Here is a 115,343-nt window from a genome sequence, read left to right as displayed (position 1 = left end):
CGGTACTTCCTCCGCGACGCGGTCCAGCGCTTGCGGGCCACCGGCCGGCTGGCCGTGGCCACCTACGGCGTGTCCCAGGACGCCGCCATGGTGGCGAACTTCGGGCCGAACTCCACTCCCTGGCTGCTCAACAGCTTGTTCTGCCCCTACACGACGCAGCCGGGATCGGACGGCCTTCCTGGCCGGAACACCGCCTGGACCACGAGCTTCCGGGACCTGCAGTGACACTCTCCTCGACCGGGAGGTGATGTCGCAGCAGAGGCACCTGTGCCGCGCGAAAGTCGTCTTCGCAGCGTGGCACGTAGGACCGTTGCGCCACAACCCATCCGCGGAACCGGCGGCCAGGCGCTCGGCGTACAGCGCCTCCTGCAACTCGGCCATCTGCTGGGTCACCTCGGCTTCACGCGAATGTCCAGAAGGGACATTGCGGAGGAGTGGCCGGTCAACTCGCCGCCTCTCCGATGGCGAGGGTCGTCTTCGGAGGCGGCTGTCATGGATTCCGGTGCAGTTGTTTGACTTCGAGTCGGCTCTAGCTCGTACCGTCGAAAGCGACCCACAAGAAAGGAAGGCGAATGACGACGACGTGGTTCATCACCGGCACCTCCTCCGGTCTCGGCCGGCTGCTCACCGAGAAGGCGCTCGCGCGGGGTGACAGGGTCGCCGCGACGCTGCGGCGGCCGGAAGTGCTCGACGACCTGCGAAGCGACCGGCTCTGGGCGACACGGCTCGACGTCACCGACACCGGCCAGGTCCGACGCGTCGTGGACGAGGCCTTCGCGGCCCTCGGCACCATCGACGTGATCGTGAACAACGCCGGGTTCGGGGTCTTCGCCGCGGTCGAGGAGGCAACCGACGAGCAGATCCGGCAGGTGATCGACACCAACCTGCTGGGGTCGATCCACGTGATCCGGGCCGCACTGCCGCACCTGCGTGCGCAGGGACACGGCCGCATCCTGCAGGTGTCCACCGCGGGCGGGCAGACGACGTACCCGAACTTCAGCTACTACCACGCGTCGAAGTGGGGCGTCGAAGGTTTCTGTGAGACCGTCGCCCGCGAGATCGAGCCGTTCGGCATCGGGCTGACCATCGTGGAACCCGGTGCGGCGCCGACCGGGTTCGGTGACTCGCTGGCCACCGCGCCGATCACGCCCGAGTACGACGCGGGACCGGCCGGCGACACCCGACGGGCCCTCGCGGACGGCACCTTCCCTCTGGTCAACGACCCGGAGAAGATCGCGGACGCGATGATCGACCTCGTCGACCGCGGCGCAACCCCGTTGCGGCTGCCACTGGGCCTCGACACGTACCAGGACGTGCGGGCGTCCCTCGTCGCCCGCCTCGCCGAACACGACGCCCACCGCGAGGCCGCCCTGTCCGTCGTCCGCGACGACCTCGAGTCAGCCGGTCGGCCGACGCCGTGACCGTGGACGCCGATCTCGTCCGACTCGACGCGAAGCACCCAACGCTCCAAGTTCTAGACCTTCGGCGAGCCGCCGCAACCGAAGCCGTTACATACTCCTTCATTCGCCTGTTGATCATGAAAATGGTGATCAACCCAAGATCGTTCAGAGCGCACGAACAAGCCCGCTGGCCTGGGCTTCGCCTGGAGTCAGCGGGCTGATTCAGTCCGCTGAGACGACAGGATTTGAACCTGCGATCCGCGACCCCCGAGATACGGGTTCATGACCGTCTGACCTGCAGAAAGAAGATCTGCCGCGCAGTTCACGCACTTGAAGCACGGTCAAGCACGTTCGCTGATGGCGCTCCCGGAATGCATGTCGAGGGTGCGGAGCAGGTTCGGCGTGTGCGGTCCGGGTTCGCTCGGATGATCCTCGAGTGGCGAGGTCGGAGGATGCCGCCGAGGAAGGGTGTGGCGACCGTGTCAGGGCCCCGCTGGCCAAGACGCCCGGCTCCTGCACTCTCCGGCTCGCTCAAGGCCCGCCGTCCATGCCCCGCCGGTAGTGCATGAACCGCTGAGCGAGGTCGGTCGCGGCCACGTTGCCGACGCCGGCCGCGGCCGCCGCCACCAGCATGGGCTGCACCGGAACGGCGGGAGTCGGTGCCGGGGCGGGGGTGGGTGTTGCCTGCGGTGGTCCGAGGAAGATCTCACGGATCACGCCGGCCTCGGCCTCGAGTTCGGCCGCCCGGTCGGGGTCGTTGACTGCCGAGTTGGAGCGGTACTGCTCACCCACCTCGACGGTGATCACGGTCATGCCCTGGGACGGGCCCCACTGGCCGAGCGACCGGCCCTTGGCGTTCTCCCGCTTGATCTGCTCGGCGGACTTCTTCGGGTCTTGGCCGGGATACAGGCTGCTCCACGCCGTGCCGCGCTTGTTGCCGGCTACGTGGACCCCGCGTTTTTCCGCCTCCTTGGCCATGGTGATGGCGAGTGCGTCGGAGTCCTGCGCGAGTTGGCTGTTGCGCACCGACGGGTGCGGGTCGGCGAAGATCCCGGCCTGGGTGAAGTTCTTGACAGCGTGGATGGACACCAGCCGGGACGGCTTGAACGCGTTGATCAGCCCCAACAGGGCGAGGTTCGACGGTTCGATCAGCCGGCCTTTCGCGTCCACCGGTCGGTCCAGGTCCAGATCCTTGCCCAGATCGGGGAACTGCCGATTGGGATCCTCCTGGCCGGCCGAGGACCGGCCGATGTCGCCTGCCTTGTCGCGAAGCTGCTGGTACTTGCCCACCGCAATGCCGGACTGTTTCCTGGCCAGGTCCGCTTCCCAGGCAGCGCGGCTGTCGACGTTGCCCGGGAACAACTTCGGCACGATCACCACGGTGAAGTAGGGCTTGGTGGTCATGAGCTGCTTGAGCAGGCGCTCGGCCACCTCCACGCCGGACTGCTCCGAGCCGTGCACACCGGCCACCACCATCGCCACCTCGGTGATCTGGCCGGGAAACACGTGGGCCTGCACCGGATTGCCGGAACTGTCCACCCCGACCTGCACGCCGGCCATCAGCTGAAGTTGCACCAAAGCGCCCATCGGCCACGGCAGGCCCGTCAACCAGCGAAGCATGCTGAGCGCCTGTGCCGCGTCCGCCGAGGCGTGCGCCTGCTGGGCCGCAGTGGCCACTTTCGCCGGGTCGAGCTTGGGCGCCCGCTGCGCCGACAGCGGGGCCGCAGCCTGGTGGACGGCCCCGAGCGCGGCGTTGCCGGCAGCGCGGCTGACATGGAGCCAGGCGTTGGGCGGCGCCGCCCGATGGAGCCGGTCCCCGACCACCTGGGCCGAGCCGTGGTCGACAGCCCTGGTCATTGCCTGTCCTCCAGAATCCACGCACGAAATCCCATGGTCGCAGGCCGACCGGGACGAGCGCAGCGCCGAGACGGGCAGCGTCCGCTGCCTGTTCGGGCAGGCACCGGACTCGATTCGAGGAGTACAGACCGAGTCCCGTGAGTTCATTCCGGGGATGATCACTCCTCTTGCGACATCAGGAAGGCGGAACCGAACGGCGCGGTAGGCGCTCACGGCTGACCACAGTTGTCGCACTCACGACTTTCGCGATGGCATTCCCCGCTCATGTACCTCTGCCTTCAAATGGCAGCCGGTCCGGACGTCCAGCGGGGTGTTAACTGCGGTTCCGAAGCTGATCTGCGCGCCATCAGGCTTCTCGTAGACGACTTCGTGGTCACTCGGCCGGTTGACGATGACGGCCGGCTGCTTGCCGAAGCCATAGCCTTCGGCAACCTCACCGACGATCGCCTCCGCGCGGGACCACTGGTCGTCGGGCAGGTTGCCCTTTGAACTCCACCGAGGCAGGTGACGGATGTCGACATCACCTGTGAGCCCGGGGAACTCGCTGCCACACCCAGAGGCACCGCCCTCGCTGACCTGTTCCCAGGTTCGTCCCAGCTCAGCGGTAAGTCGCTCCCTGACCTTGGCGCACATGTCGCGCCGGCACGATCTCGTCACGGTCGAGGAGGAACACCACTGACGTCCACAGCGGGGGACACTCCCCCGGCCGGCCAGTCGCGACGACGAACGGACTCGACCTCGTAAGCAAGCCAACGGAGCGCTCTCAACGCCGTGTTCCCGAGTACCGTGCCGATGACGACCGCCTCCGAAACACAACCGGTCTCGGATACCGCGGCCAGGTGCTTGAGATCGCTTCTGGCGATCGTCTCGCACGCACGGGCGTACTCATACAGTGAGTCGCTGACGCCCTGATGGCCGAGATCGCGAGCGGCGGCGAAGACGCCGGCCAACGTGCCAAGCGCCGCGTGGTTGGCGATGCCGTGCCAGCCGAGGTCAGCCAGCAGTGCCCTGGCGGCGGTGAATGCCTCGTGGTCCACATCCCACCTGACGTCGGCCACACCGTTCTGAACCGTCTCCATCAGCACGTCGGCATGGGGCACCGGCACGTCGACCGCCAGGACGATCTCCCGGACGGTGGCGATGGGCAAGCCACCGAGATCGGTCAGGACACGCACCAGGCGCAGTCTCTGGAGATGACCGTGGTCGTAGCGCGCCTGGTTGGACCCAGTGCGCTCGCCAGGGGGCATCAGCCGCTCGCGCAGGTAGTACTTGATCGTCGGTATCGGCACGCCACTGCACGCGCTCAGTTCAGCGATTCGCACCTCGTCTTCCTCGCTCTCACTCGCGCGACCAGTGACGTCGACGCGGACCTACGTCCGCGGCGACGGGATCCCCTCGTGGACCAGGTCCGACTGAAGCGCATTGACCACGACCTGAATGCGGTCGCGGGCACCGAGCTTCTTGGCGATGTTGCGGACGTGCGTCTTCACCGTCTCGCTCGACACGAACAACCGCCTCGCGATCTCCCGGTTGTCCAGGCCGCGACAGACCAACTGCAGCACTTCGCTCTCCCGAGGCGACATCGCCGGTGTGTCGTCCACCGCGGCCTGCAGCCGCAACTCGGGAGCGACGAAGCGGTCGTCCGCGCCCACGTGACGCAGGGCATCGGCGACCACAACCCGCCCAGAAGCCCAGGACACCACAGCGGAGGCACCCGCGCGCATCGCCGTTCTCGCCCGCAGTCGCCCCAGTCGTGTCGGCGGCAGGACCACGACGACCGATCGGCCTGTGCCTGCGACCAGGCGGACCGTGTGGAACGCGGAATCGAGTGTGTCGTCCACCACGACCACAGCCGGGTCGCTGCGGCGTATCTCGGCGAACAGGTCGGTCGCCGCGCCGCAGATGCCCGCGACGGCCACACCTGGCAAGTGGTCGATCACCCTTGCCATACCTTCGGCGAGCAACGACACCGCGCATGCGATGAGCACGCGGTCCAGTGTGCGTCCGCGGGGCGCGCTGACCGCCGCGTTCCTCTGACCACCTGTCATCAAGCCACCTCCCAGTGTGGATTACGTGGACAGCACATCCGATGCGCGAGAGACCCCGGCATGACGGAACAATCACATGAAAGTGCGACCGCGAATCGGCCGTGCGGTGTCAGGCGGTCCGCATGTGCCTGTCGAACGGCTCGAACCGCTCCGGCACGCTCTCCGTGAGCCCGATCAGGGCGGCGAGGGCGTGTTCGGCGCGCGCACTGGCCAGTCCGTCCCCGAAAGGGTTGCCTGACGCGGTCATCCGCGTTCGCGTCGCGGGGTCCGCCAGCAACCTGCGCGCCGTGGACAGGATGCGGGTCTCGTCGGTGCCCACCAGCTGGGCGCAGCCCGCGTCGACCGCCTCCTGTCGCTCGGTGACCTCCCGCAGCACCAGCACCGGCACCCCGAACGACGGTGCCTCTTCCTGAATGCCGCCCGAGTCGGACAGCACGAGCGTGCACGCTGTGAGCAGTCGGGCCAGGTCGGGATAGTCGAGCGGCTCAGTCACCGTGACCCTCGGGTAGTTCCCCAGTGCCTGCCACACCTGCGCGCTCACCGAGGGGTTGGGGTGCGCGGGAAGCACGACCTCGACATCGTCGTGCTCCCGGACGATGGCGCGGACGCTGCGCAGGACGGCGGCCATCGGCTCGCCCCACGACTCGCGCCGGTGCACGGTGACCAGCAACAGCCTCCTGTTCCCGGACAACGCGCGTGCCTCCACCGCGTCGAGTTCGCGCTGGCTGAAGGGTTCACGGCGGCGAGCGATCATGCGCACCGCGTCGACCACGGTGTTTCCGGTCACGAGCACTCGTTCCAGCTCGACGCCCTCGCGGCGGAGGTTGTCCGCCGCCCGTCCGGTCGGCGCGAGGTGCAGGCGGGAGAGGGCGCCGACCAGACGGCGGTTGGCCTCCTCCGGGAACGGCGAATCCAGGTCGTGTGAGCGCAGTCCGGCTTCCAGGTGCACCACAGGCACTCGCCGCCAGAACGCGGCGCACGCGCCCGCGACCGTCGAGGAGGTATCGCCCTGCACCACGACCGCGGCCGGCGGGCGCCGCGCCCACAGGGCATCGAGTTGGGGCAGGAGCTGGGCGTAGAGCTCGGCCTGTCCGCCGTCATGCCGATCGAGCCGCAGCGTGACGTCGGCCTCGATGCCGAACGCGGCAAGGGCTTGATGAACCATCGTGGGGTGCTGGCCGGTCGCCACCACGACCGGCCGCATGCGGCCCGCCGCAGCCAGTTCCAGCGCCACCGGAGCGATCTTGATGGCCTCCGGCCGCGTCCCGGCGACCAGATGCACCTCGGGAACGGAGTTCGACGGCATGATGTTCAGGCTCATGTTGGGACCGTTTCTCTCGGCGGAACAGGAACACGTCGGCCTCCGGAAAGGAGGAGTTTGAAGAGGACGACGACCGACAGCGTGGCCATCACCACGATGAACACCGCGCCGCCGACGTTGTGCACGAAGAAGAAGGCGCCCTCACGGCCATACCGACCGCCGACGACGGCGATCACCGATGTGCGCACGACGTTGGCGAGGAAGGACACGCACACCGCGGCCAACACCGCCCAGAGCACCCCGGCCGGGTTGAACCGGCTGATCAATGCCATCGGAGAGGAAGCGAGCAGCAGCAGGGCCACCAGCACGCCGACACTGCACCCGCCCGAGACCACGAAGCCCAGCACGGGGCTGGCCCCGTCACCGAACAGGTACACGGTCTGCCGGGCGAAGTCGGTGGCGGCTCCGGCAGGCACGAACAGGCCCACCACCGGGGTGGCGGCCATCGCCTCAACCGACCGGAACCATTCGAGGTTGGCGAAAACCAGCGCTGAGGCGGCCACGAGCACCACCCCCGCGAGCATTCGCAAGATCCGTTCCGGCCAGGGCGTCGGATGCGGCGCCTGGGATGCCAGGCTGTCCGGCTCGGTCATTCACCCAACCCCTTTCGACACGACGATCCGCACCGGCTCGCCCTGCATGACCGGGCCGTCGGGCGACACGTCGATCACCGTGCCGGAGGCGATCTCGGACACCACTCGCTCGGTGCTGACCACGAATCCGAGCGCGCGCAGCGTGGTTTCCGCCTCGGACGTCCGACGACCGACGTAGCTGTTCTTCCGCACCTCGATGCGCACCGGCTGCGCCGCGACACCCAGTTCGACCACGCCGCCCGGACGCAGCCCGGCCCCGACGGGTGGCCGCTGGGAGGCCACCTCTCCCGAACGGAAGCCGGCGGGACTGGTGATCGTCTCGGCGACCTGGAGCCCCAGCCGTTCGAGCGTGGCCCTGGCAACGACCGGATCCTGTCCGCGCATCTCGGGAACGGACACCAGCGCGGGTCGCACGAACACGCGATCGACACCGGTCACCAACAGTCCGGCCACCGCCGCGACGACCACCAGCGCGACGACCTGGATGCCCCATCGCCGCCGGTCGGACGCACCGAGTCGCACGGGACCGGCCGATGCCTCAGCGCGCATCGTCCGCGCCATGTACACGGCGCGACCGCAACAACAGCACACCGAGTACGAGCAGTGCCAAGCCGATCAACACAGCGAACAGCATCGGAAAACCCGTGGAGGCGAGCACTCCGGCAGCTGCTGTCCCCGTACCGGTCATGACTCCGGTGTTCCCGTACATGTGGCCACCCCTGTCTGCTGAGGGCCGGTCACCTCGGACCGGCCACGACTCACCCCCCATCGATGCGTCATCCCGCGTGCCATGACGCGGAACGCGGAATCGGCTACTCCCCTGGGGGGCCGGCTCCCCCTGAGGAGGGGTCGGCCCTGTGACCGGCCGGCCCGGCGATTGCCGCCGATCGCGTCATCCGGGCTCGCGTGCCGCATCGACCCAGCACTGTCCACTGGACGAAAAGGAGTCATCACGGTGCTCTCCGACATCGCGAGCGGGGTGTTCTTCGGGGCGACGCTGCTCACGATCGCGATCGGTCTCACGTACTTCCTGGCCTGCGCGGGCGCTGGCCTGCTGGAGATGCGTGCCGCGGCGAAGGCAGGACCGGACTCAGCGGCTGTGGCCCGGCGCGATCCCGACCAAGAGTGGGTGTATTTCCTGGTTCCCGCCCTCAACGAGAGCCTCGTGATCGAGCAGACGGTGCGCGCACTGCGGCGGACGCCGAACTCGACCATCGTGGTGATCGACGACGGCAGCGACGACGGCACCGGCGACATCGCCCGGCAAGCCGGTGGCGATCGCGTGATCCTCGTGCGCCGAACACCGCCCAACGCCCGGCAAGGCAAGGGCGAGGCGCTGAACCACGGCTTCGAGGCCGTACTGGCGGACGTCGCCGAGCGCGGGCTGGACCCGCAGCTCGTCTTCGTGTGCGTGATGGACGCCGACGGCAGGTTGTCCGTGAACGCCTGGTCCTACGTCCTGCCCCTCTTCGACGACCCGAAGGTGGGCGGCGTGCAGCTCGCCGTGAAGATCCGCAACCCGCACAAGCTGATCACGCGTGTCCAGGACTTCGAGTTCTGGGGCCTGTCCGCGGTATCCCAGTTCGGCCGGCGGCGCAGCCGGACCGTGAGCCTAGGCGGCAACGGTCAGTTCAGCAGGCTGCGCGCGCTGATCGACCTGAGCCGCGATCCGTGGTCGCAGTCGCTGACCGAGGACCTGGACCTCGCGATCACGCTGCTCGGCGCGGGCTGGGACCTCGACTCGACCACCATGGCCTGGGTGGACCAGCAAGGCGTCACCGAGTACGCCAGGCTCATCAAGCAGCGCACGCGCTGGTTCCAGGGGCACATGACGGCGGGCAAACGACTGCCGGAGATCTGGCGGAACCACCGGTTGTCGAACACGGCCGTGCTCGAGGTGACGCTGTATCTGGCGATTCCGTGGATCATCGTGCTGCCGTGGTCGTTGCTCTTCCACATCGGGCTGGCCGTGTCCGTCACCCAGGTGATGGCCGACCCGAACGCCATCTTCGGCACGTCCACGATGTCCCGCGTCCTCATCGGATTCGTGTTGTACGTGGCATCGTTCCTGCCCTGTCTGGTGTCGGGTTACCTGTACTTCCGGCGCGAGCGGCACTACGGCTTCTGGCGCTCCCTGCTGCTCGGGCACGTGCTGATCGTCTGGAACTACGTCGCCTTCATCGCCTGCTGGCAGGCGCTCGGGCGGATGCTGCAGGGCCGGACCGGCTGGGACAAGACGGCTCGATCGGCCGAGGACACCGCGGCGGAAGTCCCGGCCTCGACCGACGCCCGCGCCACGCGGCCCACCCGTCATCCCTCGCTGCGAGGACGAGCTGCCCGCCTCGGCGCCGCTCTGCCACCGCGCACGGCCGAGGACTCGATGCGCCCGTGACCACCGCACTGTTGGCGGTTCTCACTTCCGCGATGTTGCTGACGTCGTCCTGGCTGATCCCGAGGGCGCTTTTCCGCTCGGCCACCGATCGGCTCACCGCGACGGTCTCGCTGGCGCTGTTCCAGCCCAGCGTGCTGGTGCTCGTTCTCGGTCATCTGGGAGCTCTGCGTCCGGGTCCGCTCGCCGCCGCCGGCATCACACTCGGCACGGCAGGTGCGGTCTGGGCGGCGCGCCGTGACGCCGCGGGCCGCGCCGCGCTTCCCGGCGAGGAGCGGTGGGGGGCGAGCCGGGGACGACGTGCCGCGCTGCCCGCGCTGGTTCTGCTCACCGCACTCGTCGCAGCGCAGTACCTTTGGCGCGCCGTGCTGTCGGCCAGGGTCGGCGGCCACGACTTCGACGGCAACGCGTTCCGGCTGGTGTCAGTGGACACCTGGGTCTCCACCGGGTCGCTGTCGGAGACGGAGCTGCCGATCTGGTCCTCGGTCTCACCCCAGCACACCGAGCTCCTCACCGCCTTTCCCTCCGTGTTCCTCGCCCACACGCAGCTCGCCTGGGCAACGCAGTTCGGCTACGTGCTGCTCGCCTGCTGCGCGCTGGCCGGACTCGGCGTCCGCGCCGGGTTGACCACTGTTCGTGCCGCTCTCGCCGCTCTCCTGTTCGCGGCGATCCCGGTCGTGTTTCTCCAGGCGGGCACGACCTATCCGGACGTGGCCTCGGCGGCGGGGCTACTGGTCACCTGGCAGTTCCTGCTGGCCGCCGACGACGTCGGGACCGGACGGCAACGAGGCGACCGGGCCCACGTCACGTGGTACCTGTTCCTGGCGGGGACAGGCCTCGCGGTGTTGCTGGGCACCCGGTTTTCCAACGTCGTGCCCGTCGTGCTGGCTTTGGTCGTGGCGGCCTACGTCGCATGGCAGGCACGGCACCTGCCTGGCAGCTCGAAACGCACGCACCGGCTGCGCTCTTCCTGGCGGTGGCCGGCAGCGGCCGCGGCGGCGTCAGGGCTCCCCCTGCTGGTCGGCGCCAGCTGGTATCTGGCCAACATCGTCCGCCACGGCAACCCGGTTCATCCACTGCGCGCGCCTTTGGTGGGTGGGAGCCTCGATCCCGCAGCGACCCTGATCGCCCCCAACGAACCGGTCGAGATCGCGGAGCGGCCGGACCTGGTCAGCCGGCTGGCGGCGAGCTGGACCTACGACCTGCTGCCCCACGAGTACGTCTACGACCAGCGGTTGGGCGGGTTCGGTCCGCAGTGGCTGGTTCTCCTCGCAGGAATGCTGCTGGGCACGCTGGCCTTGCTCGCCTTTCGCCGCCGGTGGACGGTCCTGCTGGTGGTGCCGACCACCTTGGTCTTCTTCACCAGCGCCGCCCCCTGGTGGAGCCGGTACACCCTGTTCCTGGCGGCGCTGGCCTGCCTGGGCACCCTGCTCGCCGTGCAGTGGCTGGCACGGCGAGCCGAGACGGCTGTGACGCTCGCGCTGATCGCACTGAGCGGGCTGGGCATGTGGTGGGCCACCAGCCCGTCACCGATCACCCTCGCCGACGGTCAACGCGCTTCCCTCGATCGCGCGTGGGAGCTGGTGCTGTCCAACGCCGAACGACGACGATGGGGAATCCAGCCGTGGTCGGAGTACACGATGCTGCGCGGGCTGCCGCCGAACGCCGGCGTCGCCGTACCGGACGCGACCACGGCGCGCTTTCCGCATGTGTGGATCGGCGAGCGGCTCGACCGCCGCCTCGTGGTGGTGTCCTACCTCGGAGACCTGGACCGGTGGGTGGCGGACGTACGGGCCACCGGCGCCGGCTGGGTGGCCGTGGACGCGAAGGCGGGCGGTGCGCAGCCCGCCCTGCTCTCGGAGATCGCCGCGGTGCCAGACCGGTTCGAGCTCGTCGAGGGCTCGGGAGACATCCGGCTCTACCGCCTGCGGGACAGCTGACGCCGCGGCAAGAAGGCCTCGTCCGCCATCGGCCGCTCCATGCTGACCGTCATCTGGCACCCGCCGCCCGGCCTGCGCATTCAGCCGCCTGACCGGAACGCCCCACGAACCCGCCTGACTCTGCCGCTGCGCCGGGTGCTGCCACCTGTTCCCAGGTCACCACGACATTTCGGACCAGTGTGCCGCGCCCGAAGTTCGCCGACGAGGTCGTCTCGTTCCGGCTGCCTGGCACGGCCGAACGGCCCACACACAACACCGGTATGCGGACCGTTCGCCGCACCGCCGGAAACCACCTCGGGCGCGACTCTCATCGAACGGGACTTCGACACAGCCCTACCGCGGTCGAACGGTCGTCTCCGCGCGCAGGTCGTTCGCGGTGGCCACGACCGAGATCGAACGTGAGTCGGCTGGAGAACCGGGGGTGACGATGCGAAGTGCGACCTCCGCTGTCTGCCCCGGACGCAGGGAGAACTCGCACGACGCGGAGAAGAGCGGCAGCGATAGTCCCTCGCAGCCAGGCCCGCTCATCCACACCAGGTCGAGCCCGGAAGCGGTGTGCGCCAACCGCACCCGCACAGGTTCCGGTCCGTCGTACCGCACCCTCACCACGACGACCTGCACGACGCCGTGCTGCTCCACGACAGAAGCCGTCAGAGCGAGCCGCGGATCAACTGCGGGCGTCGTCCTGACGTCCAGGACGGCACTGGTGCTCATCGCCGCCGATGTGACCACGGCGGCGAGGCTGCCGTCGCGAGCGCTGGCGGCGGCGCGCAGGTGCAGTTCGAGGATCGTGGTGGAGCCCGCCGCCAACTCGGCGGTGGACCGGCACGTCATCGCCCCATCGCGGGGATCACAGGTCAGGATGGCGTCCCCGTCGCGCGTCCGGACGGCGTCCACGAAGAGTCCGGTCGGCGGGTCGAGCACCAGGGTCCACGACGAGATCGGCACGGTGCCGTCGTTGCCCACTCGCAGTCGCGCGGCCGTGGCCGCGCCGCCTGCAGCCAGGCCGACAGCGGGCTCGGTGAAGGACGCGGTGAGCCGGTGCTCCACCGGGCGGGCGGGCGGAGCGGGCTGGGTGATGGATGTGGTGGCGGGCGCCGGTACGGCCTCGGGGCGGGTGGCCGGACTGGCGGCGGCGCCCTGCTCGGCGGGAGCGGTCATCGGTCCGGTGACCGCAGGCGGCGCCGAGGAGGGAGACGCGGCCGGCGCGTTGGACGGCTGTTCGCTCACCGGCGTCTCGTAGGCCCGCTCCGCACGCGCTGGTTGACCAGGGTTCGTCTCACCGCCAGGCGGTATCAGCACGAGTCCCACGATCACCGCCGACATGGTCATGCCGGCCAGCGCCAACTTGCCCGTCAGCCCCTTCGCCGCTGCCGTGGCGGTCACCGGGGTGAGCTGCGAGGCGGCATGGGCGACGGGGACAGCCAGCGCCTTCGCGTAGACGGCAGCGGCACCGCCGAGCACGACAGGCAGCAGGACGGCACGCAACGAGCCGTTCAGCTCCGCGAGCTCATCGGCCAGGTCGCGGCACCGTCCACATCGGGCCATGTGCGCCTCCACGCAGGCCCGGTCCGTGGCGGGAGCCTTCGCGCGGACCCACGCGGCGAGCAGCCGGACGACCTCCCGGCAACCGTCGCCCACCAATGGAAGATGCACGGCGAGGTACTCCTGGCGCAGCCTTTCGCGGGCCCGGTACGCCAGTGCGGAGACGGCGTTGGGTGTGAGCCCGAGCAGTGGGGCGACCTGCGCCGCCGGCTGCCCCTCCACCTCGGTGTGCCAGAGCACGACCTGCCAGCGCTCCGGCAGTCGCTGGAAAGCGCGAGCCACGGTCGAGCGCTCCTCGTCGCGTATGACTTCGGCAGCGGGCAGATCGTCACCGGTCTGGCCGGACTCCCGGTACTCCCCCACGAACTCGACGCTGCGGTCTCGCCGGAGCTGCATGTACGCGCAGTTCCGCACGGCCACCAGCAGGTAGGCCCGGAACGCCTCGGTCGGTCCCTTGCCCTCCCGCAGCTTCGCCAGCACCTGGGCGAATGCCTCCGCGACCAGGTCGTCCGCCTCGATCCCGGTGCCGCCGAGCTGGAGGGCCATCCGGCGAGCAGCGCTCGCGTGACGCTCGAACAACACGCCGTACGCCTGGCCGGCGCCGGACCGCACCGCCTCGAGCAGCTCGAGGTCGCTCGTCGAGGAATACTCCTCGACGTCCTGCACCGCGCTCAACCCGTTGCCCATGCAGAAGGCTCCTCTCCGACATCCCAGAGATGTGCGGTCGCAGGGCCGATGACGCAACCGAACAGATCTGCGGTGTGATGTGAGTCACACGCGCTTCAGCTGATCAGGTCGACGACGGTGCTCGCGTAGATCCACTTGGTGCTTTCCACACCGACCAGCAGCACCCTCTGCCCCGCACGCACCTGGCCGGACCGCCGGGCCTGGTCCAGGAACAACGGCACTGCGGCGCTTCCGACGGCGCCGGTCCGCGCCAGGCTGTCGATCACTCGACCGGTCAGCTTCGTCCACTCGGGTGTGCTCAGCCCCGCCGCCTGCAGGGCGTCGAGCATCCAGCCCGCGTTCCCCTCTGGGACCAGGCACCAGTCGACGGTGTCGACCGTCACGTCGCAGGCCTCCAGGCCGTGAGTGATCGCCTCGGTGACCATCCTGGGCGTCACCTCGGCGGCGCCCACGACGTCGACCTGGAGATCGACCAGGCGGGGGCTCGCCGCCTGGACGTGCAGTGGCGCGTGAGTTCCTCCGCCGACCGAACGGATTCCAGGCGGCCGGTCGCCTCCGATCGCGCACGTCGCGCCGCCGAGCAGGCCGCCCGGCTCGTCCCCGACGGTGAGAACGGCGGCGCCCGCCCCGTCGCCGAACAGGTACAGGGGGATCCGTTCCCGCATCCGGATGCGTTCCACGTCGCGGTGCAGGTACAGAGGAGCGAGCACCGGGGAGATCACCTCGCTGCCGATCACGAGCGCCGTGGTGGCCGTGCCCGACGTCAGATACAGGCGCGCGATGTCCAGGCACTGCACCCACCCCGCGCCGCCGGACCGCACCTCCAGGGTCGCGCAGCGGTCGATGCCCAGCCGCTCCTGCACGAGGTTCGCCGTCGGCGGAAGCGGATACTCCGGTGTTCCCGTGGAGAGCAAAATGAGATCGACCTCGGCGGCGTCCACGCCGGCGTCCGCCAGCGCCCGCCGGGCCGCCTCGGTGGCCATGTCGGTGTTGCTCTCGCGGTGTCCGCCGGTGTCCGGATCGATCATCCAGAACCGCTGCTCGATCCCGAGCCCGTCCAGCACCTGCGCGGGCAGCGCGCCGACGAGACGTTCCAGGTCGTCGTTCGAGATCGGCTCACCAGGCTGGTAACCACCTGTGCCGACGATGTGCGCACGGCGGCTCACAGCGCTCCGGCCTTCCTGGTGCGAGCGGCCGCGATCACCGAGATGGCGTCGCGAGCGTTGAGGGTCATGTCGGGCCGCGCCTCGACCGGACGCCCGCCCTGCGCACTGGTCAGCCGGACGCGCTGCAGCAGGCAGGCGGCGACGATGGTCAGCTCCATCGTCGCGAAGGCCATCCCGACGCAGTGGCGGGGACCGGCCAGGTAGGGCAGGTAGCTGAACCTGAGCCGATCAGCGACGGCCGCGCGGCTGAACCGCTCGGGGTCGAACCGTTCCGGCTCCGGCCAGTACACCGGGTCCCGGTGCAGCAGGAACGTGTTGAGCAGCAGGAACGAGCCCGCGGGAACGTGGTGGCCACCGAGTTCGTCGTCCTCGACAGGCGTCCGGGCAACCTGCCACAACGGCGGATACAGGCGCAGCACCTCCTGAATGACCATCCGCAGGTACCGGAGCCTCGGAAGATCGCCGATGGCGGGCGGCCGTCCGCCGAGCACCTGCCCCACCTCCTCGGCGGCCTGCTCGGCCACCTCCGGATACGTGGCCAGGCAGTGGCACAACCAGGACAGGGCGGCTGCCGCTGTCTCGTGCCCGGCGATGAACAGGGTGGTCACGTGGTCTCTGAGCTGCTGGTCGGACATGGCGCCACCGGTGTCGGGATCGCGCGCCGCCATCAGCATCGCCAGCAGGTCGCCGCGCCCGGACCGCATCGCTTCCCCAACGCCCGCCCCGCCCGTCCGCCGTGCTCCGATCAGCTCGAACACGATGCGGTCCATGGTTCTCCTCGCTCTGGTGAAGCGGAGGTTGCGCGGTGTTGGCACCCATTCCGGCAGATCGAGCACGGCGATCAGTTTGTGGTTCAGGTGCTCCATCTCGACGCGCACCGCAGAGGCGAGCTCGGCCGCGGCACCCACCCAGTCGGCGGTGAACAGACACCGGGCCAGCACGTCGAGGGTGAGCCGTCGCATGTCCGGTCGCACGTCGAACGGGAGGCCCTGGCCGGCCCTGCGTTCCCACTCACGTGCCAGCAGCCCGGCCCGTTCGGCCATGATCCCGGCGAAACCGGACAGGTGGTCCTTGCGGAACACCGGTTCGACCAGGCTCCTCTGGTGCGTCCACTCCGGACCGCTGGTGGTGACGAGCCCACGTCCCACGGCCGCGCCGACCTTGCGCTCGAAGTCGGCGGGATGCGGGTAGTTGGCGAAGTTGTCCACGAGGATGCGCTGGAAGTGATCGGGACCCGTGACCAGGTACACCGGCACCGGTCCCCGGAACCGCACGAGTTCCCCGTACTCCTGCTTGGCTCGCCTGAAGGTACCCATCGGATCTCGCCGGAAGTCCAGGGCCGACCCCAGCAACGGGTGCCCGGCGGGACCGGGCGGAAGCATCGCAGCAGACATGATCATCAACCGTCCTTCAGCGGCACGAGAGCCATCGGCATGCCGCCCTCGGGGTAGAGGAAGACGTTGGAGGTGGGTGTGCACAGGTGTCCCGGCCGCAGCTGGAGCCGGTAGGACTGGAGGAGACGAGCGATCACCAGGGGGGCCTCGAACAGCGCGATGCTCGCCCCGGGGCAGAGCCGCGGCCCGCGGGAGAACGGCATGTAGGAGTACAGGGGCTGCTGGGTGGCCCGCTGTCTGGCGAACCGTTCCGGCTGGAACCCCTCCGGGTTGTCCCAGAACTCCGGGTGCCGGTGGAGCAGGTAGGGGCTGATGAACACCTGCGAGCCGCGGGGGATCCGGCAACCGCCGAGAACATCGTCCTCGATGGGGCTGCGCGACATCGTCCACACCGGTGGATACAGGCGCAGCGCCTCCTGGTAGACCATGCGCAGATAGCTCAGCCGGGGCAGGTCGGAGTCGGCCACCGGTCGTCCGCCCACGATCTCGGACAGTTCGGCCCGTACCGCGTCCTCGACGGCCGGATGCCGCGACAACAGGGAGAACGTCCAGACCAGGGACAGGGCCGTCGTCTCGTAGCCGCCGAGGAAGATCGTCACGATCTCGTCGCGCACGTGCTGGTCGGTCATCCCGCGGCCGCCTGCCGACAGCAGCCGGGACAGCATGTCGTCCCGGTCGGCCGGATCCCGCCGCCGACGCTGGATCAGGTCGTGCACGAAGCCGTCCACCAGGGCGCGGGCGGCCACGAACCGGCGGTGAGCTGGGGTCAGCCGTGTGCCGGGCAGCTCCACGAAACGTTGCAGCCGGGCGTTGGTGTGGGCGTTGCAGGTGCGCACGGCGTCCGCGATCTCCGCGGTCCGCCCGCCGAGGTCGGCGCTGAACACCGTGCGCATCACGATGTCCAGCGCGAGCCGCATCATCTCGGGCGTCAGGTCGACCGTCTCCACCCGCTCGTCACGCCACCGGTGCGCCAGCTCACCGGCGGCCGTCACCATGACCGGGGCGTAGGAGGCAACCCGGGCACCTTTGAAGACAGGCTGAGCGAGGCGGCGCTGCCGGAAGTGGAACTCGCCGTTCGAGGTGAACAGGCCGTTACCCACGAACGGCTCGAACTTGCCGACCGACAGCGGGTCCTTCGGATAGATCGGCTGCTTGTACTCCAGCACCTGGCGTACGTGGTCGGGATGGTTGACGAGGAACAGCCGCCGCGAGCCCGGCAGCGGGAACCGCACGACGTCTCCGTGCTCGCGCCAGGCGCGGGTGAAGGTACCCACGAGGTCGCGCGCCAGGTCCGGCCCCACGCCCACCACCGGGTAGCCCCTCGGCCCCGGTGCCTCCCGCGCGAGGACTGGGGACAGTTCCGCCGGGACAGGCGGCGGGGACAGTGCGGACCGGACGAGGGAGCGGGCTGCCGTCAGGACCTGACGGAGCGGGTGTGCGTCGAGGGGCGGCACGGCGCCTGCGGCCACCAGCAGCCCGTGGAAGTCGGACTCGTGCCACAGTTCCCGCAACCGGCCCTGGTCGTCGATGACGACGTGGATCATCTCGGTGAGAGTGAGCCCGCGCCGCGTCGGCGGCACCAGGCCGGCCAGGTGTCCGGTGTGGGTGCCGCGGAAGGCGAGCCGCGCCACCACCTCGGGCCCGGCGCTGATCAGGCCCTCAACCCGATAGGACAGGTCGGGCTGTCCCTGTTTGACCAACCGGACCAGACGCTGGAACTCGGGCAGCGTGCGCGTCTGCGGGTGGCTGCCGATGTGGAAGGACGCCTCCGGCGCGCACAGCTCGTCCAGGGTGTTCAGAAGATCCTGCTCGCCGATGCTCCACGCTCGCCGCAAGAACTCCAGAACGCAGCGCTGGTAGTCGATCCCGCTGCTCATGACCGCCCCCTGCCCGCCACCGAGGCCTTGGCGGAGAGCGCCGCGAGGCGGCCTGCCGTGCGCACCAGGTGCCCGCTGCCGCCGAGCACACCCGCGTCCGCCGGAGGCAGCACGCCGAGCTGGCCCAGGACCCGCAGCGGGCTGGACTGCCGCCACAGCTCGGCCACCCGCCCGTCGTCGAACCGCAGCCAGAGCATCTCGGTGGCGTGAGTGAACAGGCCGGTCGGCGGCAGGCCCCACAACCATCCGCGATGCGTCCCGGTCACCGAGGTGCGCAGGAACACCTGCTGCCCCTGCTCGACCGCGGCGTGCACGGCGAGCCCGAGGTCGGGCAGACCGGCGCGCAACCGGTGTACCAGCCGCAACAGGCCGTTCCGGTCGAGGACGCCCGGCTGGTCGGGTGAGTGACCGGTGAATCCGGGGGCGAGCAGACGGTGGGCGACGCTGTCGTCCCCGTGGTTCCACAGCCGGTCCACGAGCTCGCCGGCCAGGGCGGTCAGGTCTGCTGCGGGCTCAGAAGGTCGGTCCGGCATCGGTTTCTCCCGTGGTCAGAAGAATCTCCCTGGCCGCGTGACACCCGGAGACGATCACGCGCAGCGCGCTGGCCGCCTGCGTCCAGTGCCCGGCCAGGTACAGCCCCTCGATCGGCGTCGAGTGGGCAAGGCGCTTGCTACCGGCCTGGTCCGGGGTGTTCTCCCAGCCGTACGCCGCGCCGAACCGGTTCCCGGTGAATCGTTCGAGGGTGTGCGGGGTGGCGCTCTCGACGTGGGTCAGCCCGGCGCGAAAGCCGGGGTACACCTGTTCCACCAGGTCCAGGTACCGCTCCTGGAGCACCGGCTTCAACTCCGCCCAGTCCTGTCCGGCGTCGTACGGGGCCAGTGCCGTCGAGGTGAACAGGTGCTCTCCGGCGGGCGCCAGCGAGCGGTCCAGCAGAGTCGGCACCACCACCACGGAGGCCGGGGCCTGCCCGCGCTGGAACCGCCGGAATGTCAGGTCGTGGTCGTCCCCGGTGAACAGGAACGTCTCGTGCGCCGCGCCGGCCGGGTCGATTTCGCAGGTACTGGCCGCGTACACGACGAACATCGACATCGACGGACGCAGCCGCGCCAGCCGGCGCGCGTAGGCCGGTGGCACGTGGTCCATTCCCACCAGGTCGTGAAAGGTGTGCCAGGCATCGGCGTTGGACACCACCACCGGGGCGCGGACCAGGCCGCCATCGCCGAGAAGCACTCCGGCGACCCGGCCGGACCGCAGTACGACACGCTTGACCGGAGTGTCGGCCGCGACCGTCCCTCCGCGTTTCTCGATCGCGCTCACGAAGGCATCCACCAGACGCTGGAAGCCGCCGACGCAGTGCGACAGGCCGTGCAGCTGGGTCTGGAGGAAACGCGCGTACAGCTCGAACGACAGCTGGGAGGGCGGCAAACCCATGTAGGGCCACCCGGCGGCACAGAAGGCCCGGCAGCGCGGATCGGAGATGTGGGCGTTCAGCACCTCGGCCAGGGTGGCGCGCCGATGCTGGAAGTACACCTCGCTGCCGCGCACCGCGGCTCCGAGCTCCCGCGCAGAGAGCCGGACGGGCAACTGACGCGCCTCGGCGAGAAACCGCTCGCAGAGGCCGAAGAACGACCTGATGCCCGCTGCTTCGTGGGGGAACGCGGCCACGTACGCCTCGACGACGGCACCGGAGCCGAACGGGACATCGAGCGCGGTGGAACCGATGACCGCCCGGTACAGCAGGTCGGAGTCCACGAAGTCGCACTCCCCGGCGACGTCCAGGTGGTCGAGCAGGCGGCGCAGCGTTCCCCCGGGTCCCGCCTCCGGCACGACGTGAATGGCCGGGTCGAAGTACCTGCCGTCCCTGGTGAACCCGTGGGCGTACCCGCCGACGCCCGCGGCGCGTTCGGCCACCAGCACCCGTCGGCCGTGCCGGGCGAGGTAGGCGGCCGTGGCCAGCCCACCCAACCCGCTGCCGACGACGACCACGTCGAACTCGCCGCCGTACCCCTGGCCGGTCACCGGGCCCGTCCCAGCCCGAGCGCGGTGAGCGCACCGCCGTCGACGGGGACCAGCGCGCCGGTGATCAGGCCGGCGTCCGGCCCGGCGAGGAAGCAGACCGCCTGGGCGATCGCCTCGGGCTCGACGAAGCTGCGCAGGGGAATCTGCCGGAGGATCTGCTTTCCCCGGTCTCCCTCCAGCAGTCCGGCGACCATCTCGGTGGGCGAGAACCCCGGCAGGACCGCATTCACGCGCACGCCGAAGCGAGCCGCCTCCATGGCGCTGCACCGCGTGAAGGCGTTGATCGCACCCTTTGACGCCGCGTAGTTGGCCTGACCGATCCATCCGCGTTCACCCATGACCGAGGAGATGTTCACGATCGACCCGCTCCCCTGCGCCATCAGGCGCGGCAACACGGCCTGCGTGCAGTGGAAGACGCCGCCGAAGTTGACCTTCATGACGGCCAGCCAGGAGTCCGGTGACATCCGGCAGATGAGGTCGTCCTCGGCGACTCCGGCGTTGTTGACCAGGACATCGACGCGGCCGTGGCGCTCGACCACCTCGGCGATCATCCGGTCGACCTCGTCCGGTTCGGCGACGTCCGCGGCGATCACCTCCGCCTGTCCGCCCTCGACCTGGATGAGCTCCGCCACCTCCGCGGCTCGCGTCGCCGACCTGCGGTGGTTGACGACCACAGTGGCTCCCTCCGCCGCGAGAGCGCGGCAGATCTCCCTGCCGATGCCGCGGGATCCCCCGGTCACCACGGCCACCTGCTTGTCGAGTTTCACCCCGCGTCCCCTCTCGTGATCACGATGCTGACGTGAGCGCCACCCAGCGACGAGCTGTTCACCAGGGATGCGCGAGAACCCGTGCGATGACGCGTCATGTCGTCCCAGGCGAGCAGGGCGGTCAGTGCGCCGCCTACTCCGAGCGGCTCTCCGACGGTGAGCTTCGGCGCGTGGATCTTCACGCCGGCCGGGAGGCATCGGGTGACCGCCGCGCGTTCGGCGTTGTCCGCGGTGCCGAGCCCGGCGGCGGCCAGCCACACGTCGCCGATCTCGTCCGGGCTCGTCGCCGCGTCCAGCAACGCACCGAGCACCGCGCGTTGCACGCCCTGACCGGCCGGATCCCACAACCCGCTCGAACGGGCGTCGTGGGCCGCCGCCCAGCCGCGGACAGCTCCGAGCGCGGTCGCGCCGCGGCCGTGTGCCACCTCGGGGCGTTCGAGCACGATCGCCACCCCGGCCTCGATCAGTGACAGGCCGTCACCGCGGCGGTCGTCGCGGAGCACGCCCTGCCGCCGGTAGGCGCTCAGCACCGTGTCGGTGAGCACATCGGCTGCGACCACGACGATCCGGTCGGCCCGTCCCATTCCGATCAAATCGGCTGCGTAGCCCAGTGCGACGGCGCCCGACGCGTGGCCGACGGACACGGTGCACGTCGGCCCGCGCAGGCCCAGGCGGGTGGCGACCCGCCCGGCGGCCTGGCTGTAGACGGTGTTGGGGAACACCGAAGGGCTGGCGGCCCTCGGTCCCTCTGCCAGCAGCGGCCCGAGGAACTGTTCGATGGACTCGGCGGGGCCGACACCGGTGCCCAGCACCAGGCCGGTGCGTTCGGCGTCCGCCGATCCCGGCTCGACAGCGGCGTGGCGCAGCGCCGTGGCCGCGCTCATCACGCTCAGCGCGGACAGCCGATCCAGACGCCTGCGGTCGCGCCGATCCAGGGACGAGTTGACGTCGAGATCCACCGCAGGTCCGGTGGTGACCCGCCCGTCACCGCCGGCCGACCGTGTCAGGAGGTCGACGCCTTCGCCCGCCGGGGAGAAAACGGCAATCCCGGTGACCAAGGCCGGTTGCCAGGGGGTGGTGACGGCGGAACCGATGCCGGGCCGCGCGAGCACGACGGCGGCGTTGACGCCGCCGAACGCCATGCTGTTGGCGATCGCGGCCCGGCCGTCCCACGGTCGCGCGGCGCCCGGCACGTAGTCCAGGTCGCACTCGGGGTCGGGCTCGTAGTCGCCCGCCGTGGGCGGGACCACCCGTTCCCGGACCGCGCAGGCGGTGACGATCGCCTCGACGGCACCGGCCGCCCCGAGCAGGTGCCCGATCACCGACTTGGTGCTGCTGACCGCCACCGAGTCGGCAGCGGGGCCGAGCGCGGCCCGGATGGCGTTGCTCTCGGCCACGTCGTTCTTGGGCGTCCCTGTGCCATGGCCGTTGACGTAGCCGATGTCCGTACCGCTCAGACCGGCGTCGGCGAGCGCATGCCGCAGCGCCTGCGCGGCTCCGGAGCCGTCCGGCCGAGGCGCGGTCGGGTGGTAGGCGTCCGTGCTGAGTCCGTAGCCCGCCACCTCGGCCACGACCTCGAGCCCGGCGCGGGCCGCCAGGTCGGCGCGGACGAGCAGGAGCCAGCCGCTGCCCTCACCGAGTGACAGGCCGTTGCGCAACCGCGAGTAGGGCGCCGCGGGTCGCGGGGCGAGCGACTGCAGCGCCGCGAACCCGGCTACGACCACATCGGACAGGGCGTCGACCCCACCGGTCAGCACCGCCTCGGCTCGTCCGCGCCGGATCAGGTCGGTGCCCAGCCCGATCGCGCTGACCCCGGACGCGCACGCGGTGTTCACCGCGAGCACCGGGCCGCGGGCACCGACACTGGTCCCGACCGCCTCGGCCAGGGCCTGCGGCGTGATGGTGCGGGCCACTTCGGCGGGCAGTTCCACCCCGTCGAGTGCCGCCTGACACCACCGCCGGGCGGACAGCAGGCCCGCGTTGCAGGTGCCGAGCACCACACCGAGCCGATCGGCGGGCACCAGGTCCGCGGGCACGGCCGACCACGTCTGCCAGGCGGCGGCCAGTGCCAGCGCCAGTGCGCGGTCGGCATGGGGTCGTATCCGGACACGACGTCCGAAGGGCTCGGTCGGCACGTGGTCGACCTCGCCCGCGACGAGCGTGGGATCGACCGGCCAGTCCAGGTGGCGCACCGAGGTGATGGCGACCCTGCCTTCGCGCGCACCCGTCCACAGGTGCTCCGCCGTGGCGCCGAGACTGCTGATCGCGCCCATCGACACCACGACCACGCGAGGCGCCTCGCCGTTCACCGCGCACCTGCACAGCAGTGCTCGTTCAACCCACGCAACATGACAGCGGCACGTTGCCCCGCGAGGCCGGAGGCGAGACCGACCGCGGTACGCACCCGGCCGACGACAGGTTGGTCACGAATCCACGTCATCGGTGGGAGAGCCGGGTCGACGTAGCGGAGGTTCGTCACCGGAGGCACGACGCCCATGTCGAGTATCAGCGCCGCGATGGCGACGTTCAACGCTCCCGACGCAGCTCCGAGCTCTCCGGTGCCACCCTTGACGCACGTCATGGCGGGGGAGCCCCCGCCGACAGCCAGTCGTATCCCCGCGGCCTCGCCGAGGTCCCCCCGCCGAGTGGCGTTGCCGTGTGCCACCACGACACCGACCTCCCCCGTCTGTTCCCCGGCCTGGCCTGCCGCTCTGGACATCGCCTCGGCGATGGGCAGTCCGGACCGGTCCGCGCTCAGGTGGCCCGAGGCGTCGAAGGTGGTCGCCGCTCCCGCGATCTCCGCGTAGACGTGGGCTCCCCGGGCCGACGCCGACTCCGCCGACTCCAGTACGAGCAACACCGCTCCTTCACCGGGCACCGACCCGCTGCGCATCATGTCGAACGGACGACACACGGCGCTGCCGAACTCGTTGCGACCGCTCAGTACTCCGAGGCCGTCCCATTGCGACAGCGGCCACCACGACGAACGGTCGTCCGCGCCGCCGGCCAGCACCAGATCGGCCGCGCCGGTACGCACCGCGGTCGCCGCGTGGGCCACAGCGATCGCGCTCGACTCCGCCGTCCCGTGGAAGTAGCCGTTGACTCCTTTCGCGCCCGTGAGCTTGGACAGGGTGAACAACGCGGTCGATTGCAGCCCCTCGACGTAGTAGAGGGGGTGGATGTGGGCGGCCGCCGACGAGCCGAACTGGCGGAGGTCGACACCACCGTCCGGGGTTCGCGCGGCGAGACTGCCCTCGACCAGGTGCTCGGGATCGGAGATCTCCTTGCCCCCGCTGAGGAACACCCCGATGCGGTCCTTGGCCACCGAGCCCAGGTCCACTCCCGCGTCGCGCAGCGCGAGCATCGCTCCCGCCGCCGCGAGCTGGTCGTTCCTCGTCGTCTGCCGGATCAGCCGCCGATCCACGTAGCGTTCCGGTGCGAAGCCGGGCACGGCCGCACCCCAGCGGGTGGCGAAGTCGGAGTCCGCGACCGAGTCGAGCTCGCGCACCGCGCTGCGACCGGCCAGGAGGTTGCGCCAGCACACCTGCCAGCCATCGCCGAATCCTGTGATCATGCCGATCCCGGTCACCACGACGCGCCTCATGTCCGCCTCCTCGCGAGCCGCACCCGACGGGCGCCTGCGACTACACGGCCGTCGACCGTCGCGTCGACGCGGCAGCTCACTTCGGTGTCCCGCGAGTCGACGACCTCCGCCGTGAACCGGACCTGGTCACCCGGCTGCACAGCACGGCGGAACTGGACCCGGCTCACGTCGGCGACCCGCCACCTGGTGGCCCCGCCGGGCGCCGCGAGACGAGCCAGCCACACCATGTCCTCCAGCAGCAGCACCCCTGGCAGGACGGGAAACCGCGGGAAGTGCGTGGCGAAAACGTCCAATGTGGCCGTGACGTTGCGCAGCGCCGTGGCCCGGCGACCAGGCTCCACCAACGGGGTCTCGTCGAAGTCAGTCACGACATCCTCCTCGGGCCGAACGCACCACGAGGCTGGCATTGGTGCCGCCGAAGGCGAACGCGTTCACCAGCGCCGTCTCGACCTGCCGGGCTCGGGCGGTCAGGGGAACGAAGTCCAGGTCCAGGGCGGGATCGGGCCGGCGGAGATTGACCGTCGGTGGAATCAGGCCGGTGCGCAACGCGCCGAGCGCGGCGATCAGGTTGACCCCTGCGGCCGCGGAGGTCAGGTGCCCGGTCATCGACTTCGGCGAGCTCACGCACAGTGCCCCGGCGTGCTCGCCGAAAACTTCCTTGATCGCGACGGTCTCGCTGGCGTCGTTGCCCGGTGTGCCGGTGCCGTGCGCGACCACGTAGTCCACCAGGTTCGGCCTTGCACCGGCATCCTGGATGGCCAGGCGCATGGCCTCGATCGCGCCGCCGCCGTCCGGAGGTGAGTCTGTGACGCGGTATGCGTTCAAGGTACTGCCATAGCCCGCCAGCTCGGCGTGCACGGTGGCGCCACGCGCGTGCGCCCGGTCCCAGTCCTCCAACAGCAGCACGACGGCGCCCTCTCCCAGCACGAAACCGTTGCGGTCGGCGGAGAACGGCCGCGACGCCGCCGCGGGATCGCTCTCCCATCCCGCAGCGAGCGCGCCGAGCAGGCTGAAGCCCAGCACGTCGAGCCAGGTCGTCAGCGAGTCGTAACCGCCGGCCAGCACCACGTCGCACTCGCCGGCGCGGATCATGCGCAGGCCCTCGCCGACGGCGTTGGCGGCGCCCGCACAGGCCGTGCTGATGTTGACCACCGGGCCGGCGAACGCGTGCCGCCTGGCGATGAACGCACTGACGAAGCTCTGGTCTCGCCGGACGACCACGGCCGGTGCCTGCCGGCGGTATCGGCCGGCGAGCACGTCTTCAGCCATGCCGACGAGTTCGGTCAGCTCGGCCCGGCCGACCGTGCCGGCCAGACACACACCCTTGCACCACTGGGATCCGTCGGTGGGTTGAACGTTCGCCGCGCGCACCGCCTCGTCCGCAGCCGCCACGGCGAAGCCCGCGGCGCGGGACAGTTTCCTGGCGGTGCTCCGGCCAAGCCGGCGGGCCGCGTCGAATCCGTTCACCTGAGCGGCGATCCGCACGGGGAAGGTGCTGGCGTCGAACGTGCGGAGCGCGGAGATCCCCCCGCGCCCGTCGACCAGTCGTCGCCAGGTCGTGGCCGTGTCGTTGCCCAACGGGGTCACCGCACCGACTCCGGTGATCGCGACTCTTTTCATCGCGGCAACTCCTGACCGCGCAACCGCTCGAACCGGCGCCTGGTGTCCACGGGGTCCTCCAGACTCGCCGCGGGCAGCAGGGCACACAGGATGTTCCGTGCCGTGAGCACCGGTCTGCCGTCGACCGAAACGGTGCCGGACAGTACGGCGACCTGGTCACCCATGGCGTCGACCTCTCCTCGCAGCGACAACACGTCCCCCGGCCCCGCCTCGCCGTGATAGGTGATCTCGTCGACCGACACCAGCGCGCCGCTCCGGGCGAACTCGGTGGACGCGAGCACGAGCCATGTTCCGGCCTGGCACAGCGACTCCAGCAGCAGACCACCGGGAGCACGATGGTCGTCCGCACCCCACCGACGATAGTTCTCCGTGCGCGACAACAGCTTTCGCGCGATGATCGACCGACCCGGCACGAGCGAGTCGATCCGATCGACCATGTGGAACAGCATCGAGCCTCCTCGGGCGATCTGGGCCGGCGCAGCGGAAACTCCGTCAGCCACCAGCCGGGCCGGCGGCGCCGAGCCTGCTGCGCACCAGCTGTTCCAGGTTGTCCACTGTGAACAAACCCATCACCTCGTCAGCCTTGATCCGGCTGACGCGCGCGCCGGTCTCCAGTTGGGGCATCACCAGCAACAGCTGGGCCATGCCCCGCTCCGACACCATCTCGTCGGCGTCACCGAACTCCTCGTCCGGGATGCCGCCCTGCACGTAGTCGGCGAGCTCGGCGGCCTCGATCCGCACGCCGAAGCTGCGCTCGATGCGAAAGAGGATGTCCAGCAGGTCGATCGACTCGGCTCCGAGGTCGTTCAACAGAGTCGCGTCACCGATCACCTCGTCGGGCTCCAGGGCGAGTGCCTCGCCCACGATGGCCCGCACCTTCTCGCCGAGCTCCGTGACCGTTCCCGTCATGTCCCACCTCCGCCTGGCACGCCGGCAGGCTTTCCCTGCCGTGCATGAAGGATCAGATGGCCCATCAGGACGGTCATGACGCGCTCCGCGCACTTTTCCTGATTTGCCCGTGACACGGCAGCCGTCCCGCGCCATCACCCCAGCGCGGCGGTAGTCGCCTACTCCGCTGGGGGGATTTCGAGGCTCGTCCGCATCGGACCTGACCCGGTACGCGCATCGACTCACCGGACTACGACCACATCGGAGTCCGTCCCGTACGTCCCTGCCTCGCTTGGGGGACGACTACCGAAGGGATTCGCAGTGCGATCAAGGATCATGCGCAACAGCGGCGTCGTGCTCGGCACCGCCGCGTTCGGCCTCCTGGTCAGCGCCGGCCCAGCCATGGCCGAGGCGGCCACTGCCTACTCCAGGGCAGAGCTGGTCAGCGTGAACGTCGGCCCCCTCAAGGTGAACCCGATTCGGGTCGAGGCGCCGCCGAACACCGCGATCGACCAGCCGAGCTTCAACCTGGCCGACATCGTCAAACTCGACCTGATCGGCCTGGGGCTGGCCGCCAACGCCAATCCGCCCGCGGGTACCAGCGACGCCAGTGTCAACGCGGCCGACGTGGCGCTGAGCGTCGGAGTGCCTGGCGTGGCCGGCTTCGAGATCAACGAGAACGCGATCGACGTGAGCTGCAAGGCGATCGGAGACAACCTCTCCGGAACGACCACCGCCGCCTCGGTGAGCGCCAAGGTCACCGGACCGCTCGGCACGCCTGTCCTCGACGTGAAGATCCCGGTGAACCCGCCGCCGAACTTCGGCGTCGACCTCCCAGGCATCGGCAGCCTCGTCGTCAACAAGCAGGTGAAGAAGGACGGCGTCATCACCGTCACCGGCCTGGAACTGTCCCTCCTGCCCGCCATCGGCGGTGGCGGCACGGTCGAGTTGGCCAAGACCGTCTGCGGTCCGAACACCCCCGGTGGTGAAGTACCGCTCGGCACCGCCGCTGGCCTCGCCGCCGGCGTGCTGGCCGCTGGTACCGGCGCGGCCATCGTCGTGTTCCGGCGCCGCAGGTCCACAGTGGGCGAGCAGGTTGCCACGACGGACTACTGACGTCGGCTGCTCACCAAGACGAGGTCGGGGCGTCGCTCAGCGTCCAGCGACGCCCCGACCTCGGTTCCACCGAACTCCACACCGGGATCACGCGCTGCCCGGCCGGCACGTGAGATCCCGATGTCCAGGACAGGAGTCAGCCGGACTTCCTCGGCTGGCCAGGCTGACGTCGGCTGATCGCCCCTGCCTGCACACTCGAGTGCGTACACGTCGGCACGCCACTGTGGTGTCGGTTGCCGACGCCTGGAATCCAGGTGTTGCACCACTGCTCCGGCACCCGGCCAGGTCCGGGCACATCCCTGTCCTTGCCCGATCGTGTCGCGCGAGGGCTGAAGCTGCGAAAACTCCTTTCAAGCCAACAACTTTCATAAGTGAGGCGACGAGTGCCGCGGGCCACCAGACGGCCAACTGGTGGATCAGATCCTGGTCGAGCTGGTGGGCCACTTGCCGAAGCCGAGTTGCATCGCTGTCCGCGGCGAACTCGGCTTCGACGCGTTTCGGGGACCTGACGAGCCGTGACCCGTCAACCAGGACGAATTCGCTGGTGACCAGGTCATCAATCACCAGGCGGTCTACAGCTCCAAGCCGTCCTTGGCCAGACCGGAGCAGCTCAGCCCTGATCCTCGGTTGCGAGCATGGGTGGAGATCAACAGGATCGCATCGACGATCGCGATCGCGACCGTGCAGGTGCCGCCGTGGTGGAGTTCAAGATGGACGTGCTTGCTTAGTACCTCTGCTTACGCCAAAGGACTCCTGCCAGCACAAGCGCTAGAACACCAACGACTCCAACGCAACTAGCCGCCGCTCAGCGCCGTTGAGCGCCATTCAGTGGCGTTGCGCTCCTGGCACTGCTCCAGTTCTGCTCCAGCACGATCAGTGTGAATCGAGTCCTTCGACAGTCGCCTGCCCGACAAATGCCTCAACATCCACCTGTTCTGGTCCTTGCTCCACGCCAAGGTCACTATCGGCGACTGGAAGGAGGAGTACGACCACGACCGGCCTACGCTGCGATCTGTACCCACTAATTGGCTCTCACGCGTCTGGTGTCGTATGCCCACATCGCGATCTCGACGCGGTTGCGGGCGCCGAGCTTGGTCATCAACGATGCGACGTGGTACTTGACCGTACTCAGGCCGACGAAGAGTTCGGTGGCGATCTCGGCGTTGGTCCGGCCCCGTGCCACCAGCGCGAGCACCTCCGCCTCGCGCTCGGTCAGCGGGTCGATGGGCTGGACCGGTACCACCGGCGCCTGGTCGGCGAAGGTCGCCAGCAGCCGGCGGGTGACGTTGGGGGCGATCAGCGCGTCCCCGTTGGCCGCCGCGTGGATGGCCTGCACGAGGAGCTCCGGCCCGGCGTCTTTGAGCAGGAAGCCGCGGGCGCCGGCGCGTAGGGCGCCGATGACGTACTCATCGAGGTCGAAGGTGGTGATCACGACGACCGCCATCGGGTCCGCCACGTCTGGCCCGGCCAGGCGCCGGGTCACCTCGACGCCGTCGAGCCCAGGCATCCGGATGTCGACGAGGAGGACATCGGGACGCAGCCGGGTCGCCAGGTCGAGCGCTGCGAGCCCGTCTGTTGCCTCCCCCACGACCTCGAGGCCGGGTTGCGCGCCGAGGATCATCACCAACCCGGTCCGGACCAAGTCCTGGTCGTCGGCTACGACAACACGGATGCTCATCCCAACGCCTCCACCGGCAGCACGGCCTCGACCACCCAGCCACCCTCGGGCCCCGGCCCCGCGGAGAGCGATCCGCCGAGGAGCTGGGCGCGTTCGGCCATGCCCAGCAGCCCGAACCCGAGCTCCGGGGCCGGGCCCGGCTCGGTCCGTCCATCGTCGCTGACACGCAGCCTGACGGCGTCGCCCTCCCGGCGTACGTCGATTCCGACGCGGGTCGCGCTCCGGGCGTGGCGTACGGCGTTGGTCAGCGACTCCTGCGCGAGCCGGTAGAGCGCGGCGTCCACGGGTCGTGCCAGCCGGGTCAGCGAACCGTACAGCGAGACCTCGACGGTGGGCGTCGCGTCGGCGCGCGCCAGAGCAGGCAGGTCCGCCACACCCAGCTGCGGTGAGCAGGCGACGGCTTCCTCCTCCCGCAGCACCCGCACCATGGATCTCATCTCCGCCAGGGTCCGCGACGCTTCAGACTCGATCGCGGCCAGGACCTCGGCAGCCTTCTCAGGCTGGATGCCGGCGACCACGCCACCGGCCTGCGCCTGCACCGCGATCGCCGACACGTGGTGCGCCACTGTGTCGTGCAGCTCTCGCGCCAGCGCCACCCGCTCCTGATTGCGGATCTCACGCTGTTGGCGATGCCAGAGGTCCGCGCGGTAGCGGAACACCGCCGCGAGGGCGACGAACAACAGCAAGAGGACGCTTCCGCCGAAAACATCGGCCCAGCCCGCGGAGGAGGCGTACATGCCCAGCGCGACGACGACTGTCACGAACGCCGTCCCCACGACCATCTCCCGTCCCGAGCCCCACCGCACCAAGGAGTAGAGCAGGATCAGGACGGCCATCGTGGAGTAGAGGCCGGCGTCCCCGGCGTGTGCAGTCAGCTGGAGGACCGAGAGCAGCCCGACGACGCCCCACCCGACCAGGGCGGCCATCAGGGGGCGGGCCCGCCGCCAGAGCAGGGCAGGCATGAGCGCCAGGGCGAGCACCGTCACCAGGGGTTGCCAGGGCACGCCCGGCCGAGCGACGCCCTCGACCAAGGTGGCGGCCGCGACCACGCCCACCAGCAGCCAGTCGAGCCGACCGATGGGTGGGGCGTGAGCAGGCCGCGGCTCACGCCAGATGGAGCGCCAGACAGTGACCACGGCTCCAGCCTAGGGATCGGCGTGCCTCGGCGTACCAGCCGAAAGAACGGGAGACAGACCATGCCATCGGCCAGGCCAACCCCAGCCTCCGGGCCGGGGCGCCCGCCGCCGGCCTCAGCGATCGTGAACCTACCGATCTTCACCACGACAACGGAGCCCACGATGAGAACACGTCACCCCGCCACCGCCACACTGGAAGACCATCGGATCCCGGTGAGAGCCAAGCTCGCCGCAACGTGGACAAGCTTCATGTTCCTGTACGCCTATGTGGACATTCTCAACTTCTTCACGCCCGGCGTCATCGAAGACATCCTCATCGGCAAGGTCTTCGAGTTCGACCTCTCCCAGACCTTTTCGACCACGGCGCTGACCCTCATGGCCATTCCGATCCTCATGGTCGTGCTGTCGATGACGCTGCCCGCCCGGGCGAACCGCATCACCAACCTCACCGTCGCCTCGCTCTACGTCCCCGTCACGGCGTTCAACGCGGTGGGCGAGACCTGGCTGTACTTCTACGGCCTTGGCATCGCACTGGAACTGATCCTTCTCGCCCTCATCGTGCGGTATGCCTGGACCTGGCCCCGCACCGCACCGTCGGCGACCATGGCCACTAGCCCAGACCGTGAAACCGTTCGCGCCCAACAGCAAGCGTGACCCCAAGAGCGTCCCCGTCCTGTTCGGAGCCATCTGCCTCGGCATCGCCAACGGGCTGATCATGGACACCCAGCCGCAGTCCAACGCCTGGCAGTTCAGGCAAACGCCCCGCGGGTTCCGCAGCGACCACGAGACTCCCTCTGTCCGGCTGGCAGTCGCTACGTCGCTCCTCAACCTCGTTCGGTCAGCCGCGCAGGTCAGCGATGCGGGTCTGTGATCTCACCCAGCGTCTCCAGGCCTCCCACAGCTGCCCCATGGGCCGCTTGCCCAGGTGCCGTTCCCACTTCGTCCCAATCTTCGCCAGCTCGGCGTCCGCGATGGGCACGGCGTCGAGCGCCTTGCCGGTGACCTTCACCAGCCGAGCTCGCGACCCCGACACCGTTCCGGTCGTCTACGCGGACGGCACGCTGGGCGAGCCGATGCCCTGGCGGTTCGTCGAGTGCAGCGAACCGCAAGGGCAGGTGCCGTCGCCGGACAGCCGGTCACCCGCGACTCGATCCACGCCGCTGCATCATCGCGACGCCGGCGACCAGTGCCAGCACGGCGCACCTACCGCACACGCTGACGATCATCACCCCGGCTGGACAGACCGACGAGTACGACAACCCCATACCCCGGTTCGACCCATACCCCGGTTCGACTACTGCCCCGCTGCATCCCACCGCACCCGTGCGCGGGATGCTCCAACCCCGCACCAGCGCCACCACCGCCGAGCCCGGCCGCCAGGCTGTCACGGGCTCGTGGTGGTTGTTCACGCTCGACCCGATCGCCGCGCGCGAACGCGTGGAGTACGACGGCCGCGTCTACCAGGTCGAGGGCGACCCCGAACGTTGAGAGCCCCGGCCTGGTCGAACGCACTACGAGACGACCCACATCTCGGGGAGCACGAGCGCTCACCTCACGTCTGGGTCACCTGACGCAGTGTGCGGACTGGATGTCGGCTCATGGTCGAGTGTTGGCTCGAGACCACACGTCTCGCAGCCCTTGCTCGAAGCCCGATACGTAGTCGTGGGATGGGCTGAACGACCAACGGTCGCATCCCAAGGGATTGACCATGTTGCCGACGCAGTCGGCGCGGCCGGGATCGGGTGTTCTGGCGGCCGGCCGCAAAAGTGATCGGCGCCGTCGGTGGTACAGGCGATTCGCGGGTCCGCGAGTCGCCGGTGGCCACGTTGTGTTCACCCGATGCAGGTGATGTGGTTACGTTGGCCCCAACTGCTCGGAGGTTGCCGTGGATGGCGATGTGTTGCGACCGGGTGATGTCCTGGCGGCGGCCGAGAGCGCACCGCCGGTGCAGTCGGTCGAGGTCGTTGCGCGGGACCTGGCGAAGCGGTTCGAGGCCGTCGACGTGTCGTTCCTGTTGATCGACGTCGATGATGAGCGGCTGGTGCGGCTGGCTTCGACCACGTTGGATCTCGGCGGGGGTGGCGCGGAGTGCGTTGATCTGCGGGACAGTGTCTACGAGGAGGTGCTGCGCACCCAGCGGCCGTGGCACGAGCAGCACGGCGACGGCATGCGGGTGGTGCTGCCGGTGACCAACCGCGGCGACTGCGTGGGCGTGCTGGAGGTGACCGTGCCCTCGCTCGACGAGGAGGTACTGGCACAGCTGGGCGAGGCGGCACACGCACTGGCCTATGTCATCGTCACCGACCGGCGCTTCACCGACCTCTACCACTCCGGCAGGCGCACCACGACGATGAGCCTGGCGGCGGAGATCCAGCACCAGCTGTTGCCCACGGCGTCTTGCTGCGAGGCTGCCCAGTTCACCGTCGCCGGAGCCCTGGTGCCTGCTCACGACATCGGCGGCGACACCTATGACTACGCCCTGGACCGCGACGCCCTGCACCTGTCGATCACCGATGCCGTCGGTCATGACGTGGCCTCGGCGTTGACCGCGACCCTGCTGGTCGGTGCGCTGCGCAGAGCCCGCCGGGCCGGCGACGACCTGGCGGAGCAGGCACAGCAGGCCAACCACGCCCTGCTGGACCACCGCCTGGGATCACTGGCGACCGGACTACTGGTGCGCGTGGACCTGCACACCGGAGCGGTCGAGCTGGTCAACGTCGGTCACCCCGTACCGCTGCTGCTGCGCAACGGCGTGGTGGAGCCGCTCGAGCTGAAGATCGATCTGCTCTTCGGAGTCAAGCCGTACTCCTACCGGGTGCAACGGCTCGACCTGCGCCCCGGAGATCGGCTGGTGCTGCTCACCGACGGCATGTTCGAACGCGACGCCGAAGCCGTCGACCTGCCGCTGCTGCTCCGCAGCACCGAAGCACTGCACCCCAGGGAGGTGGTACGGGCGGCGACCAGGGCTGTGAGGCGGGCTTACCGTGATCACCTCAAGGACGACGCCACCGTGCTCTGCCTGGACTGGCATGGAATCGGCCGCACCGAACGCCACGCAGACAACGGCGCCGACACGGACTCCGCCTCGCCCTCGCGCCCGACCGGTCCATCTGCCCAACCGTGCGAACATCCTGTCCAGGATCATCAGGGAAGTAGCTGACAACCGGACGAGCCGGTAGCTTCGGCTGCTCGCGCATCCGGAGCTACCGAGCGCTTGGGCGATGGTCTTGGCGCTCACACGCCTCGCAACGGTGGGTACGGCTCGCCTGGCGGGTGCGCAGGCGCCGCCTGGGTGGTGTGACTTCTGGCTTCGTGGAGCTGGTCTTCCAGGGTGACGATGCGGCAGGCGGCGTCCAGGCCGATGCCCTCGTCGAGCAGGGTGCGGACACGGGCGGCCAGGCGTAGTTGGTAGCGGGAGTAGCGGCGATGCCCGCCGGCGGAGCGCTGGGGCTCGATCAGTTTCCGCTCGTCGAGGCTGCGCAGAAAAGCCGCGGTGGTACCGAGCATCTCGGCGGCCCGGCCCATGGTGTAGGCGGGGTAGTGGTCGTCGTCAAGGTTCTCGGCCGCGGTCTGCGGTTCGGCGAGTTCCGGTCGGGATGTCTCTGGGGTCATCGCGCCTCCACATCACGAGGGGCCCCGATGCGCAGTAGCACCGGGGCCCCAAGGGTGTATGGGTTTCACTTCCATCAATCGGCCGTGAGGCCGTCTTACCTTTCCGCGTCACCCGCACCAGAGGCGGGGAACTGCGGGGATCGTTGCGTGTGCTTAACCGAAGACCACCCGCCAATCTCGATGGAACCGCGGTACCCGCCCGGCGAACCTCAGCCGGAGACAGGCGATCCGATGGCGTGCAACCCTTCCCTTCTCCTCTGCTACCTGACTTCTGTTCCTTGCACGACCGTCGGCACCGGACTTCTTGCACTGCTGATAACAACTCGCCGACTGGTCGCATTGCATCCAGCACTTGCTACTTCACGCGACTGCCGGCTCCGGGATGGTGCGTACTGCGGTCGTGCTTCCGGTCCTGCTTTGCCGACTGTCCTTGGCCGCTGGCTGGAACCCCTTACCACTGATCGGTCCCAGCACGTCCGGCCGTCCTGCACTGACTCACGGGTAGTTCGTCATCTCCCGTGCCGATATGACGTTCTCTCTCGCAACATGTAGAACACTACACACAGTCGGAGGTGAATGTCTACTCCTGCCACTACAGATTTACTCGTTCCGGTGCAGCAGGCTGTTGACCTGCGATCTTGGGATGCGCCGACACGGCTGGCCCGACATGGGCGGCGGGTCAACATCCATCGGCAGGTGCGGGTTAGCCGCCGTGCGGCGACGACCTGCCGCATGACCGCAAACGGCGACGGCTTGACGAAGGTGCTGCCTGCGGAGATAAAGGCTTGAATCGAGGCGGCGGGCCGGTTTGACGGCGTCGCTTCGCAGGGTATGGACTGGTTTCGACCGTCTTCAGCGGAGAGGGCGTGCTCTGGTCATGGACAGTCGAGACGACAATCCACCAGACAATTCGGGCGACCTCGTGCTGGACCTCGACGAGCGCGTCCCTGCGATGGTCACGGTTCGCCGTTGGGCGGCGGACGCGCTGGCCGATCTGTCCGACGAGGTGCTCGGTGACGTGCTGCTGGTCGTGACGGAGCTGGTGACCAACGCCTACGACCACGGGCTGTTCGCGCGTGAGGTTCGACTGCTCCGCATCTCCGAACCGTGCTCGGTCCGGATCGAGGTGGACGACAGCTCCCCTGAACAACCGGTCCTGGGTCGCTCGAGGATCGACCGACACCGTGGTCGCGGGCTGGTCATCGTGGACCGGCTGTCCAAAGAGTGGGGCGTCATCCCCAACGTCGTCGGCAAGACCGTCTGGGCTGAAGTCTCCTGCGGTAGCTGCTGAACCAGCACCTCCATACACGCGTATCGCTGTGCCTACTGTGGTGCCGCGACAGTGCATCGGATAGCACAGTGGACGTCGAGGACCGAGGTCGTGCAGCGAATCATCGCTGAAGTTGATCAGGTGACATCGCGGAAGGCATCCTCGCGTTCGTCGCATACGCCGCGGACATGGGCCTGGCCGTCACCGCACCCGCGGTCGTCACCGCACCCGCGGTCGCCACCGCCCTGGCCAGCACTGCCGTCACCACCCGCGCGCGCAACGTGCTGCCGTACATCTCCCGGCTCGGGCGGCGCACTCTTGGTGCTCGTCAGCCTGTACGTCACCTGCTACGGCATCTACGAGCTACGGCTCTTCCTCGGCGACGCCGATCCGGCCGACCCGGTGATCGACGCGGCAAGTGCGCTGCAGAGCACTCTGGTCGACCGGCTCACCGCCAGCGGTTCGGTGCCGGCGTTGCTCGTCCTGGTGGCGCTGCTGTCGGGAGCCGCGCTCCTGGTGCGCAACCGGCACAAGGCCCGCAAGTGAGCCCACTTTCAGGCTTACGTCAACTGCGATGTGCAGAATCCGGCCGCGTGCGATCGGCGGTGTTCAGCCTTCGACGCAGGGTGTCAGCGAATTCCTCGGCCCGTCCGAGTTGGGTGCGGAGTTCGTCGCAGCGTTGCTGTGCGGCGTGCTCGAACTCGCGCAGCGTCGCGGTGAGCGCTTGGCGTTCGCTGTCGTCGACGGGCTCGTCGCTGTCGAGGCGATCGGTGGCGGCCAGGAGCTCCTGCATCTGTTCCAGGGTGAATCCGAGCGGCTTCATCCTGCGGATGACCATGAGACGCGCGACGTCCGACTCGGTGTAGAGCCGGAACCCGCCCTGGCTGCGGGCAGAGGGCACCACCAGACCGACTTCGTCGTAATGCCGGATGGTGCGCTGGGACAGCTGGGTCCGGGCTACGACCTCGCCGATCTGCATGTGCTCGCCCGTCATGCGGTGTCCATTTCGGTCATTGCTGCGGTGTCACCACTCACACTCAGGCGGTCCCCCAGGATCTCTACCCTAACGTAAGGGTAGAGTCTGGACCGGCGCTGAGCTGACTGGTCAACGTCGACCGCCGGTCCAGGCAAACCGTGAACCAGCACCACGACACCACCATCCTCTCAGCCAGGAGCCGCCGCGTGCCTTCATCGCCGCGTCACCGGCTTCCCTCACCCCCGCCGTAGGCCAAACGAGCCGCACCGACCAGCGCTACGGCGACCCACTGCCGCTGTGCGCGACGCGCGTGTGCCCGCCGTTCTTCCTCGTTCTTGATCCATCCGCCCCGCTCCGCCAGCAGAGCCGGGCCTGAGCACGACAGGCTGATCGCTGACCATGCCTCCGACCTCCACGTTCACCCTGCCCCGACTCACGCGTCCCACCTGGCTATCACCGAAGGTCCTGCGCACCGAGGTCCTCGCCGGACTGGTGGTCGCCCTCGCGCTGATCCCCGAGGCGATCTCGTTCTCGATCATCGCCGGCGTCGATCCCAGCGTCGGGCTGTTCGCCTCGTTCACGATGGCGGTGGTGATCTCGATCGTCGGCGGCCGTCCCGCGATGATCTCGGCCGCGACCGGGGCCATCGCACTGGTGGTGGCGCCGCTGGCCCGTGAGCACGGGTTCGGCTACCTGATCGCCACGGTGATACTCGGCGGGCTGATCCAGATCGTGCTCGGTTCGCTCGGCGTGGCGAAGCTGATGCGGTTCGTGCCCCGCAGCGTCATGGTCGGGTTCGTCAACGCGCTGGCGATCCTGATCTTCCTCGCGCAGGTGCCGCAGCTGATCGACGTGCCGTGGGCGGTCTACCCGCTGTTCGCCGGCGGGCTGCTGATCATGGTGCTGTTCCCGAAGCTCACCAAGGTGGTTCCCGCTCCCCTGGTGTCGATCATCGCGCTGACCGCGCTCACCATCGGCGCCGGCATCGCCGTGCCCACCGTCGGCGACGAGGGCAAACTCCCCTCCTCGCTGCCGGTACCGGGAATCCCGGACGTGCCGTTCACCTGGGCCACCCTCACCTTGATCACGCCCTACGCGATCGCCTTCGCGCTCGTGGGGCTGATGGAATCGCTGATGACGGCCAAACTGGTCGACGACATCACCGACACGCACTCGAACAAGACCCGCGAGTCGATCGGGCAGGGCATCGCCAACGTCGTCACCGGTTTCTTCGGCGGCATGGGCGGGTGCGCCATGATCGGCCAGACGATGATCAACGTGAAGACCTCCGGTGCCCGCACGCGGCTGTCGACGTTCCTCGCCGGCACGTTCCTGATGATCCTGTGCATCGTGTTCGGCCCTGTCGTGTCCGACATCCCGATGGCCGCACTCGTCGCCGTGATGGTGCTGGTCTCCTTCGCCACCTTCGACTGGCACTCCGTCGCACCGGCCACGCTCAAGCGCATGCCCACCGGCGAGATCAGCGTCATGGTCATCACCGTCGTGGTCGTCGTCGCCACCGACAACCTCGCGATCGGCGTCATCGCCGGCACCATCACCGCGATGGTCATCTTCGCCCGCCGCGTCGCCCATCTCGTCACGGTCAGCCCGCTGCTCGACCCGGACGGCGAGCAGGTCACCTACACCGTCACCGGCGAGCTGTTCTTCGCCTCCAGCAACGATCTCGTCTACCAGTTCGACTACGCGAACGACCCAGACCGGGTAGTGATCGATCTGGGCGCGGCGCACATCTGGGACGCGTCCTCGGTCGCCGCACTTGACGCGATCACCACGAAGTACGCCGCCCGCGGCAAGACCGTCGAGATCATCGGCCTCAACCCGCCGAGCGCGACCATGCACGGCACGCTCAGCGGCGAACTGGCCGGTAGCCACTGATCAACGCGAATCCCAGCCGGCCCCGTCGTACCGCTGATGCTCTGACCTTTCGCGACGGCGAGATCCGCCGATGGCCGACACCCACACTTCGCGCAGACCGTCTTTGGTGAGCTTCGTGCTCATGTCGACATCCCTTCACGTCGTGATCGGGTTCGCTGGCGCGGATGATCTCCCGCACGACCGGTGCGGTGTCGCCGCGACCGAGAAGCAGGTAGCGGAACGAGGTGGCCCAGCGGGTTGCCCTCGCTCCAGGTGAAGTGGCAGTGCGGCTGGACGCCGGTCGCCGCCGGGTCTCGCGCGGCTGACGTCGGCTTGCCCCGACGTTCTGGCGGCGGTGTGCTCGAGCGGTGAGGCCTGCCGGGCGGGCGTTGCGTTTGTCGATCTTCGTCGGGGAGAGCGACAGGTGGCGGCACCGGTCGCTCTACACCGAGATCGCGCGCCGCGCGCACAAGGCCGGACTGGCCGGGGCAACCGCGATCCGCGGCATCGAAGGCTTCGGCGCGAGCTCACGCATCCACACCAAGCACTTGTTCCGGTTGAGCAACGACCTCCCAGTCCTGATCGTCATCATCGACGCCGAGGACCGCATCCGCGGGTTCCTGCCGCAGCTCGACGACCTGAACATCGGCGGCCTCGTGATGCTCGACGAGGTCCACGTCGTCAAGTACACGGCCGACCGGCGGTGATGGCAGCCACCCCCGCCGTCTCCCGGCCGGCGGACTCGGTATCGTCACCGGCAGCGGCGGTGGGGCTCGCCGCTCCGGACCTCGGAGAACCGCAGCGGCAGCTGCCAACAGTCCCTACTCCCCCAGATGCGGTACGTCCGCGGGCAGAGTAGGACCACGACTGTGCACAACGAGGTCGAACCCATCGATTCGGATGTCGATCTGCGCGTGCCCGCGCAACGCGCCGAACTCGTGCGCCATCACGGCCCGGTACTCGCCGCGATCGCGCTCGGCGGCGGCCTCGGCGCGCTGGCCCGCTACGGGATCTCCCAGCTGCTGCCCACCTCACCCGGCGGCTTCCCGTGGAACACGTTCCTCATCAACGCGCTGGGCTGCCTGCTCATCGGCGTGCTGATGGTGCTGATCACCGAGGCGTGGTCCGCACACCGCCTGGTGCGCCCGCTCCTCGGGGTCGGCGTGCTCGGCGGCTTCACCACCTTCTCCACCTACGCCGCCGAAGTCGGTGACCTGCTGCGACCCAGCTCCGCAGGGATGGCGCTCGTCTACCTTGTCGCCACTCCGCTCGCGGCGGTGCTCGCGGTGTTACTCGGTGTCTGGGCCACGCGCGCCGTCGTGCAGCGACAGGCGGTGCGCTGAGATGCACCTCGCCGGAACCACGACCCGCCTGACCATCCTCATCGGCGACGACGACCGCTCGCATCACCACGCACTGCACCACGAGATCGTCCTGCGCGCACGCCGCGCGGGACTGGCCGGCACCACCGTGCTGCATGGCTGCGAAGGCTTCGGCACCCACTCCTTCGTGCACACCGACCGGTTCCCCGACACCGCCGACAGCCTGCCCATCGCCGTGATCGTCGTGGACACCGACGAACGCATCCAGGGCTTCCTGCCCGAGCTCGACGAGCTGGTCACCGAGGGCACCGTGATCGTCGACGAAGTGGAAGTCGTGCGCTACACGGGAAGGCAGCCGTCATGACCGCCGCGCTGATCTTTCTCGGAGCCGCCGTCGGCGCTCCGCTGCGTTACCTGACGGACCGCGTCGTCCAGGCGCGGCACGACAGCCTCTTCCCCTGGGGAACCTTCGCGGTCAACCTCGCCGGATGCCTCATCCTCGGCGCACTCACCGGAGCCGGCGCGGCGATGCCGCACTCCGTGCTCGCCCTGGCGGGCACCGGGTTCTGCGGCGCGCTGACGACCTACAGCACGTTCAGCTACGAGACACTGCGATTGGCCGAGCAGAAAGCGTACTTCTACGCGGCCATGAACGTCGTCGTCAGCGCCGTGGCCGGTGTGGGTACAGCCCTTCTCGCTCACATGTGCGTCGCGGCGATGCTGGGATGAGATGAGCATTGTGGGACATTCGTTGGCGGGCGGGCCGCACCGCCGACCCCAGGTGCTCGACCTGAACGACTACGCGCATGACGTCGCAGCAGTCCGAAGGTGGACGCGGAGCGCGCTGTCCGGTGTGACCGCCGACGCACTCGAAGACATCCTCCTGGTGGTCAACGAACTGGTGAGCAACGCCTTCGACCACGGTCGCGGCCCGCGCAGGATGCGGCTGCACCGGTCGACGGAGCCGTGCTTCGTGCGCGTGGAGATCGACGACACCTCGCCCGACCCGCCGACACTGGGATGCTCCCGTCTCGGAGGCAACCGAGGCCGCGGCATGGTCATCGTCCACCGGCTCGCGAAGGACTGGGGCGTCACCCACAGCCTCCACGGCAAGACCGTGTGGGCCGAGATCACCTGCTGACCGCCCTACCCCAGCACCAGCACCCGCCGAGTGGGGGAGCTGCCGCCTGCGTCCGACAGCGGCCAGGCCGGTGACTCGTTCCGGGTTCCTTCACCGCCGTCAGCGGTGTGGAGCTCGGGGCGGGTGCAGCGCCGCGCACGCGATCACCAGTGAGACCAGCACGAGGATGGTCGCAGCGAGTTCGAGGATCATCTCGATCAGGTACTCGAAGAGCATGGCTCAGTCCCGCGTCGTGTGGACCCGCACTGCGGGCGGGTCTGTGGGTGCGGTGCGGCGACGGGCCCGCAAGCTCGTCAGCGTGACGGTGCCGAGGACAGCCACGATGACCGCGAGCGAGACCGGGGTGGGAATCTGAGGCACGGCAGGCCAGATTCCGTGGGCCCAGTGCAGCACCAGCTTCAGCCCGATGAAGGCGAGGATGATGGCGAGGCCGTGGTTGAGGTGAACCAGTTTGGCCAGCGCGGAGTGCAGCACGAAGTACAGGGCACGCAGGCCGAGCAGGGCGAAGGCGTTGGTCGCGAACACGAGGTAGGGGTCGTCGGTGATGCCGTACACGGCGGGCACCGAGTCGATGGCGAACACGACATCGGTGGCGAACACCGCCACCACCACGACCGCGAGCGGTGTGAGCGCGCGGCGACCGTGTTCGCGGACTGTCAGGTGAGTGCCGCGGTAGTCGTCGGTAACGGGCATCAGTCTGCGCAGCAGCCGTACCGAGCGCATTCGGGAGATGTCCCGATCGGTCATGGCGCCGGTGAGCGCCTGGTGGAGGATCTTCACCGCCGAGGCGAAGAGGATCAGGCCGAACACGAGGAACGCCCACGTTCCGGCGGCGAGCAGTGCCGCGCCGGCGGCGATGAAGATGCCACGCAGCACCAGGGCGCCGACGATGCCGTAGAGCAGGACGCGTTGCTGCACCTCCAGCGGGACGCTGAACGCCGCCAGCAGCAGCATGAACACGAACAGGTTGTCCACCGACAGCGACTTCTCCACCACGAAGCCCGTGACGAACTCCACGGCCTGTCCGCTGCCGAAAGCCGTCCAGATCCAGATCGCGAACACCATGGGCAGCGTGAGGTAGAAGACCGACCAGCCCACGGCCTCGCGCATCAACACCTCGTGCGGGCGGCGGGTCACCAGGAAGTCGGCCGTCAGCAGTGCCAGCAGGACCGCGATGCTGAGCAACCACAGTCCCGGCGAACCGACTGAGTCCGCCTGGGCGGCCGGGACGACGGCAGACGCAACTGCTGAGCCGGGCACAGGACCTCCTCGAACGTCAGCGTTCGAGGTCTCCTTCACCCACCGGGGGCGGCCTCCCGGGGACACCGTCGGAGTGTCCGTACTGACCGGGCAGACCCTGCGGAAGTACTCCCCTCGCCCAAAGTATCGCCAGCCAATCGAAGTAAAGCAATAGTAAAGTGTTGGTAAGGGGTCGTTCAGGTGTGGCGAGCGATCGTCCAGGCGTGCGGGCACGCCTCGTTTGGGTGTCGGTGGTGCCGCGACCTGACGATTGCGCGGCCGGGTAACGCCTCTTCGGGTTGGGCGGGACAACAAGATCACGCTCACGAGACGTGGCCGGCCGGCCGGCGAACTGGGCGAGCACTGGGAGTGGGTTCGTCGCCCTCGGATTCGCGTCGCCGGGATCCGAACCATCGGTTGCCACTGGCTGCGGTGGCCGCGTTCGCCACGAGCTGGGCATCACCGCAAATCGCGCACGCCGAGACCGGCGATCCCACGGTCGGTGGCGGTCCGCTCGTCGGCGACACCGCCAACGCCTACCCGGTAGTGCACCCGGACGTCGACTGCGCCACCGTCGGACTGCCCCAGCTGACGACCGAGGTACTCCAGGTGTTCTGGGAGTGAACGCCAACCACGTCGGCGGGCACCCCCATGTCCGATGTGCACCCCTTGCGCTCGATCAGGTCAGCGACCTCGACGATGCCCGCACCGCGGGCGTGACCTCGTTGGACCACATCTGTCCACAAGGATCCAATGCCTCCGCAGCAGCGTTGCGGATACCACTCGCCAGATGCGGGCCAACCATCTGCTCAGCCGGCAGCCCGCATCCCAGAAGTTTGCCTTCCGCCGGCTTGTGCGCACCTTCAAGGGTGGAGCGCCGGAAAGCCTGGTCGACCCGCTCGTCACAACACGGTGGCGGCGGCTACGCGACTTGAGGTGTCATGCCCCGGTTTCGATCATCCTCACCGGAATGATCTTGTGGGCGTGGATCGAGCCGCTGCTCCCGGTGGTCCCTCGTCGTGCCGACCATCCGGGGCGCAAGCGGCTGCATCCTGTTCGTGCTCCACACCGATATCCCGTGGGAGTTCCTGCCCCAGGAACTCGGGTTCGGCTCCGGCATGACCGGCCGGGCGGCGGCTGCGGGACTGGCATCGGGACGGGGTCTGGCAGCGGCTGCACGAGAACCTGCTCGCCGAACTCAACGCCGCGGACGCGCTGGACTGGCAGCGGGCGGTGATCGACGGCTCGCACGTCCGCGCGCTCAAGGGCGGCCCAAAGCGGGGACGAGCCCGGTCGACCGCGCCAGAACGGGCTCGAAGCACCACCTGATCACGAAGGACACGGCATCCCGTTGGCCGTGTCCCTCACCGGCGGCAACTGCAACGACGGCACCCAGCTGATGCCGCTGATCGGCAAGGTCCCGCCAGTGCGCGGGAAACGTGGCCCGTCGAGCATCTTGATCGCGGTCCGTGCCTGGTCCGGCTGTGCGGAAGCGAGCTGTTGCTGCCGCATCAGGTCGTCGCGCCGGCTGACTACCGACGTGCCGTGAAGAGCACGATGTTCGCGAAAACGGTTCACCAGGGTGCGGGTGCGGAGGCGGGCGGCCAGGCGCAGTTGGAAGCGTGAGTAGCGGCGGTGCCCGCTTACTGGTGTTCTACAGCGCCAGCCGGTTCGTGGAACAGGTTGGTGTAGGACCGCTGGTCCTCGTCGGGCAGCGAGCCCCGCCTCGTGTCGAGGTGATCCATGTCCGGATGACTGAAGAGCCCGTCCGCCGGGAACGCGCTCATTGGACGCGTTCCGTCAGGTGGTTCAACACGGGAATCACCTGCGCTGTGGCCGGGCGGATCGTAACGCGAATCGTTGTGGGTCTGCATGGGTTCCGACTTTCTCTGCGTCCCGTGCGTGCACACGGCGAGTAAGCCGGAGCAGCCGCACGGCGCTAGGGATTCGGGAAACATCTGACGAACTCAGGCCCCGATGGTGTCAATGGTACACGTCACCTGGTGGCGTGCGCCGTGGTCTTCCGCTCCTGAGGTCTTGGAAGTGCGCGACGAGAGTCTTCTCCGGATCTGAAGTGATCCGCCGTCAGACGGAACGCTGTGTTTACCCGCACCCTCAGACGGGTATGAGAACTGCCGGAAGTAGTGCCATGCCAAGGGATTCGGAGCCGGGCCTGTGTGGTGAGACAGGAGGAACGACCAGCTATGTGGTTCGTGGACGGGAAAGCCGCGGAGTTCCTCGACAGTGCGCCTGCCGGCACCATCGACGTTGCGCGTGGTCTTGCAGGTTCCGGTGGATCGCTGCTGGAGATCACGGCGGTCCTCGAACGAGCGCCCGTGGGCTTCGCCGTGGTGGACGAACAGATGCGTTTCCTCTACGCCAACCCGGAGTTCGCGTCGGTGCTCGACTTGGCAACCCGTGACCACGTCGGGCGAACGATGAACGAAGTCGTTCCACCCGCCTACGCGGCCGCAGTGGAATCCCGCGTCGCCGAGGTGCTCAGGACCGGCGCCGTACACCGTGACCTCGAGACGCGTGCCGACGTCGGAAACACCACCAAGCAGCTCCTGCTCAACCTGTTCCCGTTGTGCGATCACGACAACGAGGTGATCGCCGCCGTGATCACGGTTCAGGACCTCACCAAGTCCCACGAGGTCGTCGAGCTCGAAGGACTGCGCCTGCACGCCGAGTGGACCGATCGACTGGATCGGACACAACGCGCCGGGGGCACGGGATCCTGGGAACTCGACCTGCGCAGCGGACGAGTCGTGTGGTCGGCCAACCTCTGCCGCATCGCCGGTGTCACCCAGTCCCCGAGCACCCTTGAAGAAGTTCTTGCACTCGTGCACCCCGACGACCTCGGCCTGGCACGGGCGTCCTTCACCGGTCTGACCGGGCACGCACCGGCACCGGACACCGAGTACCGGCTGTGCACGCCCGACGGACGTGTCGTCGTGCTCTCGTCGATCGTCGAACCGGTCGCGGACACCACCGGCACCGTGGTGGCGCTGCGCGGCATGTGCGTCGACCGCACCGCGCGACGTACCGCCGAGGCCGATGCGCGGGCTGCCGTGGTACGAGCGGATGAGATGACGGCGCAACTGAAGGACGAGCGGAAAATCGTGCTGCAGCTGCAACGGGTTCTGCTGCCACCCAGCATCCCCGACGTCGAGGGCGCGGAACTGGCGGCTGCCTATCAGCCCGCGAACAGCTCGGCTGGAGTGGGCGGCGACTTCTACGATGCGTTCCCCCTGCCTGATGGCAGGCTCGCGATCGCGGTCGGCGACGTGATCGGCCATGACGTCGAAGCCGCGGTCACGATGGGCGGGGTCCGCAGCGCGCTCCGCGCCTACGCGATGCAAAACCCGCTTCCCGGCCGCGTGCTGGGTGAACTGAACCGGCTCGTCTGCTCCTGCGTCGACATGACGATGACCACGGTGTTCTACGGCGTGTACACCCCGAGCGACGGCACTCTCCGCTACGCCAATGCCGGCCACCCCCACCCGCTGATGGTCCGCGGCGGCATCGCCCGTCCGATGGCACACCGGCACGGGCTGATCACAGGAGCCGCGCGGTCTGCCGACTACGTCACGTTCGAGACATCGCTACGACCGGATGACGTGCTGGTCGTCTACACCGACGGACTGGTGGAACACCGCGAGAACGACATCGACACGGGCATCCAATCCCTGTGCGACGCCGTGACAGCACCGCATCTGCCCGAACGCCTTGACCACCTCGTGCCGGCGGTGATCAACGCCGTCGCCCCACAGGAAGCTCGCGACGACATTTGCGTACTCGCACTCCGCCACAGACCAGGCCGTTGAACGCTGAATCGAGGAATGGAGGGCCTGCTGCGAAAAGTCACCTTCCCTGGGAAAGCCTAGTCGCCCGAGGTTGTCCCGGCTGCCGGGCGGAGCAAGGCGTAGATGGTGGTGCCGTGCGGGGTCGCGTGGACGCGGACGAGATCGGCGAACTGGTTGACCAGCAGCACCCCACGTCCGCCGCGCAGTCCGGCCGGCCGGGGTCTCCGTCCGGCGAGGGGGTCGGCCAGCTGTCCGGTGTCTCGGCGGCGCGGTGCTGGCGGTGCAACTCGCCGATCACCCTGCCGTCAGCGATGTCGAACGCGGTGAACAGGCTGGTGATGCCGTTGCGGACATAGTCGTTTACAAGCCCTACCAGGCGACGGTTGCAACCGATCCACATCAGGGCTTGATTCCGGTGCTGACAAAACTGCGTGAGGAAGCCCTCGAGTTCCGGACCCGCCCACGTGTGTGGCTTGAGGGTCGAGCCGAACTTCATGCGCGAGGTCTGTGACGTGGACTCCGATGGCGACAGGTTCTGCGCCACTGACCTGGTGGCGGCGCGGAACGACAGCGGAGGGTTCGCGGTCCGTTTCGCTGACAGCGGAGGCCCGGTGTACGGCCTCACCACCGACAACCGTGCGATCGCACGAGGCGTCATCTCTGGTGGGGGACAACTTGAGAGTCATGTACTTCCAGGACTGGCAGACCATCTGGGACGACTTCAGGGTCTGGCCGGTCATGCCCTGACAGGTGGGCACGGGCGGGAGGTTTCTTCCCACCCGTGTCAACCTTGGCTGTGGCCCAGGTCGTCATAGTGCGGAGGCGTGATGCGTACTGATTCGAGCAACGAGTCAGCCTTCGCCGAGTTCACCTCGACGAAGGCTGATTCATTGCTGCATGCGGCCTGGCTGCTCACCGGCCGTCGGCGGTCCGCCCTGTGGGAGTACCGAAGTCACGCCGCGCCAGGCGAGCCGGAGAAGGGAATGTCATCGGCCGGCGACGGTGCGGACGGCCGGTCCTGACCGCGGGCTCGGACGATCTCCAGGGCCAGCCGCACCTCGAAGGCATCCTCGTCGATCGCGCGGCCCAGCAGCCGGGTCGCCTTCTCCACGCGGTACGCGACGGTGTTCCGGTTGATGTACATGGCAGCGGCAACCTGCTGCCGGCTGCGCCTCATGGCGAGGTACAGGCGAAGGGTCTCGCGCAGGATGGCGTGCCACGGCCCGGTGCTCGCCAACTCGCCCAGCACGTCCGCGACGAACCACCGCGTGCGGTCGTCGTCCTTGGCGAGCAGCGAGACCACCGAGACGTCCTCGTACGCGTACCACCCGGTGTGCGTACTCGCACTGTGCAGCGCCGCCTGCGCACCCAGCAGGCTGCGGCGGAAACCCGCGGTTCCCTGCGCGACCGGCCCGGCACCGACCTGTAGACCGTCCACCGCCGACAGTCGAGTTCGTACCGCGGCGAGGGCCTCCGGCTCCGGCGGCCGCGTCCCCTGGGTCCACGTCCACACCTCGCGACCGCGGTTGACGACGACCAGCGGGCGTGCCCCGCCGGTCTCCCGGTTGATGGTCTGTGCGACGCGAACCAGGTCCTCGGCCGCGAGCCCGCAACCAGGCGCCGAGCGCAGCACCACCGCCCAGTGGTAGTCCGACTGCCGCAGACCGAGCACGCGCTCGGCCTCGTGGGCGTCACCGTCACCGTCATCGTCGGCCAGGATCTGCGAGAGCAGCCGAGACCGGTCGCTGCATCTGGCATTCACATCATGGATTGTCATACTGCCGCCTTCCGACGTGATCCAACGGCGGGACGTCACGAAGACGCCCAAGCGCCTCAGATGGCGGCAAGGTATCCGCGACACTCCCCCGTGACCACGCACCGGCCGGGATTTCATCCATTTTCGAAATCTGCGACGTCAGTTGCCTGAAAGCGCTATCATCGACATCGGCTTTCGGTGCCTTCAGGCCCGACGGCTGCTCACGTGCAGCGCGTTGACTGGGCGGTGCCGCGTCTGCGCATGAGCCGCCCGCATCGACGGCGCGGGCTGGTGGAGGACCTTCACCACCATCCGATTCCCGTTGCTCGCCCCGGCCGTCACGCTCAACGTCGCCACCGCACTGCTCGGATCGATGAACGGTTTCGACATCGTCCAGGCCACTACCGGCGGCGGCCCGGGCGGCAGCACCGAACTGCTCAACATCTTCGTCTTCCGCACCTTCGGCCAGGGCCTGTTCGCCCAGGCCACCACGATGAGCCTGATGCTGCTCCTCATGGTCGCGCTCCTGGCCTTCCCCGTCATCAAGCTGCTGCGCAAGCGAGAGGACGTGCTCTCATGACCCTCGCGACCGCATCACCGTCCGCCACCAAGACGAGCTCAGCGCGGCATGGCTTGGGACGAGGGAAAAGGCTCACGCGGCTCATCCAGCCCGCGGTGGCCATCGCGCTTGTGGTGCTGCTCCTGGGTGTCCAGTTCTGGCTCGTCCTCGCGACCGCCGGCAAGGACCAGGCCGAGGCCCTCAACCCGAACCTCGCGCCTCCCACCCGCTGGCACCTGTTCGGGAACTTCGCGACGGTGTTCGACCAGGGCCGCATGATCCCGGCCTTCCTCGGCAGCGTCCTCATCACGGCCGTGTCCGTGGCCGGTGTGCTCATCCTCGGGTCCATGGCCGCCTGGGTCCTGGGCCGCCGCCGCGGCAGGGGAATCGCCTTCGTCTACGCGCTGGGAATCAGCGGCATCGTGCTGCCCCCGGCCGTGGTGGCCCTGGTGCTGCTCCTGCGCGAGCTCGGACTCGCCGGCACGGCGGTCGGGATGATCGGGGTGTACATGGGCATGTACATGTCCACGGTGATCTTCTTCACCACAGGCTTCATACGGACCATCCCCGTCGAGCTCGAGGAAGCCGCGCGGGTCGACGAAGCGGGGCCGGTCCGCGTCTTCTTCCGCATCATCCTGCCCCTGCTCGGCCCGACCATCGCGACGGCGACGATCCTGATCTGCCTCTACGTCTGGAACGACGTGTTCTACGCCCTGTTCGTCATCGGTGGGCGCATCGACACCCTCCCGCTGAACCTGTACCAGGTCGCCAGCAGTGGGCTCTACCTGCAGAACTGGCACCTGATCTTCGCCTACATCATCCTCATGAGCCTGCCACTGCTGATCACTTTTGTCGTGATGCAGCGAAAGATCATCGCCGGGATCACCAGCGGAGCCGTCAAGTGAGCCGTCTCGAAGCGGGCTCCCATAATGAACCCATGTCCTATCCGACGCCCGTCAACCGGCCCGCCACCATCGCCGACGTCGCGCGGGTAGCGGGCGTCTCCGTGCCGACCGTCTCCAGGGTGCTCACCGGCGCGGCACGGGTCAGCGAGCAGCGTCGCCGGCGAGTAGAGGCCGCGATCGCCGAACTGGCGTACCGGCCGAGCGCCGCGGCCCAGGTCCTCGCCTCGCGCCACTCCAAGACCATCGCGATCGTCGCCGCCAACACCTCCCGGTACGGCTACGCCGAGGCCATCCGGGGAGTCGAGGAATCCGCCCGCGCGGCCGGATTCGTGGTCATCATCGTGGTCGTCGAAAGCGAGCGCGCCGAGGACGTCCGGGCCGCCGCCGACGCCGTGCTGCGGCAGTCGGTCGCCGGCGTCGTCGTGCTCAAGTTCGACCCGCCCGGGGTCGGTGCGCTCAAGGCCCTGGAGTCGGTTGTCCCGGCCGTGGCGCTCTCGGGCATCCCCGAGCCCGGCGTCCCGCAGGCAGTGCTGGACGAGTCCGGGGCCGCAGCCGCCCTGACCGAGCACCTGCTGGGCCTCGGCCACCGCACCGTCCACCACGTGCGGATCCCGCCCTCGGGCAAGGAGGACGGCCGGACCACCGGATGGCGGGTCGCGCTGCAACGCCACGGCAGTCCGATCCCGCCCATCGAAGACGTTTCCTGGGAGATCACGACCGCCTACGAGGTCGGCGTGCGCCTGGCCCGGGATCCCGCCGTCACCGCGATCTTCTGCGGCAACGACGAGACGGCGATGGGCGTCATCCGCGGAATCCACGACACCGGGCTGAGGGTGCCGGCGGACATCAGCGTCGCCGGTTTCGACGACCATCCGCTCGCCTCCATGTTCATCCCCGCACTCACCACCGCGCGCCAGGACTTCGCCGAGCTCGGCCGGCACGGCACGGCCCAGCTGCTGGCACTGCTCAACGGCGAGTCGCCTCTCGCGCTGGAGACCTTGGAGCCTCCCATCGCCATCAGGGAGAGCACGGCTCCTCCGTCGGGGCGCCGCCGGTAGCCACCCAGTCCTTCGTCTGACCTCCTCGTTTCTCTGAAAGCAGGTACCCACGACTGTCCAAACACGCCAGCGCGGCCGAACCCGGTCCATCCTCGGCTTGACCGCCACCGTCCGCGTCCTACACCACGTGCGAGCAGGCCATTCAGACGAGGCGAGAGTGGACGCCGATGACTTCGACAGCCGACCCGTGGGACCGCCTGCTCCCCGAACCAACCGAGCTGATCGTGTCGATCCTCCTGCTTCTGAAGAACCACCCACATGCTCAAAAGATTCGCCTCGCCGACAAGCGCGGCGACGGTGGATCGATGTGCTGGTCAAGGTCCCTGGCACGAACTTCCACGACGTCGGCCAAATCATGAACTTCACGAAGTCGACCGCGGTGAGCAGCGGGAGACACGGGAACCACTGCAGCGCATCGTGGCGGGGCCTGGACAACCTCGACCAGCTGGCTTTCGAGTTTCCTGAATTTGAGAATCATGGAATAGCCGGTTTCCGGCTGGCAACGGCGAATCCTGGCGGAACGGTGCGCGATGGCATCCGTTCCACCAGGAGTCACTGTTGGGCGCTCGTGGTCAGCAGACGATGTCGGTGAGGTGAATGTCCTGGTGGTCGTGCACCCGGTGCCACCCCGGCCCGACGTTCTGGACGAAGGCGACCGTGCCTCGGCAACCAGGCGCGATGTAGAACCCGTCGGCGTCCTTGACCCCGTGGTCGTCGGAACTCTCACCAGGCCGCAGCACGACCCACGAGTTCGACTGGTTGCGAGAAGGCCAGTCCCTGGTGATGCGCAGGTTCTGGTTGTTGTCGTCGTTGTAGATGTCGCCGCAGATTCCGAGCGTGCACAGAACCGTGATCGGCGGGCTGTCCTCCGCCGTCCCCTGATCGGCCACGGCGACGCCGGAACCGGCCAGCAGCAGTCCCGCGGTGATCGCGACGGTGGCCGCGAGTGGTCGCTTGATCATTACATCCCCCTTCAGAGAAGAAACGCTTCTCCGCGCTCCTGAACCAACCGTGCCGCCGCCGAATCGCGAGCGGCAAGGATCTCCCCGGCTTCCGGGACGCTGGGACGGCGGGACGGTGCCTGAGCAGCGCCGATTTGGACGGCGTGGGACGCCTGGGACCGCGGCAACAATTCCACGCCACGTGTCCGCTACTGCGGGTGGCACCTGACAAATTGCGGCGCGATCGGCGGAACTCGTCTCAAATCCGTACGTGCCGCACCAGGAGCGGCGCTACAACTGATACGCAGAGCCGGTCGATGATGAGCAGGGAGATCATGACCATCAGTCCGCGTGCCAGGGAATTCGGAGATCAGCTCGAACGGTTCAAGCTGGCCAGCGGTCGCAGCTACGAGAGCATCGGCAGGAAGGCCCACCTGAGCAAGTCCGCGGTGCACCGCTACTGCACGGGCGCCACGGTGCCGCGGGAGTTCGCGGTAGTGGAACGCATCGCCCTGACGTGCGGCGCGAACCGCACCGAGATGGCCCAGCTGCACCGCCTGTGGCTGCGCGCTGCAGCCGAGGCCGACGACAGCACGCCCGAGGAGAAAAACCAGCCGGCCGAACCCCCGCCCTCACCGGCGCCTCCGAGCTCCGTCCGCTCCAAGCGCCCGCTCGCGCTGGCCGCCGTGACCGCGTCGATGGCCGCGTTGCTCGTGTCGAGCTCGGCCAGCACCCACTCGGCCGGCAACCCCGCCCCGGCGTCGGACCAGTGGGTCGTCGGCCCGGCGTGGGCGCTGCCGCCGACTCCTGTGCCGAGCACGCTGTTCGGCGTCACGATCAACAGCGCCACGGGCGCGATGCCCGCCTTCCGCGTCGGCGCCGCGCGCTTCTGGGACGGTGGAACCCGCTGGTCGGAGATTCAACGGCGGCGCGGCGAGTTCGACTGGACAACGCTGGACCGCCTGGTGAAGGGCGCCGAAGCCGCGGGCATCCCGCCACTCTTCGTCTTCGGCGGAACCCCCAAGTGGGCCAATCCCAGCGGCGGACCGGCCACTCCGTACCCCGACAGCACCTCCGCGCCACCCACCGACCTCGCCGACTGGGACGTGTTCATCCAGTCCCTGGTGAACCGGTACCGGGGCCGGATCGAGGCCTACGAGCTGTGGGTGCTGGCCAACGACCGGCGGTTCTACTCGGGCAGCGCGGAAACCCTCGCCGAGATGACGCGTAGGGCCCGCGAGATCATCCGCGCGACCGACCCGAAGGCGACGGTGCTCTGCCCCGGCATGGGAGAGCTGTGGAGTCCCAACGGCATCTCCTTCCTCAAGGGCTTCATCGAGGCCGGCGGCTACGACCACTGCGACGTCGCGAGCATCAAGCTGTTCCAGCGCCGGCCGTCCGACCCACCCGAGACGATGCTCGACATCGTCACGTCGATCGACCGAATCATGCACGAAGCCGGCATCCACCCGAGGCTGTGGAGCACCGGCACCACGTACTCCATCGCAACGCAGGACCGCCTCGACGAGGCCACTGCCAGAAACCACGCCGTGCGTTTCTTCCTAACGGGCATCTACGCGCGCAAGGCCAACCTCGAACGCATGTACTTCTACAACTGGGGCGGAGTGAAGATCCCCATCGTGCTGCAGCCCGTGGGAGGAGTGCCGACCAGCGCCGCACTAGCCGTAGAACGACTGCAACACTGGCTGGAGAACGCCAGCGTCCGCTCCTGCGGTCACGGCATCACGGCGAACCTGCCGGAGAACGTCTGGCAGTGCGAGTTCACGGTGGTGGACCCCGAGCAGAGCTACGACGCGACAATTCGCTGGACCGACAGGGGAACCGCCACCACCACGATCGGCCCACGCGTACAGGAACTGCGCCGCCTGGACGGCGAGGTCGAGGCTCTCCGTCCTGGCGGCACCGTCACGGTTGGCGAAGAACCCGTTCTCCTCGCGACGAGCCGGGTAACGCTGCGTTGATCAGCCGATCTCGCAGGCCTTGAGCACCGTCTGCTCGACCGGTACAGGCCCGTGTCGTCGCTGAGCCGGGCCAGACGGGTGAAACTCGGGCCGGGTCACGCGGTCACGGCGACGCGGGCGGCGAGCAGGTGCTCCGCCAGGCCTCGATACCGGCCCGCGACCGCCGACCAGCTCAGTGCCGGGGCGAGACTCGCCGAACGGTCGCTCATCCCGGACGCGAGTCCCGGTTCGGTCAGCACCCTCCGCAGCGCCACGGTGATGGCGGCAGGATCGCGGTGCGGCACCACCAGCCCGGCCCCGTCCGCCAGCAACTCGACGGCGTGCGGGAACTCGGTCGCGACCACCGGTTTGCCCATCTGGACAGGCAGAGACGGCATGAAAATGTTCGGACCGCAAATGCGCCCGAGGGCATATCTGCCCATGGCGACACGATCTTGTCGATCGCCTATCGAGGCGCCATCGAACCCTCGCTGAGCGATGTCCGGGAGGCGCTGCGACAGTGCACGGGTTTCCGCGGAACGGGCTCGGCACGTCGGCGCGGTCTGGATCATGCTCATCGCACTCCTCGCGGCAGCCGTGCTGGCGGTCGCCCTGCGTCCGGCCGGAGAACCCGAGGAGTCGGCACAGGAGCCTGACGACCGCCGAGGAGGTGACCGCTCCGTCGCCGAGAACCAACCCGCGTACTCGGAGAAGGCTTTGCCGCGCCAATGAAAGGTCATCCGATGTGGGCAGCTGTTCGGAGCGCGCCATACGGCTGTCCCGGGCGTCGGCGTTCTCGGGGTGAGGGCGCCTGCGCGATCAGGACGCGGTCGCGGCCCTGCAGCAGGGCCGAACCCGACCGGGCGACCGATACCGGCTTTCGGCTGTGCGGGACTGGCCGGCCGGACCTGCCCCTCTACGACCAGAGGATGATTTACGAGCGCCTGAAGGATGAGGTGCCGCGAACCGGAATCGGTCAGAGTAGAGCCGTGTTCCGCGATCTGCGCAAGGCCAGCTGGTTGTGACGATTCCTCCTTCCAAGGTGCTGGTGGGCAGGCGCTGGCTCGTACTGGCGATCTTGTGTGCCAGCCTGCTGCTGGTGTCCGTGGACGCGACCGTGCTCCACATGGCCTTGCCCGCGCTGGCGGAGGACCTGCGGCCCACCGCCACCGGTCAGCTGTGGATCATCGCTGTCTACTCGCTGGTTGCGGCGCCCCTGCTGCTCGCCTTCGGCACGTTGGGCGATCGGTACGGCCGGCGTCGCATTCTGGTGCTCGGGTACGTCGTGTTCGGGCTGGCCTCACTCGCCTGCGCGTGGGCACCCGACGTCGCGGTGCTGGTCGCCGCGCGGGCCGCGCTCGGCGTCGGCGGCGCGATGATCATGCCGACCACGCTGTCGCTGTTGCGCCAGGCATTTCCCGACCGCGCCGAACGCCAGAGGGCCATCGGCATCTGGAGTGGAGTGGCCGGCTCGGGGGCGGTGCTCGGGCCGCTGCTCGGCGGCTTCCTCGTGGAGACGTTCTCGTGGCACGCCGCGTTCCTGATCAACGTGCCGGTGATGGTCGTGGCGGTTCCGTTGACCTACTGGCTGATCCCGGAGTCCGCGGACCCGCCGGACGGGCCGTGGGACGTGCTCGGCGCGGCGCTGGCCGCGTTGGGGGTCATCGGGATCGCCTTCGCGATCAAGCAGACCCCGCACGGCGGCGCGATGTACGTGCTCGGCCCGGTTGCCGGGCTGCTCGGATGCCTGTTGCTCGTCGCATTTGTGCGGCGGCAACGCAAACTCCTCGTCCCGCTGCTCGACGTGGCGCTGTTTCGCGACCGCGCGTTCAGTGTCGCGGTCGGCAGTGTTCTGCTGGTCATGACCTCGTTGGTCGGTCTGGGCCTGCTCTTCGCCCAGTACCTCCAGCTCGTGCTCGCGCTGCAACCCATGCCCGCCGCGCTGCGACTGATGTTCGTCATGGTCTCGGCTGTCATCGGCAGTGTCGTCGCCGCGCCGTTGTTGCAGCGGTTCGGGAATCGCCGGATGACGGTCGCCGGATTCGCTGTCAGTGCGGTGGCCCTGGCAGCCGCCGCCGCGGGTATGACGGTGACCGAGAACCTGTGGCTGCTCGGATCGGTGCTGGCCGCGACCGGGTTCGGTGTCTCGATCTCGCTCACCGCCGCCTCCGACGCTTTGCTCGCCGCCGCACCGGCAGAGCAGGCGGGCGCGGCTGCTGCTGTCGAAGAGACCGCCTACGAGCTCGGCGCCGGGCTCGGTGTCACGGTTCTGGGCAGCATCGCCACCCTGATCTACTCTGCCAGCCTTCCCGGCACGGCCGCACAAGCGCGAGATGGCCTCACCGAGGCGAACGCCGCTGCTGCGGGACTACCACCCGAAGAGGGCTCTGAACTGCTCGAACTAGCCCGTGAGGCGTTCGTGACCGGCCTGCGAGCCGCGCTGGCGGTGGGTGCCGTCCTGTTCGTCCTCGCCACGATCGCCGCGGCACGTGCGCTGCCCAAAACGAAGGAACCACACGACGATGACCGACCTTGATCTCAAGACCAGCACGACACACCCGGGTGTCAGCGGCGGGTGGCGCACACCCGACCGCCTGTACCGGCTGATCAGCAGCCCGGTCCTGCGCATGGTCCTCGGATGGGACCTGCCCCGCTACGACCTGCGTGCGATCAGCCGCCGGCCCGGCACGGTCTGTCTGGAAGTCGGCAGCGGGGGCGGCTTCTACACCACTGCACTGAAAGCCCATCTGGGCAGCGAGAACACTCTGATCGCCCTCGACCCGTCGCCGTCGGCCATGCGGTCACTGCAGCACCAGCTGGACGACGTGCCCGGTGCGCGGGTGTCCTTTCTGGCCGGTGACGGCTGCAAGCTTCCGCTGGCCGACGACCAGGCCGACACCCTGTTCTACGGCTACAGCCTCGAGGAGATGCCCGACCCGCTGGCAGCCGTTCGCGAGGCGCACCGTGTGCTTCGGCCGGGCGGAGAACTCGTCCTGTTCCTGTGGCGACCCGTGTTCACCCGGCATCGCCGCCGCCCGGTCATCGCCCTGCTCGACGAACTCTTCGAACGCCGCCGGACCTCGGCCGGTCCGCAGAACATCCGCCTCATCTACCGGAAGCAGTGACGCTGAGGCAGAGTTCAGGCGACTTCCTCCAGTTCCCTCGCCTCGACCGCGGTGGCCTGCCTGCGGCGTCGCAACACGACGATCACGCCGACCACCACCGCGACGCCCATCAGGACCCACATCGCTCCGTTGAACACGGACTCGATGTACTTCGCCGAGGCACCCGCCGCCGAGCCGATGCCGATGTGCAGCGCCGACCAGCACACCGCGCCCGCGACCGAGGCGGGCAGGAACCGGTGGTACTCCAATTTCGACGCACCCGCCGACGCCGGGACCAGGGTTCGCACGACGGGCATGAACCGGGCGACGAACACCGCCCACGCGCCGCGACGCCGCAACAGCTCACCCGCCTTGTCCCAGTGCTGCTGCCCCACTTTGCGGACGACCTTGCTGTCGCGCAGACGGTCACCGAAACGGCGGCCGAGGAAGTAGCCGATGCTGTCGCCGGCGACCGCGCACACCGTGACCACGAGCCACATGACCAGGAACCGGGGCACGCTCGTCACCGTCGTCGAGGCCAGCAGCAGGGCGCTCTCTCCCGGCGCGAGGAAGCCCACCCCGAGCGTGCACTCCGCCAGCGTCAACGCACCCGTCACCGCCACCACGGCGGGTTGCGGCAGACCGGCCAGCCCTTCGAGGGCATCGGTCAAGAAGGCCATGAACTCTCCCCAGTAGGAACAACAGAACGTGCGGGACAGTTCACCGGAACCGGTGCAGCTCGCACATCGGCCCGTGGTCTGAACCGGCAGTAGACCTCAGGACTAAGGGGGAACCCCGATTTGTGGACGATTTCCGGTCAGGTGGCCGGCGTCAGCGTGACTCGAGGGCCTGCAGCAACGTCGCTTCCAGCACCTCGGCGGCCTCGTCCGCGCGCAACTGGCCGGTGTTGACGTCCTCCGCGGCCGCGTGCAGAAGGCTGTAGACGGTGGTCACCAACCAGGTGATCGGAAGATCCGTCCGGAACACTCCCTCCTGCTGTCCCCGCACCAGCAGGTCCTCGACGTGGTCCACGACCTGACGGTGCCGTTCTCGCAGGTTCGGTGAGCCGAGCTCGCGCTGGGCGAGGTCGAACAGCTGGCGGTGCTGGTCGAGAACGTGCCACGACGACCGCAGCAGGCGCCGCAACGCCGTGGTGGCAGGTCCTTCCGAAGGTGCGGCCGCACGAATCACTTCACCCGCCTGCGCGATCGTGCGGTCGAGCACCGCCGCCAGAAGGACTTCGCGGGACGGGAAATGGGCGTAGAGGGTGACCCGGCCGACGCCCGCGGCGCGCGCGATCGCCGCCATGCTCGCCTGGGGCTCCTCGGTGAAGCAGACGAGGGCGGCGTCGAGAATGGCGGCGATGTTGCGTTCGGCGTCGGCGCGGCGCCGGGTCTCCGTGGTGGCCACGACCGAAGCCTACGGGCGTCAGTGCGCGAACACCGGTCCGTCGGTGGCGGGCGGGCGGCCGGCGGGAACGAGCCAGGCAGTCAGGCCCGCGAGGAGCACCGCCGCGACCGCCATGGCGGTGAAGGCCGCGCCGAACCCGCTCACCGGGCCGCTCCCCCGCAGGCTCTGGGAGGCGATCGTGGCCACGAACGCGATGCCCAGCGTGGCGCCGAGCTCGTGTCCGGTGCTGATCAGCCCCGAGGTGGTGCCCGCGTCGTGCGGCTCCACGTGCGCCATCGCCGTGGTGGTGGCGGTGACGAACGTTGCCCCGAGTCCGAGACCGGAGATCAGGAAGCCGGGAAGAACCGCGCTCCAGGCGTTTCCGGTGACGGGCACCTGTGACAGCAGCACCGCTCCAACGGCCGCGAGACCGAATCCGACGGCCACGGCCGGACGCCCGCCGAACCGCGCGACGACGCGCACGCCGAGGTGAGTGCCCACCCCGATCACCAGCGCCACGGGCAGGAAGATCAGACCGGTTTCCAGCGCGTCGAGCCGCAGCACGTGCTGGAGGTACTGGGAGTTGAGGAAGAAGTTGGCCAGCAGCAGACCCGACGCTCCCAGCATCACCATGTTGCCGGCCGCCACAGGGCGCCGTGTCAGCAACTCCAGCCGCACCAACGGTTCTGCCGTTCGGCGCTCCACCACCACGAACACGGCTAGCAACCCCAGCCCGGCCGCGAGAAGGAAAGGCGTGCTGCCGCCGCTCCACCCGGTGTCGCCGGCCCGCACCAGGCCGTAGATCAACGTTCCCACCGCCGTCATCGCGATCAGCGCTCCGGGCAGGTCCACATGGGACCGTCCACCTCGGCCCGCCGGTACGAGGCGTGGCAGCAGCGACCCCACGACGAGCCCGACGGGCACGTTGATGAAGAACACCCACTCCCAGCCCGGCCCCGCGGTGAACAGTCCGCCGAACAACACACCGGCCGCGGCACCGGCACCGGCGATCGCCGCCCACACGCCGAGGGCGCGGTTGCGGTCGGGCCCGTGGAAGGTCGTGGTGACGATCGACAGCGCTGCGGGCGACAGCAGCGCGGCACCCATGCCCTGCGCGGTGCGGGCCGCCACGAGCGCGGACGCGCTCCACGCCAACCCCGACACCAGCGAAGCGATCGTGAACACCGTCAGGCCGATGAGGAAGGTGCGGCGCCTGCCCACCGCATCAGCCAGCCTGCCGCCGAGCAGCATCAGGCCGCCGAAGCACAGCGTGTACGCGGTCACCACCCACGTCAGCGCCGCTCGATCGAGCTCCAGCTCGGTGGCGATCACCGGCAGAGCGACGTTCACGACCGTCACGTCCAAGATCACCATGAACTGCGCCAGCGACAGCAATCCCAATGCCCACCAACGAGTACGAGCGTCTATCAGGCTCACGACGACCCCCTAAGTCGAACATCACTGTTCGACTTAGCTTAGACATGCTGCCGCGATAAGTCGAACAGTGATGTTCGACTTATCGCGGCGACTGGGCGATTCAGACGTTCGCCGACTCGCGCTCGGCGGCAGCGACAACCGCACGGCGGCCGCGCAGGGTGACGCCTGCGATGAGCGCGCCCGCGGCGGCGATGCCGGCGGCACCGATGAACGCGGCGGACACGCCGCTGGTCAAGGCATCGGCGTCACCGAGCCGGTCGGCGCCGTAGGAGGCGGCCAGGGCGGTCATCGCGGCCAGGCCGAGCGCGGACCCGATCTGGTAGCTGGTGTTGACGATGCCCGACGCGAGGCCGCCTTCCTCCGGGCGGGCGCTGGAGATGGCGGTGCCCAGCGAGGGGATGAACGCCAGGGCCATGCCGGTGGCGGCCACGAGCGACGCAGGCAGTACGTCCACCCAGTAGTTGCCGTCCGGGCGCGCCAGTGCCAGCCATCCCAGACCGGCGGCGAGCACGACGAGCCCGGTGACCACCATCGGCTTGACGCCGAACCGTGCGGTGAGCCGCGGCGCGACGACCACCATCAGCACCATGATCGCGGTGGTCATCGGCAGCAGCGCCGAGCCGCTGGCGAAGGCGCCGAGGCCGAGCACCTGCTGCAGGTAGAGGTTGAGGAAGAACCACATCGGAATCCACGCACCACCGAGCAGGAGCTGGGCGATGTTCGCCGCCCCGAGCTGCGGTGTGCGGAAGATGCCGAGCCGCACCAGCGGAGACCTCCGCCTGACCTGGACGACCAGGAACGTTCCCAGCAGCACGACCGCGAGGACCAAGCCGGCGATCGTCTCGGCCGAGGCCCATCCGGCTTCGGGAGCACGCACGATGGCGTAGACCGCCACCGCCAGGCCTGCCGTCACCGTGATCGCGCCGAGCAGGTCGGTGGAGCCGCGCCGAACGGCACCCGCGGGCATCAGGGCCGGGATGGCGATCAGCGCGATCACCGCGATCGGCACGTTGATGTAGAACACCCACGGCCAGCTCAGGTACTCGGTGATCACGCCGCCGAGGAAGACGCCGGCGGTACCACCGGCCGGAGCCGCGGCCCCGTAGACCGCGAGCGCCTTGCCGAGCTGGGCCGGTTCGCCGCCGAACAGCATCATCAGCAGGGTCAGGGCCGAAGGTGCGATGAGCGCCGCTCCGGCACCCTGCACCGCACGGCCGAGCAGCTCCACCCAGATCTCGCCCGCGGCACCTGCGACGACGGAGCCTGCCAGAAGCACCAGCCAGCCGGTGGCGAACATGCGGCGGGCACCGAGCAGATCGGACAGCTTGCCGCCGAGCAGCAGCAGTCCGCCGAAGGCGACGACGTAGGCGTTGAAGACCCAGGACAGGTTTTCCTGGGAGAAGCCGAGATCCGCCTGGATCCGCGGCAGGGCCACCCCGATGATCGAGGTGTCCATGATGACCATGAACTGTGCCGCGGCGATGAGGGCGAGCGCCCACCACCTGCGCCCGGCTGATTGATCCACGTTGGACATTTCTGAACTCCATACCGATAGGGGGCTGGTGATGACCTTCACGGCCGCCACCGTGGTACCGGTGCACCATCTCGATACCCCCTGGGGGTATCTCGGCGAGGAGGTTACGCCTATACCCCCAGGGGGTGTCAACACCACGAGGCTTGTACACCCATACCCCCTATGGGTATAAAGGATTGCCGTCTGAATCCGCACTGAAGGAGCAGCGATGCAGGACCAGTACGTCACCAGGGCAGGCGCGAAGATCGCGTACGAGCTCAGCGGATCCGGGGCGCTTCTCGGGTACGCCCACGGCGTCTTCCTCAGCCGCAAGGCGGTCCGCCGCCTCCACCTCCTCGACTTCGACGCCCTGGCGGCCGATCGTCAGCTGCTGACCTACGACCAGCGCGGCCACGGGAACTCGACCGGTCGCCCGGTCGCCGACGACTACCGCTTCGAGAACTTCACCCTCGACCTGCTCGCCCTGCTGGACGACCTCGACATCGACGAGCCGATCGACTTCATGGGCTCCTCGCTGGGCTGCGACGTCGCGTTGCGCGCCGCCATCGCCGAACCCGACCGCTTCCGCCGTCTGGTGCTGATCATTCCTCCAGTGGCGTGGGAGGAAGGACCGAACCAGGCCAGGCGGTGGTACACCGACAACGCGGAGATCATCGAATCCCGCGGCGCCGCGCACTGGCGGCAGGAGTGGGCGAGGAGGGAGCCTTTGCCGATCTTCGCCGACTACCCGGCCTTCGACCTGACGCCCGACATCCCGGACGAGCTGCTCGCTCCGATCCTGCGAGGCATCGGCGAGTCGGATCTCCCCGCACCGGACGAGATCGCGGCCCTGCGTCACCCGGCGCTCATCCTCACCTGGGACACCGACCCGCTGCACCCCGTCTCGACCGCCGAACGGCTCCACGAACTGCTGCCCGAGTCGACGCTGCACGTGTCGACCACGGTCCCCGACGTGCAGACCTGGACGAGCCGCATCACCGGCTTCCTGTCTCGCCAGTAGCGCGCCGCCGAAAGCCGGACAGTCGACTCAGCACGCTCGGCTGCACACCTGAGCGTTGCAACCCCCGGCTGCCCCTTCGGGCAGGCGCCGCCGCCCGCGAGCCGGGGCACGCAGCGCTTGTCGCGCGTCCTCTCGGGCAGGATCGTCGAACGGACCCGGTAGGAGGTCCGAGATGAAGGCGCCGGCCGAGGACCAGAGTGAACCGCCGCGGCGTGCTTCGGCCTCGCGTCCGGCCGCGACCGAACCGGGCACCACCGCGACGCCCGCGACGCGTCCGCTGAGCAGGGCAGGCGTGCAGCGGATGCAGGCGGGTGCGGGCAACCGGGCCGTGGCGGCCGCATTGACCCATCGCCGGCCGCAGCCACATCCCCCTGGTTTCGTGACGCCCCGAGGCTCGCCTGCCCCAGCGACCGCCGACGCGTTGGATGTGCAGCGGTTGGCAACCGACGGCGGTCCGGTGCATCGCCCAGGGCCGATGTCCGACCCGAAGTTCGCCGCGTTGAAGGCCGACGTGGCGGGCAAGCGGAGGGCGATGGCGGCGCACCTCCGGCGTCGTCGGAGGCGTCGAAGGCGCAGGGCGCGGCGAAGCCTCCGCAGGACGACAAGGAGGCGCAGGGCAAGGCGGCCAACGCGGAGAAGATGAACGCCGCCAAGCCCGGCGAGTTCGACAAGGCGGCGTTCGTCCGGGCCGTGAACGAGGCGATCGCGGCCCAGGCGCCGAAGAACCTCGACGACGCCGACAAGTTCGGCGAGTCGGGCAAGGCCGACGCGGTCAAGGGACAGGTGCAGGGGCAGGTCACCGATGGCAGGAAGAAGTCGGCCAACGCGATCGAGACCTCCACCAAGGCGGCGCCGGACACCTCAGCGGCCAAGGAGAAGCAAGTCACACCGCTGGAGCAGGACAAGCCCCCGGCGACCCCCGGCACGCCCGACGCCGCGAAGGCCGTGCCGGACAAGGTTCCTGCCGCCGCGGTCGACTTCTCGGCCGGGCCGAAGCAGGTCGACCAGCAGATGGCCGATGCACAGGTCACCGAGGAGCAACTGGCCAAGTCCAACGAGCCGGAGTTCACCGGCGCGCTGAAGGAGAAGAAGGCCGGTGAGGAGCACGCCGCGACCGCGCCCGGACAGGTGCGTGCCAGTGAGTCCCGGGTTCTGAACGCGGCCAAGGCGCAGGCCGGACAGCAAGGCGCGGCCGCGATGACCGCCATGGCCGGCGACCGCAAGCAGGCGGGGCAGGCGGTCGGATCCGGTAAGGAGGAGGCCAGGTCCGCGGACGAGCAGAAGCGGGCGCAGGTCACCGCGACGCTGCAGAAGGTCTTCGACGCCACCAAGAAGGACGTCGAGGACATCCTGTCCGGGCTGGACAAGAAGGTCGACGAGAAGTTCGGCGCCGGAGAGAAGGCCGCCCGGGACGCGTTCACCGCCGAGCACAAGCGGCGGATGGACGACTACAAGGACAAGCGGTACTCGGGGTTGCTGGGCAAGGGCCGGTGGCTCAAGGACAAGTTCGCCGGGCTGCCGGAAGAGGCCAGCCAGATCTTCGCCACCGCCCGCAAGGGCTACGTCGACCGGATGCAGCAGGTCATCTCCGGCGTGGCGGACCTGATCGGCGGTGAGCTGAGCCGGGCGAAGCAGCGGATCGCGACCGGCCGGCAGCAGCTGCAGGCCGAGGTGGCGAAGCTGCCCCGGGATCTGCGAGCGGTGGGGAAGAAGGCCGCTGGCGAGTTCGCGGGCAGGTTCGACGAGCTCACCGAATCCGTTGACGCCAAAGGAAAACAGCTCGTCGACACTCTCGCGTCGAAGTACAACGACGCGCTCGAGGAGGTCGATGCGGAGATCGAGGCCGAGAAGGAGAAGAACAAGGGCCTGATCGCCAAGGCCGTCGACGCGGTCGGCGGCGTCATCAAGACCATCCTGCAGCTGAAGGACCTGCTGCTGGGAGTTCTGGCGAAGGCCGCCCAGGCGGTCATGGCGATTCTGAAGGATCCCATCGGGTTCCTCGGCCACCTCGTGTCCGCGGTGGGTGCCGGACTGCAGGCCTTCCTGACCAACATCGGCGCCCACCTGAAGAAGGGACTGATCGGCTGGCTCCTCGGCGCCATGTCCGGTGCAGGACTCCAGCTTCCCGCCAGGTTCGACCTGCGCGGCATCCTCGGCATGATCGCGTCGTTGCTCGGGTTGACCTGGTCCGCCATCCGCGGCCGGATCATCGCGAAAGGCATCCCCGCACAGGCGATGGGTGCGGTGGAAGCCGGTGTGCCGCTGGCCGCCAAACTCCAGAACGAGGGCGTCGCCGGGGTCACCGAGGAGATCAAGGAGCAGGTCGGCGACCTCAAGGAGAACCTGTTCGGCAAGATCAGTCAGTATCTGATCCCGACCGTGCTGATCGCCGGCATCACGTGGATCGTCAGTCTGCTCAATCCTGCGTCGGCGTTCATCAAGGCCTGCAAGATGATCATCGACATCGTCACGTTCATCGTCGAACGCGGCGCTCAGATCGCCGAGTTCGTCAACGCGGTGCTGGACGCGGTGATAGCCATCGCCGGTGGTGGCGCGGGCGGCGTGCCGAAGCTCATCGAGTCGGCCCTGGCCAAGTCGATCCCGGTCCTCATCGGCGCGCTCGCCGCGATCCTCGGGATCGGTGGCATCGCGAACAAGGTCAAGTCGTTCTTCCAGGCGCTGTCCAAGCCGGTGAAGAAGGCCGTCGACTGGGTGGTGGGCAAGGTCGTCGCGTTCGGCAGGAAGATCTGGGCCAAGCTCAAGAGCAAGGCCAAGCCCAAGGGCGGAAAGGTGGATCCCAGGGATCTGTCCACTGCGGACAAAACGAAGATCGCGAAAGCCGCCTCGCAGGCCGCGCACCAGCGGCTCACCTCCGGCTCGGTCCCGCCGCAACGGGCCCACGCGGTGCTCGGCGAGGTCCTCGGGCAGTGGCGCGACAAGGGTGTCACCAGCCTGCGCCTGGTCCCGGCCGGCCCGCACGCGTTCTCGGTCGAGGCCAAGATCAACCCGACGGAGAGCACCGGCCCGGTCGCGGTGATCGTGGACCAGCAGACCATGCTCACGTTCAACCAGGCGATGAGCGTGCCTGCGGAGGGCCAGGACCCCCGTGACGTACCGACCTGGTCGCGAGGGCTCTTCACCTACGACGCCCAGGCCACCGAGTACCGCGACGCGCGCAGCCAGGAACTGCGCGGCCCGCAGAAGGAGATCGGCGTCGCCGAGGGCGCACACGCCGAGGAGATGGTGATCGCCAAGTTCTTCACCGTCTTCGACGGCCTGCCGAAGGACGTGAAGTACAACTGCCGGTTGGAACTGGACGTGTCCGCGAGCAGCTGCCTCAACTGCGCGGAGTACGTGGCGAAGTTCGTCCGCCACCTCCGCGCAGCCGGCTGCCGGGTGACCGCGACGGCGCACTTCGGCCGGGCGTACCAGGGCGGCCAGAAGGAGAAGCCGACCGTCGTACCCGACGCGGCCACGCAGCAGCAGGCGTACGACAACCTGAAGCAGAACGGCATGCTCTCCGCGTCTCCGGCGCAGGCCCGGATGTGGGGCAGGGAGGCTGACCGGCCTGCCACGCCGTCCACCGGCTCGCAGCAGGTGGACCGGGGCAAAGAACAGGCCAAGGCGGCACTCGCGGTCCTCCGCAACGCCCAGGTCGGCGTCGAGGTGCTCACGCTGGCACGGATGGACCCGGCCACCACCGGTAATCTCAGCGCGGAGCAGAAGCGCATGATGGAACGCCGTGCCGCGCAGCTCGAGAAGTGGCTTGCCGAGGCGGAGAAGGAGCTGGTCGGGCCATGAGCACAGGGCTCAAGCGCGAGCAGGTGGCGGCCGCCTTTCCCGGGGACGACATCACCGCCGTGCCTGCCGGGGACCTGCCGGACGGCCTGACGGATCCGGTGGCGCGCAGGGTGCTGACCGAGATCGGCTTTCCCGAGAGCGTGGTGGGCTGCGTGTTCTTCGAGGGCGTCGAGGGGCCCATGCAGACGCTCGCGGAGTTTCGAGCCGGCGAACAGACGCCGGCCGAGCTGGCCGGCGACTACCTGGTGGCGGTGACCGACACCGCCTCGATCTGCTTGAACGGCAGCACCGGCGAGTGCCGGTTCGCTCCCACCGGGTCGGACACGTCCGCACACGCGGCGGCCGACCTCGAACTGCTGCTGACCTTCCTCTGCCGGCTTCGCACCGCCCTGTTCGACGTGTCAGCGGACACGCCGGACGACGAACTGGACCGGGTGGAGGAGCGGCTGGTCGCGCACTACCGGGCGGCTGACGGGGCCATCGCCGAGGCCGACTGGCGCTGGATCATCCGCCGCTGCATCGGCGAGGTGCGGCTCTGACCGAGCGCGCCACCGCTCTAGCGCGGCCAGCGTTCGTGGTGATCGTCGATGCGGAAGGTGTGCGCGTGCCGCCACGCGCCGCCCGCGGGCACCGCGTCGTGCAGATGGTCGTGACCGGCCTCGAGGTCGCGATGCTCGTGCTCGATCACGTCCGGGTCGTGTGTCGGCCACAGCCGCCAGGCGACGAGCGCGGCAACTGCCGTCACGCCACCGAGAACCAGGAAGGCCGTGGTCGTGTTCGCGACGCTGGCCACCCACCCGGCCAACGGATAACTCAAGAGCCAACAGGCGTGTGAGAGGGCGAAATCGGCCGCGAACAACGCGGGCCGATCGCACGAGCCGGTGGAACGGCGCAGGAGCCGCGCACCCGGCGTCAGCGCGAAGGAACATCCGGCGCCGATCAACGCCCACAGCACGAGCAGCGCGGGCCAGTGTGCTCCGGCGAGCAGCGAGGCGAACGTGGCCCCGGTGAGCAGCAGGACGACCAGCGCCACGCAGGCGCGCAGCACCAGGGCTCGGTCGGTGACGCGATCGAGCAACTTGGGCAACACCAGTGCGGCCACCAACGAGCCGATGCCGTTGAACGCGAGCGCGACGGCGACGGCGGAAGCGCTGCGGCCGAGCACGTCGCGCACGTAGGCGACCGTGTTCACCAGCACCATCGAACCCGCGGCCGCGGCGGCGAGGTGCACGGCCAGCAAGCCGCGCAGGCGCGGTGTGGCCAGGTAGATCCGGATGCCGCGAGTCGTCGCTGCGTACAGGCTTTCGTTGCGGCTCACCGGTTCCGGGCGCGGCACCACCGCAGACACCACGAGCAGCGCAGACGCCGCGAAGCCGATCGCCGTGCCGAGGAACAGGTTGTTGAAGCTCATCAGCACCAGCAACGCGGCGGCCAGCGACGGGCTCAGCAGACCCTCGAGGTCGTAGGCCATCCGCGAGAGGGTGACCGCCCGCGTGTACTCGCGTTCGTCGGGCAGCACATCCGGGATCGTCGCCTGGAAGATCGGCGTGAACGCCGCCGAGGCCGCCTGCAGCAAGAAGATCAGGACGTAGATCTGCCACACCTGGTCCACCCAGGGCAGCATCACCGCGACGCCGGCGCGGACAAGATCCAGCGTGACGAGCACCGCTCGCCGTGGCAACGCACCGAGCAGCGCCGCCGCGATCGGTGCCACGCTGACGTAGGCGACCATCTTGAGCGCCAGCGCGGTGCCGAGAACCGCTCCCGCGTCCGCGCCGGCCAGGTCGTAGGCCAGCAGCCCCAGCGCGACGGTCGCCAAACCCGTGCCGGTGAGCGCCACGACGTGTGCGCCGAACAGGTGGCGATACGTCCGGTTGCGCAGAACAGCGAGCATGCGTGGCACTATATGTGCTCATGTACGCACGCGACGACGTTGCAACAACGCAAGACTGGCAACAACTACCTCCTGGCAGACACGTCGAAACGGCCGTCGACGGGTTCCGGATGCTTGCCGACGCGACGCGTTTCCGCATGTTGTGGCTGCTGTGCGGCGCCGAGTTCGATGTCACGACACTGGCTTCGGAGGTCGGCATCGCCCGCCCGGCGGTGTCTCAGCATCTCGCGAAACTGCGGCTGACAGGACTGGTGACCGTGCGCCGCGAAGGCAGGCGGATGCTCTACCGGGCGCGAGGTGGCCACGTCCGGCGGCTGTTGTTCGAAGCGGTCAACGCCGCCGATCACCACATCACCGGCGCACCGGACCACGACTGAGCGCTGGTGCAGACTTCAGGCGTGACGAACGAGGTGCGCGACTTCTGGGACCAGCACGCGGCGACCTTCGACCAGGAACCGGATCACGGACTGCTCGATCCGGAAGTGCGCGCGGCGTGGGCGGCGACGCTGTTGCCCGTGCTGCCGGCTGATTCGGCGTCCGTCGCCGACCTGGGATGCGGTACCGGCAGCCTCTCGGTTCTCCTGGCGCAGGCCGGGCACGAGGTCAGAGGCGTCGACCTCTCTCCGCGCATGGTCGCGGCCGCGCGGGCGAAGGCGAACGCCGCAGGGGTGTCCGCGGCGTTCGTGCAGGGCGATGCCTCCCGACCTCCTTACGCGCCGGCGTCTTGTGATGTGGTGCTCGCGCGGCACGTGCTCTGGGCGCTTCCCGACCCCGCTGCCGCGCTGAAGATCTGGGGCGATCTCCTCAGGCCCGGCGGCCTGCTCGTGCTCGTCGAAGGTCGCTGGTCGACGGGTGCAGGCCTGACGGCTGCCGAGTGCCGGGCGCTGGTGCTGGACGTTCGCCGGGAAGCCGACGTCACACGGCTGGACGACCCGGCGTTGTGGGGCCGTCCGATCGACGATGAGCGCTACCTGCTCGTCAGCCGGAGCTGATCAGCGACGGCTGGTGGCCAGGACGACGAGGAACTGGCCGCAGCCCGCCTCGACACCGGCGGTCACCGGCAGCCCCGGCACCAGCCGGGAGAACCGGTCCACCAGCCACTCCGCCGCTTCCTGGGCGTCGTGCCTCGTCGGGCAACGGGCCACCATCTCGCGGCCTCCCTTGCGTTCCAGCCGACCGGCAACGGTGATCAGCGGCGCGGGTTCGGCCACGTGCAGGCGATCCGGCCACGCGATGACCACCTTGACCGCGCCCTTGCGGCTGTTGCACCCGCGGTGCGCGAGCCGCTCGGCGACCTTGGCCTTCCGATCGGCGGTCCGGCTGTCGACGCTGGGTCCCCGCGGGTCGTTCACCGACATGTCCGGGTCGACCGGTTCGTCGCACACCCAGCACCGCCAGCTGTCGCGCTCGGCCACGTCATCGAGAAGGCTCACCCGGGCAAACTAGCCTGCCCGGCCACCGCGGTGGCACCGCGGAGGCAGGCGTGCCGCCCGGTTGACCACGGCGATCACGGTCCAGCACAGTGAGCGCGTGCAGAGGACGCTGAGCATCCTGACGGTCGTCGCGTGCGCGACGCTGCCGCTGGGCTCGTCGGTGTTCCATCAGCAGGTCGTGCCGACGTTGCTGCTCGGACTGGTCTTCGCCGCGCTCGCCATCGTCGGGTTCCGGTTCGTCGAGGGCCGCGGCCGGGCGTTCGCCGTGGTGTACGTGGGAATCCAGCTGGCGCTGGGTTTCATGCTGTTCTGGATGTCGGGCGCGGCGGTCGGGTCGGTTCTGCTGCTGGTGGTCCTGGTCGTGCAGAGCGTGCTGCTGCTGCCGCTGCCCGCCGCCGTCGTGGTGGCCGCGGTGATCCCGTTGGTGCACCTGGGAATGGACTGGGCCGCCGGACTGCGTGAGGGCCTCAGCACTCTGGCCGTCACCACCTTCGCCATCGTCGTGACCGAACTCTTCGTGCGGGAGCAGCGCGCCAAGGCCGCGCTGGCGGAAGTGAACGAACTGCTCCGCGGGTACGCCGCCCAGGCAGAGCAGCTCGCCACCATCCAGGAGCGCAACCGGGTCGCCCGCGACATCCACGACGGGCTGGGGCACCACCTGACCGTCGTGCAGATGCTTCTGCAGGCCGCGCGCGCCGTGATCCACACCGCCGACGTCGAGCGGCTCGACGGGATGCTCGCCAAGGCGCAGGACCAGTCGAAGCAGGCACTGGCGGAAGTGCGCCGCTCGGTCGCCGCGCTGCGCGAACCCCGGCCGGCTCCGCTGGTGGACGCCTTGCAGGCGTTGACCGACGAGGCTTCCGAGGCGGGTGTGCCGACCGAGCTGGAGGTGCGCGGCGCGGCTCGCGCGATCCGTGCCGAGGTCGAGGAGTCGCTGTTCCGGGCGGCGCAGGAAGGGTTGACCAACGTGCGCAAGCACGCGGATGCGTCGGCCGTCACCGTGGCCCTCGACTTCGGTGACGTCGGCCTGGTCCGGCTGGAAGTACGCGACGACGGCCGGGGGCTGCTGGAGAATCCGTTGCCGGACAACGGGTTCGGCCTGGTCGGTCTGAGGGAGCGGATCGCAGGTCTCGGCGGGCGGGTGTCCGTCGACTCGGAGGAAGGGCGCGGCGTGACGCTGACCGTGGAGGTGCCGGGGTGACTTCACCGGAGTCCGCCGTGCGGGTCCTGATCGTGGACGACCAGGCCCTGTTCCGGGAGGCTTTGGCGGCACTGCTGGAGGTTCAGCCCGAGATCGAGGTGGTCGGTGAGGCCGGGAACGGCGAGCAGGCCGTGCGGCTGGCCGCCGAACTTCGTCCCGAGGTGGTCCTGATGGACCTGAGGATGCCGGTGCTGGACGGGATCGCGGCGACCAGCAGGTTGCGCGTCGAACAGCCGGACGTGCGGGTGCTGGCGCTGACGACGTTCGACGATGACGCGGACGTGTTCGCGGCGCTTCGTGCGGGCGCGGTCGGCTACCTGCTCAAGGACGTGTCCTCTGCCCGGCTGGTGGAGGCGCTGGTCGCGGCCCGGCGTGGCGAGTCGGCGTTGCAGCCGTCGGTCGCGGCGAAGCTCGTGGCCAGGGTGGCCCGGTTGCCGCACGAGGAGACCCCGCCGCAGCCGGCCGTGCCGTTGTCGGAACGCGAGCTCGACGTCGTCAGGCTGCTCTCCGAGGGGCACAGCAACCGCGAGATCGCCGGAAAGCTGTTTCTGGCCGAGGGAACGGTCAAGAACCTCGTCACCAGCGTGCTGTCCAAGCTCCAGGTGCGCGACCGCACCCAGGCGGCGCTGCGGGCCAGGGAACTCCGCCTGTTCTGACCGCGGCGGTCACATGACCCCGGACATGACCTTCGGCACCTGACGGCGCTGCGCTGACGGCAGAAGATCTGTCCGCACAGCAACAGAACCTCACCTCGAAGGAGCGCTCATGAGTGCGGAGCAGACCACCGAATCGCCACGGCGGGCACGTCCGGTGGTGCGCTTCACCCTGCACTTCCTGGAGATGGTCGTCGCCATGGTGGTGGGGATGGTCGTCCTGGGGCCGATCTGGTCGTTCGCCTGGCCGGGCCTGTCCGGCAACATGACCGCACAGGTGCTGGTGATGGCCACCAACATGTCGCTGGCAATGGCGCTGTGGATGCGGATCCGCCGCCACGGCTGGGCGAGCATCGCCGAGATGTCCGCCGCGATGTACGTGCCGTTCCTGGTGCTGCTGCCGTTCTACTGGGCAGGCGTGCTGCCGGGAATGGCGCTGATGGCCGCCGGGCACGTGCTGATGCTCCCGGCCATGCTGATCGCGATGCTGCGCCGCCGCCACGAGTACAGCTGCTGAGAGCTGCTCAGTCCTGGGGCTGCGCGCGGCGGGCGTAGGCACGAGCGGCCCGTGCCCGGTCGCCGCAACGGGTGGAGCACCACTGGCGGCGGCCGTGGCGGAGCAGATAACGGTTGCACGGGCTCGACTGGCAGGCGGTGAGCCGTTCCGCGTCGGGACCCGTGAGCAGGTCGGCCGCGTCGGCGGCGAGGGTCGCGAGGGCGTGGTCGACGATCGCGGTGGTGGGGTGGGGCGTCGCCCGGTAGGGGCCGTTCTTCTCGTCCCACTGCAGCAGCGGTGCGGTGGGGACCCTGGTCAGCGCGTCGTTCACGGCGGACAGGGCGGCGGGCAGGCAACGACCAGTAGATTGCCGGCCATGACCGCGGAACCACAGCTGCAAGAGCTCGCGCCCGGCGTCCACGCGTGGATCCAGCCGGACGGCACCTGGTGGATCAACAACGCCGGCGCCGTGCACTCGGGTGGCGAGGTCGTTCTCATCGACACGTGCGCGACGGCCCGCCGCACGAAGCTCTTCCTCGACGCGCTCGACGCGGCCACCGGGGGCGCCCCGATCCGGCTCGCGGTGAACACGCACCTGCACGGCGACCACGTGTACGGCAACGCGCTGCTGCCCGGCTCGACCACGATCGTCGCGCACGAGCACACCCGGCAGGGCATCCAGCAGGACTTCATCCTCGCCAACACCCCGCCCGCGTGGTCACCGACGCCCGACTGGGGAGTCGACGCCGTCCGCGCGCCGACGATCTCGTTCCGCGATGAGATCACCCTGTACGCGGGCGCAAAGCCCGTCGTGGTGCGGCATCCCGGCTACGCAGCGCACACCGTCGGCGACGCGGTCGCGTGGCTGCCGGAGGAGCGCGTGCTGTTCACCGGCGACCTCGTGTTCCACCGCGTGACCCCGATGATCGCGATGGGATCGCTGGACGGCGCCCTGCGGTCGCTGGACTGGCTGGCCGCGTTCGAGCCCGCCGTCGTGGTGCCCGGCCACGGCCCGCTGGTGGCCGGCGCCGACTTCGCCGGCGTGCTCGCCGCGCACCGGCGGTACTACGAGTTCGTCCGCGACACCGCAGTGATCGGGCGGGAGAAGGGCTGGACGCCGCTGGAGGCGGCGCGGGAGACCGGGCTCGGCGAGTTCGCCGACCTGCCGGACGCCGAGCGGCTCGTGCTCAACCTGCACCGCGCCTACGCCGACGCCGACGGGGTGGACGTCAACGTGGCCGCCGCGCTCGGCGACGCCATCGCCTTCAACGGTGGCCCGCTGGCCTGCTCGGTGTGAGCCCTTGTGGGTGACGTTCTTTGAGCAAAGGCACGTTCAGCCTGAACGTGCCTTTGAACCTCCGAGCGTGGCGGTTCGACGAAGAGCGGCTCGGCGGCAGGCTTCTTCGGCGATGCCTTCGGGCATCCCGGCGATCCGCAGTGATCCTTTGCAGAGGACCAGATTCCCCTCTGCCCCATCCGCGCATCCGATGTCCACGATCTTGCCGCTGTAGCCCTGCGTCATCGCGTAGAACGTGCAGCCGAACTGGTCGGCTGACGCCACCGTTGTGCCGGACACCGCCGACCACGTCGAAAACCCGGCTACGAGGACACCACCCACAGCAAATCGACGCACTCCCATCACTCGAGTCTCACACGACCTGCCGGGCGCGGAACCGACCAGGAGAAGGAAAGCGCTGTCCGCCAGTCGCGCCAGGCCACGTCCGTTCGCAGTCACATCATCCGGGTCATCGGAAGACGACTGTGCCGTTGCCGTTGAGCAGGACGCGGTGCTCGCAGTGCCAGCGCACCGCGCGCGACAGGGCGAGGGCCTCGGCATCGCGGCCGGCTGCGGTGAGGGCGCGCGGGTCGAAGGTGTGGTCCACCCGCAGCACCTCCTGTTCGATGATCGGACCCTCGTCGAGGTCCGGGGTGACGTAGTGGGCCGTCGCGCCGACGTACTTCACGCCGCGGTCGTAGGCCTGGTGGTACGGCTTGGCGCCCTTGAAGCCGGGCAGGAACGAGTGGTGGATGTTGATCACTCGGCCGGCGAGCTTGGCGCACAGGTCGTTCGACAGCACCTGCATGTAGCGGGCCAGGACGACCAGGTCGGCCTGGTACTCCTCGACGAGCTCCAGCAGGCGTTGCTCGGCGATGTGCTTGGTGTCGGCGGTGTTGGGCACGTGGACGAAGTCGAGTCCGGCCGCTTCTGCCATGGGGCGCAGGTCCTCGTGGTTGGACACCACCGCGGCGATCTCGCCGCCGAGACTTCCCTCCCGCCACCGGAAGAGCAGGTCGTTCAGACAGTGACCGGCCTTCGACACCATCACCAGCACGCGCGGCCGGCGCTCGTCCCAGAGGTCGAAGTCCATTTCGAACTCGCTCGCCACCGCGGCGAACTCGCGCGTGAGGTCGTCGACGTCGGCGGAAGCGCAGGTGAACGCGGTGCGCAGGAACAGCCTGCTGCGGACGTCGTCGTCGAACTGCTGGTGCTCCACGATGTCGCAGCCGTGGTCGACCAGGAACGAGGTCACCGCGTGGACGATTCCCGTGCGCTCCGGGCAGTTCAGGGTCAGGGTGAAGTGTCGCGCCACGGCGTTCTCCTCGTCTCGCGTCGTCCTGGTGGTCGACTGATGCAGTGAGCTCACGTCCGGTACTCCATGCAGGCGTCGCTCAGCCAGGCCGCGAGGTACCCGGCGAACGACGACCGCACGAGCACGGCGAAGCGGTCCTCCCCCGTCACCTGCAGGATGATCCCCGTCCTCGCGAGCAACGTCTGCACACATGTGCCGACGGGAGCCGAGGACGGGTGCAGGTCCACTGAGCACCCGTGCGCCAGCACGTCTCGCACGTGCGCCCCTTCCAGGACGACGGTCGTGCGCTGAGCCGAAGTGTCCACAACGGACCCCCGAGCGGATCCGCGTGCGGCTCGCAGCGCGTCCTCGATCGGGACCTGCAGGCCGGGCGATGCCACGACGAGGAACTCGTCCGGCCCGAGCCACAGCACCTCGAGATCCCCGAACGGCCCGGAGCCGGAGGTGAAGGTGCACGGAACCGGCGGGAAGGCGACTCCGAGCGCCGAACCCATCGCCTCGATCGCGGAGGGGTCCGACACGCGGACGGTGAGCTGTGCGCGGAACGGCCGCTCCGCCACGGTCAACGCGGGCGCGAGCGCCGCCAGCCGGTCGGTCCAGGCGGCGAGGGGGCTGGTCGGGTCAGCCGTCACGGCGGGCTCCTTCCTTGTCGTACAGCACGGAATCGGTGACGGTGACCGGCACGAGCGAGTCGTCGACCGGCACGTACAGGGTCTCGCCGATGCGTTCGTGCCCCGACCGCACCAGGGCGAGGGCGAACGTGCGGCCCAGCGCCGCGCTGGGGTAGCTGGACGTGACGTGGCCGAGCATCCGGACCGGCGGTTCCGGCAGCCGGTCCGTCTCGACGATCTGCGAGCCCTCCGGGAGCAGCACGGTCGGATCCACCGGAAGGAGACCGACCAGTTGCTTGCGGTCCGTGCGGTTGTTCTCCGCGCGGGCGAACGAACGCTTGCCGATGAAGTCGGGCTTCTTCTTCGACACGGCCCACGACATGCCCAGGTCCTGCGGCGTGACCGTCGCGTCGGTCTCCTGGCCGATGATCGGGTAGCCCTTCTCGGCGCGCAGCACGTGCATGGTCTCGGTGCCGTACGGCGTGATCCCGTACTGTTCCCCCGCCGCCATGAGCGCCTCCCACACGGCGAGGCCGTGCCAGGCGGTCACGTTGATCTCGTACGCCAGCTCGCCGGAGAAGCTGATCCGGCACACCCGCGCGGGAATGCCCGCCACGACCGTGTCGCGCCACGTCATGAACTCGAACGCCTCGTTGGACACGTTGAGACCGGGAGCGACCGCCGCGAGCACGTCGCGGGACTTCGGGCCCACCAACGGGATCGTCGCCCAGTGCTCGGTGACCGAGGTGCAGTGCACGTCGAGGTGCGGCCACTCCGTCTGCAGCCACTCCTCCATCCAGTCGAGGATCTTCGCGGCGTTGCCGGTGGTCGTGGTGACCAGGTACCGCTCCTCGCCGACCCTGATCACGGTGCCGTCGTCGATCACCATCCCGTCGACACCGCACATGACGCCGTACCGGATCCGGCCGACCTTCAACGTGCTCATCATGTTGGTGTAGAGCATGTCCAGGAACTTGCCGGCGTCGCTGCCCTGCACGTCGATCTTGCCCAGCGTCGAGCCGTCCATCAGGCCGACGCTTTCCCGCGTGGCACGGCATTCCCGCAACACGGCCGCGTGCAGGTCCTCGCCCGGTCGCGGGTAGTACCAGGGCCGCTTCCACTGGCCGACGTCCTCGAACAACGCTCCGTGCGCCACGTGCCACGGGTGGATCGCCGTGACGCGCACCGGGTCATGCAGCTCGCCGCGGTCCCGGCCGGCCAGCGCGGCGAACGACACCGAGGTGTACGGCGGGCGGAACGTCGTGGGCCGCTGGTCGGCGAGCTCCACGCCCAGTGCCTCGGCGACGATGCCCGCCGCGATCATGCCGGAGGTCTTGCCCTGGTCGTGCGCGGTGCCGATGGTGGTGTACCGCTTGATGTGCTCCAGCGACCGCAGGCCCGCACCCGTGGCACGCAGCACGTCCGCGACCGTCGAGTCCCGCTGCAGGTCGACGAAACTGGCGTCCTCGGCACCTGGAACGCGCCACAACACCAGACCGGAACGCTGGGTGCACCGCGAGTCGGACACCGGCAGCGGCACCTGCCCACCCGGCGTGAACCCGGTCGCGATCGCGGCCGCCTCACCGGCCTCCCGGCCCTGCCGCACGCACGAGGTGAGGTCCAGCTCGCCCGTCGCGGATCCCGCGACCCGGACGGAGGACAGTTCCTCCCCCTGCACGAACGAACCGAGAACCGCGTCGTAGCGCAGCTTTCCGCGGGCCTGGCTGAACAGGTTCACCACCGGGTTCCAGCCGCCCGACACCAGCACCGTGTCGCACACGACGGTGTCGGGGTGGCCCGCGACGCCTCTGCCCTTGATGTCACCGAGCGGGGCGACGTGCGCATCGGTCACGCGCCCGGCACCCTCGGTTCCTGTCACCACGTGGCCGGCGCGCACCTCGATGCCACGCGCGGCGCACTCGGTGGCGAGCCTGGCGGGAGCCTCTGGACGGGCGTCGACGATCAGCGGAACGTCCACACCGGACTCGGCGAGATCGATCGCCGCGCAGTAAGCGCTGTCGTTGGTGGTGAAGACGACCGCGCGCGAGCCGGGCAGCACGCCGTAGCGGTGCAGGAACGTGCGAGCGGCCGACGCCAGCATGATCCCGGGCCGGTCGTTGTCCGCGAACACCACGGGACGCTCGTGCGCACCGGTCGCGAGCACGGTCTGCTTCGTCCTGATCCGCCAGACCCGTTGCCGGGCCACCGAAGCAGGCGCCGCGAACCCGAGGTGGTCGGTGCGCTTCTGCAGCGCGAGCACGAACCCGTCCTGGTACATGCCGAACGCCGTGGTGCGCTCCAGCACCAGCACCCCCGGCGTGCTCCTGAGCTCCGCGACGATGTCGGCCACCCACTCCGCCGACGGCCGGTCGTCCAGGTACTCCTCCACACCGAGCAACGCGCCGCCGGCCTGGTTCTGCTCGTCCACCAGCACCACGCGCGCACCGCTGCGGGCGGCGGTCAGCGCGGCCACCAGCCCGGCCGGTCCAGCGCCGACGACCAGCACGTCGCAGTGCTCGTGCTTGGCGTCGTAGCGTGCCGGGTCCGGCAGCGAAGCCAGCCGCCCCTGCCCAGCCAGACCACGCGCCTCCAGGCCGTCGTACAGCTCGACGGTGGTCGCGAGCAGCATGGGCTCGGGGAACGGTGCCTCGATCTGCACCAGCGATGTCGGGTCCTCGGACCCCGCCGCGACGATGCCGCGCGGCCGGCCGAGCTTCACGCTGCTGCCGACCTCGTGCACACCGTTGGCGAGCAACGCGGACGCGAGCGTGTCACCGGGGTGGCCGGTGAGTGCCCGGCCGTTGAAGGTGAAGCGCAGCAAGGTGTTCCGGTCGATCGCGCCACCGGTGGGCTTGCGGAGGTTCACGACGCCACTTGGTCCTTCTCGCCGAGTTCCGGCATCGGCTCGCCCACGCGGTACACGGCGAGCAGGTCGTGGGTGCGGGTGTCGCGGACGGCGTTGAACCACCGCCGGCACCCGGCGCTGTGGCTCCAGCGCTCGGCGAACGGGCCGCTCGGGTTCTCCCGGAAGAACACGTACTGCGCCCACTCCTCGTCGGTCAGCGCCGACGGGTCCTCGGGGTACGCGACGTGGGCCTGGCCGCCGTAGTGGAACTCCGCTTCCTCACGCGGGCCGCACCACGGGCACGGGATGAGTTGCATTCTCAGCTCCTACTAGTGCGCGACGGCGGCGGCGCCGTGCTCGTCGACGAGTGCGCCGGTGGTGAAGCGCTCGAGGGTGAACGGCTCGTTGAACGCGTGCGGCTTGTCGTGGGCGATGGTGTGCGCGAAGCAGTCACCGACACCGGGCGTGGCCTTGAACCCGCCGGTTCCCCAGCCGCAGTTCAGGTACAGCCCGCCGACCGGCGTGAGACCGACGATCGGTGACGCGTCCGGGCTGACGTCGACGATGCCCGCCCACGTCCGCAGCAGGTGGGCGCGCGCGAAGATCGGGAACAGCTCCAGCGCCGCCGACATCTGCTGTTCGATGATGTGGAACGAACCCCGCTGGCCGTAACCGTTGTAGCTGTCGATCCCGGCGCCCATCACCAGTTCTCCCTTGTGCGCCTGGGAGACGTAGACGTGCACCGCGTTGGACATGACGACGGTCGGATGCACCGGTTCGAGCAGCTCGGAGACCAGGGCCTGCAACGGGTGCGAGGCGAGCGGCAGCCGCAGGCCGACCATCTTCGCGAGCACCGAGCTGTGCCCTGCCGCGCACAACGCGACCTTCCCGGCGGCGATGCGACCACGCGAGGTCTCGACGGCGGTGATCCGGCCACCGCTCGTCTCCATTCCCGTGACCTCGCAGTTCTGGATCAGGTCCACGCCCATCGCGTGCGCGGCCCGCGCGTAGCCCCACGCCACGTAGTCGTGCTTGGCGATACCCGCGCGCGGCTGGTACGTCGCCCCGAGCACGGGGTAGCGCACGTCCTGCGAGACGTTGACGATCGGGCAGATCTCCTTGACCCCGGCGGGATCCACCCATTCCGCGTCGATGCCGTTGAGCCGGTTGGCGTTGACCCGCCGGACGCTGTCGCGCACGTCCTGCAGGCTGTGCGCGAGGTTCAGCACACCGCGCTGGTCGAACAGAATCGGGTAGCCGAGGTCCTCCTCCAGCCCTTCCCACAGCTTCAGCGAGTGCTCGTAGATGCCGGAGCTCTCGTCCCACAGGTAGTTGGACCGGATGATCGTGGTGTTGCGGGCCATGTTGCCGCCGGCGAGCCAGCCCTTCTCCAGCACCGCCACGTTCGTGATGCCGTGGACCTTCGCCAGGTAGTAGGCGGTCGCGAGGCCGTGCCCTCCACCTCCGACCACCACGACGTCGTAGGAGGCCTTCGGTTCCGGGTTCTCCCACAGGAAGTCCGGGTGCTCGGGCAGGTGCGCTCCGGGTGGCTGAACCGAGCTGGTCATGCGCGACGCCTCCAGCGAAGTCATCTGGTCGACTACTGGTATATCAGTCTGCGTTGTACAGTAGGTCACATGAACACACGGGTCAACGACGAGCCCGCGGCCGCCTCACTCACGGAGCAGGCGTACGCCGTCCTGCGCGACCGCCTGGTGATGCTGGAGATCAAGCCCGGCGAACCGATCAACGAGGACCGGCTGCGCACCGAGCTCGGCGTCGGCCGCACCCCGATCCGCGAGGCGTTGAAACGGCTGGAGCAGGAACGGCTCGTCGTCGCCTTCCCGCGCCGCGGCACGTTCGCGACCGACGTGAACATCTCCGACCTCTCGCACATCTCCGAGGTGCGGCGGACTCTGGAACCCCTCGCCGCGGCAGCCGCAGCCGAACGCGCCACGGCCGCGGACAGGACCGCGCTCACCGAGCTGCGCTCCCAGCTGGACACAGCGGCGCCTTCGGGCGACAACACGGAACTGCTCCGCGCCGACGTCGGTGTGCACCGCGCCATCTACCGCTGCGTGCACAACCCGTTCCTCGAGGACACGCTCATCTCCTACGACAACCTGGCCACGCGCATCTGGTGCGTGTTCCTGCCGCGGCTGTCCGGAATGGCCGGTCACGTCGACGAGCACGTCCCCCTGCTGACCGCCATCATCGAGGGTGACGGCAAGAAGGCGAGCGAGCTCGCCTCCCAGCACGTCATCGGGTTCGAACGCGCCATCCGCGCCCTGATCTGAGCTCACGCAGGCCGCGGACCGCTCAGGTCTTCTCATCGACGGCAACCCGTTCCACGACCTGGCCGTTGACCTTGACCGGCGTCGGCGCCACCTGCAGGCAGAAATCGCCGTCGTACTCCTCGTTGCCCGCGACCACGGCCTGCTCGACGATCTCGGCGCAGTGCTTCTCCCGCAGCACCATCGGGTCGCTGCGCAGGTCCTTGGCCAGCGCCACGCACAGCACGACCATGACGAGCGCGAACGGTGCCGCGGCGATGATCGTGAGGTTCTGCAGCCCGGTCAGCGCGGTCGCACCACCGCCACCGACCAGCAGCATCACCGCCGCCACACCACCGGTCGCGACGCCCCAGAACACCACCAGGCCGCGGCGCGGTTCGATGGCGCCCCGTTGCGACAACGTGCCCATCACGAGCGATGCGGCGTCGGCGCCGGAAACGAAGAAGATCGCCACGAGGACCATCACCACCACACCGGCGACCGCCGCCAGCGGGAACTGGTCGAGCACCGCGAAGAGCTGCGACTCCGGGTTGCCCGCGCCGGCCAGGTCCGTGCCACCGCGCTGCAACGTGATGGCCGTGCCACCCATGATCGTGAACCAGATCAGGCTGACCACCGACGGGACGAGGATGACGCCGCTGACGAACTGCTTGATCGTCCGGCCGCGGCTTATCCGCGCGATGAACATCCCCACGAACGGGGTCCACGAGATCCACCAGGCCCAGTAGAAGATCGTCCACGACGCCAGCCAGCTCTCCATGGCCTCGCCGCCGGACGCGCCGGAGCGGGAGATCATCTCGCCCATCTCGCGGAAGTAGTCACCGATGGCCGCCGGCACCAGGTTGAGGATCAGCACCGTCGGCCCGACCACGAACAGGAAGAGCGCCAGCACGGTCGCCAGCACCATGTTGATGTTCGACAACCACTGGATGCCCTTGGCCACACCGGAAACAGCCGACGCGACGAACGCGACGGTCAGCACCGCGATGACACCGATGAGCACGCCGACACCGGGGTTGTCGGCGACGAAACCGCCCGCCTTCAACCCGCTGCCGATCTGCAGCGCGCCAAGACCCAGTGACGCGGCCGAACCGAACAGCGTCGCGAAGATCGCCAGGATGTCGATCAGCCTGCCGAGCGGACCTTCCGACACGCGGTCGCCGAACAGCGGGGCGAACGCGGCGCTGATCAGCTGCTTGCGGCCGCGGCGGAACGTGCCGTAGGCGATGGCGAGACCGACGACCGCGTAGATCGACCACGGGTGGATCGCCCAGTGGAACAACGAGGTCGCCATCGCGGTCTCGACCGCCGCGTCCGTGCCGCCCTCCACCGTTCCGGGTGGCGGCTTCACGAAGTGCGACAACGGTTCCGCGACGCCGTAGAACATCAGCCCGATGCCCATGCCCGCGCTGAACATCATCGCGACCCACGACACCGTCCGGAACTCCGGCCGTTCGCCGTCCTGGCCGAGCGGGATCCGGCCGTAGCGGCTGAACGCCAGCCACAGCGCGAAGATCACGAAACCGGTGGCCGCGGTGAGGAACGCCCAGCCGGTGTTGCGGATCACCCAGCCGAGCACGGCGGACGACACGCTGCCGAGGCTCGCGGTGCCGAAGACGCCCCAGGCGAGGAACGCGGCGGCGACGACGGCGGACAGGACGAACACGACCCGGTCCGTGCCTGTTTTCGTGGTGGGGAGGAACTTCAGTCCGGGCATGGCATCTACCACCCCTTCGTCGATGTGACTTCCTGAACCCAGCGGTGGAACTCCCCGATGTGGTGTTCGGAGGGAACCAGCACACCCCCTTGCGCGTAGGCCCGCGACGACATCGCGGGCTGGCACCGTTCACACGCCTCGAAGTCCTGCTCGTTGACGCGGTGGAAGAGCTCGACGGACCGCGAGACGTCCTTGCCTGTCGCGACGACGTCCTTCGCGTACAGCCAGTCGCACTCCACGATCGTCCGGTCCGCGGCCATCGGGAACATCCGGTGGATGATCACGTGGTCGGGCACGAGGTTGATGAACACCTGCGGGCGCACCGTGATCGCGTAGTACCGGCGGTCCTGGTCGGAGTCCACGCCGTCGAGCCGGTCGAAGCCCTCGCCGCCGTCGATGGTGAAGCCCTTGATCTCGTCGCCGAACACCGCCCCGTGCCCGACGTAGTACTGCGCCGCGTACCCGTCCGCGAACTCCGGCAGGACCTCCGTGAGCTCCGGGTGGATCGTCGCGCAGTGGTAGCACTCCATGAAGTTCTCGATGATGAGCTTCCAGTTGGCCTTGACGTCGTAGGTGATCCGCCGCCCCAGGCCGAGCTCGCTCACCTGGTAGTTGCCGATCGCGTCGAGGTTGCCGAGCCGCTCCCGGACGTCCTGCTGGACGGTCTGCTCGAACGACGGCGGCTCCGCGGCGAGGCAGAGCCACGCATAACCGAGCCACTCGCGGAGGTGGACCGGCTTCAGGCCGTACTCCGTGCGGTCGATGTCCGGCATCGACGTCAGGTTCGGGGCCGCCACCAGCTTGCCGTCGAGCCCGTAGGTCCAGGCGTGGTACGGGCACTGGAAGTTGCGCTTGACCGTGCCGGTCTCCTCGACGCACAGCCGCGCGCCGCGGTGCCGGCAGATGTTGAGGAACGCGCGCAGGGAGCCGTCGCGCGAGCGGGTGACGAGCACGCTCTCGCGTCCGATCTGGACGGTTCTGAAGTTGCCCGCGTCCGGCAGGTCGGCACCGCGGACCGCGCAGAACCACATCTGCTCGAAGATCTTCTCCTGCTCCAGCTCGAAGATCGCCGGGTCGGTGTAGGTGTTCCCCGGCAGGGTGGGGATCAGGCTGGACGGGAGCTCGGTCGCAGTCATGGTCACTCCGTCGTGAAGTCAGAGAAGCAGGGTTCGCGCGTCCGTGCCGGCGCAGATGACCAGCAGCGGAGCGGAGTGGGTGCTCGACCGCGTCAGGACGCGGGCACCCGTTCCCGAGGGCTCGACGTGCCAGTCGATCACGGTCTCCTCGAAGCGCAGGTCGGCACCCGCGCGCAGGGCCTCGTCCGCGTCGGGGAGGTCGGTTCGCGGCTTGCTGTCCAGGCCGAGGACTCGCAGTCCCCGCGCGGCGAGCCGGTGGGCGGCGGCCCCGCCGGTCTGCCCGAGCCCGATCACGATCGCGTCGTGGGTCATGAGCGGATCCGCTTCATCTCGGGGTCGAAGAGCGGTTCGGCGGCCACGACCGCCTGGACGCGCTCGCCGAAGTACTCGATCTCGACCGGAGTTCCCGGCACCGCGACGCTCGCGGGCAGCCAGGCGTAGGCGATGTTCTTGCCGATCGAGTAGCCGCGCGCGGCGCTGGTGACGTACCCGACCGGCCGCCCGCCCGCGAACACGGGCTCCGAGCCCATGACGACCTGGTGGGCGTCGTCGATGGTGAGACAGGTGAGCCTGCGCGACACCGTGTCCTCGGAACGGCCCTCCAACGCCTTGCGGCCGTGGAAGTAGCCCTTGTTCATGCGGACCGCGAACCCGAGTCCCGCCTCGAACGGGTCGTGCTCGGTGGTGACGTCCGCACCCCACGAGCGGTAGCCCTTCTCCAGCCGCATGCTCGTGAAGGCGCTGCGCCCGGCGGCGATGACGCCGTGCTGCTGACCCGCTTCCCAGAGCGTGTCCCACAGGCGGCGGCCCATGTCGGCCGTGGTGTAGAGCTCCCAGCCGAGCTCACCGACGTACGACAGGCGCATCGCGGTGACCGGAACCTCGCCGATGAAGGCCTGCTTGGCCTTGAAGTACCCCATGGCCTCGTGGGAGAAGTCCTCCCGGGTCAACGGTTGCAGGAGCTTGCGCGCGGCAGGCCCCCACAGGCCGATGCAGCAGGTGCCCGCGGTGATGTCGGCGATGTGCACGCCACCGTTCGGGGGCAGGTGCCTGCGCAGCCAGTCGAGGTCGAGCGGGCCGTTCGCGCCGACCTGGAACCGGTTCTCGCCGAGCCGGGCGATCGTGAGGTCGCTGCGCACTCCCCCGTCCTCGTCGAGCAGGAGCGTGTAGACGACCGACCCCGGTTTGCGGTCGAGCTGGTTGGTGGTCATCGTCTGCAGGAACGTCAACGCCTCGGGGCCGCTGACCTCCAGGCGCTTCAACGGGGTCATGTCGAACATCGCGACCCGCTTGCGGGCCACCAGCGCCTCGGCTCCGGCGATCGGCGACCAGAACCGCGACGCCCACTCGTTGCGCGCCGGGATCTCCGCGACCTCCGGCAGGTCCGCGTTGGCCTCGTACCAGTGCGGCCGTTCCCAGCCGGACGCCTCCAGGAACACCGCGCCGAGCTCCTGCTGGCGCTCGTGGAACGGGCTGGTGCGCAACGGACGCGGCCGTTCGGCCGGCTGCAACGGGTGCAGGATGTCGTAGACCTCGACGAAGCTCTGGCAGCTGCGCTCGTGCACGTAACCGGGTGAGCGCTGCACGTCCTCGAACCGGTTGAGGTCGCAGCCGTGCAGGTCGATGCCAGGCTGCCCGTCCACCAGCCACTCGGCCATCGCCTTGGCCACACCGGCGGAATGCGTGATCCACACGGCTTCGGCCACCCAGAAGCCGTCGAGGCCGGGGTGTTCACCGAGCAGCGGGTTCCCGTCGGGGGTGAAGGAGAACAGGCCGTTCACGCCCTCCTCCACCTTCGAGTCGCCGAGGACCGGCAGCAGGTCGACGGCGGCGTCCCAGGAGGTCTCGAAGTCCTCAGGGGTGAACGCGATCTCGGACGGCATGGTAGGCGCCACGTCGAAGTCGAGGATGTCGTCCGCCGAGATCGGCATCGGCCGGTGGCCGTACGCGCCGATGCCGACGCGGTCGACGTGCTCGCGGAAGTAGAGATCGGCGTCCTGGTGCCGCAGCAACGGCTTGCTCATCTCGGACAGGTCGTCGTTGACGCCCTGGAGCACCTTGAGCGGTGTGGTCTTCGCGTACTGGTGGGCCATCGGGACGAGCGGGATGTCGAGGTCGACCATCCGCCCGATCCGCGGTCCCCACATGCCCACGCAGGACACGACGATGTCGGCGGCGAACGTGTCGTGCTCGGTGACGACGGCGCGCACACGCCGGCCGCCGCGTTCGATGCCGGTGACCTTGTGGTGCGCCAGGAACCTCGCACCGCGCTCCATCGCGCGTCTGGCCTGCGCCTCGGCCGCGCGCAGCGGTTTGGCGAGGCCGTCGGACGGGATGTGGAAGCCGCCGAGGATCTTGTCCGGATCGAGCAACGGGTGCAGCCGCGCGCACTCGCCGGGGTCGCGCAGGAAGCTCTCGACACCCCACGACGTCGCCCAGCCGTGCCTGCGCTTGAGGTCCGTCCACCGCTCTGGGGTGGTGGCGACCTCGAGTCCGCCGAGCTGCTGGAAGCACCACTTCCCGTCCATCGTCAGGGCGGTGTACTTCTCCACGGTGTACTTGGCGAACGAGGTCATCGTCCTGCAGCCGGTGGTCTGGAAGACCAGGCCGGGTGCGTGCGAGCTCGATCCGCCGGTCGCGAACAGCGGTCCCTGTTCGAGGACGGTGATGTCGGTCCACCCGCGCGCGGTCAGCTCGTCCGCCAGCGCGCACCCGACGATTCCTGCTCCGATGAGCACAACGCGTGGTTGCGTTGCCATGGAAGGTTCTCCTGCCGTCTGTGGTGGGGTGGCGTCAGATCCGCGGCGCTTCGGCGCCGATGGTCGTGGTGGGTCCGTGTCCGGTGTGGACGACCGTGTCCGGCGGCAGGGTGAGCAGCCGTTCGCGGATCGAGGTGACGATCGTCGGGAAGTCCGAGTACGAGCGGCCGGTGGCTCCCGGACCGCCCTCGAACAGGGTGTCGCCGCTGAAGACCGCTCCGAGTCCGGGCGCGTACAGGCAGATCGAGCCGTAGGTGTGGCCGGGTGTGCTCAGCACTTCGAGGGTCGTACCGGCGACAGCGAGCTTGTCACCGTCCGCCAGCCAGACGTCCGGCTCGCGGTCCGGATACACCACCGTCCACAGTGCACGGTCTTCGGAGTGGAGCTGGATCGGCGCCCCGGTCTTGTCCGCCACCTCGACGACAGAGTTGATGTGGTCGTCGTGGCCGTGCGTGCAGACCAACGCCGTCACGACACGGCCGCCGACAGCCGCGAGAACGGCCTCCGCATCGTGCGCTGGGTCGATGACGAGCACCTCGTAGTCGTCGCCGACCAGCCACACGTTGTTGTCGACGTCCCAGGTTCCGCCGTCGAGGCTGAACGTCCCGGACGTGACCACGTGCTCGATCCGTGCGCTCACAGGACCACCACCGAACGCAGCACGCGACCGTGGTGCATGTCCTCGAACGCTTTCTCGACGTCCTCCAGGCCGATCGTCTCCGTGACGAACGCGCCGAGGTCCAGCCGGCCCTGCAGGTAGAGGTCGATGAGCATCGGGAAGTCGCGGCTGGGCAGGCAGTCGCCGTACCAGGAGGACTTCACCGCGCCGCCGCGGGAGAACACGTCGATCAGCGGCAGCTCGAACGTCATGTCCGGGGTCGGCACGCCCACCAGCACGGCGGTGCCGGCGTGGTCGCGCGCGTAGAAGGCCTGCCGGAACGTCTCCGGCCGGCCGACGGCGTCGATCACGACGTCGGCGCCGTTCCCGTCGGTCAGTTCGCGGATCGCCTCGACGACGTCCTGGCTGCGGGCGTCGACGGTGTGGGTGGCGCCGAACCTCTGCGCCCACTCGAGCTTGGTGTGGTCCAGGTCGACGGCGATGATCGTGCGCGCCCCCGCCAGCCGGGCACCCGCGATGGCCGCGTCCCCGACACCGCCGCAGCCGAGCACCGCCACGCTGTCACCCCGGCCGACCCCACCGGTGTTGATCGCGGCGCCGATGCCCGCCATCACGCCGCAGCCGAGCAGACCGGCGACCTCGGCCGGTGCCTCGGGGTTCACCTTCGTGCACTGTCCGCTGTGGACGAGCGTCTTCTCCGCGAACGCGCCGATGCCGAGCGCCGGCGACAACGGGGTGCCGTCGGCGAGGGTCATGGGCTGCGAGGCGTTGTGGGTGTTGAAGCAGTACTGCGGCCGCCCTCGCAGGCAGGAGCGGCACGAGCCGCACACCGCGCGCCAGTTGAGGATGACGAAGTCCCCCGGCTCCAGGCCGGTCACGCCCTCGCCCACGGCCTCGACGACACCCGCGGCCTCGTGCCCGAGCAGGAACGGGAACTCGTCGTTGATCCCGCCCTCCCGGTAGTGCAGGTCCGTGTGGCAGACCCCGCAGGCCTGGACCTTCACCAGCGCCTCGCCGGGTCCGGGGTCCGGCACGAGGATGGTCTCGACGGAGACCTCGGCTCCGCGCCCCGCCGCCACGACACCGTTCACTGCGTGTGCCACGTACTTCTCCTGACTCGTCAAAGGTGGGAGTAGAGGGGGTGCTTCTTCGCCAGCAACGAGACGCGCGCGGCGAGATCGGTCTCGTCGTACGACGGCTGGAGCGCGGCGGCGATGACGTCCGCGACCTCGGTGAAGTCCTCGGCGGTGAAGCCGCGGGTGGCGAGTGCCGGGGTACCGATGCGCAGTCCCGAGGTGACCATCGGCGGGCGCGGATCGAACGGCACCGCGTTGCGGTTGACGGTGATGCCGATGCGGTGCAACCGGTCCTCGGCCTGCTGCCCGTCCAGTTCGGACTCGACGAGGTCGACGAGCACCAGGTGCACGTCGGTGCCGCCGGAGAGCACCTTCACCCCGGCCGCGGCGCAGTCGGGCCGGGAGAGGCGTTCGGCGAGAATGCGCGCACCTTCGAGAACCCGCTGTTGGCGCTCGCGGAACTCCTCGGTCGCCGCGACCTTGAACGCCACCGCCTTGGCCGCGATGACGTGCTGCAGCGGCCCGCCCTGCTGACCGGGGAACACCGTGGAGTCGACCTTCTTGGCCAGCTCCTTCGTGCACAGCACCACTCCGCCGCGCGGACCGCCGAGCGTCTTGTGCGTGGTGGTCGTGACGAGGTCGGCGTACGGCACCGGGCTGGGGTGCAGGCCCGCGGCGACAAGACCCGCGAAGTGCGCCATGTCCACCATGAGCTTGGCGCCCACCAGGTCCGCGATCCGGCGGAACTCGGCGAAGTCCAGCTGCCGCGGGTACGCCGACCAGCCGGCGATGATCAGCTTCGGCCTCGTCTCCAGCGCCAGCCGCTCGACCTCGGCCATGTCCACGCGTCCGGACTCGCGGTCCACCTGATACGCCACGACGTGGTAGAGCCGGCCGGAGAAGTTGATCCGCATCCCGTGGGTCAGGTGGCCGCCGTGCGCCAGGTCCAGCCCCATGATCGTGTCACCCGGCTGGAGCACCGCCGCCATCGCCGCGGCGTTGGCCTGCGCACCCGAGTGCGGCTGCACGTTCGCGTGCTCGGCACCGAAGAGAGCCTTCACCCGCTCGATCGCCAGCGCCTCGATCACGTCGACGTGTTCGCACCCGCCGTAGTACCGGCGCCCCGGGTAGCCCTCGGCGTACTTGTTCGTCAGCACCGAACCCTGCGCCTGCAGCACACCCACGGGCGCGAAGTTCTCGGAAGCGATCATCTCCAGCGTCGACTGCTGGCGGTGCAGCTCGGCGCGGATCTCGGTGGCGACCTCGGGATCGAGCTCGTCGAGGTCCAGTTCCAGAACAGAGGTGGAGACGGAGAGTGACAACGGGCCAACCCTTCCGAGCTTGTTCCGTAATGCGCAACCTTGTTCGCATTGTGCAACTGCGACGCGCATCACGGTGAGACTCGGGCGCGAGGTTGTCAAGCCCCCGTCGCACGGACGGCCGCATCCGATACGACGACGTTCCGGGTGGTCACAAGCCCGAAACGCGAACGAGCCCCCGGCTCGGGCCGGGGGCTCGCCGGTCGGCGCGGGCTGTCAGGACACGGGGTGCCCCATCCGGACGGAGAGGTCGCGCGACGCCGTCCGCAGCTCGTCGACGATCTCGGGAATGCGCTTCTGCGACAGCCGGTACGCGGGCCCGGCGGCGCTGATGGCCGCGACGACGTCGCCGTGCGCACCGAACACGGGAACCGCGACCGCGTGCAGGCCTGGCTCCAGCTCCTCGATGCACGTCGCGTACCCGTCCTCCGCCGTGCGCCGCAGCACGGCGCGCAACCGCACGGGATCCGTGATCGTGCGCGGGGCGCAGGGCTCCAGGTCGCCGGCGAGCAGGCGCTCCTGGCTCTCCGGCGACTCCCCGGCCAGCAGGACCTTGCCACTCGACGTGGCGTGCAGGGGAGTGCGCCGGCCGACCCAGTTCTGCGCCGCCACCGCGGAGCTTCCACGCGCCTGACTCACGTTGACCGCGCGGTTCCCGTCGAGCACCGCGATGTTGACGGTCTCCCCCAGCCGTTCCGCGAGCGTGGAGCAGACCGGGCCGCCGAGCCGCACGCAGTCGAGCTGGCCGGTCACCGCTCCGGCGAACTCGAGCATGCCGAGGCCGATCCGGAACGGGCCGCGTTCGCCGTTCTGCTCCACCAGTTCACGGGCCCGCAGGGTGTAGACCAGTCTCGACGCCGAGGACTTGTGCACCCCGAGCTCGGCGGCGATCTCGGTGATCCCCGCCTCGCCGTTGCGTGCCAGCAGCTCGAGGATGGCGACCGCCCGGTCGACCGACTGCACGAGCGCGGCGTCGCGCTCCTCCCCGTTGTTGCGCATCACGCGACGGTAACCGACTGGCGCAACACCCTTGCTCCTTGACGGTCCTCCTGATCCTGAGCCATCCTGCTGTTGCGTATCGCACACCGTGTTCCGTAATACGCAACGGAGGGCTTGAGATGATCACCGCTTGCGCCGTGGACGACCTGCCCGCCGGCGAGTCCGTTCGCGTTTCGGGAGACGTGGCGATCGCCGTCTTCAACGCGGACGGCGAGTTCTACGCCATCGACGACACGTGCAGCCACCAGGACGCCTCCCTCTCCGAGGGCTGGCTGGAGGGCTGCTTCGTCGAGTGCCCGCTGCACGCCGCGAGCTTCGACCTCCGCACCGGTGTCCCGACCTGCCTGCCGGCCAAGAAGCCGGTGCGCACGTATCCGGTCGTCGTGCAGGACGGCGTGATCTACGTCGACACGCGGAGTCGCGAGGCCGTCGCATGAGAACGGTCGTGGTGGCCGGAGCCTCGCTGGCGGGCCTGCGTTCCGTGGAGGAGCTCCGCAAGCAGGGCTTCGACGGGCGCGTGGTCGTCATCGGCGAAGAGGTCCACGCGCCCTACGACCGGCCACCTCTGTCCAAGGCGTTCCTCGCGGGCACCCTGCCCGCCGAGGAGCTCGCACTCGCCGAGCAGAGCGACGTCGACGAATGGGCAGCCGAGTGGCGCCTCGGGGTCCGCGCCGAACGGGTCGACCCGCACGCGGGCGAGATCCACCTCTCCACTGGCGAGATCGTGCGGACAGACGGCCTCGTGATCGCCACCGGCGGCCGCGCCCGCACGCTGCCCGGTACCTCTGCGCTCGGCGGCGTGCACACGCTGCGGACCCTCGACGACGCCGTCGCCCTGCGCGCGGACCTGCGCCCCGGCGCCCGCGTCGTGGTCGTCGGCGCGGGCTGGATCGGCGCCGAAGTCGCCTCCACCTGCCGCGAACTGGGCCTCGACGTGACGGTGGCCGAGGCCGCCCCGGTACCGATGGAACGCGCCCTCGGCGCGTCGCTGGGCCGGATCTGCGCCGACCTGCACGCGGACCACGGCGTCGACCTGCGCCTCGGCGTCGGTGTCGCCGGCTTCACCGCCGACGGCACGCGGGTGAACGGCGTGACCCTCCAGGACGGCTCGCACCTGCCCGCCGACGTCGTGGTGGCGGGTGTCGGCATGGAGCCCGCGACCGGCTGGCTGCACGGATCCGGGCTCCCGCTCGACAACGGGGTGCTGTGCGACACCGGCTGCGTCACGCCGATCCCCTCGGTGGTCGCCGTCGGCGACGTCGCCAGGTACCGCACACCCGAGGGCCGCCAGGTCCGCCACGAGCACTGGACGAACGCCTCGGAGCAACCGGTCGTGGCCGTGCGCAACCTCCTGGCGGGCACCACCCTCGACACGTTCCGGCCGTCCGGTTACGTGTGGTCCGACCAGTACGGCGTTCGACTGCAGCTCGCGGGTGAGACCAGCGGCGCGGACGAGATCGCCATGATCGACGGCTCTCCCGACGACCGGAAGTTCGTCGCCGAGTTCCGCCGCGACGGCCACGCCGTCGGCGTCCTCGCCATGAACAACGCCAAGCTCTTCGGCAGGATGCGCCGCCGGCTCTCGGCCGCGGCCGGCCACTGACGCACCTCGGACACAGCATGATCGGCGAACTGGAGCAATCGTCCACAGTGGAGTTCCATGGCGGTGTCCCGGCACGTACCGGGACACCGCCACGACTCACTCGGCGGGCCGTGCCGCCGCCGTCACGCGGAGGGCGCGCATCGTCGGCACCATGCCTCCTACCAGCGCGATCACCACACACGTCGACACCACGCCGCCGAGTTGCAGCAGCGGAAGGTCCATGACGGCTTCGGCGCCCGTTGAGGCGAGGCCGCGCCACACGCCGATGATGGTGATGACGGCCACCAGCAGACCCAGCACCACACCCACCAGCACCACCGCCAGGATCTCGCCCAGCATCACGCCGGTGATCTGACGGCCCGTCGCACCGATGCGGCGCATCAGCCTGATCTCCTCCGTGCGCTCACCCATCGACATCGCCAGGGTGTTCGCGATGGAGATTCCCGTGTAGAGGATGGCCATGCCGAACAGCAGGGCGATCGCGATCAGGTTGTCCTGCTGCGAGTTCTGGGACTGGGTGGTCAGCCAGTCCTCCGCGGTCGACACCTCCACGGCAGGCAGGGCGGCGAGGGCCTTGCGCACGTCGCCGGTGTCGGCGCCCGGCGCCAGCAACACGTAGGCCTCGCTGGTCAGCGGGTCGTGCACGTGGCCGCGCGCGATCTCCGGTGACAGCAGGATGTCCGGGAGGCCGGCGTCGGCGCTCAGCACGGCGGCCACGGTCACAGGGGCCGGGGTGCCGTCGCCCAGGTACACCGTCACCTGCTGGCCCGCCGTCCAGCCCAGCAGGTTCGACGCCTCGCGGGTCACCACCACGGACGCGCCGGCGAACCGGTCCAGCGAACCCGATGCCGGTGCCACCCTGAACACCGCGCCGAGAGTCCTCGGGTCGGCGACGCCCATGGTCACCTGGTCCGGTTCACCCAGGTTCGGTGCCCAGCCGCTCGTCTTCACCACGCCGGCCACGTCCACGACGCCCGGCACGGACTTCATCTTGTCGATGGTGTCCTGCGGCAGGCCCGCTCCGCTTTGTGCCGTCACGACGAACGGCGCGGACAGGTGCGCTCGCGCGTCGGCCGCCGCTGTCGCGCTGGTCGTCGCGATCACGCCCAGCATCGACGAGCCGATCGCCACGGTGATGAGGATCGGTGCCGCCAGCGCGGCGACGCGGCGTGGCGCCACCCGGCTGTTGGCGCCGGCGAGCAGGCCGGTCACGTCCGTCCAGGCCGTCAGCGGCCGGGACAGCAGCCACACCAGCGGTGGCACGAACAGCGGTGCCAGTGCGGCCAGTGCGACGACCAGCACCTCGGTCAGGACGATCGCGAACACGACCGAGGCCTCGCCGCCGACACGTGCCATCAGCAGGATCATCAGCAGTGCGAGGCCGAAGAAGCCGATGCCGATCAGCCAGCGGCCGCGGGTCATCACGCCCTGCTCGACATCGGCCTGCCGCAACGCCTCCACCGCCGCGACCCTGCCCGCCTGGCGGGACGCGGCGAACACGCCGAGCACCGAAACGCCCACGCCCACGAGGAAAGCCACGGTGAGCGCCAGTGGTGACACGGGTGCGCTGAAGCCCGGCGGTGCGATGCCGAAGCTCACGGTCAGCCCCGCGAGCACCTGCCCGCCAATGGCACCGAGGACGCAGCCGGCCGCCGAGGCCAGCGCTCCGACGATGGCGGCCTCGCCGATCATCATCCGCTGCACCTGCTTCGGCGTGGCGCCGACGGTGCGCAGCAGCGCGAGCTCCCGCCTGCGTTGTGCCACCACGAAGGCGAACGTGCTGGCGACGACGAAGATCGACACGAACGCCGAGATGAGCGCGGTGATCGCGAGGAACGAACCCGCGTCGGTGACGGCGCTGGTGTAGTCGCTGACCGTCGCGGGGTCGAGCTTGTCCGCGCCCGTCACGACCACCAGCGAGGGGTCGCCGAGCGCCTGGCGCAGCTGCTCGGCCAGTGCCTCCGGTGTCGTGCCGTCCTCGCCGAACACCCCGATCGCGTCGACCTGGTCGCTCGCGCCGGTCAGTTCGGCCGCCGCCTGGTCGGTGAAGAACACCGCGGCGACGGCGAACCGCCCGTCGCCGCCCGGTCCCTTCGCGACGCCGGCGACCTTCACCGCGCGGACACCGCCGAGCGTGATGACATCGGTGCGGTCGCCGGGTTCGAGGTTGTGACGCTTCGCCGTGTCCTCGTCCAGCACGACCTCGTCCCGCGAGCGGGGTTCGGTGCCCGCGGTCAGCCGGTACGGCGCGAGCGCGGCGCTCGACCACCCGTGCCCTGCCCGCGTGCCGTCCTCTCCTCCGACGAGGGTCGCCGAGAACGTGCGGTCCGGATGGACGGCCCTGACCCCGGGTACAGCGTCCACTTTGGTCGTCAGGTTGACGGGAATCCGGCGCGCCTCCAGCAGAAGCGGCGCGTAGTCGAACGTCGTGTCACCGTCGTCAGTCGGGATGTGCGCGCGTTGCTGGGCACGCACGACGACCGACGCGGCTTCGAAGCGGCCCGCACCGATCTGGTCGCGCACGAGAGAGGCGTCCCTGGTGGCGAGCAGCATCTGGCCGGTGGCCGCCAGCATCGTCACGCCGAGCACGACCACGACGATCAGGCCGGTGAACAGCCTCCAGCGTGTTCGCACCGACAGTGCGGAGATCCAGAACACCTCAGCCCCCCAGCGCGGCGAGCTTGGCCGCGACCGTCTCGGGCGTGGGCTGCCGCTGCTCGGCGACCACGACTCCGTCGCTGAGGAACACGACCCGGTCCGCGCACGCGGCAGCCATCGGGTCGTGGGTCGCCATCACCACCGTCTGTCCACGTACATCGACGAGGTGCCGCAACGCACTCAGCACTTCACGTCCGTTGTGGACGTCCAGCGCACCCGTCGGCTCGTCGGCGAAGAGCACCTCCGGGTTGGTGATCAGCGCGCGGGCGATCGCGACGCGCTGCTGCTGACCGCCGGAGAGCTGTCCAGGGCGGTGCTTGGCACGGTCGGCGAGCCCGACCTGGCGCAGCGCGTCGATCACCTGGGCCGAGGCCGGCCTGTGCCCGGCGAGTCGCAGCGGCAGCATGACGTTCTGCTCGGCGGTCAGCGCGGGCAGCAGGTTGTAGGCCTGGAACACCATGCTGATGCGGCTGCGGCGCAACCGTGCGAGCGAGTCCTCGTCGAGCCTGCTGATGTCCGTCTCGCCGATGAACACCTGCCCGGCGCTCGGCCTGATCAACCCTGCCGCGCAGTGCAGCAACGTGGTCTTGCCGGAACCGGACGGGCCCATCACCGCTGTCATCGAGCCGCGGCCGAAGCCGAGCGCCACTTGACGGACGGCGTGCACCACCGCGTACTTCGTGCCGTAGTTCATCGTGACGTCCACCAGCGTGACGGCGTCGCCGATCGACCTGCCCACCGGTGCGGTCGTTTGTCCCCTTGTGCCGAACATGTACCCAAGTCAACTCGGCCGGCGGTCCCGCCACATCGCAGTTCGCTGCGATCTTGGGGGTGTAGCTGGCCACACCCCCGATCGGGTCAAAGCAGGTCAGGCGCGCTCGCTGTTGAGATACGCGAGCACCGCGAGCACCCGCCGGTTGCCGCTGTCCGCCGGCTGCAGGCCGAGCTTGGTGAAGATCGCGCCGATGTGCTTCTGCACCGACGACTCGGTGATGTGCAGGTGGTTCCTGATGGTCGTGTTGTCCTGGCCCTGCGCCATCAGCGCCAGCACCTCGCGCTCGCGCGGGGACAGGTTGTCGATCGGATCGCTGGTGCGGCGGGTCAGCAGCTGCCGCACCACTTCCTGATCCATCACCGTGCCGCCGCCCGCGACCCGGACGAGCGCGTCGACGAACTCCTCGACCCGTGACACGCGGTCCTTGAGCAGATAGCCGACACCGCCGGGCGCTCCGGCCATCAACTCGGTGGCGTAGCTGGTCTCCACGTACTGGGAGAGCACCAGCACCGGCAGGCCGGGCACGCGGCGCCGGGCCTCCAGTGCGGCCCGGATGCCTTCGTCGCGGAACGTCGGCGGCATCCGCACGTCCACGATCGACACCTCGGGGCGGTGCTCGACCGCGGCCTCCACGAAGCTGTCGCCGTCGACGACTCTGGCCACGACCTCGAACCCCGCCCTGGACAACAGCAGCGCGAGTCCTTCCGCCAGCAGGACGTTGTCCTCCGCGATCACCGCCCGCACGGCAGCTCCACCACGATCCTGCTCGGTCCGCCCGCCGGGCTCTCCACCTTCACCACTCCGTCCAGCGCGGCGACCCGGCGCCGGATGCCGACCACGCCGCTGCCTCCCGCCTCGTCGATACCACCCCTGCCGTCGTCGGTCACCTCGACGACCAGCCATTCCCCCGCTGTGCGCACCCGCACGTCGACGGACTTCGCGCCGCTGTGCTTGGCCACGTTGGTGAGTGCCTCCGCCAGCGCGAAGTAGGCCGCCGTCTCCACGGCGGCCGGCAGCTCACCGGTCTCGTCCAGGTCGAGGTGGGCGGGCACGGGGCAGTCGGCCACGAGCGACCGCACCGCGCCGGCGAGGCCGCGGTCGGCGAGGATCGGCGGGTAGATCGCGCGCACGATGGTGCGCAGCTCCGTCATCGCCGCCTCGACGCCCTCGCTCGCCTCCGCCAGCAACGTGCTCGCCACGTCGGGCTCGGTGGTCATCGTCTGCCGCACGATGCCCAGCCGCAGCGCGATCGACACCAGCCGGGCCTGGATCCCGTCGTGCAGGTCGCGTTCGATGCGGCGCAGTTCGGCGCCGTGCGCGGCGAGTGCCCCGGCGCGCGACTCGGTGAGCACCTCGACGCGTTCCTCGAGCTGCTCGGCGTCCGAGCGGTCCAGCACCGCCAGCGTCAGCGCGGCCCACCACCGGGCGAGGCCCGGCACCACGAAGATCAGCAGGACCCCCGAGACCATCAGCACCGGGACGCCGCTGAGCACCGCCGTGCCCCAGTCCGCGATCGTCACCCCCGGCAGCAGCTGCACGGGATCCGAGTCGGGCAGCGCCCACCAGAACAACGTGCCGCCCAGCGAGGCCAGCAGCAGTCCCAGCAGCAACGCCGTCAGCAGGCCGAGCGGCAGCCCGATCACGACCTGCACCGGCAGCCAGGCGAGGTCGCGCCACGTCGTCGGGTCCCCGAACACGCCGCGCCACCAGCTGAAGACCCCGCCGCGCAACGGCTGGAACCGCCGGCGCACCGGCCTGCCGAGCAGATGGCCCGCCAGGACGCGGTGCGTGTCGGTCCACAGCCGCAGCACCACCAGCACCATCGGCAGGAAGACCAGGCCCACGCCGCCCGCGACGATCGCCAGCGCGGCGACGAGCAGGGCGAGGGGGAACAACGCCGTCACGACCGAGGACGGCGCCATGAGCACCATGGTGGGCACGGTGCGACGCACCCCGCCCCAGACCGCACTCACCCCCGCGCCACCTCCCCGTGTCCCGGCGCCAGGCCATCTTCCCGGATCGGGCTAGGAGCCGAGCAGGCGGCCACCCTGGAGCGTCTCGGCGTAGGAGAACACGTACCCCGCGCCGATCTCGACCGGTGCCAGCGCGGCGAAGTCCCCGTCCAGCACGTCGAACAGGCGCAGATCGGCCACACCCCGCCACACCGGCGTGAACTCGACCCCGGTGACCTCCGAGGTGACGAGCTCGCTCACCGGCTCGTCCTCGGGCGTCCACGCAGGGAAGTACCTCGTGTGCACCAACGGCACGGTGTGCAGCACGGGAGGTTCGTCCGCGAGTCCGGTCAGCTTGACGCTCGCCTCCGCCACCCGCCTGCCGGACACGGAGAGCGAGCCGTGGAAGCGCTCTCCCGGCGCGGGCCGCTGCCCGGCGACGCCGACCGGCTTCGGCCGCGTCTGGTGGATCGCGCCGAACTGCTTCGGCATGCCCTGGATCCAGCCGCGCACCAGCGGCACCGGCTGGTCGACCCACGCGTACGGGCAGCGGGCCATCGGCCTGCCCTCGTGGCTGCAGCCGATCAGCAGCAGGAACTCGGTGAACTGGCAGGTCGCCGGATCCGCGAGCTCGGCGCCGGACTCCGAGCACCACTGCCACTCGGCGAACACGGCGGCGGCCGCGCCCGGATCGGGTCCGAGGTCGAGTCCCGGCGGCAGGAACCGGGCGGCGGCGTCCGGATCCACCCGGTAGTCGACCATGATCACGTCACCGGCGAAGTGCCACGGTGGCGGCGTGATCATCGCGGACGTGCCGCTCGGCGACAGCGGCAGGCTGTAGCCGACGGGCGTGGGCAGGCTCGTCGCGGTCATGAGGAGATCCGTTCCGGTAGTGCCCCGGACCGCGCCCAGGCCGTGCGGAGCGCACGACCCGCGGACGCGAGTTCTGCGGGACGGTTGAGGCTGTAGGAGAGCCGGATGCGGGGCGAGCGCGCCGCACCGAACCGTGAGCCGGCGGCGACCCGCACCCCGGCCGCGGCCGCGGCGGCCATGAGGTCGTCCTCCGACTGTCCCGCGCCGAAGCGCAGCCAGAGGAAGAAGCCGCCGTCCGGAGTCGTGACGTCCAGGTCGCCGAGCGCCCCGAGCAGTGCGTCGCGGCGGCTGCGCAGCCTGCCGCGCAACCAGTCCAGGTGCTGGTCGTACTCGCCGCTGGTGATCATCACCGCCACCGCCAGCGACGCCAGGTGGTTCAGCGAGCCGCCGCTGTGGAACAGGCCGTGCCGCAGCAGCCGGGACGCCACGGCCGGTGCGGCGGTCAGCCAGCCCAGCCGCAGGCCGGGACCGATCGTCTTGGAGAAGGTGCCCAGCCGGATCACGCCATCGGGATCCAGCTCGGCCAGTGCCGGCGGGGTCGCGGCTGAAGTGAGGCCCAGTTCGGCGTACGCGTCGTCCTCGACGACGAGAACGCCGCGCCGGACCGTCACCTCCAGCAGCTCCCGGCGCCTGCGCTCGGGCACCACCTGCCCGGTCGGGTTGTGGAAGGTCGGGTTGAGGTAGACGAAAGCCGTGTCCGACGCGGCCAGCGCGTCGTCCAGCGCGCCGGGGTCCATCCCGTCGGCGTCCGCGGGCACGTGCGCGAGCCGCAGGCCGCAGCTGGTGAGGATGGCCCGCCCGTAGTCGTAGCCGAGCCGGTCCGTCACCACGGTCTGTCCCGGTGCCGCCAGCGTGGTGCCGAGCAGGTGCAACGCCTGCGAGGTACCAGCCGTCACCACCACGCCGCCGGGGTCCGCGAGACGCGCCCGCCGCGCGAGCACCTCGCGCAACGGGAGCGCTCCCGCGTTGTCCCCGTAGGCGAGGGCGGCGGACCCGAACTCGTCCAGCGCCCTCGCGTACGCGTACCGCACCAGCCCGACGGGGTGCAGGTCCGGACCGGGATAACCCGGCCCGAGGTCGGCCACGCCGGGCGGTGCCACCTCCTGTACGACCCCGAGGCGCCAGCCAGGGGGGAACTCCGTCACGAGGCCACCAGCACCGATCGCAGCAACCGGGTGGCGGCCTCCACCGCCTCCGGCGACCTGGACAGGGCGATGCGCAGGCAGTTCCCGCCCTCCTCCGGCCGGGCCCAGTGGAACGGCCCGCACGGCAGCGCGAACAGGTTGTGCTGCCGCAGTTCCTGCCACACGGCGAGACCCGAGCGGGAACCGAGGTGCACGCGCTCGACGCTCGCACGGCTGAGCGGATCGGGGAAGGTCACCTCCGGCACCCCCGCGAGCCCGTCGCGCACGATCGCGCGGTTGGTCGCGATGAACCGGTGCAGGTCGGCGAGACCGCCGTCGGCCGCGTCCTCGGCGAGGCGCTTGATCATCAGCAGCACGAGCGGTGAGACGCCGAGCAGGATGTCGGAGTAGACCTTGCCCAGCGGCAGGCCGTTGTGCTCGGACGACACCAGCCAGCCGACCTTCAGCTCCAGCGTCGGCCACAGCTTGCCGGTGTCCTCGATGACCACCCAGCGGCACCCGCTGTCGCGCAGCACCTCGTAGTGGTCGTAGTGCGCGGCCGGGTCGAACCCGCGGAACGACGTGTCGAGCGTCAGCACGACGTCGTGCCGGGCGCACTGCTCGGCGAGCCGCGCCAGCCGCTCACGGGAGACGACCTTGCCGGTGGGGTTGTTCGGCGTGGTGACGAACAGGCATCCCACCGAGTCGAGCAGTGCCGCGTCGAGGTCGCCGCCGTGCAGCTGCTCCTCCTCGACGGCGACGAGCTCCAGCCCGACACCGCGCAGGATGTCCGGGATGTTGTCGAACGTGGGGTGCACCAACGCGATCCGCTCGGCCACGGTCGCGAGCGACCGTGCGAAGATCTCCATCGCGACGGACGACGAGTAGCAGCTGAGGACGCGTCCCTCCGCCGCCGGGTAGGAGTGCTGGCCGAGGAGTTCGAAGTAGGTGCCGATGGCCTCGCGTTCGATCTCGTCGACGGGCTGCTTCACGGCCTGCGCCCACAGCTGCGGCAGGTCCTCGACCACCCGCGACTGGCCGAGGGTGAGGTCCTGGCGGGCGTGACCGTCCGCGAGGTTCAGAGAACTGTTGAGGGCCAGGAATTCGAACTGGGTGAGGTTGCCCAGCGCGTCGTCGCTGACCACGGTCGACCGAGTGTCCTGCATGTGCTCACGAGCTCCTTAACAGGTGGTGGAGACAGGTCAAGCCGCTTGCCTGCCGGGCGCCGGGAAACGGCGGAGGGTGGGGCTGAGGGTGGCGCCGACGGCGATCACCGCGGCCGCGGCCGCGCACGCCATCAGGCCGGTCGTGCCGTCGCCGGAGGCGAGCGCACCGCCCGCGACCGGGCCGAGCGCGCCGGCGGCGCCGGTGAAGAGACCGACGAGACCGCTGAGCCGCCCGCGCAGCTCGTCGGCCGTGACGGACATCTGGTAGGTCATCACCGTCGTGACGGTGACGGGCATGAACATCGCGACCACGCCGAGCACGACACCCAGCAGCACGCCGCCGGGCGTGAAGGCCATGACGAAGATCAGCACGGCCGCGAGCCAGGAGAAGCCGATGATGATCACCGACGCGGGCAGCGCGTCGTGCAGCCTGGCGGCGAGCGCGGCGCCGATCAGGCCGCCCGCGCCGAAGCAGGCCATCATCACGCCGATCTCGCCGGGACCGACCTGGTCCTCGCCGGACACGGCCAGGATGATGACGACCAGCGCGCTGAACACGAGCTGGACGAGCGCGACCCAGATCAGGGTCGTCCTGATAGGACGGTGCTGCCACACCCAGCGCAGCCCGACCGGTTCTCCGGTTTCCTGCTCGTCCTCCGCCGCCGGGGACGCGCCCTTCGGCAGGCGGAGCGTCAGCAACGCGATGCAGGACAGGATGAGCATCGCCGCGTTCAGCGCGAACGGCAGCATGTGGTCCACGGTGAACAGCACGCCGCTCGCCAGCGGGCCTGCGAGGCTCGCGAGGTACGGGCGGGCGGTGTTGCGTGCCACCGCCTGCGAGAGCTGCTCCGGCGCGACGACGCTCGGCAGGGCGGCGTCCTCCGCGGGACCGAACACCGAGACGAGCAGTCCGTCGATCGCCGCGACCACGAGGATGTGCGGCAGCGAGTAGGCGTCGAAGTACAGCGCGACCGCGACGCTGGCCATCGCCACCGCCCGCAGGGCCTCGCACACCACCATCACGACCTTGCGGTCGAAGCGGTCCGCGAGATAGCCGGCGGGCACCGATCCCAGCAGCAGCGCCACCGCCATGGTGGTGGCGACCAGGCCGATCTCCACCGCCGACCGCGTCGTGGCGAGGATCAGCAGGGGGAAGCCGATCAGCGCGAGCTCGCTGCCCAGTTCGGAGACGAGCCTGCTGATCCACAGGACGTTGTAGTCGCGGTTGCGGGACAACGGGACGGACGGCCGCACCGCGCTTCCCGCCTCGGTCGGCGTCACTGTGACGTTCTCCTGCCTTGTGCTGGTAGCGGCCGGGCGGTCCGGCCACCGAGTTGGAGCAGACGACCGGGCAGGAACCGTCCCGGTGTGACCGGACTGCCGGGCACGGTGAAGGTCAGGTCGGCCCGGCAGGTCACGGTGACGCCCGGCCCGCCGTCGATCGAGAGGTCCAGCCGTCCGCCGCCGCGGTGCGCGACGTCGACCAGCGCGTCGCCGTTGGCGTACCGGCCGGTCAGCTCTTCCGCTTGTGCCTCAGTCGCTTCGGGTCCGTCCGGCGCCGGCCGGTGGTCGGCCACCGCGATGCCGTCCGCCCGCAGTTCGTCGACGAGATCCGGCCACAGCGCCGAGCCGGTGGCCGCGTTCGTGGTCAGCGCGACCACCGTCGCGGAGTCCGGTTCGAACCGCAGGTGGCACGAGGTGCCGTCGCCGGTGCCGTCGTGGCCGAACCAGGTGCGGCCCGCTTCCCGGTACACCGCCCAGCCGGGACCCCAGCCGTCGGCGAGGCCGTACGGGCCCGCCGGGTGCCCGGCCAGGTGGTCTTGGCGCATCGCGGCGTCGTGTTTCAGCGCGAACGCCGCCAGGTCGGCCGCGCTCAGCGCCAGCGCGCCCGCCGGTGCCTCGAGCTCGGGCAACGCCTGGTCCGTGATGACCCGCGAGCCGCTGTGCCCCGGCACCGGCCGGCGTCCGGTCGGCGGCCCTGCCACGAACGACGGCGTGATTCCCAGCGGCCACAACAGGATCGACTCGACCGCGTCCCACCAGTTCACGCCGGTGACGTCCTCGACGAGGTGCCCGGCGAGGACGTAACCCGCGTTCGAGTAGGAGAACACCTCGCCGGGCCGGTGCACGAGGTCCTCCGGCCGGCAGTGGCGGGCGACCCAGCGTTTCCGCGAGACCCTCTCCTGCTGCTCGACGTTCGCCGCGAGACCCGCGGTGTGGGTGAGCAACTGGCGCGGTGTCACCGGCAGCCGCGGCAGCACCTCGTCCAGACCGAGGTCACCGTCCTCGGCGAGCGTCAGCACGAGCGCCGCGGTGAACGGTTTCGTCAGTGATCCCAACGGGAACGCCGACTCCGCCGTAACGCCGTGGCACGCCTCGAAGACCTCGCCGCCACGCCGGATCACGAGCTGGGCGCCGGGCACGTCGTGCTTGCGCGCCAAGCGTTCCAGCAACTCGGAGGGGTTCATGCCGTCCCCTCCGGATCGAGGTGGTGCGCGATCGCGCGGAGTGCGGCGAGGTGCTCGTCCGCGACCTGCCTGACCGTCTTCTCGTCGTGCACGTCCGCCGAGTGGTGCCAGTCGAACGCCAGCACACCGTCGCTCACCGCGCCGACGACCTCCAGCGCGTGGCTCCTGCGCTCGGCCGGGTGCCGAGGTGCGCCCACCGGGTCGTGGAAGCTCTGGTACAGCGGGCTTTCCGCGCCGCCCGCACCGGCCTGGCCGTGGTAGTTGAACAGCACCCCGGCGTTCGCGCGGTCCGCGAGCGCGCCCGGTGCGCCCAGGTACCGCAACGCGCCGTAGGAGATGCCGTTGCCTGGCACCGCCCGCAGCTGCCGCCGGACGTTCTTCACCAGTGCCGGCCAGTCCGGTTCGCCCGCGGGCACGTGCAGCGCCACCGGGTAGATCGCGGTGAACCAGCCGACCGTCCTGGAGAGGTCGACGTCGTCGAACAGCTCTTCCCTGCCGTGGCCTTCGAGGTCGACGACGACGCTTTGCTCGCCGGTCCACCTCGTCAGCGCCCACGCCAGGCCGGACAGCAGCACGTCGTTGACCCGAGTGCGGAACGCTCCCGGCGCCAGCGTCAGCAGGGCGCGGGTCTCCCGTTCGGTCAAGGAGAACGACACCGTCCTGGTCGACGCCTCCACGTCCGGTCCCGGCCCGTCGGCGGGCAGCGGCACGGCGGGTGGCAGTGCCTCCCAGTGCGCCACGTCCTCCGCGAAGCCTCCGTCCGCGACGTGGCCGGTGAGCGCGCGCACCCAGTCACCAGCGGGCGAAGTCCTGGCGCCCAACCGGATCTCGCCCCCGAGCGCCTGCCGGTACGCGGACTCGATGTCGTCGACCAGGATGCGCCACGACACCGTGTCCACCACGAGGTGATGAGCGGTGACGAACAGCATCGGCCGCCGGTGCGTGCCGAGATCGAACAGCAGCGCGCGCAGCAGAGGACCGGTCGCGAGGTCGAAGCCCGCGTCCACCTCCGCCGCCCGCTTGTCCAGCTCGGCGCGCAGGTCCTGGTCACCGATCGCGCTCAGGTCCTGCCGGGCGAGCACGTCCACCTGCGCGGGCGGCGCGTAGAACTGCCGCCACCGGCCGTCTTCGCAGACGAACCGGGCGCGCAACGCGTCGTGGTGCGCTGTCACCGCGTCGAGTGCCCTGCGCAGGGCCTGCTCGTCCACGTCCGCCGCCAGTTCCGCGAGGAACGACTGGGTGAAGTGGTGCGGTGCGACCTGGTTCGTGGTGAGGAACTCGTGCTGCACGGGCGTCAGCGGCACCTCGCCCACCACGGGTTCGTCCCCCGGTCCGCGCGTCCCGGCCGGCTGGGCGACCGCGGCCAGCTCGCCGAGTGTCTGGTGCAGGAACAACTCCCGCGAAGAGATCTGCAGACCGGCTTCGCGGGCGCGGTACACCAGCTGGATGCCGAGGATCGAGTCGCCGCCCAGCTCGAAGAAGTTGTGTCCCGTGCCGACGCTGGTCGCGGGCACGCCGAGCACGTCGGCCCAGATACCCGCCAGGGTCTCCTCGGCAGGTGTTCCCGGTGCCAGGTAAGGGGTTCCGGTCACGTCCTCCAGCTCGGGCGCGGGCAGTGCCCGCCGATCCGTCTTGCCGCTCTGGGTCAGCGGCAGCTCGTCCAGCACGGTGATGGTCGACGGCACGGCGTGCGCGGGCAGCACCTGGACGAGGTGCCTGCGCAGGTCGGGCAGATCGATCTCGCCCGCGGGCACCACGTAGGCGTGCAACCGGACGGTGCCGCCGTCGGCACGCGTCGCCGCGGCCGCGCTCAGCACCTGGGCGTGGCCGGTCAACGCCTGTTCGACGTCACCGAGCTCCACCCGGTGACCGCGGATCTTCACCTGGTCGTCGGTGCGCGCGAGGAACTCCAGCACGCCGTTGGGCAGCCACCGCGCGGCATCGCCCGTGCGGTACATCCGGCAGTCCGGCCAGTACGGGTCGGTCCGGAACGGGTCAGGCAGGAAGGCGCGCTCGGACTGCTCCGGCCGGTTGAGGTAACCGCGTCCGACACCGGCGCTGCCGATGTGCAGTTCTCCGGTCACGCCAACGGGAACCGGGCGTCCGTGCGGGTCGAGCAGGTAGATGCCGGTGTTCGCCAGCGGCCTGCCGATCGGCACGTACGGTCCGGCGCCGATCGGTTCGCGCGAGACCTCGTGCAGCGTCGCGTCCACCGTGTTCTCGGTAGCGCCGTAGGCGTTGACGACGATCGTGTCCGGACCGACCCGCTCGAGCAGCTCGGCGCACTCACCGGCGTGCCACGCCTCGGAACCGACCGCCAGCACGCGCAACGAGTCGGCACGCGTGCCGCGGCGCGCCAGCTCGCGCGCGATCGCCGTGGCCAGCACCGGTACCGTCACGAACAGCTCGGCGCGCGTCTCGGCGAGCAGGTCCACCAGTGCGGGCGGATCGGTCACCAGGTCCGCCGGGCAGATCTCCATCGTGCCGCCGAACAGCGTCGACCACACGAAGTCGGAGAAGAACAGGTCCACGCCGAACCCGGAGACGGACAGGCAGCTCGGCCGCGTCCCGGTCAGGCCGTACCGGTGGTCCCACACGCGGGCCAGGTGGTGCACGTTGCGGTGCTCCACCATGACGCCCTTGGGCTTGCCGGTCGAACCGGACGTGTAGATCACGTACGCGAGGTCCTCCGGCGTGACCTCCGTGACCGGCGGGGTGTCCGGACAGCCGTCCACAAGGGACCAGTCGAGCGGCACGACGTGGCGTGCCGTCAGCCCGTGCTCCTCGGCCAGCCCGTCGCCGGAGAGGAGCACCTCGGCGCCCGCGTCGGCGAGCATGTCCTTCAGCAGGCGCGCCGGGTAGCCCGGTTCCAGCGGCACGAACGCGCCGCCCGCCTTGAGCACGGCGAGCAACGCCACCACCGCGTCGACGCCCCGGTCGGCGCAGACGCCGACGAGCGACCCGACGGTGACACCCTTGCCCACCAGGTGATGGGCCAGCTTGTTGGCCTTCGCGCGCAGTTCGGCGAAGCTCAGGCTGTCGGCGCCGCACCGCACCGCGGTGCCGTCCGGGTGTTCCGCGGCAATCGCGTCGAACAAGTCGTGCAGACGTTCCGGCGGGCCGAAGTCGACCGGGGTGCCACCCCACTCGGTGAGCATCCGGTGCTGTTCCTCCGCCGTGATCAGCGGCAGCTCCCGCATCGGCCGGACCGGTTGCGCCACCACGCTTTCCAGCACCAGCAGCAGGTGCCGGCCCAGCCGCTCGACGGTGGCCGGGTCGAACAGGCCGGTGCTGTAGCTGATCCGGCCGAGCAGCCGTCCGTCGCGCTCGGTGAAGTCCACGCTGAGGTCGTGGCTCGCGTCGCCGCCGTCGAACTCGACCTCCTCGGCCACCAGTCCCGGCAGTGCCAGCCGGTGCTCCGGCGTGCTGTCCAGCACGACCATCGCCTCGACGAGAGGGTTCCTGCTGGGGTCGCGCTCGGGCCGCAGCACGTCGACGAGCCGTTCGAAGGGCAGGTCGCCGTGCGCGAACGCCTCCAGCGCCGTCGCCCGCACCGCCGTGAGGAAGTCCGCGAACGACAGCGACTCGTCCACATCGGACCGGATGGCGACGGTGTTGATGAAGCAGCCGACCAGGCCCTCCAGCTCGGCGCGGTCCCTGCCGGCGGTCGCCGTGCCGACCACGACGTCGCGCTGCCCGCAGTAGCGCGCGAGCAACACCTGCACCGCGGCCACCAACGCGTGGAACAGCGTGGCTTCCCGGTCACGGGCCAGTGCGCGCAGACGGCCGAGCAGCTCGGCGTCGACCTCGAACGACCACGCCGCGCCGTCGGACGTGCGCACCGGCGGACGAGGACGGTCCGTCGGCAGGTCCAGCGATGTCACGCCGGCCAGCTGCTCGCGCCAGTAGTCGACCTGCCGGTCGAGCGCCGCGCCGGACAACCTTTCCCGCTGCCACACCGCATAGTCCACATAGGACACAGGGAGTTCCGGCAGCTCCGCCCGCCCACCGTCGAGCGCGGCGGTGTAGCAGGCGCTCAGCTCCTCGACGAGCACGCCCATCGACCAGCCGTCGGTGATGATGTGGTGCAGCGTCAGCACGAGCACGTGCTCGTCGTCGGCGACCTCGACCAGCGACGCACGTGCCAGCGGGCCGGTGCGCAGGTCGAACGGACGGGTCATCTCCTGCCGAAGCCGTTGCCGCAGGATGTCTTCGTCCGCCCCGTCGAGGCGCTCCAGCGGCAGGTCGCCGACGGGATGCACCACCTGCACCGGGCGTTCGCCGACGTAGTCGAACGTGGTCCGCAACGCCTCGTGGCGACCGGCCAGCGTCGCCAGCGCCTCGGTGAGCACATCCGCGCGCAGCTCACCACGCAGCCGGACGGCGGACAGGATGTTGTACTCCGCGGTGCCCGGTGCGAACTCGTCGAGGAACCACAACCGTTGCTGTGAGAAGGAGAGAGGCGCCTGCTCCGGCTGCGGGGACAGCCGGGGAACGCGCTCCTGCCCAGGCTCTCCGGGGACGAGCGCGTCCGCGAGCGCCCGCACGGTCGGCGTGTCGAACATCTGCCGGGGCGAGACCTCCGCGCCCAGCGCCGACCGCAGCCGGGACGCGACCTGGATGCTGAGGATGGAGTCGCCGCCAAGCTCGAAGAAGTCGTCGTCGACGCCGACCCTGCCGACCCGGAGCACCTCCTGCCAGACGTCCGCGACCGCGCGTTCGGCGGCCGTGCCGGGAGCCGTGTAGGGCCTGCTCACCTGGTCCCGCTCGGGAGCGGGCAACGCCTTGCGGTCCAGCTTTCCGTTGCGGGTCAGCGGAATCTCCGGCACCACGACGAACGCGGACGGCACCATGTGCCCCGGCAGCCGGTCGCGGGCGTGGTCGCGCAGCTCACCGGGCGACGGCTCGTCGCCGACGACGTAGGCCACCAGCCGCTTGCCGCCGGGACCGTCCTCGCGGGCGATGACAGCCGCTTCCGCGACGGCGGGGTGCGCGGTGAGCACCGCCTCGATCTCGCCGGGTTCGATGCGGAAGCCGCGGATCTTCACCTGCTCGTCGGAGCGTCCGAGGTACTCCAGCGCACCCGCGCGGGTCCACTTCGCCACGTCACCCGTGCGGTACATGCGGCTGCCCGGCGCGCCGAACGGATCCGCGACGAACCGCTGGGAGGTCAGGCCGGGCTGGTTCAGGTAGCCGTCGGCCAGACCCGCGCCCGCCACGTACATCTCGCCCGGGACGCCCACAGCGACCGGTGCGAGCCGCTCGTCCAGCACGTAGACGCGCAGATCCGGGATCGGCACGCCGATCACTCCGCCGGTCGTGGCGGCCGTCAGCGGGGCGTAGGTGACGTGCACCGTCGTCTCGGTGATGCCGTACATGTTGATGAGAGCGGGAGCGTCGTCGGCATACCGCTCGTACCAGTCGTTCAGCCGGCGCGGATCGAGCGCTTCGCCGCCGAAGATCACGTAGCGCAGCGACAGCGTGTGGCCCGTGCTCTCCGCATCGGCGCGCATCAGCTGGTAGAACGCGGACGGCGTCTGGTTGAGGACGGTGACGCGTTCCTCCGCCAGCAACCGCAGGAAGTCCTGCGGTGTGCGCGACACCGCGTGCGGCACCACGACCAGACGGCCGCCGTGCAGCAGTGGTCCCCACAGCTCCCACACCGAGAAGTCGAACGCGTAGGAGTGGAACAACGTCCAGACATCGTCCGCGCCGAACTCGAACCAAGACCTGGTCGAGGTGAACAGCCGCACCACGTTCGAGTGCGGGACGACCACGCCCTTCGGCCGGCCCGTCGACCCGGAGGTGTAGATGACGTAGGCGGGATGTGCCGGGGTGAGACCGGCGTGGTCGAGGTCCACATCGGACAGTCCGGCCAGCTCGGTCTCCGCCGGCACCACCACGGGCACGTCCGCGTCGATCCCGGACGTCGCGACGATCACCGCGGGGGCGGAGTCCGCGAGCACCTCGCGGACGCGCTGCTCGGGGTAGTCCGGGTCGATCGGCACGTAGCCGGCACCGGCCTTCAGCACGGCCAGCACCGCCACCACCAGCTCGGCGGACCTCGGCAGCACGAGCGCCACGAACCGGCCCGGTCCGGCACCGCGGGAGACCAGCACGCGGGCGAGCCGGTTGGCCGCGGCGTTGAGCTCGGCGTAGGTCAGGGTGGTGGCGCCGTCGGTGATCGCGATCGCGTCCGGCACCGCGCGTGCCCTCGCCTCGAACAGCTCGGGCAGCGTCTCCTCGACCTCCGAGGTCTCCCGCCCGTTCCACCCGACCAGCAGCTGCTCGCGCTCCCGCACGTCCAGCAACGGCAGGCCGGCCACCGGACCTGACGCACCGTCCGCGAACGCGGTCAGCACGGTGCTCAGATGGCCCGCCACGGCCTGGACGGTCTCGTCGTCGAACAGCTCGGGGTCGTAGTTCAGGAACAGGTGCAGCGAGTCGCTCAGGTGCGCGGTCAGCGCGAGCGGGAAGTTGGTCTGCTCGTCACCGACGTACTCGCGGACCGTGATGCCGTTGCGCGACGCCGCTGCCTCGTCGTACGGGTAGTTCTCGAAGACGACGATGCTGTCGAACAGGTTCACGCCGCTCGGCACCTCGCTCCAGCCCTGGATCTGGCCGGGCGAGACGTACTCGTACTGGCGCGACTCGGCGACGGTGTCCTGCAGCACCCGCAACCAGCCGGCGAGGTCGTCGCTGCCCGTCACGTCCACGCGCACGGGAACGGTGGTGATGAACAGGCCGAGCACGTCGCCCGCCCCCGCCAGGTCGGCGGGCCTGCCGGAGACCGTCGCGCCGAAGCACACGTCGGACTCGCCGCTGTAACGCGACAACAACGCCGCCCACGCACCCTGGATCACGGTGCTCGGCGTCAGCCGCGCCTCGCGGCAGAACCGCAGCACGTGCTCGGAGAGACCGGCGGGCAGGCCGACCTCGATCCGGCCGGAGGTGCGGGACCGGTGCGCGCCGAAGGGAGCGCGGTCGAACGGCAGCGGTGTCGGGGCGGTCATCCCGGCCACCACGCCCCGCCAGTACTCCTCTGCCGCGGCGACGTCCTGTTCCGCGAGCCACGCCACGTAGTCCCGGAACGGACGCCTCGGGGTGAGTGCGGCCGGGGCTCCGGTGAAGGCGGCGTACTGCTCGAACACGTCGGACAGCACTCCCGCGAAACTCCAGCCGTCCAGCAGGATGTGGTGCGAGAACCAGAAGACGTGCACACGTGTGTCGTCCAAGCGCAGGAAAGCGAGCCACATCAACGGTGCCGTGCCGAGGTCGAGCTCGCGGGCCGAGTGCTCGTCCCACAACGACTCCACCTTCGCCCGCTGCTCGTCCGGACGCAGGCCACGCAGGTCGTGGTGCTCCATCGGCACGCGAAGTCCGGGCGCACGAACGACCTGCAGCGGCTCCGGCACGTCCCGCCAGACGATCTCGGTGCGCAGCACCGGGGTGCGGTCGACGACACGTTGCCACGCCTGCGCCAGCGCCGCGGGATCTTCGACGTCGTCGAGCACCATGCCGAACCGGCTCAGGTAGACGTCGGACCCGTGACCGGTCAGCGAGTGGAAGAGGATGCCGCGCTGCACGGACGTGAGCGGGTAGACGTCCTCCACCGCGCGACCGGCCGTGATCCGGTCCACAGTGGACTGGTCAAGTGCCGCCAGCGGGAAGTCCGACGGCGTCCACCCTCCGGCCTCCGGCAGGGCGCAGTGCTCCGCGATGCGGGTCAGCGCGTCGGCGAACCGGTCGGCCAGGTCGCGCACGGTGCGTTCGTGGTGCAGGTTCGCCGAGTACGACCACCGGAACTCCAGGCGGTTGTCCCGCACCAGTCCCGTGACGTCGAGCAGGCACGACCTGGTGTGGTTCGGCGCGCGGTCGCTGCCCGGCGCGTCCAGCCACGCTCCGAAGAGGCCGCCGCCGGACTCCGCGCCGAACCGGCCGAGGTAGTTGAACGCGATCTGCGGCCAGCCGGGCCCGAGGTCGGTGTCCGCGAGGTACCGCAGCGCGCCGTAGCCGAAACCGCGCTGGGGCACCGCGCGGAGCTGTTCCTTGACGGACTTGAGAACCGTGTCCCAGTCCCGCTCCCGCACGGTCAGCGCGACCGGGTACAGCGTGGTGAACCAGCCGACCGTGCGGCTGACGTCGACACCGTCGAACAGGTCCTCGCGGCCATGGCCCTCCAGCAGCAACCGCACCGTGTCGTCGCCGGTCCAGTCGGCCAGCACCGTGCCGAGCGCGCTGAGCAGCACGTCGTCGACCTGAGTCCGGTACACCGGTGGCACGTCGCGCAGCAGCGCCGACGTGACGGACTCGGACAGCCGGACGGTCACCTCGCGCTCGGACGCGACCGAGTTCTCCCCGGCGCCGTCGACGGGCAGCGGGGCGCCGGTCTGCTCGGCCTGCCGCCAGTGGTCCAGCTCGGCGTCGAACGCCCCTGCCGCCACGTGGTCGCGCACCCGGTGCGCCCACTCGCCGTACGAGGTGGACTTGGGGCCGAGGTCCGCACCGCGATGGGCGCGCTCGAGATCACCGAGCAGCACCCGCCACGAGACGGCGTCCACCACCAGGTGGTGCGCGGTGAGGAACAACCGTTGCGCGCCACCGGTTTCGACCAGAACCGCGCGCATCAGCGGTCCGTCGTCCAGCCGCAGACCCGTTCGGGCCTCGGCGACCTGCTCCTCGTCCTGCACCGTCGTGAGCGGGATGTGCTCACCGTCGTCCGCGTAGCGCTGCCGCCACTCCCCGTCGGCCTCCTCGAACCTCAGCCGCAGAGCGTCGTGCTGCTCGGCCAGCGTCCGCAACGCGGCGCGCAGCTCATCGGCGTCGACGCGCTCCGCGAGCTCCAGGTAGACCGACTGCGTGGCGTGCTCGCGTGCGGCAGGGGTCTCCTCGAAGAAGTTGTGCTGGATCGGGGTGAGCGGTGCCTCGCCCTCGGCGACCTGCGGCACAACGGTTTCCGCCTCGACCGCACCTGCCCGCGCGGCGAGCTCGCCGATCGTCTGGTGCAGGAACATCTGCTTCGACGTGAGCAGCAGGCCGGCCTCCCGCGCCTGCGCGACGACCTGGAGCCCGAGGATCGAGTCGCCGCCGAGGTCGAAGAAGTTGTGCGTGGTGCCCAGCGTCTCCGGGTCGAGGTCCAGCACCCGCGCCCAGATCCGGACGAGTGCGGTCTCCGCCTCGGTGACGGCCGGGGTGTGGGTGACCTGCCGGTCGGCCGCGTCGGGCTCGGGCAGCGCGCGGTAGTCGGTCTTGCCGCTCGCGGTCAGCGGCAGCTCGCCGAGCACGGTGATGGTGGCGGGCAGCGCGGGCGCGGGCAGCAGGTCGGCCAGGTGGGAGCGCAGGTCGTGGACCGCGATCTCGTCGCCCGGCACGAAAACGACGTACGCGTCGATGCGCGTGCGACCGGACGTGCGGGCGACGACCGCCGCCGCCTGCACGGCCGGGTGCTCGCCGAGCACGTGTTCGATCTGGCCCGGTTCGACGCGGTACCCGTTGACCTTGACCTGCTGGTCGGTTCGGCCCAGGTACACCAGCGTGCCGTCGGCCAGCCGTCGCACGAGGTCGCCGGTGCGGTACATGCGGGCGCCCGCGAACGGGTCCGGCACGAACCGTTCGGCGGTGAGGTCGTCGCGGCCGAGGTAGCCGCGGGCGACACCGGGACCGCCGAGGTGGAGCTCACCGGGAACACCGGCGGGCACTGGACGGCCGTACGCGTCGAGGACGTAGGTCCTGGTGTTGGGCAGCGGCCTGCCGATCGGCACGAACGGACCGGCGCCGAGGCCGTCCGTCACCGGGAACGCGGTGCTGTCCACGGTCGCCTCGGTGACGCCGTAGGCGTTGACCACGGTGGTGTCCGGCGACAACCGGTCGAGCAGCTCGGCGCAGTCGCGCACCTGCCACCCCTCGGAGCCGACCGCGAGCAGCCGCAGCCCGTCGAGGCGCCGGTCGCGCGCGGCGAGCTCGCGGGTGATCGTCCTGGCCACCGAGGGAACCGTGGCCAGCACGTCGGCACCGCTGTCCTCGATCAGCGCGACCAGTGCGCGCGGGTCGCCCAGCACGTCCTGCGGGCACATGATCAGGGTGCCGCCGAACAGCAGCGACAACAGCACGTCGCCGACGAACAGGTCGACCGACGGGTTCGACACGGAGAGGCAACGCGGCGGGCGGACGTCGAACCCGTAGCGCGCGTTCCAGGCGTGCGCGGTGTGGTGGCAGTTGCCGTGCTCGACGAGGACGCCCTTGGGTGTGCCGGTCGAGCCGGAGGTGTAGATGACGTAGGCGAGGTCGTCCGGCGACACCTGGACGTCGAGCGGTTCCGCAGGCTCGGCTTCCCACTCGGCCGTGTCCACGCGGACGATCCGCGCACCGGTGTCCGGCAGCCGGCCGGCGATCTGGTCCTCGGTGATCAGCACCGGCGCGGCCGCGTCGCTCAGCAGCCGGGCGAGCAGTCCGGCGGGGTGGGCGGGATCCAGTGGCACGAACGCGGCGCCCGCCTTGAGCACGGCGAGCAGCGAGACCACGACGTCGACGCCCCTGGGCAGGCACAGCGCGACCAGCGTGCCCCTGCCGACGCCGAGTCCGGCGAGGTGGCGGGCGAGCTTCGCGCTGCGGGCCCGCAGCTCGCGGTAGGTCAGCTCAGCGTCGCCGGAACGCACCGCGATCACGTCCGGGGTGGCCGCGGCACGCTCGTCGACCAGCTCGTGCACGGGACGCGGCGCACCGAACTCGACAGTCTCGCCGGTGCCGTCCGCGACCAGCCGTTCCAGCTCGGCGGCGGGCAGCAGTGGCAGCTCCCGCATCGGCCGCTCCGGCTGGGCCGCCGCGGTTTCCAGCAGGAATCCGAGGTCGCGCGCCATCGCGTCCACAGTGGACTCGTCGAACAGGTCGGTGCTGTACTCCAGGAAACCGGTGATGCCCTCCGACCCCTCGTGGAAGTCGATCGTGACGTCGAGACTCGTGGCGAGCGCGGGCGGGCGGACGTCCTCGATCACCAGACCCGGTGCGCCGCCGAGCCCGGCGGGCGCGTTCTGCAGGTTCACCATCACCTGCACCAGCGGTGGGCGGCTGGGGTCGCGTTCGGGCCGCAGCGCCTCGACCACGGCCTGGAACGGCACCTCGTCGTGGGCGAGCGCGTCGGCGACGGTCTCGCGGACCGAGTCGAGGAAGTCCGCGAACGACCGCCCCTCGTCCACAGTGGACCGCACGACGACGGTGTTGACGAAGAACCCGACCAGGTTCTCCAGCTCGTCGCGGTTGCGGCCAGCGGTCACCGTGCCCACCGCGATGTCGGACTGCCCGGCGTACCGGGAGAACAGCACCTTCGACGCGGCCAGCAGCACCATGAACAGCGTCGCCCCGCGCCGCTTCGCCAGTGCTCGCAACGCCTGTGCGACCTCGTCCGCGACCTCGAACCGGTGCACCGCGCCCGCCGACGTGCGCACGGCGGGACGGGGGCGGTCCGACGGCAGGTCCACCGGCGCCAGCCCGGCGAGCTTCGCGCGCCAGTGGTCGAGCTGGCCCGCGAGCGCGTCGCCGCGCAGGCGTTCCCACTGCCAGGCCGCGAAGTCCGCGTACCGCACCGGCAGTTCCGGCAGTGCCGGCTGCTCGCCGCGGACCTCCGCCGTGTACGCCGCGGTCAGCTCGTTCAGCAGGATGCCGGTGGACCAGCCGTCGCCGACGATGTGGTGCATGCCGAGCACCAGCACGTGCTCGGTCGCACCGAGCTTGACCAGGCCCACCCGGAACAACGGCCCGGTGCGCAGGTCGAACGGCGTGGTCACCTCGGCGAGCAGCACCTCGTCCAGCGCCTCCGGACCCGCGCCGGTCAGGTCGGTGACGAGCACCGGCACCTCGGCCGGTGGGTGCACGACCTGCCGCACCCGCCCGTCCACCGAGCCGAACGTCGTGCGCAGCGACTCGTGCCGCCGCACCACCAGGTCCAGCGAGCGGCGCAGCGCCACGACGTCGAGCTCGCCGGTCAGCCGCAGCACCAGCGGGGCGTTGTACTCGACGCTCTCCGGCTCGAACTCGTGGAAGAACCACAACCGCTGCTGCGCGGCCGAAGCCGGCAGGTCGTCCCCGCGCACCGCGGGGATGCGGTCGGCCGCCTCCGCCGCCCCGCCCGCCAGCGTGCGCCGGGCCAGCTCCCGCAGGTGCTCCGGCAGCGACGCGATCCGCTTCTCCTGCTCGGGCGAAAGGCCCATCTCGTCCCCCACGTCAGTTCCGGCCGCTCGCGCCGAGCGCCAGGTCGTTCTCGAGCTTCGCCAGCACCAGGTCGACGATCCGTTCCGCGAGCCCGGCCACGGTCGGCGCGTCGAACAGGTCTCGCGGTGACACCTCGACGCCGAACGAGCGCCGCACCCGCGACATCAGGCGCAGGCTGCTGATCGAGTCACCGCCGAGGGCGAAGAAGTCGTCGTCCGCTCCCACCTCGTCACGGCCGAGCACCTCGGCCCACTCCCGGCACAGCGCCTCCTCGGTGGGGTTGGCGGGTGCCCGGTAGGCGGCGGTGATCACGTCGGCCCGCGACGGCCGCGGCAGCGCCCTGCGGTCGACCTTGCCGTTCGGCGTGAGCGGCAGCCTGGGCAGCCGCACGAACGCCGAGGGCACCAGGTAGTCCGGCAGCGACTTCGACAGGTGCCTGCGCAGGGTGTCGCCGACGGGTTCGGCGGCATCGGGCGCCGGCACCACGTAGGCGACCAGCTGCCTGGCCCCCGCCTCCGTCCTGGGCGCGGTGACCACCACCTCGGCGACGGAGGGGTGCCGGATGAGCGTGTTCTCGATCTCGCCGGGCTCCACCCGGAACCCGCGGATCTTGACCTGGTCGTCGGTGCGCGCGACGAACTCCAGGAGCCCGTCCGGCCGCCACCGCACCAGGTCGCCGGTCCGGTACAGGCGTTCACCCGGCGCGCCGATCGGGTCGGCGACGAACCGCTCGGCCGTCAGGTCGGGCCGGCCGGCATAGCCGCGCGCGAGCCCCGCACCGCCGATGTACAGCTCACCGGTCACGCCCACCGGAACCGGCGCAAGACCGGTGTCCAGCACGTACAGGCGAACACCCGGGATCGGCTCGCCCAGCGGCACGCTGCGATGTCCCGCGCCCGGCCGGGCTGGGAACAGCGTCACCGCGAGGGTGGACTCCGTCGGGCCGTAGATGTTCACGAACGTGCGGCCGGGCGCCCACGCCTCGACCAGCTCGACCGGGCACACGTCACCACCGGTGCCGACGCACTCCAGTCCGGAGAGCTCGACCGGATCCAGCGCGGCGAGGACGGCGGGCGGCAGCGAGGCGACCGTGATGCCGTCCGCGCGCAGCTGCCTGGCCAGCGCCGCCGGGTCGTGCAACGCGTC

101 protein-coding genes and 2 pseudogenes (2 of these 103 running past the window's edge) are annotated in these 115,343 nt (G+C 69.8%); 40 read left to right on the top strand and 63 right to left on the bottom strand.

All coding sequences use genetic code 11. The annotated features are described in order from the left end of the window. Both C8D87_RS21070 and C8D87_RS21065 read left to right on the top strand, forming a co-directional pair. Positions 1-225, top strand: partial view of a hypothetical protein gene (locus C8D87_RS21070; RefSeq protein WP_146771810.1) — the final stretch only. The gene continues 1,044 nt to the left of window position 1, outside the view; 225 of the gene's 1,269 nt are visible here — the last part of the coding sequence; its start codon lies beyond the left edge, outside the window; the stop codon is at positions 223-225. Between the two features lie 347 nt (positions 226-572). Next, the gene (locus C8D87_RS21065; protein WP_112228033.1) at positions 573-1,421 is read left to right on the top strand and encodes an SDR family oxidoreductase; all 849 of its coding nucleotides are present in this window, start codon (positions 573-575) and stop codon (positions 1,419-1,421) included. A gap of 510 nt (positions 1,422-1,931) precedes the next feature. Here the strand turns inward: C8D87_RS21065 and C8D87_RS21060 are convergent. The 7 genes from C8D87_RS21060 to C8D87_RS21030 all read right to left on the bottom strand — a co-directional run bounded on the left by C8D87_RS21060 (position 1,932) and on the right by C8D87_RS21030 (position 7,768). Next, entirely contained in the window at positions 1,932-3,257 is a 1,326-nt protein-coding gene (locus C8D87_RS21060; protein ID WP_112228032.1) for a M14 family metallopeptidase, read from the bottom strand. Between the two features lie 234 nt (positions 3,258-3,491). Next, entirely contained in the window at positions 3,492-3,890 is a 399-nt protein-coding gene (locus tag C8D87_RS21055; RefSeq protein WP_112228031.1) for an LppA family lipoprotein, read from the bottom strand. Positions 3,891-3,910: 20 nt separating this feature from the next. Further along, positions 3,911-4,579 (bottom strand): MerR family transcriptional regulator, encoded by a 669-nt coding sequence (locus C8D87_RS21050; protein ID WP_112228030.1) that lies wholly within the window; start codon positions 4,577-4,579, stop codon positions 3,911-3,913. Between the two features lie 48 nt (positions 4,580-4,627). Further along, a complete protein-coding gene (locus C8D87_RS21045; RefSeq protein WP_215732408.1) occupies positions 4,628-5,245 on the bottom strand; it encodes a helix-turn-helix transcriptional regulator in 618 nt (205 codons plus the stop codon). Between the two features lie 169 nt (positions 5,246-5,414). Further along, positions 5,415-6,626 carry a non-hydrolyzing UDP-N-acetylglucosamine 2-epimerase gene (wecB, locus tag C8D87_RS21040; RefSeq protein ID WP_233442216.1) on the bottom strand — a complete coding sequence of 404 codons (1,212 nt, stop codon included), beginning with the start codon at positions 6,624-6,626 and terminating at the stop codon, positions 5,415-5,417. After that, on the bottom strand, positions 6,623-7,219 hold the full coding sequence (locus C8D87_RS21035; protein WP_109638379.1) for an exosortase/archaeosortase family protein: 597 nt from the start codon (positions 7,217-7,219) through the stop codon (positions 6,623-6,625). The genes wecB and C8D87_RS21035 overlap by 4 nt, the downstream gene beginning before the upstream one ends. Continuing rightward, the gene (locus C8D87_RS21030; protein ID WP_170155047.1) at positions 7,220-7,768 is read right to left on the bottom strand and encodes a PASTA domain-containing protein; all 549 of its coding nucleotides are present in this window, start codon (positions 7,766-7,768) and stop codon (positions 7,220-7,222) included. It lies immediately after the preceding gene. Positions 7,769-8,174: 406 nt separating this feature from the next. On the opposite strand from C8D87_RS21030, the gene C8D87_RS21020 reads away from it, so the two are divergent. Further along, positions 8,175-9,611 carry a glycosyltransferase family 2 protein gene (locus C8D87_RS21020; RefSeq protein WP_215732407.1) on the top strand — a complete coding sequence of 479 codons (1,437 nt, stop codon included), beginning with the start codon at positions 8,175-8,177 and terminating at the stop codon, positions 9,609-9,611. Beyond that, on the top strand, positions 9,608-11,548 hold the full coding sequence (locus C8D87_RS21015) for a hypothetical protein (RefSeq protein WP_112228028.1): 1,941 nt from the start codon (positions 9,608-9,610) through the stop codon (positions 11,546-11,548). Before C8D87_RS21020 ends, C8D87_RS21015 begins: the two co-directional genes overlap by 4 nt. 333 nt (positions 11,549-11,881) lie before the next feature. On the opposite strand, the gene C8D87_RS21010 is transcribed toward C8D87_RS21015, so the two are convergent. The 13 genes from C8D87_RS21010 to C8D87_RS20950 form a co-directional block, all read right to left on the bottom strand. Then, positions 11,882-13,780, bottom strand: a complete 1,899-nt coding sequence (locus tag C8D87_RS21010; RefSeq protein WP_112228027.1) for a sigma-70 family RNA polymerase sigma factor — start codon at positions 13,778-13,780, stop codon at positions 11,882-11,884. A gap of 95 nt (positions 13,781-13,875) precedes the next feature. Continuing rightward, positions 13,876-14,946 (bottom strand): 3-oxoacyl-ACP synthase III family protein, encoded by a 1,071-nt coding sequence (locus C8D87_RS21005; RefSeq protein WP_112228026.1) that lies wholly within the window; start codon positions 14,944-14,946, stop codon positions 13,876-13,878. Beyond that, positions 14,943-16,346 (bottom strand): cytochrome P450, encoded by a 1,404-nt coding sequence (locus C8D87_RS21000; protein WP_112228025.1) that lies wholly within the window; start codon positions 16,344-16,346, stop codon positions 14,943-14,945. The genes C8D87_RS21005 and C8D87_RS21000 overlap by 4 nt, the downstream gene beginning before the upstream one ends. Beyond that, the gene (locus tag C8D87_RS20995; RefSeq protein WP_112228024.1) at positions 16,346-18,217 is read right to left on the bottom strand and encodes a cytochrome P450; all 1,872 of its coding nucleotides are present in this window, start codon (positions 18,215-18,217) and stop codon (positions 16,346-16,348) included. Before C8D87_RS20995 ends, C8D87_RS21000 begins: the two co-directional genes overlap by 1 nt. Beyond that, the gene (locus C8D87_RS20990) at positions 18,214-18,750 is read right to left on the bottom strand and encodes an ester cyclase (protein ID WP_112228023.1); all 537 of its coding nucleotides are present in this window, start codon (positions 18,748-18,750) and stop codon (positions 18,214-18,216) included. Before C8D87_RS20990 ends, C8D87_RS20995 begins: the two co-directional genes overlap by 4 nt. Continuing rightward, complete coding sequence (locus C8D87_RS20985; RefSeq protein ID WP_170166515.1) at positions 18,731-20,236, bottom strand: phytoene desaturase family protein; 1,506 nt, start codon at positions 20,234-20,236, stop codon at positions 18,731-18,733. Before C8D87_RS20985 ends, C8D87_RS20990 begins: the two co-directional genes overlap by 20 nt. Continuing rightward, complete coding sequence (locus tag C8D87_RS20980) at positions 20,233-21,003, bottom strand: SDR family NAD(P)-dependent oxidoreductase (RefSeq protein WP_112228264.1); 771 nt, start codon at positions 21,001-21,003, stop codon at positions 20,233-20,235. The genes C8D87_RS20985 and C8D87_RS20980 overlap by 4 nt, the downstream gene beginning before the upstream one ends. Then, positions 21,000-23,312: a beta-ketoacyl-[acyl-carrier-protein] synthase family protein gene (locus C8D87_RS20975; RefSeq protein ID WP_112228021.1), complete on the bottom strand. Its 2,313-nt coding sequence runs from the start codon at positions 23,310-23,312 to the stop codon at positions 21,000-21,002. Before C8D87_RS20975 ends, C8D87_RS20980 begins: the two co-directional genes overlap by 4 nt. Then, a complete protein-coding gene (locus tag C8D87_RS20970; RefSeq protein ID WP_112228020.1) occupies positions 23,309-24,607 on the bottom strand; it encodes a beta-ketoacyl-[acyl-carrier-protein] synthase family protein in 1,299 nt (432 codons plus the stop codon). The genes C8D87_RS20975 and C8D87_RS20970 overlap by 4 nt, the downstream gene beginning before the upstream one ends. Next, positions 24,604-24,975, bottom strand: coding sequence for a 3-hydroxyacyl-ACP dehydratase FabZ family protein (locus C8D87_RS20965; RefSeq protein ID WP_211337450.1), 372 nt, complete (start codon positions 24,973-24,975; stop codon positions 24,604-24,606). Before C8D87_RS20965 ends, C8D87_RS20970 begins: the two co-directional genes overlap by 4 nt. Continuing rightward, positions 24,968-26,227, bottom strand: coding sequence for a beta-ketoacyl-[acyl-carrier-protein] synthase family protein (locus tag C8D87_RS20960; RefSeq protein WP_112228019.1), 1,260 nt, complete (start codon positions 26,225-26,227; stop codon positions 24,968-24,970). The genes C8D87_RS20965 and C8D87_RS20960 overlap by 8 nt, the downstream gene beginning before the upstream one ends. Next, positions 26,224-26,676, bottom strand: coding sequence for a 3-hydroxyacyl-ACP dehydratase FabZ family protein (locus tag C8D87_RS20955; RefSeq protein WP_112228018.1), 453 nt, complete (start codon positions 26,674-26,676; stop codon positions 26,224-26,226). Before C8D87_RS20955 ends, C8D87_RS20960 begins: the two co-directional genes overlap by 4 nt. Before the next feature lie 43 nt (positions 26,677-26,719). Continuing rightward, positions 26,720-27,136, bottom strand: coding sequence for an acyl carrier protein (locus C8D87_RS20950; RefSeq protein WP_112228017.1), 417 nt, complete (start codon positions 27,134-27,136; stop codon positions 26,720-26,722). Between the two features lie 300 nt (positions 27,137-27,436). Between C8D87_RS20950 and C8D87_RS20945 the strand changes: the two genes are divergently transcribed. Together C8D87_RS20945 and C8D87_RS49220 are read left to right on the top strand one after the other, a co-directional pair. Beyond that, positions 27,437-28,231 carry a choice-of-anchor P family protein gene (locus C8D87_RS20945; RefSeq protein ID WP_146771809.1) on the top strand — a complete coding sequence of 265 codons (795 nt, stop codon included), beginning with the start codon at positions 27,437-27,439 and terminating at the stop codon, positions 28,229-28,231. A gap of 882 nt (positions 28,232-29,113) precedes the next feature. After that, positions 29,114-29,230 (top strand): annotated as a pseudogene (locus C8D87_RS49220) (integrase core domain-containing protein); the annotation flags it as partial. 22 nt (positions 29,231-29,252) lie between these two features. Here C8D87_RS49220 and C8D87_RS20935 read toward each other — a convergent pair. Together C8D87_RS20935 and C8D87_RS20930 are read right to left on the bottom strand one after the other, a co-directional pair. Then, on the bottom strand, positions 29,253-29,909 hold the full coding sequence (locus C8D87_RS20935) for a response regulator (RefSeq protein ID WP_112228014.1): 657 nt from the start codon (positions 29,907-29,909) through the stop codon (positions 29,253-29,255). Beyond that, positions 29,906-31,045, bottom strand: coding sequence for a sensor histidine kinase (locus tag C8D87_RS20930; protein ID WP_112228013.1), 1,140 nt, complete (start codon positions 31,043-31,045; stop codon positions 29,906-29,908). The genes C8D87_RS20935 and C8D87_RS20930 overlap by 4 nt, the downstream gene beginning before the upstream one ends. 162 nt (positions 31,046-31,207) lie before the next feature. On the opposite strand from C8D87_RS20930, the gene C8D87_RS20925 reads away from it, so the two are divergent. Beyond that, complete coding sequence (locus C8D87_RS20925; protein WP_112228263.1) at positions 31,208-31,699, top strand: DUF6326 family protein; 492 nt, start codon at positions 31,208-31,210, stop codon at positions 31,697-31,699. Between the two features lie 184 nt (positions 31,700-31,883). Here C8D87_RS20925 and C8D87_RS45230 read toward each other — a convergent pair whose 3' ends face one another. After that, positions 31,884-32,078, bottom strand: coding sequence for a hypothetical protein (locus C8D87_RS45230; RefSeq protein ID WP_146771808.1), 195 nt, complete (start codon positions 32,076-32,078; stop codon positions 31,884-31,886). A 290-nt stretch (positions 32,079-32,368) separates the two neighbouring features. Between C8D87_RS45230 and C8D87_RS46030 the strand changes: the two genes are divergently transcribed. Together C8D87_RS46030 and C8D87_RS20920 are read left to right on the top strand one after the other, a co-directional pair. Further along, a complete protein-coding gene (locus tag C8D87_RS46030) occupies positions 32,369-32,533 on the top strand; it encodes a hypothetical protein (RefSeq protein ID WP_170166514.1) in 165 nt (54 codons plus the stop codon). A 397-nt stretch (positions 32,534-32,930) separates the two neighbouring features. After that, complete coding sequence (locus tag C8D87_RS20920; RefSeq protein WP_112228012.1) at positions 32,931-34,205, top strand: PP2C family protein-serine/threonine phosphatase; 1,275 nt, start codon at positions 32,931-32,933, stop codon at positions 34,203-34,205. Positions 34,206-34,279: 74 nt separating this feature from the next. On the opposite strand, the gene C8D87_RS20915 is transcribed toward C8D87_RS20920, so the two are convergent. Continuing rightward, entirely contained in the window at positions 34,280-34,657 is a 378-nt protein-coding gene (locus C8D87_RS20915; protein ID WP_112228011.1) for a MerR family transcriptional regulator, read from the bottom strand. A gap of 877 nt (positions 34,658-35,534) precedes the next feature. On the opposite strand from C8D87_RS20915, the gene C8D87_RS20910 reads away from it, so the two are divergent. After that, positions 35,535-35,948: an ATP-binding protein gene (locus C8D87_RS20910; RefSeq protein WP_112228010.1), complete on the top strand. Its 414-nt coding sequence runs from the start codon at positions 35,535-35,537 to the stop codon at positions 35,946-35,948. Between the two features lie 100 nt (positions 35,949-36,048). On the opposite strand, the gene C8D87_RS20905 is transcribed toward C8D87_RS20910, so the two are convergent. Beyond that, positions 36,049-36,243: a hypothetical protein gene (locus C8D87_RS20905; protein WP_112228009.1), complete on the bottom strand. Its 195-nt coding sequence runs from the start codon at positions 36,241-36,243 to the stop codon at positions 36,049-36,051. Between the two features lie 5 nt (positions 36,244-36,248). On the opposite strand from C8D87_RS20905, the gene C8D87_RS20900 reads away from it, so the two are divergent. After that, complete coding sequence (locus tag C8D87_RS20900; RefSeq protein ID WP_146771807.1) at positions 36,249-36,473, top strand: hypothetical protein; 225 nt, start codon at positions 36,249-36,251, stop codon at positions 36,471-36,473. Positions 36,474-36,492: 19 nt separating this feature from the next. Here the strand turns inward: C8D87_RS20900 and C8D87_RS20895 are convergent, their stop codons facing one another. After that, the gene (locus tag C8D87_RS20895) at positions 36,493-36,921 is read right to left on the bottom strand and encodes a MerR family transcriptional regulator (protein WP_112228007.1); all 429 of its coding nucleotides are present in this window, start codon (positions 36,919-36,921) and stop codon (positions 36,493-36,495) included. 381 nt (positions 36,922-37,302) lie between these two features. Here C8D87_RS20895 and C8D87_RS20890 point away from each other — a divergent pair, with 381 nt between their 5' ends. The 6 genes from C8D87_RS20890 (at position 37,303) to C8D87_RS20865 (ending at position 41,241) form a co-directional block, all read left to right on the top strand. After that, complete coding sequence (locus C8D87_RS20890) at positions 37,303-38,799, top strand: SulP family inorganic anion transporter (protein ID WP_112228006.1); 1,497 nt, start codon at positions 37,303-37,305, stop codon at positions 38,797-38,799. Positions 38,800-39,146: 347 nt separating this feature from the next. After that, the gene (locus tag C8D87_RS20885) at positions 39,147-39,485 is read left to right on the top strand and encodes a DUF190 domain-containing protein (RefSeq protein WP_112228005.1); all 339 of its coding nucleotides are present in this window, start codon (positions 39,147-39,149) and stop codon (positions 39,483-39,485) included. 162 nt (positions 39,486-39,647) lie between these two features. Next, the gene (gene crcB / locus C8D87_RS20880) at positions 39,648-40,121 is read left to right on the top strand and encodes a fluoride efflux transporter CrcB (protein WP_233442215.1); all 474 of its coding nucleotides are present in this window, start codon (positions 39,648-39,650) and stop codon (positions 40,119-40,121) included. Position 40,122: 1 nt separating this feature from the next. After that, a complete protein-coding gene (locus C8D87_RS20875) occupies positions 40,123-40,464 on the top strand; it encodes a DUF190 domain-containing protein (RefSeq protein ID WP_112228003.1) in 342 nt (113 codons plus the stop codon). Further along, positions 40,461-40,829 carry a fluoride efflux transporter CrcB gene (gene crcB / locus C8D87_RS20870; RefSeq protein WP_112228002.1) on the top strand — a complete coding sequence of 123 codons (369 nt, stop codon included), beginning with the start codon at positions 40,461-40,463 and terminating at the stop codon, positions 40,827-40,829. Before C8D87_RS20875 ends, crcB (C8D87_RS20870) begins: the two co-directional genes overlap by 4 nt. Position 40,830: 1 nt before the next feature. Next, complete coding sequence (locus tag C8D87_RS20865; protein ID WP_112228001.1) at positions 40,831-41,241, top strand: ATP-binding protein; 411 nt, start codon at positions 40,831-40,833, stop codon at positions 41,239-41,241. Between the two features lie 219 nt (positions 41,242-41,460). On the opposite strand, the gene C8D87_RS20860 is transcribed toward C8D87_RS20865, so the two are convergent. Continuing rightward, on the bottom strand, positions 41,461-42,501 hold the full coding sequence (locus C8D87_RS20860) for a TerC/Alx family metal homeostasis membrane protein (RefSeq protein WP_112228000.1): 1,041 nt from the start codon (positions 42,499-42,501) through the stop codon (positions 41,461-41,463). Between the two features lie 411 nt (positions 42,502-42,912). Between C8D87_RS20860 and C8D87_RS20855 the strand changes: the two genes are divergently transcribed. After that, the gene (locus tag C8D87_RS20855; protein WP_112227999.1) at positions 42,913-43,104 is read left to right on the top strand and encodes a hypothetical protein; all 192 of its coding nucleotides are present in this window, start codon (positions 42,913-42,915) and stop codon (positions 43,102-43,104) included. A gap of 346 nt (positions 43,105-43,450) precedes the next feature. Continuing rightward, positions 43,451-43,924 (top strand): annotated as a pseudogene (locus tag C8D87_RS47860) (transposase); the annotation flags it as partial. Between the two features lie 199 nt (positions 43,925-44,123). Here C8D87_RS47860 and C8D87_RS46025 read toward each other — a convergent pair. After that, the gene (locus C8D87_RS46025; protein ID WP_170166513.1) at positions 44,124-44,267 is read right to left on the bottom strand and encodes a hypothetical protein; all 144 of its coding nucleotides are present in this window, start codon (positions 44,265-44,267) and stop codon (positions 44,124-44,126) included. Positions 44,268-44,684: 417 nt separating this feature from the next. Between C8D87_RS46025 and C8D87_RS20845 the strand changes: the two genes are divergently transcribed. Together C8D87_RS20845 and C8D87_RS49215 are read left to right on the top strand one after the other, a co-directional pair. After that, positions 44,685-46,307 carry a SpoIIE family protein phosphatase gene (locus tag C8D87_RS20845; RefSeq protein ID WP_112227998.1) on the top strand — a complete coding sequence of 541 codons (1,623 nt, stop codon included), beginning with the start codon at positions 44,685-44,687 and terminating at the stop codon, positions 46,305-46,307. 113 nt (positions 46,308-46,420) lie between these two features. Next, entirely contained in the window at positions 46,421-46,642 is a 222-nt protein-coding gene (locus tag C8D87_RS49215; protein WP_170166512.1) for a hypothetical protein, read from the top strand. 596 nt (positions 46,643-47,238) lie between these two features. Here the strand turns inward: C8D87_RS49215 and C8D87_RS20835 are convergent. Continuing rightward, complete coding sequence (locus C8D87_RS20835; protein WP_170166511.1) at positions 47,239-48,048, bottom strand: PucR family transcriptional regulator; 810 nt, start codon at positions 48,046-48,048, stop codon at positions 47,239-47,241. Positions 48,049-48,316: 268 nt separating this feature from the next. Between C8D87_RS20835 and C8D87_RS20830 the strand changes: the two genes are divergently transcribed. The 3 genes from C8D87_RS20830 to C8D87_RS20820 all read left to right on the top strand — a co-directional run bounded on the left by C8D87_RS20830 (position 48,317) and on the right by C8D87_RS20820 (position 50,564). Then, positions 48,317-48,622: an ABC transporter permease subunit gene (locus C8D87_RS20830; RefSeq protein ID WP_215732434.1), complete on the top strand. Its 306-nt coding sequence runs from the start codon at positions 48,317-48,319 to the stop codon at positions 48,620-48,622. A 95-nt stretch (positions 48,623-48,717) separates the two neighbouring features. After that, complete coding sequence (locus C8D87_RS20825; RefSeq protein WP_215732406.1) at positions 48,718-49,506, top strand: carbohydrate ABC transporter permease; 789 nt, start codon at positions 48,718-48,720, stop codon at positions 49,504-49,506. A gap of 32 nt (positions 49,507-49,538) precedes the next feature. Continuing rightward, entirely contained in the window at positions 49,539-50,564 is a 1,026-nt protein-coding gene (locus C8D87_RS20820; protein WP_112227995.1) for a LacI family DNA-binding transcriptional regulator, read from the top strand. Positions 50,565-51,136: 572 nt separating this feature from the next. On the opposite strand, the gene C8D87_RS20815 is transcribed toward C8D87_RS20820, so the two are convergent. After that, on the bottom strand, positions 51,137-51,526 hold the full coding sequence (locus C8D87_RS20815; protein WP_112227994.1) for a hypothetical protein: 390 nt from the start codon (positions 51,524-51,526) through the stop codon (positions 51,137-51,139). Positions 51,527-51,840: 314 nt separating this feature from the next. On the opposite strand from C8D87_RS20815, the gene C8D87_RS20810 reads away from it, so the two are divergent. Next, positions 51,841-53,487, top strand: coding sequence for a helix-turn-helix domain-containing protein (locus C8D87_RS20810; RefSeq protein ID WP_112228262.1), 1,647 nt, complete (start codon positions 51,841-51,843; stop codon positions 53,485-53,487). Positions 53,488-53,582: 95 nt separating this feature from the next. Here the strand turns inward: C8D87_RS20810 and C8D87_RS20805 are convergent, their stop codons facing one another. Next, a complete protein-coding gene (locus C8D87_RS20805) occupies positions 53,583-53,864 on the bottom strand; it encodes a hypothetical protein (RefSeq protein ID WP_170166491.1) in 282 nt (93 codons plus the stop codon). A 172-nt stretch (positions 53,865-54,036) separates the two neighbouring features. Here C8D87_RS20805 and C8D87_RS46995 point away from each other — a divergent pair, with 172 nt between their 5' ends. The 3 genes from C8D87_RS46995 to C8D87_RS20790 all read left to right on the top strand — a co-directional run bounded on the left by C8D87_RS46995 (position 54,037) and on the right by C8D87_RS20790 (position 56,591). Beyond that, on the top strand, positions 54,037-54,198 hold the full coding sequence (locus C8D87_RS46995; RefSeq protein WP_215732405.1) for a hypothetical protein: 162 nt from the start codon (positions 54,037-54,039) through the stop codon (positions 54,196-54,198). Between the two features lie 289 nt (positions 54,199-54,487). After that, positions 54,488-56,002 carry an MFS transporter gene (locus C8D87_RS20795; RefSeq protein ID WP_112227992.1) on the top strand — a complete coding sequence of 505 codons (1,515 nt, stop codon included), beginning with the start codon at positions 54,488-54,490 and terminating at the stop codon, positions 56,000-56,002. Next, a complete protein-coding gene (locus C8D87_RS20790; RefSeq protein ID WP_112227991.1) occupies positions 55,989-56,591 on the top strand; it encodes a class I SAM-dependent methyltransferase in 603 nt (200 codons plus the stop codon). Before C8D87_RS20795 ends, C8D87_RS20790 begins: the two co-directional genes overlap by 14 nt. A gap of 14 nt (positions 56,592-56,605) precedes the next feature. Here the strand turns inward: C8D87_RS20790 and C8D87_RS20785 are convergent, their stop codons facing one another. The 4 genes from C8D87_RS20785 to C8D87_RS20770 form a co-directional block, all read right to left on the bottom strand. Beyond that, a complete protein-coding gene (locus tag C8D87_RS20785) occupies positions 56,606-57,250 on the bottom strand; it encodes a DedA family protein (RefSeq protein WP_109637704.1) in 645 nt (214 codons plus the stop codon). Between the two features lie 151 nt (positions 57,251-57,401). Next, positions 57,402-57,980 carry a TetR/AcrR family transcriptional regulator gene (locus tag C8D87_RS20780; RefSeq protein ID WP_112227990.1) on the bottom strand — a complete coding sequence of 193 codons (579 nt, stop codon included), beginning with the start codon at positions 57,978-57,980 and terminating at the stop codon, positions 57,402-57,404. 18 nt (positions 57,981-57,998) lie between these two features. Then, complete coding sequence (locus C8D87_RS20775) at positions 57,999-59,396, bottom strand: MFS transporter (protein WP_215732404.1); 1,398 nt, start codon at positions 59,394-59,396, stop codon at positions 57,999-58,001. Between the two features lie 100 nt (positions 59,397-59,496). Then, positions 59,497-60,930: an MFS transporter gene (locus tag C8D87_RS20770; RefSeq protein WP_112227989.1), complete on the bottom strand. Its 1,434-nt coding sequence runs from the start codon at positions 60,928-60,930 to the stop codon at positions 59,497-59,499. Between the two features lie 208 nt (positions 60,931-61,138). Here C8D87_RS20770 and C8D87_RS20765 point away from each other — a divergent pair, with 208 nt between their 5' ends. From C8D87_RS20765 to C8D87_RS20755, 3 genes are all read left to right on the top strand, one after another. Further along, positions 61,139-61,930, top strand: coding sequence for an alpha/beta fold hydrolase (locus tag C8D87_RS20765; RefSeq protein ID WP_112227988.1), 792 nt, complete (start codon positions 61,139-61,141; stop codon positions 61,928-61,930). Between the two features lie 639 nt (positions 61,931-62,569). Next, positions 62,570-65,731, top strand: a complete 3,162-nt coding sequence (locus tag C8D87_RS20760; RefSeq protein WP_112227987.1) for a phage tail protein — start codon at positions 62,570-62,572, stop codon at positions 65,729-65,731. Next, entirely contained in the window at positions 65,728-66,270 is a 543-nt protein-coding gene (locus C8D87_RS20755) for an SUKH-4 family immunity protein (protein ID WP_112227986.1), read from the top strand. The genes C8D87_RS20760 and C8D87_RS20755 overlap by 4 nt, the downstream gene beginning before the upstream one ends. Positions 66,271-66,287: 17 nt before the next feature. Here C8D87_RS20755 and C8D87_RS20750 read toward each other — a convergent pair whose 3' ends face one another. After that, positions 66,288-67,625: an MFS transporter gene (locus C8D87_RS20750; RefSeq protein ID WP_112227985.1), complete on the bottom strand. Its 1,338-nt coding sequence runs from the start codon at positions 67,623-67,625 to the stop codon at positions 66,288-66,290. Between the two features lie 20 nt (positions 67,626-67,645). Here C8D87_RS20750 and C8D87_RS20745 point away from each other — a divergent pair, with 20 nt between their 5' ends. Beyond that, the gene (locus C8D87_RS20745; protein ID WP_109637686.1) at positions 67,646-68,002 is read left to right on the top strand and encodes an ArsR/SmtB family transcription factor; all 357 of its coding nucleotides are present in this window, start codon (positions 67,646-67,648) and stop codon (positions 68,000-68,002) included. A 21-nt stretch (positions 68,003-68,023) separates the two neighbouring features. Beyond that, positions 68,024-68,617 carry a class I SAM-dependent methyltransferase gene (locus C8D87_RS20740; RefSeq protein WP_170166510.1) on the top strand — a complete coding sequence of 198 codons (594 nt, stop codon included), beginning with the start codon at positions 68,024-68,026 and terminating at the stop codon, positions 68,615-68,617. Here the strand turns inward: C8D87_RS20740 and C8D87_RS20735 are convergent, their stop codons facing one another. Then, on the bottom strand, positions 68,618-69,058 hold the full coding sequence (locus C8D87_RS20735; RefSeq protein ID WP_112227984.1) for a hypothetical protein: 441 nt from the start codon (positions 69,056-69,058) through the stop codon (positions 68,618-68,620). It abuts the gene before it with no gap. Between the two features lie 97 nt (positions 69,059-69,155). On the opposite strand from C8D87_RS20735, the gene C8D87_RS20730 reads away from it, so the two are divergent. The 3 genes from C8D87_RS20730 to C8D87_RS20720 all read left to right on the top strand — a co-directional run bounded on the left by C8D87_RS20730 (position 69,156) and on the right by C8D87_RS20720 (position 71,429). Beyond that, positions 69,156-70,259, top strand: a complete 1,104-nt coding sequence (locus tag C8D87_RS20730) for a sensor histidine kinase (RefSeq protein WP_109637965.1) — start codon at positions 69,156-69,158, stop codon at positions 70,257-70,259. After that, positions 70,256-70,915, top strand: coding sequence for a response regulator (locus C8D87_RS20725; RefSeq protein ID WP_112227983.1), 660 nt, complete (start codon positions 70,256-70,258; stop codon positions 70,913-70,915). Before C8D87_RS20730 ends, C8D87_RS20725 begins: the two co-directional genes overlap by 4 nt. A 109-nt stretch (positions 70,916-71,024) precedes the next feature. Next, the gene (locus C8D87_RS20720; RefSeq protein ID WP_109637677.1) at positions 71,025-71,429 is read left to right on the top strand and encodes a hypothetical protein; all 405 of its coding nucleotides are present in this window, start codon (positions 71,025-71,027) and stop codon (positions 71,427-71,429) included. 7 nt (positions 71,430-71,436) lie between these two features. On the opposite strand, the gene C8D87_RS20715 is transcribed toward C8D87_RS20720, so the two are convergent. Beyond that, positions 71,437-71,883 (bottom strand): ABATE domain-containing protein, encoded by a 447-nt coding sequence (locus C8D87_RS20715; RefSeq protein WP_146771805.1) that lies wholly within the window; start codon positions 71,881-71,883, stop codon positions 71,437-71,439. On the opposite strand from C8D87_RS20715, the gene C8D87_RS20710 reads away from it, so the two are divergent. Beyond that, a complete protein-coding gene (locus C8D87_RS20710; RefSeq protein WP_112227982.1) occupies positions 71,785-72,705 on the top strand; it encodes an MBL fold metallo-hydrolase in 921 nt (306 codons plus the stop codon). The genes C8D87_RS20715 and C8D87_RS20710 overlap by 99 nt on opposite strands. 36 nt (positions 72,706-72,741) lie before the next feature. Here C8D87_RS20710 and C8D87_RS20705 read toward each other — a convergent pair whose 3' ends face one another. The 6 genes from C8D87_RS20705 to C8D87_RS20680 all read right to left on the bottom strand — a co-directional run bounded on the left by C8D87_RS20705 (position 72,742) and on the right by C8D87_RS20680 (position 79,023). Beyond that, complete coding sequence (locus tag C8D87_RS20705) at positions 72,742-72,984, bottom strand: hypothetical protein (RefSeq protein WP_146771804.1); 243 nt, start codon at positions 72,982-72,984, stop codon at positions 72,742-72,744. Between the two features lie 169 nt (positions 72,985-73,153). Next, a complete protein-coding gene (gene purU, locus C8D87_RS20700; RefSeq protein WP_109637963.1) occupies positions 73,154-73,999 on the bottom strand; it encodes a formyltetrahydrofolate deformylase in 846 nt (281 codons plus the stop codon). A gap of 50 nt (positions 74,000-74,049) precedes the next feature. Next, positions 74,050-74,631, bottom strand: a complete 582-nt coding sequence (locus C8D87_RS20695; protein WP_112227980.1) for a sarcosine oxidase subunit gamma — start codon at positions 74,629-74,631, stop codon at positions 74,050-74,052. After that, entirely contained in the window at positions 74,621-77,476 is a 2,856-nt protein-coding gene (locus C8D87_RS20690) for a 2Fe-2S iron-sulfur cluster-binding protein (RefSeq protein WP_112227979.1), read from the bottom strand. Before C8D87_RS20690 ends, C8D87_RS20695 begins: the two co-directional genes overlap by 11 nt. Beyond that, a complete protein-coding gene (locus C8D87_RS20685) occupies positions 77,473-77,772 on the bottom strand; it encodes a sarcosine oxidase subunit delta (RefSeq protein ID WP_109637653.1) in 300 nt (99 codons plus the stop codon). Before C8D87_RS20685 ends, C8D87_RS20690 begins: the two co-directional genes overlap by 4 nt. Before the next feature lie 12 nt (positions 77,773-77,784). After that, a complete protein-coding gene (locus C8D87_RS20680) occupies positions 77,785-79,023 on the bottom strand; it encodes a sarcosine oxidase subunit beta family protein (protein ID WP_112228259.1) in 1,239 nt (412 codons plus the stop codon). 69 nt (positions 79,024-79,092) lie between these two features. Here C8D87_RS20680 and C8D87_RS20675 point away from each other — a divergent pair, with 69 nt between their 5' ends. After that, positions 79,093-79,752: a GntR family transcriptional regulator gene (locus C8D87_RS20675; RefSeq protein WP_109637651.1), complete on the top strand. Its 660-nt coding sequence runs from the start codon at positions 79,093-79,095 to the stop codon at positions 79,750-79,752. Between the two features lie 22 nt (positions 79,753-79,774). Here the strand turns inward: C8D87_RS20675 and C8D87_RS20670 are convergent, their stop codons facing one another. The 8 genes from C8D87_RS20670 to C8D87_RS20635 all read right to left on the bottom strand — a co-directional run bounded on the left by C8D87_RS20670 (position 79,775) and on the right by C8D87_RS20635 (position 89,374). Next, entirely contained in the window at positions 79,775-81,466 is a 1,692-nt protein-coding gene (locus C8D87_RS20670) for a BCCT family transporter (protein ID WP_112227978.1), read from the bottom strand. 5 nt (positions 81,467-81,471) lie between these two features. Then, on the bottom strand, positions 81,472-82,602 hold the full coding sequence (locus tag C8D87_RS20665; protein ID WP_109637961.1) for an aromatic ring-hydroxylating oxygenase subunit alpha: 1,131 nt from the start codon (positions 82,600-82,602) through the stop codon (positions 81,472-81,474). 18 nt (positions 82,603-82,620) lie between these two features. Further along, positions 82,621-82,914: a hypothetical protein gene (locus tag C8D87_RS20660; RefSeq protein ID WP_109637646.1), complete on the bottom strand. Its 294-nt coding sequence runs from the start codon at positions 82,912-82,914 to the stop codon at positions 82,621-82,623. Beyond that, complete coding sequence (locus C8D87_RS20655) at positions 82,911-85,361, bottom strand: GcvT family protein (RefSeq protein ID WP_112227977.1); 2,451 nt, start codon at positions 85,359-85,361, stop codon at positions 82,911-82,913. The genes C8D87_RS20660 and C8D87_RS20655 overlap by 4 nt, the downstream gene beginning before the upstream one ends. Before the next feature lie 34 nt (positions 85,362-85,395). Beyond that, positions 85,396-86,001 (bottom strand): MBL fold metallo-hydrolase, encoded by a 606-nt coding sequence (locus C8D87_RS20650; RefSeq protein WP_112227976.1) that lies wholly within the window; start codon positions 85,999-86,001, stop codon positions 85,396-85,398. Beyond that, the gene (locus C8D87_RS20645; RefSeq protein ID WP_112227975.1) at positions 85,998-87,083 is read right to left on the bottom strand and encodes an S-(hydroxymethyl)mycothiol dehydrogenase; all 1,086 of its coding nucleotides are present in this window, start codon (positions 87,081-87,083) and stop codon (positions 85,998-86,000) included. The genes C8D87_RS20650 and C8D87_RS20645 overlap by 4 nt, the downstream gene beginning before the upstream one ends. 17 nt (positions 87,084-87,100) lie before the next feature. Further along, positions 87,101-88,378 (bottom strand): serine hydroxymethyltransferase, encoded by a 1,278-nt coding sequence (glyA, locus tag C8D87_RS20640; RefSeq protein ID WP_325049695.1) that lies wholly within the window; start codon positions 88,376-88,378, stop codon positions 87,101-87,103. A gap of 213 nt (positions 88,379-88,591) precedes the next feature. Then, positions 88,592-89,374: an IclR family transcriptional regulator gene (locus C8D87_RS20635; RefSeq protein WP_112228258.1), complete on the bottom strand. Its 783-nt coding sequence runs from the start codon at positions 89,372-89,374 to the stop codon at positions 88,592-88,594. 119 nt (positions 89,375-89,493) lie between these two features. On the opposite strand from C8D87_RS20635, the gene C8D87_RS20630 reads away from it, so the two are divergent. Together C8D87_RS20630 and C8D87_RS20625 are read left to right on the top strand one after the other, a co-directional pair. Continuing rightward, complete coding sequence (locus C8D87_RS20630; protein WP_109637632.1) at positions 89,494-89,811, top strand: bifunctional 3-phenylpropionate/cinnamic acid dioxygenase ferredoxin subunit; 318 nt, start codon at positions 89,494-89,496, stop codon at positions 89,809-89,811. After that, on the top strand, positions 89,808-90,977 hold the full coding sequence (locus C8D87_RS20625) for an NAD(P)/FAD-dependent oxidoreductase (protein WP_112227974.1): 1,170 nt from the start codon (positions 89,808-89,810) through the stop codon (positions 90,975-90,977). Before C8D87_RS20630 ends, C8D87_RS20625 begins: the two co-directional genes overlap by 4 nt. 96 nt (positions 90,978-91,073) lie before the next feature. Here the strand turns inward: C8D87_RS20625 and C8D87_RS20620 are convergent, their stop codons facing one another. The 11 genes from C8D87_RS20620 to C8D87_RS20570 form a co-directional block, all read right to left on the bottom strand. After that, positions 91,074-93,611 (bottom strand): ABC transporter permease, encoded by a 2,538-nt coding sequence (locus C8D87_RS20620; RefSeq protein WP_146771802.1) that lies wholly within the window; start codon positions 93,609-93,611, stop codon positions 91,074-91,076. 25 nt (positions 93,612-93,636) lie between these two features. Beyond that, a complete protein-coding gene (locus tag C8D87_RS20615) occupies positions 93,637-94,329 on the bottom strand; it encodes an ABC transporter ATP-binding protein (RefSeq protein WP_112228257.1) in 693 nt (230 codons plus the stop codon). Positions 94,330-94,503: 174 nt separating this feature from the next. Next, positions 94,504-95,154 carry a response regulator transcription factor gene (locus C8D87_RS20610; protein ID WP_112227972.1) on the bottom strand — a complete coding sequence of 217 codons (651 nt, stop codon included), beginning with the start codon at positions 95,152-95,154 and terminating at the stop codon, positions 94,504-94,506. After that, positions 95,142-96,383: a sensor histidine kinase gene (locus C8D87_RS20605; protein ID WP_215732403.1), complete on the bottom strand. Its 1,242-nt coding sequence runs from the start codon at positions 96,381-96,383 to the stop codon at positions 95,142-95,144. Before C8D87_RS20605 ends, C8D87_RS20610 begins: the two co-directional genes overlap by 13 nt. Positions 96,384-96,434: 51 nt before the next feature. Then, complete coding sequence (mppR, locus tag C8D87_RS20600; RefSeq protein ID WP_112227971.1) at positions 96,435-97,235, bottom strand: enduracididine biosynthesis enzyme MppR; 801 nt, start codon at positions 97,233-97,235, stop codon at positions 96,435-96,437. Next, positions 97,232-98,380, bottom strand: coding sequence for an aminotransferase class I/II-fold pyridoxal phosphate-dependent enzyme (locus C8D87_RS20595; protein ID WP_170166509.1), 1,149 nt, complete (start codon positions 98,378-98,380; stop codon positions 97,232-97,234). The genes mppR and C8D87_RS20595 overlap by 4 nt, the downstream gene beginning before the upstream one ends. Then, on the bottom strand, positions 98,377-99,525 hold the full coding sequence (mppP, locus tag C8D87_RS20590; protein ID WP_112227969.1) for an enduracididine biosynthesis enzyme MppP: 1,149 nt from the start codon (positions 99,523-99,525) through the stop codon (positions 98,377-98,379). The genes C8D87_RS20595 and mppP overlap by 4 nt, the downstream gene beginning before the upstream one ends. Before the next feature lie 36 nt (positions 99,526-99,561). Further along, a complete protein-coding gene (locus C8D87_RS20585; protein ID WP_215732402.1) occupies positions 99,562-100,806 on the bottom strand; it encodes an MFS transporter in 1,245 nt (414 codons plus the stop codon). Then, entirely contained in the window at positions 100,803-101,993 is a 1,191-nt protein-coding gene (locus tag C8D87_RS20580) for a serine hydrolase domain-containing protein (protein WP_112227968.1), read from the bottom strand. Before C8D87_RS20580 ends, C8D87_RS20585 begins: the two co-directional genes overlap by 4 nt. Next, positions 101,990-114,208, bottom strand: a complete 12,219-nt coding sequence (locus C8D87_RS20575; protein ID WP_112227967.1) for a non-ribosomal peptide synthetase — start codon at positions 114,206-114,208, stop codon at positions 101,990-101,992. Before C8D87_RS20575 ends, C8D87_RS20580 begins: the two co-directional genes overlap by 4 nt. Before the next feature lies 1 nt (position 114,209). Further along, positions 114,210-115,343: the end of a non-ribosomal peptide synthetase gene (locus C8D87_RS20570; RefSeq protein ID WP_170166508.1), read on the bottom strand. 8,184 nt of this gene lie beyond the right edge of the window; only the last 1,134 of its 9,318 coding nucleotides appear in the window; its start codon lies off the right edge, out of view — the gene reads right to left on this strand; its stop codon occupies positions 114,210-114,212.

Source organism: Lentzea atacamensis, from assembly GCF_003269295.1.
Lineage (GTDB): Bacteria > Actinomycetota > Actinomycetes > Mycobacteriales > Pseudonocardiaceae > Lentzea > Lentzea atacamensis.
Note: the sequence above shows the minus strand (reverse complement) of the source record. Positions and strands in the feature narration are given on the sequence as shown.

What these genes read in the sequence shown, in the direction of transcription:
- C8D87_RS20770 (WP_112227989.1), bottom strand. Translation starts at nt 60,930, where the DNA reads ATGTCCAACGTGGATCAATCAGCCGGGCGCAGGTGGTGGGCGCTCGCC.
- crcB (WP_112228002.1), top strand. Translation starts at nt 40,461, where the DNA reads ATGACCGCCGCGCTGATCTTTCTCGGAGCCGCCGTCGGCGCTCCGCTG.
- C8D87_RS20665 (WP_109637961.1), bottom strand. Translation starts at nt 82,602, where the DNA reads ATGACTGCGACCGAGCTCCCGTCCAGCCTGATCCCCACCCTGCCGGGG.
- C8D87_RS20990 (WP_112228023.1), bottom strand. Translation starts at nt 18,750, where the DNA reads ATGCCGGACCGACCTTCTGAGCCCGCAGCAGACCTGACCGCCCTGGCC.
- C8D87_RS46995 (WP_215732405.1), top strand. Translation starts at nt 54,037, where the DNA reads ATGCTCATCGCACTCCTCGCGGCAGCCGTGCTGGCGGTCGCCCTGCGT.
- C8D87_RS20820 (WP_112227995.1), top strand. Translation starts at nt 49,539, where the DNA reads ATGTCCTATCCGACGCCCGTCAACCGGCCCGCCACCATCGCCGACGTC.
- C8D87_RS20625 (WP_112227974.1), top strand. Translation starts at nt 89,808, where the DNA reads ATGAGAACGGTCGTGGTGGCCGGAGCCTCGCTGGCGGGCCTGCGTTCC.
- C8D87_RS21065 (WP_112228033.1), top strand. Translation starts at nt 573, where the DNA reads ATGACGACGACGTGGTTCATCACCGGCACCTCCTCCGGTCTCGGCCGG.
- C8D87_RS20915 (WP_112228011.1), bottom strand. Translation starts at nt 34,657, where the DNA reads ATGACCCCAGAGACATCCCGACCGGAACTCGCCGAACCGCAGACCGCG.
- C8D87_RS21060 (WP_112228032.1), bottom strand. Translation starts at nt 3,257, where the DNA reads ATGACCAGGGCTGTCGACCACGGCTCGGCCCAGGTGGTCGGGGACCGG.
- C8D87_RS20765 (WP_112227988.1), top strand. Translation starts at nt 61,139, where the DNA reads ATGCAGGACCAGTACGTCACCAGGGCAGGCGCGAAGATCGCGTACGAG.
- C8D87_RS20680 (WP_112228259.1), bottom strand. Translation starts at nt 79,023, where the DNA reads ATGACCAGCTCGGTTCAGCCACCCGGAGCGCACCTGCCCGAGCACCCG.
- C8D87_RS20815 (WP_112227994.1), bottom strand. Translation starts at nt 51,526, where the DNA reads ATGATCAAGCGACCACTCGCGGCCACCGTCGCGATCACCGCGGGACTG.
- C8D87_RS20655 (WP_112227977.1), bottom strand. Translation starts at nt 85,361, where the DNA reads ATGGCAACGCAACCACGCGTTGTGCTCATCGGAGCAGGAATCGTCGGG.
- C8D87_RS21055 (WP_112228031.1), bottom strand. Translation starts at nt 3,890, where the DNA reads ATGTGCGCCAAGGTCAGGGAGCGACTTACCGCTGAGCTGGGACGAACC.
- C8D87_RS21000 (WP_112228025.1), bottom strand. Translation starts at nt 16,346, where the DNA reads ATGATCATGTCTGCTGCGATGCTTCCGCCCGGTCCCGCCGGGCACCCG.
- mppR (WP_112227971.1), bottom strand. Translation starts at nt 97,235, where the DNA reads ATGACCGCGACGAGCCTGCCCACGCCCGTCGGCTACAGCCTGCCGCTG.
- C8D87_RS20635 (WP_112228258.1), bottom strand. Translation starts at nt 89,374, where the DNA reads ATGCGCAACAACGGGGAGGAGCGCGACGCCGCGCTCGTGCAGTCGGTC.
- C8D87_RS20925 (WP_112228263.1), top strand. Translation starts at nt 31,208, where the DNA reads ATGAGAACACGTCACCCCGCCACCGCCACACTGGAAGACCATCGGATC.
- C8D87_RS20910 (WP_112228010.1), top strand. Translation starts at nt 35,535, where the DNA reads ATGGACAGTCGAGACGACAATCCACCAGACAATTCGGGCGACCTCGTG.
- mppP (WP_112227969.1), bottom strand. Translation starts at nt 99,525, where the DNA reads ATGCAGGACACTCGGTCGACCGTGGTCAGCGACGACGCGCTGGGCAAC.
- C8D87_RS21030 (WP_170155047.1), bottom strand. Translation starts at nt 7,768, where the DNA reads ATGCGCGCTGAGGCATCGGCCGGTCCCGTGCGACTCGGTGCGTCCGAC.
- C8D87_RS20760 (WP_112227987.1), top strand. Translation starts at nt 62,570, where the DNA reads ATGAACGCCGCCAAGCCCGGCGAGTTCGACAAGGCGGCGTTCGTCCGG.
- C8D87_RS20710 (WP_112227982.1), top strand. Translation starts at nt 71,785, where the DNA reads ATGACCGCGGAACCACAGCTGCAAGAGCTCGCGCCCGGCGTCCACGCG.
- C8D87_RS21035 (WP_109638379.1), bottom strand. Translation starts at nt 7,219, where the DNA reads ATGACCGAGCCGGACAGCCTGGCATCCCAGGCGCCGCATCCGACGCCC.
- C8D87_RS20955 (WP_112228018.1), bottom strand. Translation starts at nt 26,676, where the DNA reads ATGCTGTTCCACATGGTCGATCGGATCGACTCGCTCGTGCCGGGTCGG.
- C8D87_RS20790 (WP_112227991.1), top strand. Translation starts at nt 55,989, where the DNA reads ATGACCGACCTTGATCTCAAGACCAGCACGACACACCCGGGTGTCAGC.
- C8D87_RS20805 (WP_170166491.1), bottom strand. Translation starts at nt 53,864, where the DNA reads ATGCCGTCTCTGCCTGTCCAGATGGGCAAACCGGTGGTCGCGACCGAG.
- C8D87_RS20675 (WP_109637651.1), top strand. Translation starts at nt 79,093, where the DNA reads ATGAACACACGGGTCAACGACGAGCCCGCGGCCGCCTCACTCACGGAG.
- C8D87_RS20935 (WP_112228014.1), bottom strand. Translation starts at nt 29,909, where the DNA reads ATGAGCATCCGTGTTGTCGTAGCCGACGACCAGGACTTGGTCCGGACC.
- C8D87_RS20755 (WP_112227986.1), top strand. Translation starts at nt 65,728, where the DNA reads ATGAGCACAGGGCTCAAGCGCGAGCAGGTGGCGGCCGCCTTTCCCGGG.
- C8D87_RS20720 (WP_109637677.1), top strand. Translation starts at nt 71,025, where the DNA reads ATGAGTGCGGAGCAGACCACCGAATCGCCACGGCGGGCACGTCCGGTG.
- C8D87_RS20865 (WP_112228001.1), top strand. Translation starts at nt 40,831, where the DNA reads ATGAGCATTGTGGGACATTCGTTGGCGGGCGGGCCGCACCGCCGACCC.
- C8D87_RS46025 (WP_170166513.1), bottom strand. Translation starts at nt 44,267, where the DNA reads ATGAGCGCGTTCCCGGCGGACGGGCTCTTCAGTCATCCGGACATGGAT.
- C8D87_RS20785 (WP_109637704.1), bottom strand. Translation starts at nt 57,250, where the DNA reads ATGGCCTTCTTGACCGATGCCCTCGAAGGGCTGGCCGGTCTGCCGCAA.
- C8D87_RS20580 (WP_112227968.1), bottom strand. Translation starts at nt 101,993, where the DNA reads ATGAACCCCTCCGAGTTGCTGGAACGCTTGGCGCGCAAGCACGACGTG.
- C8D87_RS20670 (WP_112227978.1), bottom strand. Translation starts at nt 81,466, where the DNA reads ATGCCCGGACTGAAGTTCCTCCCCACCACGAAAACAGGCACGGACCGG.
- C8D87_RS20960 (WP_112228019.1), bottom strand. Translation starts at nt 26,227, where the DNA reads ATGAAAAGAGTCGCGATCACCGGAGTCGGTGCGGTGACCCCGTTGGGC.
- C8D87_RS20660 (WP_109637646.1), bottom strand. Translation starts at nt 82,914, where the DNA reads ATGACCCACGACGCGATCGTGATCGGGCTCGGGCAGACCGGCGGGGCC.
- C8D87_RS20970 (WP_112228020.1), bottom strand. Translation starts at nt 24,607, where the DNA reads ATGAGGCGCGTCGTGGTGACCGGGATCGGCATGATCACAGGATTCGGC.
- C8D87_RS20750 (WP_112227985.1), bottom strand. Translation starts at nt 67,625, where the DNA reads ATGCTCGCTGTTCTGCGCAACCGGACGTATCGCCACCTGTTCGGCGCA.
- C8D87_RS20630 (WP_109637632.1), top strand. Translation starts at nt 89,494, where the DNA reads ATGATCACCGCTTGCGCCGTGGACGACCTGCCCGCCGGCGAGTCCGTT.
- C8D87_RS20685 (WP_109637653.1), bottom strand. Translation starts at nt 77,772, where the DNA reads ATGCAACTCATCCCGTGCCCGTGGTGCGGCCCGCGTGAGGAAGCGGAG.
- C8D87_RS20895 (WP_112228007.1), bottom strand. Translation starts at nt 36,921, where the DNA reads ATGACGGGCGAGCACATGCAGATCGGCGAGGTCGTAGCCCGGACCCAG.
- wecB (WP_233442216.1), bottom strand. Translation starts at nt 6,626, where the DNA reads ATGAGCCTGAACATCATGCCGTCGAACTCCGTTCCCGAGGTGCATCTG.
- C8D87_RS20890 (WP_112228006.1), top strand. Translation starts at nt 37,303, where the DNA reads ATGCCTCCGACCTCCACGTTCACCCTGCCCCGACTCACGCGTCCCACC.
- C8D87_RS20950 (WP_112228017.1), bottom strand. Translation starts at nt 27,136, where the DNA reads ATGACGGGAACGGTCACGGAGCTCGGCGAGAAGGTGCGGGCCATCGTG.
- C8D87_RS20875 (WP_112228003.1), top strand. Translation starts at nt 40,123, where the DNA reads ATGCACCTCGCCGGAACCACGACCCGCCTGACCATCCTCATCGGCGAC.
- C8D87_RS20745 (WP_109637686.1), top strand. Translation starts at nt 67,646, where the DNA reads ATGTACGCACGCGACGACGTTGCAACAACGCAAGACTGGCAACAACTA.
- C8D87_RS20845 (WP_112227998.1), top strand. Translation starts at nt 44,685, where the DNA reads ATGTGGTTCGTGGACGGGAAAGCCGCGGAGTTCCTCGACAGTGCGCCT.
- C8D87_RS20995 (WP_112228024.1), bottom strand. Translation starts at nt 18,217, where the DNA reads ATGAGCAGCGGGATCGACTACCAGCGCTGCGTTCTGGAGTTCTTGCGG.
- C8D87_RS21010 (WP_112228027.1), bottom strand. Translation starts at nt 13,780, where the DNA reads ATGGGCAACGGGTTGAGCGCGGTGCAGGACGTCGAGGAGTATTCCTCG.
- C8D87_RS20810 (WP_112228262.1), top strand. Translation starts at nt 51,841, where the DNA reads ATGACCATCAGTCCGCGTGCCAGGGAATTCGGAGATCAGCTCGAACGG.
- C8D87_RS20615 (WP_112228257.1), bottom strand. Translation starts at nt 94,329, where the DNA reads ATGAACTACGGCACGAAGTACGCGGTGGTGCACGCCGTCCGTCAAGTG.